Source organism: Nocardioides sp. Root1257 (genome assembly GCF_001425175.1).
Lineage (GTDB): Bacteria > Actinomycetota > Actinomycetes > Propionibacteriales > Nocardioidaceae > Nocardioides.
Genome location: NZ_LMDV01000014.1, coordinates 1 through 112,770 on the forward strand (window position 1 = coordinate 1; position 112,770 = coordinate 112,770).

Genomic DNA, 112,770 nt, shown 5'->3' on the forward strand with positions numbered 1-112,770 from the left:
TGGCGGAGCGGTTCCTAGACAGCTCCACTCCACACCGGGAGGCCTTCACCCATCTACAGCTACGCCGTACCCAATCGCACAACGTGCCTGGGCATCACAGCTAGCGGTCGATCAGATCGCCGCGGTTGCGCCACACTGACGCGCGTGAGCGACGTGCTGCGGACTCCGGACGAGCGGTTCGTCGGCCTGCCGGGCTACGACTTCGAGCCGCACTACGTGGAGGTCGAGGCCGAGGGCATGCCGCGGCTCCGGATGCACCACCTGGACGAGCGGCCGGCGGACGGGCCGGTGGCCCTGCTGCTGCACGGTCAGCCGACGTGGTCCTACCTCTACCGCCACGTCGTGCCGGTGCTGGTGGCGGCGGGGATCCGGGTGGTCGCGCCGGACAACATCGGGTACGGCCGCTCGGACAAGCCGGCGGTGGCGACCGACTACACGTTCGCGCGGCACATCGAGTGGACCCGGAGCCTCGTCACGCAGCTCGACCTGCGCGACATCACGCTGGTCGCGCAGGACTGGGGCGGGCCGATCGGGTTCAGCGTGCTGGCCGCGGAGCCGGACCGGTTCGCGCGCGTCGTCGCTGCGAACACGATCCTGCACACCGCCGATCCTGACCTGGCGGGCCGGCTCGACTGGGCCGTCCACGGGGTGGGGGAGTCGCGGGTGGTGATCGAGGAGGCGCTGGTCGACTACCTGCTCTACACCCAGCGCGCACCGGTGCTGCGCCCGAGCGACTTCGTCGGAGCTGCGACGACCACGCCGCCCGCCGCGGACGTGCTGGCGGCGTACGACGCGCCGTACCCGGACCCGTCGTACACCGCCGGCCTGCGGCAGATGATCGCGCTGCTGCCGCTGACCCGCAACGACGTCGGCGCCCGGATCGGGCGGCGGACGATGCGCGCGCTCGAGGAGTTCGACCGGCCGTTCGTGACGGCGTACTCGGATGGCGACCCGGCGACGCGCGGCTGGGACGCGGTGTTCCAGGAGCGGGTGCCGGGCGCGCGGGGGAGGGAGCACGTCACGATCGCGGGTGCCGGCCACTTCCTCCAGGAGGACGCCGGCGAGGAGCTCGGCCGTGTGGTGGCCGAGGTCGTCACAGGACGATGAGGGCGACCCCGGCGGTGACGACGGCGGCGCCGACGAGCGTCCGGGCCCGGAGCGGCTCCTGGCCGGTGGCGGTCAGCATCAGGACCGCGATCACGACGCTGGTCTCGCGAACGGCGGCGACCGGACCGGCCTGCGCCGTACGCAGCGCGAGCAGCACCAGGCCGTAGGCCAGGAAGAAGCCGAGCCCGGCGAGGACGGTGCGCCACCACTCGTCGCGCGCGAACGCCGCCCTCGTCAGGTCCCCGACGCCGCGGCCGCGTGCCGCGAGCGCGACCTGGGCGACGGCGGTGAGGCCGAGGACGACCAGGAGGTACGCCGCGACGCTGGCGTGGTCGACACCGTGGGCGTCGACCAGGGTGTAGCCGGCGATGCAGGCGCCGACCCCGAGCGCCATCAGCACTCCCCGCGTGGACGCGTGCGACGGGGTGCGGACGAGGAAGATACCGGCGACGACCAGCGCGGCCCCGAGGGCGGCCAGCCACCCGACCTGCACCCCCAGGACGACGCCGACGACCAGGACGAGCACCGGAGCGCTGCCGCGGGCGACCGGGTAGACGGTGGACATCGGCGCGACGTGGTACGCCGCCGCGAGCAGCACGACGTACGCGAGCTCGAACGCGACGGACGCGCCGACGTACGGCCACACGCTCGTGTCCCAGCGCAAGCCGACGAGGGCGATCGGCGCGGTGGCGACGGCGCCGACCAGCATGGCGACACCGACCCGGGCCTGCGGGTCGCGGGAGCCGGCGAGCAGCTGGTTCCAGCCGGCGTGGACGACGGCGGCGAGCAGGGTGAGGACGAGTGCGGTGGTGCCCACCGATCAGCCGAGGACGGCGTCGAGCTCCATCTCGACCTTCCAGCGCGGGTCGAGCAGCTCCTTGACGACGACCATCGTGCTGGCCGGGCGGACCTCGCCGAAGACCTCGCCGTGCACGGCACCGACCGCGTCGCCGTCGGCCGCGTCCACGACGTACTGCCGGGTGCGGATGACGTCGGCCACCGTGCCGCCGAGCTCCTCCAGCGCGGTCAGCATGATCTCCCAGCAGCGACGCGCCTGGACCGCCGGATCGGGGTCGACCGTGCCGTCGGGCCAGACCGGCGCCGTGCCGCTCACGGCGACCGTGGTGCCCACGCGCACGGCGCGGCTGAAGCCGATGGAGGCCTCGAACGGGGAGCCGGAGCGGGCGTGCTGGCGAGGTGCCGGTGTCGTCACGTCGGCAGCGTAGGGCACGACGTTTGGTCACCAAGCGCAGATCTCGGCCGCAGAATCTGCGGTTTGGTCACCAACCGTGGAGCCGGAGCCGCCCAAAACGGCGCCAGTCCCACCGATATCCAGGTGAGCGATGTCGGCGGACCTTTGTAGGGTCGTCGATCGTGACGACCTCGGACTCCATGATCCTGGCCCAGGGCCTGCGCAAGTCGTTCGGCTCGTTCGAGGCGGTCAAGGGGATCGACGTCGACGTACGCCGTGGCGAGGCGTTCGGGTTCCTCGGACCCAACGGTGCCGGCAAGTCGAGCACCATGCGGATGGTGGCGGCGGTGTCGCCGGTCAGCGGTGGGACGCTGCGCATCCTCGGGATGGACCCCGCCGAGGACGGGCCGCAGATCCGATCGCGCATCGGGGTGTGCCCGCAGGAGGACACCCTCGACCTCGAGATCACGGTGCGCGACAACCTCTTCGTCTACGGCCGCTACTTCGGGCTGCCGCGCAAGGAGGTCCGCGAGCGGGTCGACGAGCTTCTGGAGTTCGTGCAGCTGACGGAGAAGGCCGACTCGATGGTCGAGGACCTCTCCGGCGGCATGAAGCGGCGCCTGACGATCGCGCGCAGCCTGATCAACCGCCCGGAGATCCTGCTCCTCGACGAGCCGACCACCGGGCTCGACCCGCAGGCGCGGCACGTCGTCTGGGACCGGCTCTTCCGCCTCAAGCAGCAGGGCGTCACGCTGGTGCTGACCACGCACTACATGGACGAGGCCGAGCAGCTCACCGACCGCCTGGTCGTCATGGACAAGGGGCTGATCGTCGCCGAGGGGTCGCCGATGAGCCTGATCGCCGAGCACTCCACGCGCGAGGTCGCCGAGCTGCGGTTCGGCGTCGGTGACAACGAGGCCGCGGCCGACAAGGTCGCCGACCTCGCCGACCGGGTCGAGGTGCTGCCCGACCGGCTGCTGCTCTACACCGCCGACGGCGAGGAGACGGTCGCCAAGGTGCACGAGCGTGGCCTGGAGCCGGTCGCGACACTGGTACGCCGCGCCACCCTGGAGGACGTCTTCCTCCGCCTCACCGGCCGGACGCTGGTCGACTGATGGCCACGGACAGCAGCGTCCCCACCAACGCGTTCGCCGGCGCCGCCCGGCTCGTCGACTACTGGGTGATCGTCTACAAGCGCACCTGGAAGGGCTCGGCGATCTCGTCCTTCATCACGCCGCTCTTCTACGTGCTGGCCATGGGCGTACTGCTCGGCGACTACGTCGAGGGCGACCCGGCGCAGCTCGAGGGCGCGTCGTCGTACCTCGTCTTCATCGCGCCCGGCCTGCTCGCCGCCCAGTCGATGCAGACCGTCTTCGGCGAGGTCACGTACCCGGTGATGGGCATGATCAAGTGGCACAAGACCTACTTCGGGATGACGGCCTCGCCACTGACCGTGAGCGAGGTGATCCTCGGCCACCTGGGCTTCGTGATGTTCCGGGTCGGCCTCACCTGCGGCGTCTTCACCCTGGTGATGGCGCCGTTCGGCGTCTTCGCGACGGTGTGGGGAGCGGTCCTCGCCTACCTGGTCCAGTTCCTCCTCGGGCTGGCGTTCGCCACGCCGATCTATGCCTTCTCGGCGGGCCTCAAGGACGAGAGCCCGTTCGCGCTCGTCTTCCGGCTCGGCATGATCCCGCTCTTCCTCTTCTCCGGCGCGTTCTTCCCGATCGACAACCTCGATCCCTGGATGGCGGCGCTCGCGAAGGCGACGCCGCTGTGGCACGGCGTCGACCTGACCCGGATGCTCACCCTGGACACCCTCGACGGCAGCACCGCGCTGGTGCACGTCGCCTACCTGGTCGTGCTCGCGGTGCTCGGCTGGTTCTGGGCGGTCCGCCGGCTGACGAGGCGGATGGTCGGCTGATGTCCCTCACCGTCAGCGCCGTCGGCCGCTCGGCCGCCCGCCCGCTCTCCGCGAGCGAGGCCACCGGCCTGCTCGTCTACCGCAACTACCTCGCCTACCGGCGCGCCTGGTACATCTTCGCCAGCGGGTTCCTCGAGCCGGTCTTCTACCTCTTCTCGATCGGCGTCGGTGTCGGCCAGCTGGTCACCGGCTTCGAGTTCAACGGGCGGGACATCCCGTACGCCGAGTTCGTCGCGCCGGGGATGCTCGCGGCGTCGGCGATGAACGGCTCGCTGCTCGACAGCACCTTCAACTTCTTCTTCAAGCTGAAGTACAACAAGCTCTTCGACCAGATGCTGGCGACGCCGCTGACGACGATGGACATCGCCCGCGGCGAGCTGACCTGGTCGCTGCTGCGCGGCGGCATCTACTCCGCCGGCTTCCTGCTCGTGATGGTCGCCATGGACCTGGTGTCGTCCTGGTGGGCGCTGCTGGTCGTCCCGGCGGCGCTGCTGATCGGGTTGGCGTTCGGCGGAGTCTGCATGGCCCTGACCACCTGGATGCGCTCGTGGCAGGACTTCGAGTGGGTCACCCTGGCGACCATCCCGATGTTCCTCTTCTCGGCGACGTTCTTCCCGGTCGAGGCCTACCCGACCGTGGTGCGCTGGGTCGTCGAGCTGACGCCCCTCTACCGTGGCGTCGTGCTGTGTCGCGAGCTCACCACCGGCGCCCTCTCGTGGGGCTCGGCCGTCTCGGTGGTCTACCTGGTCGCGATGGGCGTCATCGGCCTGCGGATCGTCGGCAAGCGCCTCGACAAGCTGCTGCTCACGTGAGCCGCCACCCGATGCCGCACGGCAACCCGTTGCTGCGCGCGCTCTTCGCCATGCTGCTGCTCTGGCCGCGCGTCGAGGTGACCGCGAGCTCCTTGGTGGTCGCGCTCGGCTGGTCGTTCCGCGCCACGGTCCCGCGTGCGTCGATCGCCGCCGTGGCCGCGGTCCCGTGGCGCCGGCTCAGCATCGGCGCGCACGGCTGGCGCGGACGCTGGCTCGTCAACACCGCCTCCGGTCCGCTCGTGCGCATCACCGTCGAGCCGGCTGCCGAGGGACGGGTGCTCGGCGTACCGGTCCGGCTGCGCGAGCTCACCCTGAGCATCGAGGACGTGGACGCGTTCCTCACGGACCTGCGCTGACCTCGGCGCTGAGCCGCAGCTCCCACAGCTCCGTGTCGATCCAGCGCTCGAACTTGCGCCCGACGTCGTGCAGCACCCCGGCGCGCTCGAAGCCGCACGCCCGGTGCAGGCCCTGGCTTCCGCCGTTGGGGAGGGCGATCACCGCGACGACGAGGCGTACGCCGTCGGAGCGCATCAGGCCGAGCAGCTCGTCGTACAGGAGGCGACCGACCCCGCGGCCCCGGGCGGTCGCAGCGAGGTAGACCGAGGTCTCGCGGGTGTGGGCGTAGGCGGCCCGCGGCCGGTAGCTGCCGGAGTACGCGTAGCCGATGACCTCGTCGGCGTCGGTGGCCACGAGCACGTGGTCGCCCGGGTGGGTCGAGTCGAGACGCTCGCGCCAGTAGTCGAGCGTCGACGGCTCGGTCGCGAACGTCGAGATGCCGTGCAGCACCTCGACGTCGTAGATCGCGGCGATCGCGGGCAGGTCGGCCTCGGTGGCGCGGCGTACGACAACCATGGCGCCATCTTCGCGGACCGTGGCCGGAACTCGCGCGCGGGCCGTCGGACCCGGCTGGAAGGATGGGCGACATGACGATCGAGCCCGACATCAAGGACTGGACCTGGGTCCTCGACCAGCCGTGCCCGGAGTGCGGGTTCGAGGCGTCCGTGCTCACCGTCGACCGGATCCCGGGTGTGATCCGCGACAACGCCACCACCTGGGAGGCGGTCCTGACGCTCGACGATGCGGGCACGCGTCCGGAGCCGACGACGTGGTCGCCGCTGGAGTACGCCTGCCACGTCCGCGACGTCCACCGGATCTTCGACCTCCGGGTCGGGCTGATGCTCGACCAGGACGAGCCGACCTTCGCCAACTGGGACCAGGACGAGACCGCCGTCGCCGAGCGGTACGCCGAGCAGGACCCGGCGACGGTCGCCGTCGAGCTCCTCGACGCGGCCGAGTCCGCCGCGGAGCGCTACGAGTCCGTGCCGCCCGGCGCGTGGGGCCGGCGCGGGTTCCGCAGCAACGGCAGCGAGTTCACCGTCGAGAGCATCGGGCTCTACCACCTCCACGACATCGTCCACCACGCCTGGGACGTCCGCGCTGCGACGGTGCGGGCGACCGTCGAGGCGTACGACGCGCACGCGGCGGCCTACCGCGCCAACGCGCCCGTCGTCGACGACCTGCTGCGTGAGCAGGCGCTGGCGTTCGCCGAGGCGGTCGGTCCGCGTGGCCGGGTGCTCGAGGTCGGCAGCGGTCCCGGACGCGACGCTGCCCTCCTCGAGAGCGCCGGGCTCGACGTACGCCGCACCGACATCACCCCGGCCTTCGTCGACCTGCTGCGCGCCGACGGCCACCCGGCCGACGTGCTGGACCCCCTCACCGACGACCTCGACGACCCGGCGCGGCCGGGCACGCCGTACGACGGGGTGTGGGCGAGCGCCTGCCTGCTGCACGTCGACCGGGCCGACCTGCCGGTGCTGCTGTCGCGGCTGGCGGCGGCGACCCGGGACGGGGGTGTGCTGGCCGTGTCGCTCAAGGAGGGCGACGGCGACGGCTGGTCGACCCACGGGAGCGTCGCCGCGCCGCGCCGGTTCGTCTACTGGCGCGAGGCCGAGCTCCGCGAGGTGCTCGAGGCCGCCGGCTGGGCCGTCGGCCAGGTGCATCACACCACCAGCGCGCGCAACGGGGAGCCGTGGCTCGACGCGGTGGCGAGGCGCCGATGAGGCACACCGAGTTCTGGGTGCGGATGGAGCAGGCGCTCGGCCCGTCGTACGCCCGCTCGTGGGCGAGCAGCTTCGTGATGCGCGAGCTCGACGGCCGGACCGCCCAGGAGGCTCTCGACGCCGGCGTCGCCCCCAAGCAGGTCTGGCTGGCGGTGTGGCGGACCCTCGAGCTGCCGGCCTCCCAGAAGTGAGCGGAGCAGACGTCACGGACCTGGCGGCGGTCCAGCGGCACACGATCCGCACGCTCGTCGTCGTCCAGGCGGTGGGCGCGCTCGGCATCACGATCGGCATCGCGACGGCCTCGCTGCTGGCCCGTGACCTCTCCGGCTCGGAGAGCCAGGCCGGGTTCGCCCAGACCGCGCAGGTGCTCGGCACGGCGTTCGCGGCGTACCTCCTGGCGCGGTTGATGTCCCACCGCGGCCGCCGGATCGGCCTGGTGACCGGCTACCTGCTCGGCGCGACCGGAGCGGTGCTGGCCGTGCTCGCCGGCGTCGTCGGCTCGATGGCGCTGCTGCTGGTCGGCGCGCTCCTGCTCGGGTCCACGACGGCCGCCAACAACAGTGCGCGTTACGCCGCGACCGACCTCGCCGAGGACGCCCACAAGGGTCGGGCGCTCTCGACCGTCGTGTGGGCCACGACGATCGGCGCGGTGCTCGGTCCCAACCTCACCGGCCCGGCCGGCTGGCTGGCCGACGTGCTCGGCATCCCCGAGCTGACCGGCCCGTTCGCGCTCGGGGCGATCGGCATGGTGGTCGCAGCCGTGGTGGTCGGGGTGCTGCTCCGGCCCGACCCGCTGCTCCTCGCCCGTGAGGTCGCCGGCGTGGTCGAGACGCCGCCGACCGGCACCGCCTGGGCGCGCGCGATCGTGGCCGCCCGCGAGCGGCCGGTGCTCTTCTTCGCGGTGCTCGGGATGGCCTGCGCGCACGCGGCGATGGTGGGCGTGATGATCATGACCCCGCTCCACATGGAGCACGGGCACGCCGAGCTCGAGGTGATCGGGCTGGTGATCAGCCTGCACGTGCTGGGCATGTTCGCGTTCTCGCCCGTCGTCGGCTTCCTGGCGGACCGCTGCGGGCGGCCGGTCACCCTGGTCGCCGGCGCCGTCCTCCTGCTGGCGGCGATGGTGCTGTGCGCCCGGTCTCCCGAGGGCAGCTCCTGGCAGATCTTTGCCGGCCTGTTCCTGCTCGGCCTCGGCTGGTCGTTCGCGACGGTCTCGGCTTCAACCCTGATCGCGCAGCACGCCCCGCTCGAGGCACGCACCGACGTCCAGGGCGCGAGCGACCTGGTGATGGGGCTGACCGCGGCCGCCGCCGGTGGTCTCGCGGGTCTCGTCGTCGACGCGTGGGGCTACCCGGCGCTCACCATCTGCTCGATCGGCCTGGTCGCCCTGGTGGCCATCGCCGGTTTCGGCGCCCGCGCCACCACGGAGTTGACCGAGGCTGACAGGGTGAGGCCATGACTGTTGCGGACGTTGCCGTCATCGGCGGCACGGGCTTCTACGCCTTCCTGGACGACTACGACGAGCACGTCGTCGAGACGCCGTACGGCGCACCCTCGGCCCGGATCGCTGTCGGCACGGTCGCCGGCCGCTCCGTGGCGTTCCTGCCCCGGCACGGCGTCGACCACGCCTACCCGCCGCACGCGATCCCGTACCGCGCCAACCTCTGGGCGCTGCGCTCCCTCGGCGTGCGCCAGGTGCTCGCGCCGTGCGCGGTCGGCGGTCTGCGGCCCGAGGTCGCGCCCGGCGACATCGTGGTCCCCGACCAGCTCGTCGACCGCACCTACCGCCGGATCCCGTCGTACGTCGAGACCGGTGCGGTGCACCTGCCCTTCGGCGACCCGTACTGCGACCGCCTCTCCGCCGCCGTCACCGCCGCCGACCCGGTCATCACGTCCGGGGGAGCGATGGTCGTCATCGAGGGGCCGCGCTTCTCGACCCGCGCGGAGTCGCGCAGCTACGCCGACCAGGGCTGGAGCCTGATCAACATGACCGGCCACCCGGAGGCGGCGCTGGCCCGCGAGATGCGGCAGTGCTACACCGCCATCGCGCTCGTGACCGACATGGACGCCGGTGCCGAGAGCGGCCAGGGGGTCGGGCAGGAGGAGGTGTTCGCGCTCTTCAAGGCCAACCTCGAGCGGCTGACCGGGATCCTCACCCGCACCATCGAGACGCTGCCCGACCCCGACGGCTGCTCGTGCTCGACGTGGGCCGACGGCATCGACCTGACCTATGACGTGCCGTCGTGAAGGTCCTCCTGACGGGCTCCGCCGGCTTCATCGGTACGGCGATCGGCGCGGCGCTGGAGGCCGACGGCCACGAGGTGGTCCGGGTCGACCTGATGCTGCCGATGGCGCACGGGTCCGCCACGCCTCCCGACGGCACCCACCAGCTCGACGTGCGCCGCGCCGACGAGTGGACGCACCTGTTCGACGGGGTCGACGCGGTCTGCCACCAGGCCGCCGTCGTCGGGGCCGGGGTGAAGGTCGGCGACCTGCCCGACTACGCCGGCCACAACGACCTCGGCACGGCCGTGCTCCTCGCCGCGATGCACGATGCCGGCGTCCGACGCCTGGTGCTCGCGTCGTCGATGGTCGTCTACGGCGAGGGCCGCTACACGTGCGCCGAGCATGGCGACCAGACCCCGCCGCCGCGCGCCGTGGCCGCCCTCGAGGGTGGCGACTTCGAGAACCACTGCCCGGTCTGCGGCGGCGTCCTCGGCTGGTCGCTCGTCGACGAGACCGCGCGGCTCGACCCGCGCTCGTCGTACGCCGCCAGCAAGGTCGCGCAGGAGCACTACGCCTCCGCGTGGGTCCGCCAGGCCGACGCCTCGGCGGTCGCGCTGCGCTACCACAACGTCTACGGCCCCGGCATGCCCCGGAACACGCCGTACTCCGGGGTGGCCGCGATGTTCCGCTCCTCGCTGGAGCGCGGCGAGGCGCCGCAGGTCTACGAGGACGGCGGCCAGATGCGCGACTTCGTCCACGTCGCCGACGTCGCCCGCGCCAACGTGGCCGCGCTGTCGTCGGTCGTCGCGGCCGGGCCCGGCCGGTACGACGCCTACAACGTCGCCTCGGGCGAGCCGGTCCCGATCCTCGGCGTGGCCGAGATGGTGGGCGCGGGCACGGCGTCCGGAGTCGCGCCGGAGGTCACGGGTGGTTACCGCCTCGGCGACGTGCGGCACATCGTGGCGTCGCCCGAGAAGGCCCGCGCCGAGCTCGGCTTCGCCGCGTCGATCCGCCCCGCCGACGGGCTCCGCGAGTTCGCGACCGCGCCGCTGCGGGCGTGATCACCAGCTCGTGTAGAGCAGCTGCTGCACGAGCAGCGCGCTGATGACCTGCACGAGCACGCCCGCGCGCCGCCACCGCTCCGGCAGCAGGGCCGTCGACAGCAGGAGCCACGGGACGAACGGCAGCCAGATCCGCTCCACCTCGGCCTTGCTCATCCGGGACAGGTCGGCCAGCGCGATCGCCGTCGCCGCGGTGCCGACCAGCCACAGCACCACCCGGTCGGCGCGGCGGCCCAGCGCGACCACCTGCGCGAGCCCGGCGCCCAGCATCGGCCCCGCACAGACGACGAGCGCCGCCAGGTTGCCCCACATCCAGTACGCCGCGGGCCGGTCCGCGGCGATCCCGTCCCAGTAGCGGTCGTTGAGGACGGGGTACGCAGACCACCACGAGAAGCCGCCGGCAGCGAACGCCAGCACCACCAGCAGCGCCGACCCCGCGGCGACCGGCAGCGGCACCCAGGAGCGGGCCAGGACCAGCACCGCCACGGCGAGCAGCCCCATCAGGGGCAGGCCGTACGACATCATCACGCCCGCGCCGAGCAGCAGCCCGGCCAGCGCCGACCACGCGACCAGGTGGGCTCGCGAGGTCGCGGTCGCGCCGACCGCGAGGCAGGCCAGGCCCCACGCGGCGACGGCCGCGAAGACCGCGTCCGCCGACACCGCCATGAAGACCGCCGCCGGGGTCAGCACCAGGAACGGCGCCGCCCGGCGTGCCACCGCCTCGGCTCCCAGCGCTCGCAGCGTCACCAGCACCGCCACCGCGGTCGTGGCGGCGAGGACCGTGACGACGAGGCCGGCCGCGAGGTCGCCGCCGAGGCCGACCTTCACCAGGCCCACGAAGAAGAGCAGCGCGCCCGGCGGGTGCCCGGCCGGATGGGTCGGCCAGTTGTCCGGGGCGGAGTAGGGGATCCGGTCGACGTACGTCGAGAGCAGGGTGTGGACGCTCGTGACCTCGCGGGCGCTGCGCAAGTACTCGTACTTGTCGCCGAGCACCCGCGAGATGCCGGACGTCCCGTCCACGAGCGCCAGCGCCAGCAGCCAGGCCAGACCGACGACGTACGACACGGCGAGCAGTCGACGCCAGGACAGCCGCTCGGCCAGGTCGACGGCGTACCGCCACCCGAGCAGGGCGATCGCGACCGCCGGCAGGGTCCCGGCGCCGAAGAGCTTCGGCTCCCAGTAGCCGTGCAGCGGCGGCAGCTCTCCGGCCGCGATGCTCCGCGGCGCGCGCGCCCAGACCTCCCAGTCCAGCAGCGGCGGCACCGCGAACGCGACCGCGACGAGCACCACCGCGGTCGAGAGACCCCACCACGGCGCGCGGGCACGGGTGGTCGGCATGGCCACGACCCTAGCCAGGGCGCCGTCATCGCTTCGTAAGTTCTGCCGCGGTTGAGCGAGCCCGGTCCTGGCTACCTTCAGGACATGGAGCCCATCTGCGACCTCGTGCTCCCGTGCCGTGACGAGGCTGCCGCGCTCACGCTGCTCCTGCCGACGGTCCCGCCGCAGTTCGCGGTGATCGTGGCGGACAACGGCTCCGTCGACGGTACGGCGGAGGTCGCGCGCCGCCTGGGCGCCACCGTCGTCTCCGAGAGCGCCCCCGGGTACGGCGCCGCCGTGCACGCCGGCCTGCTCGCGGCCACCCGTGACTACGTGGCGTTCATGGACGGCGACGACTCGTTCGACCCCGCCGAGCTGCTCCCGATGCTCGAGGACGTGCGCTCCGGCCGCGCCGACCTCGCCGTCGGGCGCCGCCGCCCCGTCGACCGCGGCGTGTGGCCGTGGCACGCGCGGCTCGGCAACGGCCTGATCGTGTGGTGGCTGCGCCGCCGGATCGGGATGGCCGCCCACGACATCGCACCCATCCGGATCTGCCGTCGCGACGAACTCCTGGCACTGGACGTCCGCGACCGACGGTTCGGCTACCCGGTGGAGCTGCTGCAGAAGGCGACGACCGCGGGGTGGCGGCTCGCCGAGCGCGACGTCTCCTACCGACCGCGAGCGGTCGGCACCCGCTCCAAGGTCTCCGGATCGGTCCGGGGCACGGTCCGTGCCGCTCGCGACTTCTGGAAGGTGCTGACATGACGGATGCACGGGTGCTGGTCGTCGCGAAGGCGCCGATCGCCGGCCGGGTGAAGACCCGGCTCGGTGCCGAGATCGGGATGGCGTCGGCCGCCGAGATCGCGGCCGCCGCGCTGCTCGACACGATGGCTGCCTGTCGCGCCGGCTTCGGGCCGGACGCCTGCCTGCTCTCGATCGAGGGCGACTTCGCCGACGCCGTCCGCGGGGACGAGCTGACGCGCGCGGTCGACGGCTGGTCCGTCGCCCGCCAGCGGGGGAGCACCTTCGCCCAGCGACTCGCCAACGCCCACCTCGACGTCCCGCCCGGTGGCGCGGTCGTCCAGGTCGGCATGGACACGCCGCAGGTCACACCCGCGCTGCTGACCGACGTCGCCGACGCGGCCGCTCTGCACGACGCCGTGCTCGGCCCCGCCGAGGACGGCGGCTGGTGGGTCCTCGCGCTCCGCCGGCCGACCGCGGCACGATCGCTGCACGACGTACCGATGTCGACGCCCACGACGTACGACGACACCCGGGCCGCGCTCGTCCGCGAGGGCCTCGACGTGGCGGTGACGGCCACGCTGCGCGACGTCGACACCGTCGCGGACGCGGAGGCGGTCGCGGCCCAGGCGACCGCCGGTGAGTTCGCCCGCGCCTGGCGGGACGCTCGGTCATGACGCTCGACCTGCCGACCGTCCGGCTGCGCCTCGACGAGTGGGACCGGCCCGCGGACGCCGACGACCACGAGATCCTCGCGCGCTGCACCGGCCCGACGCTCGACGTCGGGTGCGGCCCCGGCCGACTCACCGCCGCGCTCGCCGAGCGTGGCGGGGTGGTGCTCGGCATCGACGTCGTCAGCGGCGCCGTCGGCCTGACCCGTGGTCGTGGCGGTGCGGCCCTGCGGCGCGACGTCTTCGACACGCTGCCCGGCGAGGGACGCTGGGAGACCGCCCTGCTGGCCGACGGCAACGTCGGGATCGGCGGCGACCCGGTAGCCCTGCTGCGGCGGCTGCGCGAGCTCCTCGACCCCCGTGGCCGTGTCGTCGCCGAGCTGGCGGCGCCGGGCACGCCGCACACCGACGGCTGGGCCCGGCTGGAGTGCGGGGCCGAGCACCAGGTCATCCGCTGGTCGGTCGTCGGGATCGAGGACATCGAGGACATCGCGGCGCAGGCGGGCCTCGCCGTCGTCGAGCGGCTGCGGTCCGGCGAACGCTGGTGCGCCGTGCTCGAGGAAGCGGCGTGAAGGTCCCCGTCCCGGCTCCGTCGGACTTCCGCTCCCGGCTCCGCAGCGCCGCCGTCACCGCACGGGTCGGCACCTGGCTCGGCATCTGCTTCGGCATCTGCTTCGCGACCGGGCTGATCAGCCACTACGCCCAGAACGTCTCGCAGCCGATCCCGTTCCCGACCAGCCCGTCGTGGGGATACCGGGTCACCCAGGGCCTGCACGTCATCACCGGTACGGCGGCCGTCCCGCTGCTGCTGGTCAAGCTCTGGACGGTCTACCCGCGGCTCTTCATCCGGCCGCCGCGCGGCGTGCGCAAGCTCCTGCTCGAGGTGCTCGAGCGCGGCTCGATCGCCGTCCTCGTCGCCGGCGCGATCTTCCAGCTCGCCTCGGGCCTCGCCAACTCGGCGCAGTGGTACCCGTGGAGCTTCTCCTTCCGCACCACGCACTACGCGATCGCATGGATCACGATCGGCGCGCTCGTCGTGCACATCGCGGTCAAGCTGCCGATCATCCGCGGCGCCCTGACCTCCGACGTCGAGGACACGACGCACGACCGGCCGAGCGCGACCGAGCCGGGATCGCTCTCGCGACGCGGCCTGCTGCGCACCACCTGGCTCGCGGCGGGTGTGGCCGTGCTCGTCACCGCCGGCAGCACGGTGCCGCTGCTGCGCAGGGTCTCGGTCTTCGGCGTGCGCTCCGGCGACGGCCCCCAGGGGATCCCGATCAACAAGTCGGCCGCCGCGGCGAAGGTCGCCCCGGCGGCGACCAGCGCGGCGTACCGCTTCACCGTGGCGTACGGCGAGCAGGAGGTCTCGATGACCCGCGACGAGCTGCTCGCGATGGAGCAGACGACCCAGACGCTGCCGATCGCGTGCGTCGAGGGCTGGAGCGCCAGCGGCACGTGGACCGGGGTGCGGGTGCGCACGCTGCTCGACCTCGTCGACGCTCCCGCCGACAGCGAGGTGCAGGTGCTGTCCCTCCAGGAGTCCGGGCCCTACAAGCACACGGTGCTGCAGGGGAACTTCGCCGACGACGACCGCACCCTGCTCGCGCTCGCGCTCGACGGCGAGCCCCTCGCGCTCGACCACGGCTACCCGGCGCGGCTGATCGCACCGAACCGGCCGGGCGTGCTCCAGACCAAGTGGGTCGCTCGGTTGGAGGTGTCGGCATGAGGGTCGTGCGGCTGCTCCTCGGCGCTCTCGGCGTGGTCGTCGGCGCCTTCGGTGCCTGGCTGCTGCTCAGCCGGCAGGACCTCGACCAGCTCACGAACGCGGCGATCTGGCTCGGGGCCGGGGTCGTCCTGCACGACGGCGTCCTCGCGCTCCTGACGCTCGTGCTCGCCGCGGTCCTGGTCCCGCTGCTGCCACGGGCGGCGCGGGGGCCGGCGGTCGTCGGCGCGGTGGTGCTCGGCTCCGTGACCCTGCTCGCCGTACCGGTGCTGGGGCGGTTCGGCGCCCGCCCCGACAATGCGACCCTGCTCGACCGCAGCTACACGGCGGGATGGCTGGTGCTCGCCGCCCTCACCCTCGTGGCCGTGGTGGTCGCATCGGTCCTACGCTCACGGAGAGAGGGAGGTGCTCGTGGCCCGCGTCCTGGTGGTCGACGACGACCACACCGTGCGTGAGGTGGTGGTCTCCTACCTGCGCGCCCACGAGCACGAGGTCGTCGAGGCCGCCGACGGCGAGACCGCGCTGGCCTCGATGCGGGAGACCCCCTGCGACCTGGTCGTGCTCGACCTGATGCTGCCCGGCATCGACGGCCTCGAGGTGTGCCGCCAGCTGCGCGCGACCACCGACGTACCGGTGATCATGCTGACCGCGCTGGGGGAGGAGACCGACCGGGTGGTCGGCCTGGAGACCGGTGCCGACGACTACGTCACGAAGCCGTTCAGCCCGCGCGAGCTGGCGCTGCGGGTCGACTCCGTGCTGCGACGCACCGGCTCGGCGCCGGCGCCGCAGGTGCTGGTCGACGGCGACCTGGTGGTCGACGAGGCGGCCCACGTGGCGAGCCGCGACGGCACCGCGCTCGCGCTGACGGTGCGCGAGTTCGACCTGCTCCGTTTCCTGCTCGCCCACCCGGGTACGGCGTACTCGCGCGAGGAGCTGCTGCACCAGGTGTGGGGCTGGTCGATCGGTGACCACTCGACGGTGACGGTGCACGTCCGACGGCTCCGGGAGAAGGTCGAGCGCGACCCGACGCGACCGGAGCGTCTCCAGACCGTCTGGGGAGTTGGCTACCGCTGGGAGGCGACCGCATGACGAGTGACCAGGCACAGATCGTGGCGGTGGCCGCGCTGTGCGCGATCGGTGTCGGCGTCATCGGCCTGGTGGGCGCCTGGCTGGTGCGGCACCTGTCGATCCGCTGGCAGCTCGGCCTGATCGTCGTCGTCTCGATCGGATCGGTGCTGCTCGGCATCGTCGCCGCCGCGCGCCTCATGTTCATCTCCACCCATGACTGGGGCGTCATCGCCCTGGTCGCGGGTGTCGCCGGCGTCGTGTCGCTCGTGGTGGCCTTCGCCGTCGGCATCGCGATCTCACGCTGGTCCGAGGCGCTGCGCGAGGACGCGCGCCTGCTGGACGCGCACGGGTCGTACGTCGCGGTGAGCCGCGGCCCCAGCGAGCTCCAGGCGCTGTCGGAGGAGCTGGCCCGCACCAGCGACCGGCTCGAGGAGTCCCGGCTCCGCGAGGCCAGGCTGGAGGAGTCGCGGCGCGAGCTGATCTCGTGGGTCTCCCACGACCTGCGCACGCCGCTGGCCGGGATGCTCGCGATGACGGAGGCGCTCGAGGACGGCATGGCTGCGGACCCCGAGCGCTACCACCGCCAGATCCGCGCCGAGGTGGACCGGATGGTCCGGATGGTCGACGACCTCTTCGAGCTCTCCCGGATCCACGCCGGCGTCCTGCGCATGACCCCCGAGCCGGTGATGCTGCGCGACCTCGTGAGCGAGGCGATCGCAGGGGCCGACCCGGTCGCCCGAGCCCGCAGCGTGCGACTGGGGGGCAGCGTCGACGACGGTGTCGTCCTCACCGCGGACGCGGCCGGGATGTCGCGGGTGATGACCAACCTGATCATGAACGCGATCCGGCACACCCCGGCCGACGGCGCCGTCGAGATCCGCGGCCGCGCCCTCCCGGACGCCGTCGAGCTGAGCGTCAGCGACGAGTGCGGCGGCCTCTCCGAGGAGGACATGGTGCGGGTCTTCGACCTGGCCTGGCGCGGGGAGACGGCGCGGACCCCCGAGCCCGCGCTCGGCGCGCCCTGGGCGCGCGGCGCCGGCCTCGGGCTGGCGATCGTCAAGGGGATCGTCGAGGCCCACCAGGGCGTCGTCCGGGTCGAGAACGTCGGTGAGCCGGTGCCCGCCGGCTGCCGGTTCCTGGTCCGGCTGCCGGCCTGACTCCCCAGCCTGACCCCCGGCCTGACCCCCGCCGCGACACGCCGGGCGACGTACGGCGGTCGAACAGGTGTTCGGGCTAGGTTGTGTCCACAGGCACGACGCGGACGAGGTTCTCCACAGCGGTGTCAGCGCTGATCAGGCGCTGTCGGTGGCTCGCTCTAGCGTCGCAGACGTGCCTGACACCCGACGAGAGACAAGGACACACACCATGGCTGGTGGAGACCGCGACAAGGCGCTGGACGCCGCACTCGCCAACATCGAGCGTCAGTTCGGCAAGGGCTCGGTGATGCGCCTCGGCGACGAGACCCGCGCCCCGCTGGAGATCATCCCGACCGGATCGATCGCCCTCGACGTCGCGCTGGGCCTCGGTGGCCTGCCGCGCGGCCGGGTGGTCGAGATCTACGGTCCGGAGTCCTCCGGCAAGACGACGGTCGCCCTGCACGCGGTGGCCAACGCCCAGGCCGCCGGCGGCATCGTGGCGTTCATCGACGCCGAGCACGCGCTGGACCCGGAGTACGCCAAGGCCCTCGGCGTCGACACCGACGCCCTGCTGGTCTCCCAGCCCGACTCGGGTGAGCAGGCGCTGGAGATCGCCGACATGCTGGTCCGCTCCGGCGCGCTCGACCTGATCGTCATCGACTCGGTGGCCGCCCTGGTGCCGCGCGCGGAGATCGAGGGCGAGATGGGCGACAGCCACGTCGGCCTCCAGGCCCGCCTGATGAGCCAGGCGCTGCGCAAGATGACCGGTGCCCTCAACAACTCCGGCACCACCGCGATCTTCATCAACCAGCTGCGCGAGAAGATCGGCGTGATGTTCGGCTCGCCCGAGACCACGACCGGTGGTCGCGCGCTGAAGTTCTACTCCTCGGTCCGCCTCGACGTGCGTCGCATCGAGACGCTCAAGGACGGCACCGACATGGTCGGCAACCGGACCCGCGTCAAGGTCGTCAAGAACAAGGTCGCCCCGCCGTTCAAGCAGGCCGAGTTCGACATCATGTACGGCAAGGGGATCAGCCGCGAGGGTGGCCTGATCGACGTCGGGGTCGAGGCGGGCCTCGTCCGCAAGGCCGGTGCCTGGTACACCTACGAGGGCGACCAGCTCGGCCAGGGCAAGGAGAACTCCCGCAAGTTCCTCAAGGACAACCCCGACCTGGCCAACGAGCTGGAGAAGAAGATCCTCGAGAAGCTCGGCGTCGGCCCGCAGGTCGACCAGGAGGCCCCGCTCTCCGACGAGCCGATCGGCGTCGACTCCTTCTAGGCGCTGGTGGTTTCGAGACAGGCGCCAGGGCGCCTTCCTCAACCACCGTGAGGTCGGTGGTTGAGGAGGTTGCGCCAGCAACCGTCTCGAAACCTCCGACCCACCAGGAAGGGATCCGATGACTCTCGAGGAGAACCGACCGGCACCCGACTGGGCCGGCGACGTCTCGGTCGGGGTGGACGCGTGGACACGGCGCGCGTCCGCCCCGACCGCGGCTCCACCCCCGGAGGACACCAAAGCCCAGGTCCCCGAGGCGGACCCGGAGGCGGTGGCCCGCAAGATCCTGCTCGACCAGCTGACCGGCCAGGCGCGGACCCGCAAGGAGCTCGCCGACAAGCTGGCGGCCAAGAACGTGCCGACGGAGATCGCGACCCGGCTCCTCGACCGGTTCGAGGAGGTCGGGCTGATCGACGACGAGGCGTTCGCCCGCGCCTGGATCGCGTCGCGTCAGCCGGGCAAGGGGCTGGCGACGCGGGCGCTGGCGCAGGAGCTGCGCCGCAAGGGCGTCGACGACGAGATCGCCCGCGAGGCCTTGGCTGAGATCGACCCGGACGACGAGGAGGCCGCGGCCCGCGCGCTGGTGCGCCGCAAGCTGCGCTCGCTGGCGCGCTTCGACGACACCGTGGCGACCCGGCGGCTGGTCGGGATGCTCGCGCGCAAGGGCTACGGCTCGGGGCTCGCCTTCGCCGTCGTCCGCGACGAGCTGGCGAACGCCGGGCGCGAGGGACTGGACGACTAGCGGGTCCGACCCGACACAATGCTCCCGTGGCGGAGCGCGAGATCCTGACGTACGAGATGTTCGGCACCTCGGTGCGTGACCTGGCCCAGCAGGTGGTGGACTCGGGCTACGAGCCCGACCTGATCCTCTCGATCGCGCGCGGCGGTCTGGGCCTCGGCATGGGCCTGGGCTACGCGCTGGACGTGAAGAACCTCTCCGCCGTCAACGTGGAGTTCTACACCGGCGTCGACCAGCGCCTCGACGTGCCGATCATGCTGCCGCCCACACCGGCCGCCGTCGACCTGGCGGGGCTGCGGATCCTGATCGCGGACGACGTCGCCGACACCGGCAAGACGCTCGAGGTGGTCCGCGACTTCGTTGCCGACCAGGTGGCCGAGGCGCGCACGGCGGTGATCTACGAGAAGCCGTGGACGGTGATCAAGCCGGAGTACGTCTGGCGGCACACGGAGGCCTGGATCGACTTCCCGTGGTCGGCGGCGCCGCCCCTGGTGCAGCGGGCGAAGCCGGGCCCGTGACCGAGGAGCCGGTCCGGGTCGTCGTCCACGACCGCGGTCGTGACCTGTCCGGCGTGGTCCGGCCGGGGGAGGCCTGGGCCGCGGCGGCCCGGCGTACCTGTGCCAGCGTCCACGCCGAGCCGGCACCGCGCGACCTGTCCGGCGAGGTGAAGGAGTTCGTCGTCGACCACGACGAGCGGGTGACCGTGCGGGCGATGACGCGCGGCGACCTGCCCGACCTGCTGCGCTGGCGCCGGAGCGACCACGTCCGCCGGTGGTGGGCGGCCGAGGGTGAGCCGACCGAGGACACCGTCGAGGCCCGCTACGGCCCCCGCATCGACGGGATGAGCCCGACGCGGATGTGGGTCGCGGAGGTCAACGGGCGCTCGGTGGGGTTCCTGCAGGACTACCGGATCTCCGACTACCCCGACTACGCGCTGCTCGGCCCCGACCCGGCCGCCATCGGCGTCGACTACGCGCTCGCCGAGGAGTGGAGCGGTCGCGGTCTCGGGCCACGGGTGCTGTGGGCGTGGATGCTGCGCACCCGGCACCGCCTGCCGGAGGCGCCGACGTACTTCGCCGCCCCCGACCACCGCAACGCCGCGTCGCTGCGGATGCTCGCCAAGGCCGGGTTCGTCGCCGGGCTCTGGTTCGACGAGCCCCAGGAGGACGGCACCGTCGACACGGTGGTCGGTTGTTCCCTCGATGTGGCGCAGGTGCTGGGATGATCGGCCGATGACCGCCGACCCGCTGCAGCTGCCGTCCGGACCTGTCGACCTCGACGCCATCGCCACCGACGCCACCCCCGGCTTCTCCGGGGGGAAGCAGGACGGCAAGGCCCGGCTCGCCGCGCTCGGGCCCGAGCTCGCCGAGCTCCAGGAGCGGCTGTTCGCCGAGGGGCGGGCGACGGGGTCGCACCGCCGGGTGCTGCTGGTGCTGCAGGGGATGGACACGTCCGGCAAGGGCGGCACCCTGAAGCACACGGTCGGCCTCGTCGACCCGCAGGGCGTCCGCATCAGCTCCTTCAAGGCGCCGACGAAGGAGGAGCTGGCCCACGACTTCCTGTGGCGGATCCGCAAGGCGCTGCCGCAGCCGGGGTACGTCGGCGTGTTCGACCGGTCCCACTACGAGGACGTGCTGATCGCGCGGGTCAACGAGCTGGCGGCTCCGGAGGAGATCGAGCGCCGCTACGACGCGATCAACGAGTTCGAGCGCGAGCTCGTGGAGGACGGCACGGTCGTCCTCAAATGCATGCTGCACATCAGCAAGGAGACGCAGCGCGAGCGGCTGCTCGCCCGCCTGGACAACCCGGAGAAGTACTGGAAGTACGAGCCCGGCGACCTCGACTCACGCGCGCGCTGGGACGCCTACCGGGCGGCGTACACCACGGCGCTGGAGCGCACCCACACCGAGCACGCCCCCTGGCACGTCGTACCGAGCGATCGCAAGTGGTTCCGCAACCTCGCGGTCGGGCAGCTGCTGCTGGCTGCGCTGCGCGGGATGGAGCTGGGCTGGCCGGCCGCGGACTTCGACGTGGACGCCGAACGGGCCAGGCTGCTCGCGGAGGACGCGAGAGCCTGACCCGTCGGGTTGCGCAGAGATCGACTGCTCAGAGCTTGTAGGTGTTGCCCTGGATGACGCTGGGGGCGAACCGCTTGTCGCCGGTGAAGACGACCCGCCAGAAGAACTTGCCGCGACGCGGCGCCGGCAGCACGACGGTGAAGCGACCCGACTTGCTGGTCTTGAGGGTCTTGAACTTCTTGAACTTCTTGCCGTGCTTCTTGAACACCACGATCTTCAGCTTCTTGGCGGGCGAGATCTTGCCCTTGAAGCCGGCGTGCTTGCCGGACAGGGTCGACGTCGACAGCTTCCGCTGCACGCTCGTGACCGAGTACGACGCCGAGCTCGGCGCGTAGGTGTACTCGGGGTACCCGCCGGTGCCGCCGCCGTAGGAGACGGTGTAGACGGCCCGGCCATGAGCCGGGACACTGTCGTAGACGTACGCCGAGGTGCTGGAGGCGACTGCCCGTGCGGCGGTGCCCGTCACCTGCTCGGTGACGGACACCGGGCCGTTGTAGATCTGCTGCCAGGTGCCGTCGATGAGGGCCTCGACATTGACGGAGATCGAGAGCGAGTCGCCGTACGCCGGTGACTTGGAGTAGCTGCTGATGACCGGCTTGCCCGAGCTGCCGGAGACGATGCGGGTCTGCACCGTGGTCGCGGCCGACGCCGGAGCGGATGTGACGGCGACCCCCACCGTCGATGCCGCCACCGCGGTGGCGAGCAGGGAGCCGATGAAGCGGCGTGTACGCATGTGTTGTCCTCCCGTGATGGGCACCCCCACCGGATGCCCATGCACCGACTACCCCACCGGGGTAGCGGTAAACCGCACAATGTCGTCCGTTATCCGTCCCCTAGGGTTTGCACGTGATCCCGACTGTTGCCGTCACCCGCTACGTGACGCCGCTCCGCGAGGGCGGCAGCCTGCCGGGCATCGTCGAGGGCGACGACCTGGGCACCTACGTCTGCAAGTTCCGCGGCGCCGGGCAGGGCCTGCGCGTGCTCGTCGCGGAGGTGGTCGTCGGTGAGCTCGCGCGCCGGATCGGGCTGCGCACCCCGCGGCTGGTCGCGCTCGACCTGGACCCCGCGATCGCGCGCTACGAGGCCGACGAGGAGGTCCAGGACCTGCTCAACGCGAGCGCCGGTCTCAACCTCGGCATCGACTTCCTGCCGGGCTCCTTCGGGTACGACGGCGAGCTGCCGGCAGGTGCGGAGGTCGCAGCACGGGTGCTCTGGCTGGACGCCTTCACCGCCAACGTGGACCGGTCGTGGCGCAACCCCAACCTGCTGGTCTGGCACCGCGAGCTCTGGGTCATCGACCACGGAGCGTCGCTCTACTTCCACCACGGCTGGGGTGGCGGGGCGCTGCTGAAGGAGGGCGCCCCGGGGCGGTTCGCCGCGCAGCCGTGGAGCGTCGACGACCACGTGCTCCGCTCGGCCGCGTCGGGGCTGGGTGCTGCCGACGCCGAGATCACGGCGCTGCTCGACGAGTCGGTCTTCGCCGACGTGCTGGCCGAGGTGCCCGACGAGTGGCTGGAGCCGGTGCCCGGCGCGGAGACGCCGGAGGCCGTCCGCGCGGCGTACGTGTCGTTCCTGCTGGCGCGGCTCGGCACCCGCCAGTGGCTGCCGCTGGAGGCCGCGCGATGACCGCCTCGAGCCGCCTGGCCTACCAGTACGTCGTGCTCCGCTGCGTCCCGCGCGTGGACCGCGAGGAGTTCGTCAACGTCGGCGTCGTCGTCTACTGCCATGCCACGGACTTCCTCGACGTCGCCTGGCACGTCGACCGCGACCGGCTGGCCGCGTTCGACCCCGCCCTCGACCTGGACCAGGTCTGCGACGCACTGGCCTTCGTCGAGGGCGTCTGCGCCGGCGACGAGCGCGGCGGAGAGGCGGGGTCGGCGCCGATCAGCCAGCGCTTCGGCTTCCTCAAGGCACCACGCAGCACCGTCCTCCAGCCCGGGCCGGTGCACGGCGGCACCACCACCGACCCGGCCCGCCAGCTCGAGCACCTGCTGGAGAAGCTCGTCTCCTAGACCAGGCCGTGCTCGTGCGCGAAGACCACGATCTGCACCCGGTCGCGGAGCCCGAGCTTGCGCAGGATCGCGCCGACGTGGGTCTTCACGGTGGACTCGCTGGCGAAGATCTGGCCGGCGATCTCGGTGTTGGACCGCCCCTTCGCGACAGCGCCGAACACCTCGCGCTCCTTGTCGGTCAGCCCGAGGTACGCCGGCGGGGTGGGCGCCTGGCCCTGGAACTGTCCCTCGAGCAGGGTCGAGAGGTCGGCCGGCGCGAGCACCGCGTTGCCGGAGTGCACGGTGCGGATCGCGTCCGCCAGCATCACCGGGGTGGTGCCCTTGAGCAGGAAGCCGCTGGCGCCGTAGCGGATCGCGGTCGCGGCCCGGTCGTCGAGGTTGAAGGTGGTCAGGACGACCACCCGCACCGGCTTCGCACGCCGCGAGGTGCGCTCGGGCAGGAAGATCTGGCGGGTCGCCTCGACGCCGTCCATCTCGGGCATCCGGATGTCCATCAGCACGACGTCGGGGGAGAGCTCGTCGACCAGGCTCACGGCCTCGAGCCCGTCGGCCGCGGCGCCGACGACCTCCATGCCCTCCTGGGCGTCCACGATCACCCGCACGCCCTCGCGGAACAGCTCCTGGTCGTCGACCAGCAGGACCTGGATCTTCTCCGGCGTCGTCATCGGGCGCGCACCGGCACCCACGCGGTCGCCGTGAAGGTCGGCGGGTCGAGCCGGCGGCGTACGTCGAGGCGCCCGCCCACCGAGTCGAGCCGGCGCCGCATCCCGTCGATGCCCTGACCTCCCGGCGTCGGCGGGTCGACGACGACTGCGAGCGGCTGGGTCTCGTCGCTCACGGAGTCGAGGGCGTTCTGGACCTCGATCCGCAGGTCACCTTCCCAGTGCCGCTCCACCCGCACCGGGCGGTCGCGCGGGCCGTGCTTGATCGCGTTGGTGAGCATCTCCTGGAGCACCCGGAAGGCCACCACCTCGAGCTCGGGCGGCATCGGCTGCGGCACACCCACCTCGGTCGAGACGACCTCGTGCCCGCTGGCGCGCACGCCCTCGACCAGCCCGTCGAGGTCGACCTTGCCGGCGCGCGGCGCCGCGGTGCCGCTCGTCGACGCGAGCACCTGACGCACGTCGTCGAGCGAGGTGCGGGCCGACGTCGCGATGTTGTTCATGGTCCGCTTCAGCCCCTGGGTGTCGACCTCGTCGAGGTACTGCGCGGACTCCGCCTGCGCCAGGATCACGGCGAGGGAGTGGCCGACCACGTCGTGCACGTCGCGGGCCAGGCGCGCCTGGTCCTCGCGCAGCCGGGCGATCTCCTCGGCCTGGTCGCGCTCGGCCTCGGCCTCGACCTGCGAGACCCGGGACTGTCGGGCGCGGTCGGCGTAGCGGAAGGCCAGCCCGGCGAGCCAGGGCATCGCGAGGATCGCCAGACCGACGAGCCCGGCGCCGATCTGCCAGCTGTCGCCGTACTGGTAGGCGTCCTCGATGATCCGCGAGACCTCACCGAGCTCGAGGGCCCGCATGGTGTAGCCCTGGTCGAGGAACCAGACGGCGGCGACGGCGGCCAGCGGGATCGACAGCCCGCTCGCGACCACCGTGGCGGGGCGGCCCCACCGGGCGGTCCCGAAGCCGACGATCACGACGCTGATCTGGGTGAGCATCACCGTCGTTCCGGTGAGCACCTGCAGCCCGCAGACCAGCCACACCACGGCCAGGGCGGCGGCCGGCGCGTGCCGTGCGCAGGCGGCCGCGACACCCATGCCGACCGCGATGAAGGCGAGCGCGGTGCGCTCGTCGTCGAAGATGTAGCGAGAGCTGCCCAGCACCTCGGCCAGGCCGAAGAACGCGACCACCGCGCCGAGCGCGACGTCCGGGCCCCACTTCTGCCACCAGCTCACGCTCATGCCGGCACCGCCACCCGGCGCCGCTGGAGCGGCGCCTCGACGTAGCGCCACGACAGCGCGGCCGCGACCAGGGTCAGCACGACGGCGAGCCCGGCGTGCGGGCGCAGCCAGAGCGTGAGCGGGTAGTTCCAGAGGTACGCCGCGTAGGAGACCGTGCCGAGCCACACCAGCGCGCGCAGCGCCGGCTGGGAGACGGTGGTCCAGGTGCGCCAGGACAGGACCAGGGCCGCGGTGAGCACAGCGATGGCCGGTCCTCCTGCCAGGTAGGTGAGGGTGTGACCCCGCAATGGAACCATGCTCAGCACGGCCAGCGCCGTCAGCGCCACGGGTGCCAGCCAACCCGGTGGCCGGAGCCGGTCGCGGTGCACCCGGGCCGCGGCGCCGACGACGAAGCACAGCGCCCAGCTGGTCGGCAGCGAGTAGGCCAGGTCGGGGTCCTCGGCGAGCCACCAGGTGGTCAGGGCACACGCCGCCGTCGTCGCGATCGCGGCCAGCACGAGCCCCCGGCGTGGTCCGAGGACCAGCAGCGTCGCCGGCCAGAGCAGGTAGAACTGCTCCTCGAGCGCCAGCGTCCAGAGGTGGTACGTCGCATCGCTCGCGTGCCCGAACGGCAGGTCCGCGGTCCAGGTGAGCGCCACGACCACCGTCTTCAGCAGCCGGTCGCGGTCACCGAGCGGGTCGAGCACCAGCGTCACCAGCACCACGCCCGCGACCAGCACCAGCATCGCCGGGACCAGTCGCCAGGCCCGCCGGGCGTAGAAGTCGCCGAGCCGGGGCCGCCTCTCCAGCACGCCGGTGATCAGGTAGCCCGACAGCGCGAAGAACATCACCACACCGACGACCCCGGCACCCGGGAAAACGTCCGGGACGGCGTGCCGCAGCATCACCAGCCCGACAGCGATCCCACGGAGCAGGTCGAGGCCGTCGATCCGCCCGGTCACCGGTGGGCGCCGCGGACGAGCTCGTCGAGCAGCTCGGCGTACGAGATGCCGGCGGCGGCGAACATCCGCGGCACCTGGGAGTGCTCGGTCATGCCGGGCACGGTGTTGACCTCGTTGAGGACCGGGCCGTCGTCGGTCAGGAAGAAGTCGACCCGGGCCACGCCCGCGCAGCCGAGGGCCTCGTACGTGGCCACGGCCGCGTCCTCGAGCGCCTTGGCCTCCACCTCGGAGAGCAGGGCGGGGACCCGGAAGTCGGCGTGCCCGCCGTACTTCAGCTCGTGGTCGAAGAGCCCGTCGGCGACGATCTCCAGCGCGGGCGGGACCAGGAGCGTCCCGTCGGCCCGGCGGAGCACGGCGACGTCGATCTCGCGCGCGATGACGACGTCCTCGACCAGCACGCGGGTGTCGAGGGCGAGGGCGGCGTCGAGCGCCGGTCGCAGGTCCTCGGCGCGGGCGACCAGGCTGACGCCCAGGCTGGAGCCGGCGGCGACGGGCTTGACGACGACGGGGTGCGTCCAGCGCTCGTGCTCGGCGGTCGCGGCGGTGACGAGGTGGCCGGGCGTCGTGGCGATGCCCACCGCGTCGGCGACCAGCTTGGTCGCCCACTTGTCCATCGCGAGGGCGCCCGGCCGGACCCCGGAGCCGACGTACGGCAGCCCGGCGAGCTCGCAGAGCGCGGCGAGCGTGCCGTCCTCGCCGTGCGGCCCGTGGACCACGGGGAGGACGACGTCGCAGCCGCGCAGCACCTGCGCCGCGCCGCACAGCCCGATCGGACGGAGTCCGCGGTCGCGCCAGGTGCCGTCGCGGCCGATGGTCAGCGGCACGACGTCGTACGACGCGGGGTCGAGCGCCGCGGCGACCGAGGCGGCCGACGCGAGGGAGACGTCGTGCTCGCAGCTCTGCCCGCCGCCGATGACGGCGACCCTGGTCCGGGCCGACGCGGTGCTCACGACAGGCTCCGCAGGTGCGGGACGGCGAGGGTGCGGCGCTCGACGCGGGCGCCGATGCCGGTGACGACCTCGTGCTCGATGGTGCCGGCCCAGGTCGCCCACTCGGCGACGGTCGGCTCGCCGTGGGTGCCCGGCCCGAAGACGGTGACCGTCTCGCCGGGATCCACGCCGCGCTCGCCCAGGTCGACGACCAGCTGGTCCATGGAGATCCGGCCGACGACGCGGCGCCGGACGCCGCGGACCAGGACCTCGGCGCGGCCGGAGGCGAGCCGGGGCAGCCCGTCGGCGTACCCCAGCGGCACCAGGCCGAGGTGGGTCGCGGCGGCGGTGCGGTGGCTGTGGCCGTAGCCGACCGGGGTCCCGCCACGGACCCGGCGCACCTGCGCGACGGGCGCCGTCAGCGTCATCGCGGGGTGCAGCCGGGTCGTGCCGGACGGGTCGATACCGACCAGGCCGGCGCCGACGCGGCTCATGGTGTGGTGGCTGCGCGGGTCGGTCAGGGTCGCCGCGGTGGCGGCAAGGTGCCGGTCGCGGGGCCGCAGGCCGGCCGCGCGGGCGGTCTCGAGCGCCCAGGCGAAGCGGGTCCGCCCCAGCGCGTTGCACTCGTCGTCCGGGTCGTCGGCGCAGCCGAGGTGGCCCATGACGCCCACGACCTCGAGCTCGCCGCGCTGCTCGGCGCGACGGGCGGCGCGGCACAGGGACCCCCAGGTGGCGGGATCGGCACCGTCGCGGGCCATCCCGGTGTCGAGGTGCAGGTGCACGCGGCTGCGGCCGGGAGCGGCCGCGACCGCGCTCAGGTGCTGGGCGCTCGGGACGGCGACGTCGACGTCCCGCTCGGCGGCCAGCGCGTAGTCGGCGTCCACCGGGTTGAGCCAGCTCAGCAGAGGTACGCCGAGCCCCGCGTCGCGCAGCGGCCACGCCTCGTCCAGCGACGTGACGCCGAGCCGCGTGGCGCCGTGGGCAAGCGCGGTGCGTGCGACGTCGATCGCCCCGTGCCCGAAGCCGTCCGCCTTGACCACGGCCATCACCTCGCCGGCGGCCCGGTCGGTGAGCAGGCGGGTGTTGCGGGCGACGGCGTCCAGGTCGATGTCCAGCCGCGGGCCGGCGGCCGTCGTCGTGCGGTCGCGGACGGCGAGGCTGGTCATGCCGCCACCGCCGCCGCGACCGGACCGTAGAGCGCGTGCCGCGCCCCGGTCACCAGCGCCCAGTAGCGGTCGCCGAAGCTCCAGTGCCACCACTCGGTGGGGTAGTTCACCAGCCCCTGACGCGTCAGCACGGTCGCCAGCAGGTCGCGGTGGGCGTGGGCGTCCGCCCCGATCCCGGCCGCGGAGAAGTAGCAGCGGCCGTCGCTCTGTTCCGGGGTCGCGTCGATCGGAGTGCCGAGGTCGAGCTCCTCGCCGCAGACGTCGACGAGCGTCAGGTCGACGGCGGCCGCAGCCACGTGCGGCGCGACGTCGACCGGCGAGACGAACCGGCTCGTCAGGCGCGCGAGCTCGACGTCGTCCACCCCGGGGTGGTGGGCGCGCACCTGGGCGGCGTACGACGCGATGATCGCGCGCTGCTCCTCGACCGGGCGGTAGCCCTCGACCACCCGCAGCCGGATGCCGGGCGGCAGCTGGATGTCGGCGGCCATCAGCCGGTCCGCGAGGCCGGCGCGCACCAGCGCACCGGCGGGGGAGAGGCTGCGGGGCAGCCGCACCAGCGGCTCGCCCGACTCGAGCACGGGGACCGCGCGGACGCGCTCGTCCGAGAGCAGGATCGTCATGCCCCCGACGCTAGGAAGTCGGAGGCATCACCCGCCTCCACCTGAGGTACAGGCTGGCTGTCCCCAGGTGCCGATCAGACGGGGACGAGCTCCACCGCGCCGACGGCGTAGCGGGCCAGGATCGTGCGCGCCAGCTCCGGGTGTGCGCCCAGCGGCTCGGAGACCGCGATGGCACCCGCCTCGACGGCGAGCTCGGCGGCCCGGTCCGGGAGGAACCCGGGTGCCAGGAACAGCGAGGCGACCGCGATGTGACGCCGACCCTCGGCCCGGAACGCGCGGACCGCCTCGCCGGTGGCCGGCGGGGACGCCGAGGCGAACGCCGCGGTCACGGGCAGCTTGTGGCGGGCGCCCCAGACGCGTGCGAGGCGCGCGACGGCCTGGTTGGCCAGCGGGTCGCTCGACCCGGCGGCGGCGAGCACCAGCGCGTCGAGCTCACGCACGCGGGAGCTCTTGAGCGCCTCGCGCATCCGGAGGTCGAGCACCTCGAGGAAGTGCGCCTCGAGACCGAGGATGGACGTCGCGCGGATCTGCACGCCCGGGTGCCGGGTCGTCGCCTCGGCGACGGCGCTCGGGACGTCGACCTTGGCGTGGTAGGCCTCGGTGAGCAGGAGGGGGACGACGACGATCTCCTCGTGGCCCGCCTTGACCAGGCGGTCGACGACCGTCTGGAAGGAGGGCTTGGACAGCTCGAGGAACGCGGCCTCGACCTTGAGGTCGGGGCGCATCGTCTTGACCTCGGCGACGAGGGCCTTGATCGTGGCGGCGGACCGCGGGTCACGGCTTCCGTGAGCCAGGGCCACCAGTGCAGGTGCAGCCATCAGGCCTACCTCCGTTCAGTGTTCGAGATGAGCTTCGTCATGAGTGGATCCCGCACTCGGTCTTGTTGGTGCCCGCCCAGCGCCCGCTGCGCGGGTCGTCACCGGGCGCCACGCGCCGGGTGCAGGGCCAGCAGCCGATCGACGGGTAGCCGTCGTAGACCAGTGGGTTGACGAGGACGCCGTTGTCCGCCATGTACTTCTCGACCTGCTCGTCGGACCACCGAGCGAGCGGAGAGATCTTGACCTTGCCCTTCTTCGCGTCCCAGCCGATGACCGGCGCGATGACGCGGTTCTTGGTCTCCGCGCGACGCAGGCCGGTCGCCCACGCGTCGTAGTTCGCGAGCCGGTCCGCGAGGGGCTCGACCTTGCGCAGCTTGCAGCACAGGTCGGGGTCGGTCTTGTAGAGGTCCTTGCCGTACGCCGCGTCCTGCTCGGCGACGCTCTGCACGGGCGTGATGGAGATCAGGTTGACCGGCATCGTCGCCTCGACGGCGTCGCGGGTGCCGATCGTCTCGACGAAGTGGTAGCCGGTGTCGAGGAAGAGCACGTCGATCCCGGGCACCACCTTGGAGACGACGTCGGCCAGCACGGCGTCACCCATCGAGGACGTCACGCAGAAGCGCTCGCCGAACGTCGCGGCGGCCCACTCGACGATCACCTCGGCCGGGGCCAGCTCGAGCTCGGCGCCCCAGTGGGACACGAGCTCGCGCAGCTCCTCGGGGGAGCGACCGGCGGTCTCGATACCGCGGTTGTTGCGGGCGGTGGTGGTGGTCAGACTCATGACTGAGCTCCTGAGGGTCGGATCAAGCCGAGCATCTTCAGGCTGAAGGCGCGCAGGCACCCGCGGCATTCCCAGGTCCCGTGCGGAGAGCTGACCTCGCCAGACTCTGAGACGACCTCGTGCGGACGCAGGTCCTCCTCCCCGCAGAAGGGGCAGTGGAAGGGGACGGCGCGCTCCGTCATGACGCCACTCCCTCCAGTGTCTTGTCGCCGCGCAGCAGCTCCTCGTCGGCGCGCGCGACCCAGGTCGTGAACGACTCGCCGTCCACGCGGTCGGCCAGGTAGTTGACGACCAGGCTGCTCACGTAGTCGTCGAGGCCGGCGCTGGTGACCTTGTGCGCACGCAGCTTGCGGCCGAAGTTGGCCTGCAGCCCGGTGGCGCCACCGAGGTGCACCTGGAAGCCCTCGACCTGCTCGCCCTCGTGCATGACGAGCTGGCCCTTGAGGCCGATGTCGGCGAGCTGGGTGCGGGCGCAGGCGTTGGGGCAGCCGTTGACGTTGACGGTGATCGTGCTGTCGAGCTCCGGGAAGCGCTTCTCGAGCTCGGTGACGAGCGCGCGGGCACGCTCCTTGGTGTCGACGATCGCGAGCTTGCAGAACTCGATGCCGGTGCAGGCCATCGTGTTGCGGCGCCAGTTCGAGGGCCGTGCGGACAGGCCGATCGCGTCGAGGCGCTCGACCAGGGCCTCGACGACCGCCGGCTCGACGCCGACCAGCACGATCTTCTGGTACGGCGTGAGGCGGGCGCCGGCGACGCCGTACTCCTCGATCAGGTCTGCGAGCTGCACGAGCAGGGTGCCGGAGATCCGGCCGGCGGTCGGCGCGATGCCGACGTAGAGCTTGCCGTCCTTCTGCTCATGCACGCCGATGTGGTCGCGGTGCCCGGTCGGGGACGGCGGCGACGCCAGGGTCACCAGCTGACGTCCGAGGTACTCGTTCTCCAGGACCTCGCGGAACTTCTCGATGCCCCAGTCCGCGACCAGGAACTTCAGCCGGGCGCGCGAGCGGAGCCGGCGGTAGCCGTAGTCACGGAAGATCGACGCGACGCCCTCCCAGGCGTCGGCGACCTCGTCGAGCGGGATCCAGACGCCCATCTTCTGGGCGAGCATCGGGTTGGTCGACAGGCCGCCGCCGACCCAGAGGTCGAAGCCGGGGCCGTGCTCGGGGTGGACGTTGCCGACGAACGCGATGTCGTTGACCTCCGGAGCCACGTCGTGGCTCGGGTGCCCGGTGAGCGCGGTCTTGAACTTGCGCGGGAAGTTCGCGAAGTCCGGGTTGCCGATGAAGCGGCGCTTGATCTCCTCGAGTGCCGCGGTGCCGTCGATGATCTCGTCCTTGGCCACGCCGGCGACGGGGGAGCCGAGGAACGGTCGGGGCGAGTCGCCGCAGGCCTCCATGGTGTCCAGGCCAGCGGCCTCGAGCCGCTCCCAGATCGCCGGCACGTCCTCGATCCGGATCCAGTGGTACTGGATGTTCTCGCGGTCGGTGACGTCCGCGGTGTCGCGGGCGAAGTCGACGCCGATGGTGCCGAGGGCCCGGACCGCGTCGTGCGAGAGCAGCGCTCCGTCGGAGCGGACCCGCATCATGAAGAACTCGTCGTCGAGCTCCTCCTCCTCGAGCATCGCGGTCTTGCCGCCGTCGAAGCCCGGGGCGCGCTGCGTGTAGAGACCCATCCAGCGGAACCGGCCGCGCAGGTCGGCGGGGTCGATCGAGGCGAAGCCGCGCTTGGAGTAGGTGTAGAGGATCCGGTCGCGGACGTTGAGCGGGCTGTCGTCCTTCTTGGACTGCTCGTTCTTGTTCAGCGGCTCGGTGTAGCCGAGCGCCCACTGGCCCTCACCGCGCTTGGGGCGCGGGATCTCGGTGCGCTCGGCGCGCTTGGCGGTGAAGCGGAGGTCAGACATGTCTGTCGATTCCTTGACGAGGCGGGGCCAGCGACCTCGACCGGCGTCGTTGCCGGGAGGTCAGCGGCCAGAAGCTGGGCTGCTGCTGGTCAGGAATGCCAACACATCATGCTGCGCGTACGACCGAAGTCCACGTGGCGTCGAACCACGAGGTACGTCGTGACAGCAGTGATCATGTCAAGGAGTCTCACGGGTCGGACGCCCATCCGACAAACGCCAATCTCATGGAATGAGACGAGGATCCATGATGTGAGACACAGGATCGAGGCCGTGAGGCGTGGACCCGGGCGTCGTGCGGCGCACGTCACATCGGGGGCCGCGACCGGAGGCATCGACCACGGGACGACCACTAGAGTTTTCGCCATGAGCGACGCGCAGATCTCCGCCCTGACCAGCAGCGCCTACCAGCAGGCCCTCGAGGTGATCGCCTCGGTCGAGCCGCGGATCGCCGAGGCCACCCGTCAGGAGCTCACCGACCAGCGAGGTTCGCTCAAGCTGATCGCGAGCGAGAACTACGCCTCGCCGGCCGTGCTGCTCACCATGGGCACCTGGTTCAGCGACAAGTACGCCGAGGGCACGGTCGGCCACCGCTTCTACGCCGGCTGCCAGAACGTCGACACCGTCGAGGCGCTCGCCGCGGAGCACGCCCGCGAGCTGTTCGGCGCCGAGTACGCCTACGCCCAGCCGCACTCCGGCATCGACGCCAACCTGGTCGCCTTCTGGTCGATCCTCGCCCACCGCGTCGAGGGCCCCTGGCTGGAGAAGTACGGCGCCAAGAACGTCAACGACCTCACCGCCGAGGACTGGGAGACGCTGCGCCACGAGCTCGGCAACCAGCGCCTGCTCGGCATGGCGCTGGATGCCGGCGGCCACCTCACCCACGGCTTCCGCCCGAACATCAGCGGCAAGATGTTCCACCAGCAGCAGTACGGCACCGACCCCGAGACCGGTCTGCTCGACTACGACGTCGTGCGCGCCAAGGCGAAGGAGTTCAAGCCGCTGGTGCTGGTGGCCGGCTACTCGGCGTATCCGCGCCGGGTGAACTTCGCCAAGATGCGCGAGATCGCCGACGAGGTCGGCGCCACGCTCATGGTGGACATGGCGCACTTCGCCGGCCTGGTCGCGGGCAAGGTCTTCACCGGCGACGAGGACCCGGTGCCGCACGCCCACATCGTCACGACCACCACCCACAAGTCGCTGCGCGGCCCGCGCGGCGGCATGGTGCTCGCCACGGAGGAGTACGCCCCGAGCGTCGACCGCGGCTGCCCGATGGTGCTCGGCGGGCCGCTCTCGCACGTGATGGCGGCCAAGGCAGTCGCGCTCGCGGAGGCGCGCCAGCCCGCGTTCCAGACCTACGCCCAGCAGGTCGCCGACAACGCCAAGTCGCTCGCCGACGGCTTCCTGAGCCGCGGCGCCACGCTGGTGACCGGCGGCACCGACAACCACATCGTGCTGCTCGACGTCTCGTCGTTCGGCCTCACCGGTCGGCAGGCGGAGTCCGCGCTGCTCGACGCCGGCGTCGTCACCAACCGCAACTCGGTGCCGGCCGACCCGAACGGTGCCTGGTACACCTCGGGCGTCCGTCTCGGTACGCCGGCGCTCACCACCCGGGGCTTCGGCCACGACGAGTTCGACAACGTCGCGGAGCTGATCGTCCACGTCCTGCAGAACACCCAGCCCGGCACCACCAAGGCGGGTGGCCCGTCGAAGGCGTCGTACACGCTGGGCGACGGCGTGGCCGACAAGGTCAAGGACGCCTCCGCCGAGATGCTCGACAAGCACCCCCTCTACCCGGGCCTCGAGCTGAGCTGACGCAGCCTCAGCCGCTCCCGGTCACACCGCCGGGAGCGGCGGGAGCTCCGTCTGGAAGAGCCACGCGTCGAACAGGTCCGTGAGGTCGCTGCCGGTCTCGGCCTCGCAGTGGGCGATGAAGTCCTCGGTCGTGACGGACCCGCCGGTGTGCGTCGTCACCCAGCTGCGCAGCAGGTCGAAGAACGCGTCGGTGCCGACCTCGGCCCGCAGCGCGTGCAGCGTGAGGGCGCCGCGCTTGTAGACGCGGTCGTCGAACATCAGCTCCGGGCCCGGATCGGCCAGCACCAGGTCCTGGTGCTTGCCGTCGAGCTTCTTGTGGTGGGTCCGCGCCCACTCCTCGACGCTGTCGCCGCCGGACTCCTCCGACCACAGCCACTCGGCGTAGCACGCGAAGCCCTCGTGCAGCCAGATGTCCTGCCACCGGCGCAGGGTGACGGCGTTGCCGAACCACTGGTGCGCCATCTCGTGGGCGACCAGCCGGATCGTGTCCCAGGAGTCGATGCAGAAGTTGCGGCCGAAGGTGGACAGCGACTGCGACTCCAGCGGGATCTCGAGGTCGTCGTCGGTGATCACCGCCGTGTAGGTGTCGAACGGGTAGGGGCCGAACCGGTCGACGAAGAAGCGCATCATGGCGGGCTGCGGGCCGAAGGCCGCGTCGAAGCCCTCGCCGGCGACGTCCTCGGGGGCGACGACCCGCATCGGCACCGGCCCGTCCTGCTCGAGGACCGAGTAGCGCCCGATCTGGCAGGTCGCGAGGTAGGTCGCCATCGGCGCGTCCTGGCGGTAGCGCCAGGCCACCGCCGAGCTGCGCCGCGAGGAGTCGACCAGGTCGCCGCTCATGGCGACCTCGTAGCCCGCGGGAGCCGCGACGGTGAACGCGTACGTCGCCTTGTCGTCGGGTCGGTCGTTGCAGGGGAACCAGGTCGGCGCGCCGTGCGGCTGGGCCGCGACGATGACGCCGTCGGTCAGCTCCTCCCAGCCCGCGTCGCCGAGGAGCTTGCTCTTCATCACGGCGGGCTGCCCGGAGTACTTGATCTTCACCTCGAACTCGCTGCCCGCCGCGATCGGGGAGTCCAGCCAGATCCCGACGGCACCGTCGCGGTGCGTGTAGCGGGCCGGCGGCCGGCCGTTGACGCTCACCCGGGCGACGCGGAGGTGGTGCAGGTCGACGCGCAGCCGGACGACGTCGTCGACGGCGACGCAGCTCAGGGTGGCCTCGCCATCGAGGCGGTTGCCCTCGGGGCGGTAGCCGAGGTCGAGGTCGTAGTGGGTGACGGCGTACGACGCGTCTCCGTGCCCGGGCACGTACGGGTCGGTCCCCGTCATTCGATCTCTTCCCCTTCCCACGGCCCGACCGGGTTCCCGATCCACCGTGTGCGGCTGGGGACACCTTCCCCGCGCATGACCAACGACGCCGGTCCGACCGTCGCGTGACGGCCGATCGTCGCGGCGGGAAGGATAACGCTGTTGGGTCCCAGGGTCGCACCCGCCTTGAGCACGACCGTATCCATCGCCAGCACACGGTCGTGGAAGAGGTGGGTCTGCACGACGCAGCCGTGGTTGACCGTGCTGCCGTCGCGCAGCTCGACGAGGTCCGTCTCGGGCAGCCAGTAGGTGTCGCACCAGACCCCGGTGCCGATCTTCGCGCCGAGCAGCCGCATCCAGACGTTGAGCGCGACGGTGCCCTGGGTGACCGACGCGAACCACGGTGCCGCCAGCACCTCGGTGAACGTGTCGGCGAGCTCGTTGCGCCACACGAATCCGCTCCAGAGCGGGTGCTCGGACGGCCGGTGCCGACCGACGATCGACCACTTGGCCGCCGCGGTCACCAGCGCGGCGACGATGCCGCCGGCGAGCAGCACCGGGCCGCCGAGGACGACGGCCGCCCACGGCGACGCGTCCAGGAGGGCGAGCAGCACGGCGGCGACGCTCGCACCGAGCAGGACGGCGAGCACCAGCGGTACGACGCGGGCGGCCTCGACCAGGCCGCGGTAGGTCCGCAGGCGGCGGGGCGGGTCGTAGGTCCGGCTGTCGTCCTCCTGGCCGACGGCGCGCCGCAGCTTGGTCGGCGGGCTGCCCAGCCAGGAGGAGCCGGCCTTCACGACGGCGCGTCGCGGCGCCGCGGACAGCACGGCGACGAGCGACGCCTTCGGCACCTTGCGACCCGCGGCGGCCATGCCCGAGTTGCCGACGAAGGCACGCTTGCCGATCTTCACGTCGTCGACCCGGACCCAGCCGCCGCCGAGCTCGTAGCAGCCGATGAGGGTGTCGTCGGCGAGGAAGGCGTGGTCGTTGACGCTGGCGAACTTCGGCAGCAGCAGCACCGTCGAGGCCTCGACGCCCTCGCCGATCCTGGCCCCGAGCAGCCGCAGCCAGGCCGGGGTCAGGGTGCTGGAGTAGAGCGGGAACAGCCACGTCCGGGCGTCGTCGAGCACCCGGAAGGTGCCCCAGATGCACAGCCCGGCGCCGGAGCGGACCGGGTGCACGCCGGCGCTCATGCCGAGGGAGAGCGCCCGGACCAGCCCGAGCACGAGCAGCGTGAGGACGACGTACCCGACGAGGGCGGCCAGCGGCACCCACGGCAGCGCGGCCGCGAAGGCGTCGCCGACCGAGTCGGCACCTCGCAGCGGACCGATGACGACGAGCAGCCCGGCCAGCATGCTCAGCCCCGGCAGGGCGCCGATCAGGGCCGCGACGCCGGCGTACCCGAGCAGCCAGGAGCGTCCGGGCGGCGGCGCCTGGTCGTGCCAGGGGCCGCGGGCGTGAGCGGACTGGCGCTCGGCGGGGGAGCCCGACCAGTACTCGGCGGCCGGCACCTCGCCGATGACCAGCGAGCCGGGGGCGACCTCGGCGTTCGCGCGCACGATCGCGCCCGGGGCGAGGGTGCTGCGCGCCCCGACCCGCGCGCCGCGGCCGACGTGGACCTCGCCGAGGTGGAAGACGTCGCCGTCGATCCAGTGGCCGGTGAGGTCGACCTCCGGCTCGATCGCCGCGCCCGCGCCGACGTGCAGGAAGCCGGTCGCCGGCGGCAGCGCGTGCAGGTCGCTGCCCTTGCCGACGGTCGCGCCGAGCAGGCGGGCGTACGCCGTGAACCACGGGGCGCCCGCGACCCCTGCTGCGGCGAGCTCCTCCTGGATGCGACCGGCGAGCCAGACCCGGAGGTGGACCTTGCCGCCGCGCGGGTAGGCGCCCGGACGGACACCCCGCAGGACGAGCCGGGCGAGACCGGCCGCGAGCGCCATCCGGCCGGGCGGGGTCAGGAAGACGCCGGTGGTCAGGACCAGCACCCACAGGGGGTACGACGGGAGGTAGTCGAGCTGGTGGGACGCGATCGTCGAGCCGAGCGCGAGCCAGCTCAGCCACCGGGCCGCCGCGAGGGCGCGCAGGCCGACGAGGGCGGCGAGCTGGCCGGCCTGGGTCTTGCGCGGGATGGGGAAGACCGAGCGGTCGGTGCGCGAGGCGGTGCCGCCGAGCTCCTCGAGCGCCGCGGACAGGGGCCCGACCCGGGAGTGCGCGTAGAGGTCGCCGACGGCCACCTCGGGGAACCGCTCCCGCAGCCGGCCGACGACCTGGGCGGCGGTCAGCGAGCCACCGCCGAAGTCGAAGAAGTCGTCGCGCACCGAGGTGACCTCGGCGCCGAGGACGTCGGCCCAGATCTCGGCGATCCAGGTCTGGGTGTCGGTGAGACCGGCTTCGCGGCCGGGGCCGGAGCGGGGGAGCGGCCAGGGTAGGGCGTCTCGGTCGACCTTCCCGGACGTTCGGGTCGGGAGGTGGTCGACGACGGCCAGGCGCGGCACCAGCGCGGCCGGCATCCGCCCGCGGAGCAGCTCGAGGGCACCCACGTCGTCGTACCGCTCGTCGACCGTCAGGTAGCCGACCAGGAGCTGGTTGCCCGACTTCGTCGAACGGACGGCGGCCGCCGCGGACACGACACCCGGCAGCCGGAGCAGCTGGCCGTCGATCTCGCCGAGCTCGATGCGCCGGCCGCCGAGCTTGATCTGGTCGTCGGCGCGGCCGCCGAAGACCAGGCCCGCCGAGTCGTTGCGGACGACGTCGCCGGACCGGTAGGCGCGGTCCCAGCCGAGCGTCGGCATCGGGGCGTACTTCTCGGCGTCCTTGGCCGGGTCGAGGTAGCGCGCGAGCCCGACCCCGCCGATGATGAGCTCGCCCGTCTCGCCCTCGGCGACGGGGTGACCCTCGGCGTCGACGACCGCGAGGTCCCAGCCGTCGAGCGGGAGACCGATGCGCACCGGGTCCGTGCCGTCGAGGATGGTCCCGCAGGCGACCACGGTGGCCTCGGTGGGGCCGTAGGTGTTCCAGACCTCGCGGCCGGGCGCCTGGAGGCGGGCCGCCAGCTCGGCCGGGCACGCCTCGCCGCCCATGATCAGCAGCCGCACGGTCGCGAGCGACTCGGCCGGCCACAGCGCGACCAGGGTCGGCACGGTCGAGACCACGGTGATGTCGTTGGCCACCAGCCACGGCCCGACGTCCACGCCGGAGCGCACCAGCGAGCGTGGTGCGGGGACCAGGCAGGCGCCGTACGCCCAGGCCAGCCACATCTCCTCGCAGCTCGCGTCGAAGGCCACCGACAGCCCGGCCATCACCCGGTCGCCCGGCCCGATGGGGGCGTCCTGGAGGTACCAGCGCGACTCGGCATCGACGAAGGCGGCCGCGTTGCGATGGGTCACCGCGACGCCCTTCGGCGTGCCCGTCGAGCCGGACGTGAAGATGATCCACGCGTCGTCGGTCAGCTCCGGCAGGGCGCCCTCGGGGTCTGCCGGCTGGTCGGTCGGCGGGCGGCGACTCGCGATCGCCAGGTCGTTGCCGACCACCGCGGCGACCGCGGCCTCGTCGAACACGGTCCGGGCCCGCTCGTCGGGGTCGTCCGCGTCGACCGGCACGTAGGCCGCGCCCGTGAGGAGGGTGGCGACGATGGCGACGTACAGGTCCGTGGTGCCCGACTTGACCCGGATCCCGACGCGGTCGCCACGGCGTACGCCGGCCTCGCGGAGCCGGGCGCCGAGGTCGCCGGCGGCCTCCTCGAGCTCGGCGTACGTGAGCTGGTCGACGCCACTGTCCAGCGCCACCGCGTTCGGGTGGTCGGCCGTCGTCGCGGCCAGGATGTCGGCGAGGGTCCGCGGCGCCGGAGCCCGGTCGGAGGCGAGCAGCGCAGGCAGCATCGTCGTGGGGGAGCCGGTCACGTCGCGGATTGTCGCGGGTCGGGGTGAACGGGAGGTGGCGGGTCCACGCAGGCGGTCCTGTTTGCCCGGAGGGGAGTCGGGTACGCGTGACCCATGCCACAAACCGATGTCGCCACGTCCCCGCCCCCGAAGCAGGCGCCCAAGAACCGCACCCACTGGCTCTACATCGCGGTGATCGTCGCGGTCGGCCTCGGGATCGCGGTCGGGCTGCTCTTCCCCGACTTCGCGGTGGAGCTGAAGCCGCTCGGCGACGGGTTCGTCGCCCTGATCACGATGATGATCCAGCCGGTCATCTTCTGCACGATCATCCTGGGCGTCGGCTCGGTCGCCAGCGCGGCCAAGGTCGGCAAGGTCGGGCTCGGGGCGATCGTCTACTTCCTGATCATGTCGACGTTCGCCCTCACCATCGGGCTGGTCGTCGGCAACCTGCTGCACCCCGGCGACGGACTGCACCTCGACGACTCGGCGGTCGCCGCCGGGGCCGAGCAGGCCAAGGAGGGCCACGGCAGCACCACGGACTTCCTGCTCGGGATCATCCCGGACTCGCTGTTCTCGTCGCTGACGTCCGGGGACGTCCTCCAGACGCTGCTGGTCGCCCTGCTGATCGGCTTCGCGCTCCAGCAGATGGGGCCGGCCGGCAAGCCGATCCTGACCGTCGTCGAGTACGCGCAGAAGCTGGTCTTCCGGGTGCTGGCGATGATCATGTGGGCCGCACCGATCGGTGCGTTCGGCGCCATGTCGGCCGTGGTCGGCGCCACCGGGGCCGACGCGCTCAAGAGCCTCGCGGTGCTGATGCTCGGCTTCTACGTGACGTGCGCGCTCTTCGTCTTCGTCGTCCTCGGCACCGTGCTCCGCGTCTTCGCCGGGGTCAGCATCTTCTCGCTCTTCCGCTACCTGGCCCGCGAGTTCCTGCTGATCCTGGCCACCTCGTCGTCCGAGTCGGCGCTGCCCCGGCTGATCGCCAAGATGGAGCACGCCGGCGTGGACCGGACGACCGTCGGCATCGTGGTGCCGACCGGCTACTCGTTCAACCTCGACGGCACCGCGATCTACCTGACGATGGCGACCCTCTTCATCGCTGAGGCCCTCGACGACCCGCTGAGCATCGGCGAGCAGATCTCGCTGCTGGTCTTCATGATCATCGCGTCCAAGGGCGCCGCCGGCGTCACCGGCGCCGGCCTCGCCACCCTCGCCGGTGGCCTCCAGTCGCACCGGCCCGAGCTGGTCGACGGCGTCGGCCTCATCGTCGGCATCGACCGCTTCATGTCGGAGGCCCGGGCCCTGACCAACTTCGCCGGCAACTCGGTCGCGACCGTGCTGATCGGCAACTGGACCGACGGCCTGGACCGCGAACGCCTCGACCGGGTGCTCGCCGGCGAGCTGCCCTTCGACGAGCGGACGATGATCGACGACGTACCTGCCCGGGCGTCCGACCCCGACCCCGAGGCCGCCGCCGAGGCCGCCGCCGGCGCGCCGAGGTAGGTCCGCTGTCTCCGGTGACGACGTTTGGTCACCAAGCGCAGATCCGGAGCGCTCCCACCTGCCGTTTGGTCACCAACCGTGGAGCCGGGGGGGCCGGGGACTGGCCGGGCCGGCTGAGGTAGGTCCCAGCCTCCGGGGGCGACGTTTGGTCACCAAGCGCAGATCCGGAGCGCTCCCACCTGCCGATTGGTCACCAACCGTGGAGCCGGAGGCTCACACGACCGGCGTCGCCCGCTCCACGATGAACCGCAGGTCACCACCGTCGAGGGTGCCGAAGACGCCGTCGTACGACGAGCCGAGGCGGGAGGCGCAGAAGACGTCGGCGACCTCGGGCGGGGCGAAGCGCACCAGCAGCGAGCCCTGCAGGCACAGCGCCATCCGCGAGGCGAGCCGGCGTGCGTTGACCTCCATCGACGCCGGGTCGCCCATCAGCGAGCCCAGCAGCGCGAGGGTCTCCTGGATGGCCCGGTCGAGGCGGGCGTCGCCGCCCTGGGCACGGCCGACCTCGGTGATCCAGGCGTCGAGGACCTCGGGCTCGCGGCCGAGGGCGCGCAGCACGTCGAGCGCGTTGACGTTGCCGGAGCCCTCCCAGACCGAGTTCAGCGGCGCCTCGCGGTAGAGGAGGGGGAGGCCGGACTCCTCGACGTACCCGTTGCCGCCGAGGCACTCGAGCGCCTCGGCGACGGCCATCGGGGTGCGCTTGCAGACCCAGAACTTCGACAGCGGCAGCGCGATCCGGCGCAGCGCCGCCTCGTGGGGGTCGTGCAGGTTGTCGACCGCTGCCGCGAGTCGTACGGCGAGCGCGGTCGCCGCCTCCGCCTCGACCGCCAGGTCGGCCAGCACGTTCTGCATGAGCGGCTTCTCGATCAGCAGCGAGCCGAAGGCGGAGCGGTGTGCGGCGTGCCAGGACGCCTCGTTCACCGCACGGCGGATCAGCGAGGTCGAGCCGAGCACGCAGTCGAGCCGGGTCGCGGCGACCATCTCGATGATCGTGCGCACACCACGGCCCTCGTCCCCGAGCCGGTGCGCGACGGTGCCCTCGAACTCCAGCTCCGACGACGCGTTCGACCGGTTGCCGAGCTTGTCCTTGAGCCGCACCACGTCGAGCCGGTTGCGGGTCCCGTCGGCCAGCACCCGCGGCACCACGAAGCACGTCACCCCGCCCTCGGCCTGCGCGAGCACGAGGAACACGTCGTTCATCGGCGCCGAGGTGAACCACTTGTGGCCGTGCAGGGTGTACTCGCCCTCGACGGACGTACGGCGCGCCTCGGTGACGTTGGCGCGGACGTCGGAGCCGCCCTGCTTCTCGGTCATGCCCATGCCGGCGAGCGCGCCGAGCTTGGTCGACGGCGCCCGGACGCCCGGGTCGTAGGTGAGCGACGCGAGCAGCGGCGTCCACTCCTTCGCGAGGGCGTCGTCGGCGCGCAGGGCGGGGACGGCGGCGTACGTCATCGAGATCGGGCACCCGTGCCCCGGCTCGGTGTGCGACCACGCCATGAAGCCCGCGGCCCGGCGGACGTGCGCGTGCGGCGAGTCCGACTCCCAGGGGGCGGCCGCGAGGCCCTGGCCGACCGCGCGCTCCATCAGCCAGTGCCACGAGGGGTGGAACTCGACCTCGTCGATCCGGTTCCCGTAGCGGTCGTACGGCGTGAGCCGCGGGTGGTGCTCGTTCGCGAGCATCCCGTGCTCGCGCGCCTCCGCGGTGCCGGCCAGCGCCCCGATGGCCGCGAGGTCGTCGACCACCTCGGCGGACGCGTGCCGGGTCACCGCCTCGACCAGTGAGGCGTCCGTCGTGACGATGTTGTGACCAACCAGGGGCGGGGCCTGGTTCGTGGCTACCCGGATGTCGGAGCTCATGTGTCTACGGTAGTTCCATGTCCGGGGTGGAGCGTGCGGAGGATCGGCCCCGCGCCGAGACCCCCGCCGACACCTCCGTCTCGGCGTTCGCCGACTGGCTCCGCCGGACCCGCGACCTGGTCTGGCGCCTCGTCGTCACGACCGTCGGCAGCTGCATGCGCTACCGGGTGACGGGCCTCGCGGCGGAGGCCGCGTTCTTCGCCGTGCTGTCGGTGCCGCCGCTCATCTTCGCGATGGCGGGCGCGATCGGCTTCGTCACCGACCAGTTCAGCCCCGCCCAGGTCGCCGACGTACGCCAGGCGGTGCTCGACCTCTCGGAGCAGGCACTCACCCAGGGCGCGGTCCACAAGATCATCGAGCCGACGATCGACGACGTCCTCGCCGGCGGCCGCTTCGACGTGATCTCGCTCGGCTTCGTGCTCGCGCTGTGGTCGGGATCGCGGGCGCTGCACGTCTTCGTCGACACCATCACGATCATGCACGGGCTGGGCGGCCACCGGGGGATCGTGAAGACCCGGGCGCTCTCGTTCCTGCTCTACGTGCTCGCCATGGTGCTCGGCGTCTTCATGGTCCCGCTCGTCGTCGCCGGCCCGGGCCTGGTCCAGGAGTGGCTGCCGCAGCGCCTGGACTTCCTCATCCACTTCTACTGGCCGTTTGTGGTGCTGATCAGCATCTGCTTCCTCGCGACGCTCTACCACGTGTCGGTGCCGGTGCGGACCAACTGGAGCTTCAACCTCCCGGGCGCGACGTTCGCGCTCTTCTGCTGGGTGTTCGGCTCCTTCCTGCTGCGCTGGTTCCTCACCGCCACGTCCACGGACTCACGATCGATCTACGGGCCGCTGGCCGCCCCGATCGCCGTCCTGCTCTGGCTCTACCTGGTCTCGATCGCGGTCCTCATCGGGGCGGCGGTCAACGCCGCCTTCGACACGGTCTTCCCGCAGACGACGACGATGCTGGCGAGATCGGAGCTGGTCGCCCGGCTGCGTCGGATCGGTTCCCGCCAGGAGACCGACTAGATTCATCGCCGTGGTGGATGACTCCAGCGAGGTCGGGCGGGGCAGCCGTCGTACCGTCGGGCTCATCTCGCTCCCCGACCAGGTGCGCTCGCCGTGGTGGGAGCTCAGCCGACGCCTGCTGCTGGCGATGGGGATCCTCGTCAGCACCGTGCTCATCGTCTACTTCGACCGGCACGCCTACCGCGACGGCAACGACCCGCCCGGGTACGGCGTCAACCTGGTCGACTCGATCTACTACACGACGGTCACGCTGAGCACGACCGGGTACGGCGACATCGCGCCCGTCGCCCCGCACGCCCGGCTGATCAACGCCTTCGTCATCACCCCGCTCCGCATCGCCTTCCTGGTGCTGTTGATCGGGACCACCCTCGAGGTGCTCGCCTCGCAGGGTCGCGAGATTTTCCGCGTCGCCCGTTGGAGGAAGCGCATGGCAGCCCACGTGGTGGTGATCGGCTACGGCACCAAGGGCCGGGCCGCGGTCGACACGATCGTCAACAACGGCCTGACCCGTGAGTCCATCGTGGTGGTGGACCCGGGCGCCGAGGCGCTGCAGGAGGCGCACGCCGACGGCCTCGCGGTCGTCACCGGCGACGCGACGCGACGCGACGTGCTGCGACGCGCGGGCGTGAGCGAGGCCGACCAGGTCATCATCACCACCAACCGCGACGACTCCAACGTGCTGGCCACCCTCACGGTGCGCCAGCTCAACCCGGACGTCTGGATTGTCGCGGCCGTGCGCGAGCAGGAGAACGTCGCGCTGATGAAGCAGTCCGGCGCCAACTCGGTCATCACGTCCTCGGACGCGGTCGGCCGCCTGCTCGGCCTCTCGTCCCTCTCGCCGACGCTCGGCTCGGTCATGGAGGACCTGCTGACGTACGGCGAGGGCCTCGAGGTCGCCGAGCGCGAGCTCATCGTGTCCGAGGTCGGCAAGCAGCCCCAGCAGCTGCCCGACCAGGTCATCGCCGTCGTGCGCGACGAGAAGGTCTACCGCTACTTCGACCCGGTGGTCACCCAGCTCGCCCGGGGCGACCGACTGATCGTCGTCCGCCCGGCCCGCGAGCTGCCCTGGGCGCCGCGCCCCGGGACGCACGACGAGGAGTTCGCGACCGACGACTGAGCGAACGACCGGAGTGTTGCTGGTCTGGTCCAGACGGACCTTCTGACCTGCACAGATGGGCGTGCGGGTGGGCCGTTCGGCTGATTAACGGACGAAACCCTCGCGGGTCCACCCGCAGCCTCACCGACCCGGCTAGCCTGCACGCGTGGGTGGGGGCCCGGTGCGCGGCGCGGTGCCGCATGTCCAGGCGACACCGCGCGAGGGCGCGGGTGTCGGCCTGGGCTTCAGCGTGCTCGTGGCCGTGGTCTTCGTCGCCAGCTCGACCGTCACCCGGAGGATCGAGCTCTCGGGAGCGGGCTTCTCCGAGCTCTGGCCGGCCGGCGGCCTGCCGATCCTGTGGCTGCTGGTCCGCAACGGACGCGGCCCGGTGGTCGACTCGGCCCTGGTGCTCGTCGCGGCGTTCCTCGCCAACCTGATCGCAGGCTCCGGGCCGGCCGTCGCGGCCGCCTTCGCCGCCGCCGGCCTGGTGCAGAGCTGGCTCGCCGTGCTCCTCCTGCAGCGGTGGTGCCCCGACACCTGGGGCAGCGGTGGCGACCGGGCGCTCGACACTCCTCGCGTGGTGGCCCGCTTCGGTGCCGCCCTCGCCGTCGCGATGGCGGCCGGTACGGCGCTCGCGAGCATCGGCGCGGTCCTGCTCCCCGGCGCGGGCGACGCCTTCGACCCGGTCGCCAGCGGGCTCTGGTTCGGCCGCAACGTCGGCAGCGCGCTGATCGTGGTCGCGCTCGGGATCATGATCTGCCAGCGCGTCACCTCGCCGCGACCGTGGCCGCCGCTCCGTGGTGTCGACGGCGGACCGTCCGAGCTGCTCGTCGCGACCGCCTTCACGGTCTTCATGTACGGGCTCGCGTTCAGCCTCGACGACCTCCCGCTCGCCTTCCCGCTGCTCGCGGCGACCGTCTGGTACGCCGCCCGCTTCTCGACCCTGCTGAGCGCCGCGCACTCGTTCGTCGTCGGTCTCGTGACGATGATGCTGACGCTGCAGGGGATCGGGCCGTTCGCCCGCGTCGACGACCCCGACGTCGGCTTCATGATCGCCCAGTTCTACATCGCGACCATCGCCCTGACCGGCCTCGCGATCGCCACCGGCCGCGACGAGCGGCAGGCACTCGCCGACGACCTGCGCCGCGCGCAGGAGGACACGGCGTACGAGGGCAGCGTCCGGGCCGCGGTCATCGGCTCGATGACCGAGGGCGTCCTGGTCGTCGACGAGCGTGGTGACCTGCTGGTCCACAACGAGGCGGCCGCCCGGGTCCTCGGCGTCGGTGACCAGCTGTCGACCGAGACCAGGTTCTCGCTGAGCAGCTGGACGCTCGACGGCACGGAGATGACGCCCCAGGAGCGACCGACGGCGCGAGCCCTGCGTGGCGAGCGCGTCGAGGGCGAGCTGATGGTCGTCCGCGTCGACGGCGTGGGGGAGCGGGTCCTCACCGTCTCCGCCATCCCGCTGCCGCGCGACGCGCGCCAGGGACGCACCCGGGCCCTCGTGCTGCTGCGCGACACCACCAACGAACACGCGAGCCGCCAGGAGCTCGCGGCCTTCGCTGGTGTCGTCGCGCACGACCTGCGCAACCCGCTCGCGGCCATCGACGGCTGGACGGAGATGATCGCCGACGAGCTCGACAACGGGGCCCTCGACACCGAGCTCGCACAGGAGTTCGTCTCCCGGGTGCGCTCGTCGTCGCACCGGATGCGCGAGCTGATCCGCGACCTGCTCACGCACGCCACCAGCGGCTCGCGCGACCTGGAGGTCGGCCGGGTCGACGTGACGGTCATGGTCGACGAGATCGTCGCCGCCCGCAGCGCCCAGGGCTTCGTCAGCGTCGGCGCGGTGCCGCCGGTGCTGGCCGACCCGGTGCTGGTCCGTCAGGTGCTCGACAACCTGATCGGCAACGCGCTCAAGTACGTCGAGCCGGGGGAGGAGGCCAAGATCGTCGTGCACGGCTGCCGCAGCGACGCGCGCTTGGTCACGATCGGGGTGACCGACCACGGCATCGGCATCCCCGAGGAGGAGCGCGAGCGCGTCTTCGAGGAGTTCCACCGCGCCCACTACCGCGACTACGAGGGCAGCGGCCTCGGCCTCTCGATCGTGCGCCGCATCGTGCACCGGCACGGCGGCACCATCGAGGCGCTCCCCAACCCGGCCGGCCGCGGCTCTCTCTTCCGCTTCACGCTGCCGGCGTTCGAGGCGTAGGCACCGATCGATCACCCGCGCCTTCATCCTCCCGGGTGAGCCGCGACCGGCCGACCGCGCGCATAGTGATCGAGCCCCGGCGGCACGCACCCGGTCCCGGTACTCGGGGTACGAGGATCGTGCGTGCGAGCCGCCGGGTGTCCACTCTCAGGCTCCCTCGGGCCACCCGTGGTGCTCGGTCAGCCGGGCCTCGACCCGGGCGACGTCCTCGGCGCTCGGCAGCGCGTCGGTCAGCTTGGTGATGTGGACCCCGATGTCCTCGGTGTCGGGGTGGTCCAGGTTGGCGATCTCCCCGGCGATCTCCCGGACCTCGTCCTCCGTCAGCCGGCGGCGGAGCAGGGCGAGCAAGGGGATGTAGTCCTTCGGCGGGATGCCGGTCGGATAGCCCTCGCGGAGCCAGTCCAGGACTCCGCGCAGGCGACCGGCGGACGGTACGGCGTTCTCGCTCATCAGCTCTCCTTGGCGACGATCGTCGGGTATCCGTGCTCGAACGAGACGGCCTTGCCGAAGCCGGTCGCCGCGATGATCGTGATCCCGAGCGCGACGCCGGCGAGCACCACGACCAGGCACAGGCCGGCGAGCACCTTGCCGAGCGGGTTCGGGCGGGCGTGGCTGACCTCGGCGTCCCCACCGGCGCTCCAGGCCAGCGACCGGATGCCGAGGGCGTAGATCACCGGCAGACCGGCGCCGAAGACCAGGCTCGCGAGCAGGACCCGCCATGCGCCGTCGAATGCGAAACCCAGGTTGTCGATCATGCCGACACCTCCGTCGTGCGTCGGGCCGCGGACGGCGTGCCGTCCCAGGCGTCGTTGACATTGTCGGCCGAGATCGGCTGCAGCCGCGACCGCAGGTAGATGAAGGCCGCCAGGGCGACGAGGATGACCACCATCGCGATCGGCCCGGCGTACCCGCCGAGGAGGTCGCCGACCCACCACACCGCGGCACCCATGACCGCGGCCGCGGGCAGGGTCAGCAGCCAGGCGACGACCATCCGTCCGGCGACGCCCCAGCGCACCTCGGCGCCCGACTTGCCGACGCCGCTGCCGACGACGGACCCGGTCGTGACCTGGGTGGTGGAGAGCGCGAACCCGAGGTGGCTCGAGGCGAGGATGACGGCGGCGGAGGCGCTCTCGGCGGCCATGCCCTGCGGCGAGCGGATCTCGACGAGCCCCTTGCCGAGGGTGCGGATGATCCGCCAGCCGCCGAGGTAGGTGCCGAGGGAGATCGCGAGAGCGCAGCTCAGCTTGACCCAGAAGGGTACCGAGCCGGTGTCGGACCAGTGACCGCTCGCGATCAGGGCGAGGGTGATCACGCCCATGGTCTTCTGGGCGTCGTTGGTGCCGTGGGCCAGCGAGACCAGCGAGGCGCTGCCGACCTGCCCCCACCGGAAGCCGGTCTCGGTGAACCGCTCGGCGACGCCGACGGTCACCCGGTAGACGAGCCAGGTGCCGATCCCGGCGACCAGGCCGGCGATGAGCGGTGACGCGATCGCGGGCAGGATGACCTTGCCGACCACCCCGTCGAGCTTGCTGCCGTCGCCGTTCCAGTTGATGCCGCTGAAGCCGAGGGCGGCGACGGCGCTGCCGATCAGACCGCCGAAGAGCGCGTGCGACGACGAGGACGGCAGCCCGAGCAACCAGGTCACGAGGTTCCACACGATCCCGCCGACCAGACCCCCGAGGATGATCAGCAGCAGCGCGTAGCCCTGATCGGCGACCAGGTCGGGGTTCGGTGCCCCGTCCTTGCCCTGGATCTTGATCACCGAGTTCGTGACGGTGAGGGCCACCTCGACCGAGAGGAAGGCGCCGACCAGGTTGAGGACGGCCGACAGGGCGACCGCGACCTTGGGGCGCAGGGCACCGGTCGCGATGGAGGTGGCCATCGCGTTCGCGGTGTCGTGGAAGCCGTTCGTGAAGTCGAAGGCCAACGCGGTGACGATGACCAGGACCAGGATGAGGGTTGCGGCAGTCACGCCCTCACGGTGCGCGGCGGGCCAGGAGCCGAAACGCGCCGTACGCCGAGTTCGCGAGCCGTTCACCGGCTCGTTCCCTCGATCGTCGATCAGTCCTCGCTCAGTCCTCGATGGCGTCGATCCCACGCTGCACGATCCGCGGGTCCGGCTGTCCGACGACCTCGGTGTCCTTGCCGTCGTAGTCGAAGCGGGCGAGGAAGTGGCGCATCGCGTTGACCCGGGCGCGCTTCTTGTCGTTGCTGCGGATCGTGGTCCACGGCGCCCACTCGGTGTCGGTGCGCCGGATCATCGCCTCCTTGGCGGCCGTGTAGTCCTGCCACTTGTCCAGCGACTCGAGGTCGATGGGGGAGAGCTTCCACTGCCGCACCGGGTCGACCTGGCGGATGATGAACCGGGTGCGCTGCTCCGAGCGGGTCACGGAGAACCAGAACTTGGTGAGCGAGATGCCGCTGTCGACGAGCATTCGCTCGAAGAGCGGTGCCTGGGCCATGAACTGCTCGTAGTCGGGCGGCGACGCGAAGCCCATCACGCGCTCCACGCCGGCGCGGTTGTACCAGGACCGGTCGAAGAGGACCATCTCGCCGACCGACGGCAGGTGCTTGACGTAGCGCTGGAAGTACCACTGGGTCTGCTCGCGGTCGCTGGGCCTGGTCAGCGCGACCGTCCGGGCGTAGCGGGGGTTCAGGTGCTCCATGAACCGCTTGATCGTGCCGCCCTTCCCGGCGGCGTCCCGCCCCTCGAAGAGCAGGACGTGCTTGCTGCCGGTGTCGGCCGCCCAGTTCTGGAACTTCAGCAGCTCGACCTGGAGCAGGTACTTCGCCTCGTCGTACTCCGCGCGCGGCATCCGCTCGTCGTACGGGTAGCCCTCGCGCCACGTGTCCACGGCCCGGCCATCGGCGTCGATGAGGACCGGGTCGTCGTCGTGGTCCTCACCGATGGTGTGGCCCTCGATCTGGAGGCGGTCGATGTACTCACGGACGTCGCGCAGCATGGGGCGAAGGGTAGGGATGCCGCTTGAACGCCAGGTGACCGTCGGCGGGCCTGTTCATCTTCGTGTGGTCAACTCCCGGCGTGGCACGCACTCAGCTGGTCGGCACCAACGGCCGCATCGACTTCACCCTGGACGGCCTGACCTTCCGCCGTACCAAGTCCGAGGCGGAGGCGCGCGGCGTCGAGCGCCTGCACGACGTCCGCTGGGCCCAGATCGACGGCGCCACGGTCGGGTCGACCAGCACGGGCAAGCCGGTCGTGCTCGTCCGGGTCGCCGCGGCCCCGACCGACCTCGCCGGCAGGCACGACCCGCACGCGGTGAAGCTCAAGCGCAGCATGACGGACGAGGCGACCGAGTTCGTGGCGTTGGTCAACGACGAGATCGCAACGCGCCGCCGGTGGGACGAGGCCGCCGAGGCCTGAGCCTCGCTAGCGGCGTCGGGTCAGGTAGATCGCCAGCAGCACGACGACCAGCCCGAGCACCAGGACCCACGTCTGGGCGTGGCTCAGGCCGAAGAGGAAGTGCCCGCCGCCCGGAGGCCGGCGGATGCTCGTCACCGGGGTCTCAGGCGGCTTCCTGCGCGAGGCCCGGCAGCAGGTGGTCGTGGGTGTCGCAGCCGTGCTCGCACTGTCCGTGCGTCGGCAACCACAGCACGACCTCGTCGGGTCCGGCAGGGTCGGCGAGACCTTCGTAGGTCACCACCATCGAGCGCCGCCCGCAGGCGGGACAACGGGTGACCTCGCAGCTCAGGTATTGGGCGTCCATGCGAGTGACATACCCCTGCCGGCCGAAACTGACACCTCGGCGCCAACTGGCTCCTGGCCGTTGCCGAGCCATTGGCGACGAGTTCACCGACAGTTCTCCCGGCGTCGACAGCGTGGCCAGCGTTCGCGTGACCACCCCGTCTGCCGGCTCGGGCCTGCACCTGACCTCGTCGAGGAACTCTCTTGCGTTCGTCTCTTCGTGGCCTCGCCGCCACCGTGTGCACGTCCGTCGTCGCCGTCTCGCTGCCGGTTCTCGCGGTCCTGGCCGCACCTGCCCCTGCGGGTGCCGCAGCCGCGCCCGGCAACATCAAGATCACCGAGTGGGCCTACAACGGCTCTGAGTTCTTCGAGCTGACCAACGTCGGGCTCGGGGCCGAGGACCTGACCGGCTGGTCGTACTCCGACAGCACGCGTACGCCGGCGCCGGCCGCCACGTCGACCAGCCTGTCCGGCTTCGGGCGGGTCGCCCCCGGCGAGTCCGTGATCGTCTCGGAGGTCTCCGCCGATGCGTTCCGCACGGCCTGGGGCCTCGCCGCCACGGTGAAGGTGGTCGGCGGCAACGCGGTCAACCTCGGCCGCAGCGACGAGATCAACATCTACGACGAGACCGGCGCCCAGGTGGACCGCCTCACCTACAACGACGCCGGCACCGGCGACGTCGCCGGACCGCGCACCGACACCTCGAGCGCCTGGGTCTCCACGGCCGCGCTCGGTGCCAACACCGCGAGCGCGTGGACTAAGTCGACGCTCGCCGACGCCGAGGGCTCGTGGGCCGGTCCGACGATCTCCGGTGTCGTGTTCTACGGCTCGCCCGGCTCCAGCAGCCAGGGCGGCTTCGACGCCACCGCGAACCGCTCCGCGAACGGCCTGATCCGGATCACCGAGATGGCCTACAACGGCTCCGAGTTCTTCGAGTTCACCAACATCGGGTCCGCCCCGGAGGATATGACCGGATGGTCGTACTCCGACAGCACGCGCACGCCGGCGCCGGCCGCGACGTCGACCAGCCTGTCCGCCTTCGGCAACGTCGCCGCGGGGGAGTCCGTGATCGTCTCGGAGGTGTCCGCCGACGCGTTCCGCACCACCTGGGGCCTCGACCCCTCCGTCAAGGTCATCGGCGGCAACGCCGTCAACCTCGGCCGCAGCGACGAGGTCAACGTCTACGACGAGACCGGCGCCCTGGTGGACCGCCTCACGTACAACGACGCCGGCACCGGCGACGTCGCCGGACCGCGCACCGACACCTCGAGCGCGTGGGTCTCCGCCCGGACGCTGGGCAAGAACAAGGCGAGCGGGTGGACGAAGTCCACGCTCGCGGACGCCGAGGACTCGTGGGCCGGACCCACGATCTCGGGTGTCGTGTTCTACGGCTCGCCCGGTGTCAGCAACTTCGGGTTCCCGTTCGACGCAGTGCCCCCGGAGGAGCCGGCGGAGACCGTCAAGATCAACGAGGTCGAGTCCAACGGCGACGTCGTCGGCGACTGGGTCGAGCTCACCAACACCGGCGCCTCCGCGGTCGACGTGTCGGGATGGACGCTCGAGGACTCCGGCGACAACCCGGCCGTCGCGATCCCCAGCGGCACGACGATCGCGCCCGGTGCGTTCTATGCGATCTACACCGAGATCCCCGGCCCCGGGTTCGGCCTCGGCGCGGACGACAGCATCACGCTCTACCGCGGCACCACCGTCGTCGACTCCTACTCGTGGGCCGGCGGGCACGCGGCGACGACGTACGGCCGCTGCCCCGACGGCACGGGCGAGTTCCGGGTCACGACCGTCGCCACCCGTGGCGCCGCCAACGCCTGCAGCCCGATCCGGGTCAACGAGGTCCTGACCACCGGGACGCCCGACAAGGTCGAGATCGTCAACCTCTCCGCCTCGCCCGTCGACATCGCGGGCTGGGTGGTCAAGGACAGCACCGAGGCCAGCCCGACCACGCTGCCGGCACCGAGCGTCGTCCCGGCCCACGGCTACCTCGTCGTCTCGACGAACGCCACGCTCGACGCCTCCGACTCGGTGCGGCTGTTCGACAGCACGAGCGCGCTGATCGACTCGGCGACCTGGGCGACGGATCCGACGCCCAGCCTCGGCCGCTGCGCCGACGGCGTCGGGGCGTTCAAGCTGACGGAGTCGGCCACGATCGGGACGGCCAACCAGTGCCCGGGTGTCGTGACCGAGGCCTGGCCCGGCTCGCCGACCGTCACCCCGTCCGATGACGCGGTGACCTTCAACCAGGACGCGAGCGGTCTCGCCTTCGACCGGTCCGACGCGAACACCCTGTGGGTCGCCCAGAACAAGCTCGGCACGCTCTGGAAGATGACCAAGAGCGGCAGCACCTGGGTGCCGGCCACCGGCTGGAGCAGGACGCCGAAGTACAACGACGGCTCCGGTGCGCCCGACAGCGAGGGCATCATGGTCGGTCCGGACGGCGCCGTCTACCTCGCCACCGAGCGCGACAACTCCAACAGCGGGGTGAGCAAGAACCGGGTGCTCCGGTACGACGCCAACGCGGCGACCGGCGCGACCCTCAACGCCACCGACGAGTGGGACCTCAACCCGCTGCTGCCGACCCTGGGCGCCAACCTCGGGCTCGAGGGCATCACCTGGATCCCCGACAGCTTCCTGGTCGCCGGCGGCTTCGTCGACGACAGCACCGACGCGGCGTACCTGCCCTCGCACTACCCCGACCACGGCACCGGCCTGTACGTCGTCGCCGTCGAGGGCACCGGGATGCTCTACGTCGTGGCCCTCGACCAGACCGCCGCGGTCCAGGAGACCGCCCACCTGGTCGCGACCGTGGACCCGAGGCTACTGACGAACGCCGGTCCGCCGAGCGTCATGGACGTCTCGTTCGACCCCGAGCTGGGACGCCTGTGGGCCGTCTGCGACGACAGCTGCAACGGCACCACGGTGCAGCTGAAGCTGGCCGGCGGCGCGTTCGTCGTCGATCACGCCTACGACCGCCCGGCAGGCATGCCGAACCTCAACAACGAGGGCTTCGCCCTGGCTCCGCAGTCCACCTGCGTGGCCGGCAAGAAAGAGGTCGTCTGGTCGGACGACGGCGACACGGACACCCACTCGCTGCGGTCGGGCACCTTCCCGTGCCACTCCCTGGCCTCCGCCTCGGGGACTCCCGGCTCGGTCGTCTACGGGCAGGCGACGTCGGTCGCGGTCCAGGTCACGGCCACCGGCGCCACGGCGACCGGCGGCACAGTCTCCCTGCTCGACTCCGGCACCGTGGTCGGCTCGGCCGAGCTGGCGTCCGGCGCGGCGTCGATCGCGGTGCCCGCCAAGTCGCTCGCCCCCGGCGTACGCAACCTGTCCATCGCCTACGCGGGTGACAGCAAGGTCGCGCCGGCCACCGGCACCGTGGCCCTGACCGTCGCCAAGTCGACCGGCTCGCTGACGGCCGCGGACGCGTCGGTCGCCTACGGGAAGCCGCTGTCACTGCCGGTCCAGGTGGGCTCCAGCGCCAGCGGCGTCGTGCCGACCGGCACGGTGACGGTGTCCTCCGGGACCAGCATCGTGGGCATCGGGACGCTCGCGGGCGGCACGGCGACGGTCTCGGTCCCGGCGGGCTCGCTCGCCGTGGGCGGCCACGCCCTGACCGTGGCGTACGCCGGCGACAACCTCGTCGGTCCCGCCGGCGACGAGATCCAGGTGACGGTCGGCAAGGCCGCCGCCACGGTGTCCGCGGACGACGACGCCGTCGTCTACGGCAAGGCCGCAGCCGTCCCGGTCCAGGTCAGCGCCGACGGCGCGACGCCGACCGGGACGGTCACCCTCAGGTCCGGCACCACGGTCGTCGGCACCGGGACCCTCTCCGGTGGCCGGGCCACGGTGGCGATCGCGGCCAAGTCGCTCGACCCCGGCCGGACCACGTTGACCGTCGAGTACGCCGGCGACGACACGGTCGACGGCGGATCTGCCACCGCCACGCTCACGGTGACCCAGGCGAGGAGCTCGCTCTCCAAGCCGTCCGTCACCCCCGGCAAGGTGGTCGTCAAGAAGACGCGTGCTGTCCTCACCGTCAAGGTCGGCGCCGCCGGCGTCAGCCCGACCGGCAAGGTCACGATCACGGGCGGCGGCATCGCCAAGCAGACCGTCATGGTCCGCGGCGGCAAGGCGGTCGTGAGGCTCCCGGTCTTCCGGACCACCGGTGCCAAGTCCCTGACGGTCACCTACCTCGGCGACCGGTTCGTCTCGGGTGACACCGCCAAGGTCACCGTCAAGGTCGTCAAGAAGTAGTCGCTAGCCGACCTCGGCAGCGTCCAGGTGGGCGAGCAGGTTCTTCGAGAACCGCTCGCCCATCTGGTCGATCATGCCCTTCATCGCCGCCCGGACCGCGCGCCCCGAGGCGCGGGGGAGCGGCAGGTCGAGCGTGATCTCGAGCGAGGTGACCAGGCGGGTGCCCGCCTCGACCTCGCTGAGGGCGTACCAGCCCTCGACCCCCGAGCGCTCCGCCTCGCCCTCCGGCGGGTCGTGCCGGAACTCGATCCGCTCCGGCTCGTCCAGCACCATCAGCTCGGTGAAGCTCGGCGCCACCCCGACCCCCAGCACCTTCAGCCCACTGAGCTCCCAGCGCCAGTGGTCGCCGTCGGCGCTGATCGACCGCACGAACGGCGTCATCTCGGCGACGAGCGCCGGGTCGGTCAGCACTGCCCAGATCTCGGCGCGCGAGGCGCTCACGACGGCCTCGGCCCGGGTGTCCGCAGAGAAGCGAGTCATGTCCACCCCCTACCCGGCGGGCGACCCGGTGATGCGGCTGGACATGGGAAGCGCCCCTGCCGGCGTACCGGTCAGGGGCTCTTGCTGGTGGGCGATACTGGGTTTGAACCAGTGACCTCTTCCGTGTCAAGGAAGCGCGCTACCGCTGCGCCAATCGCCCGGGTCTTGAATTGTTGAGAGGACTGCATGGAGGTGGGTACGGGATTTGAACCCGTGTACACGGATTTGCAGTCCGTTGCCTCGCCTCTCGGCCAACCCACCATAGAGGCCAAACCAGAGAGGGACCTCTCCGAGCGGACAACGAGACTCGAACTCGCGACCTCAACCTTGGCAAGGTTGCGCTCTACCAACTGAGCTATGTCCGCCTGCGCCTTCAACCGGTGTCCCGGTCTGGGTGCGTGAGAACAGTAGCCCAAGCCCCAGACCATGCAAAATCGGGTCCGCCCCGGCGCGTTGCCTGCCGTTTGCGGGGGTTCGGCGCGGCCTAGGGTTGCCGCATGCGTGCCTGGATCAACGGTGACCTCCTGCCCGATGCGACCGCTCCGGCGGTCACGGTCGCGGACCACGGGCTAACGGTCGGGGACGGGGTGTTCGAGGCGATCAAGGTCGTGGGCGGGCTGCCGTTCGCGCTCGACCTGCACCTGGAGCGCCTGCACCGCTCGGCGGCGGGGTTGGGGCTGGAGGGGCTCGACGAGGCCGGCGTACGGCGCGGCATCGCGGCCGTCCTGGACGGGTTCGACCTGCCGCTGGGCCGGATCCGGGTCACCGTGACGGGCGGGCCGGCGCCGATGGGGTCGGGTCGCGGGAACGCCGACCCGACGGTGGTCGTGGTGGCGGACGCGATGAAGGCGTGGCCCGAGACGACGGCGGTGGCGACCGTGCCGTGGCCGCGCAACGAGCGCGGTGCGCTCGCCGGCCTCAAGACCACGTCGTACGCCGAGAACGTCGTGGCGCTGGCGGCCGCCCAGAAGCAGGGGGCGAGCGAGGCGATCTTCGCGAACCTGGCCGGCCACCTGTGCGAGGGCACGGGCTCCAACGTCTTCTACGTCGTCGACGGCGAGCTGCGGACGCCGACCCTGGCCAGCGGTTGCCTGGCCGGCGTCACGCGCGCGCTGATCCTGGAGTGGTACGGCGGCCGCGAGGTCGACGAGCCCATCGAGGTCGTCGAGGGGGCGAGCGAGGTGTTCCTGGCGTCGACGACCCGCGACGTGCAGGCCGTGGCGTCGTGGAACGGCCTGGACCTGCCCGCACCGGGGCCGGTCACGCGGGAGGCTGCCGACACCTGGCGCGCACGGGAGCCGGAGCTCCTCGGGCTCTGACCCCGCTGGCTCCTAGGCCTCGGAGCGGGTCAGCGTCTCGACCAGCAGGTCGAGGTCGACCGACTCGGTGCCCTCCGGCACGACGGCGAGCGTGCGGCCGAGGAAGGCTCCCAGGTCGCGGGTCGCCAGCTGGGTGACCAGCCGTCCGTGCGGCGAGCGGAGCTCGAGCACCACGCAGGCCCGGCCGTACTCGTCGATGCTCGGCGAGAGCTGTACGTCGCCCTCGCCGGCCGGCTCCGTCATGCCCTGGAGCAGCAGGTCCCGGCCGATCAGCCAGCGCACGGTCTCCGTCGGCTTCCCGAACACCACCTCGACGGCCCACGGATCCGCGGGGTCGTAGCCGAGGACGGCGGGGAGGTCGATGCTGCGGCCCCGCGCGTCGAGGCACTGGAGTGCGACGGGCTGGGAGAGGGTCCGCGAGGTCGGCTGCTGGTTCACGCAGAGGAGACGGAGGAGCGTCCGACTCGTGACGCACCTGGCGTGCCCCGAATTCGGGACCGGCCCGTCGGTAGGCTAGAGTCTGCGACCGCTACAGAGGGCGATTGGCGCAGTGGTAGCGCGCTTCGTTCACACCGAAGAGGTCACTGGTTCGAACCCAGTATCGCCCACGCACGTTTACGCAGGTCAGGCCCGGTTTTGCCGGGCCTGACCTGTTTCCGGGGAACATACGGGGAACAAGACCCGCCGCTAGTTCCCCGCGTTGTTCCCCGTGCCGAGGCGGGGAACAAGCAGCGGGTGAGGTCTCTCACGTCCGGCCCGTTGTCGGTGGTCGGTCATAGCGTCCGGTCATGGCGTCCCGAACCAACACGACACGCGGAATCCAGATCGCCCAACTCGACGGGCGCGCCCGCTACCACCTCAACAACAAGTCGCCCCACGCGGAGACGATCGCGGCTCTCCTCGACATCGAGGCACCGGTCGACGTGATCCGGGAAGCGGCGGACTCGGCGCGGGCGCACTACCTCGCCGACCCCGCGCTCCGGTTTCAATCGGGCGACGTCGCCCGCCTCCTCGACGACCTTCTGTAGATACAGGAAGGCGTCGATCGTGTAGATACACGGACCCACTGGTCCGGTTGGCTCGGGACGCTACGGCTTCGCCGGATTGCCCCACACGGAGAAGATCGACTGCACGGCAAACCATGTGCTCTGTCGCCAACCGTCCACAACGTCGGTCAAGGCCCGATCATCAGGGAATCCGGACTCACGGAGGACGAGCTCGATCTCCCATGTGACCTCAGTATCCGTACTCCCCTCGGGCGGGTCGTACTGATAGGCGATCACGTCCGCGTCGTCGCCTGACCTTGGCCCAACCATCCGGCGTGCCGTGCCTCCGTCGGAACCCCAGTAGAAGATCGTGGGCGTCCAAGCGGCCACGAGTAGCCGCCGGTGTTTGTCGACGTTCGATGCGTGCTGAATCAATCGCAGGGTCGAGAACTTGAACTCGTCGTCGAGGGTCGCAGGGTCTGACGTTCCCGGATATTGCTCCGCCCAGTAGAACGGCTGAACGAAGCGGAGGGCGTCTTGTGCGCGCTGACTGAAAGTGCCCTCGGGCATGTTCCGTCGGGGGGCGAAGAACTTCTCGAACTCCTGTCCGTTACGCCTCACGGGGAACGCAGGTGCTGCCTCGTGTTGCTCGGTCCACTCCCCGTCGAAGTCTTGCCGTGCAAGGGCGTAGGCGACCGAGTCCAGAGCGGAACGCAGGTTGTGGGCGACGTCGCCGATCACTGCACTTAGGACGGGCGGTATCGGTTCGGTCATGACGAGTCGGACCCGCTGCCAATCGTCTTCGTCGGTTGCCTCGTACCTCACCTCGAACGGGCCGCGATCCTGATACTCGGCGATCCTTGCCTTCAAGTCGGCGATGTGGGCGTCGGCGCGCTCGATCTTCACGCGCCACGGTTGGTCGGGAAGCCACCAGTCGGGATCGGCCACGGCGGAAGCGTACGACCGTTGGGTCGGGCGACCGCCCCTCCGGCGCGTCGTGCCGTCGCCCATCGGCGGCGGCACGAGGATTGACCGCATGCGAGCGCGACCACCCGACCCCCGTGCCCGCCTTCTCGCCCGGACGGGAAACAGACGGTCGAGATCTCTGACCGCTCCATCCGCCCCGGAGAAGGCGCGGCCATGGTGGCTCGAACACCTCGGTCTCGTCCTGACCGCGTCGTTCTTCGTCCTCCTCGCCTTCCGTGTCCTCGCGATCTCGAGCTTCGACACGACGACCGCTAAGGCAGTAGTGCAGAACGGCGGCACGGCGACTCTCGCCTTGGGCATGGCGTTGGGGTCCGCGAGGCTCGTCGCGATGGCGATTGTGTTCGTCCTCGTCGGCTACTACGCCCTGGCGGCGTACGACCGCGAACTCGGGCCGATCGGGCTCCATTGGTTGTACCTCTTGATACCGGCGATCCTGCTTGTCCCGTGGTGGACCGTCATCGCCGCGTCCATACTCGTCGGCACAGGGTGGTTGCTCGGAGGTCGCCGATCTCGCGCCGGGATACTCGCGCCAACCTCGATCGTGTCGTCCGGGGTAGACCGGGCCGTCCTGTGGTCGGCCTGCCTAACAGTCCTGTTCGTCATCGCATCCGCAGACTCGTGGCTTCCCGCCGAGCGAATCGAAGTAGGCGACCAAGCGGCATTCACGGGCTATGTGCTCGGCGAACGCGACGGACGGGATCTAGTCACCCTCGACGCGACGGGTAGTCACGGAGTCCGTGCCTACCCGATCGACGACGTGACTCGCTCCTACTGCGAACCCCAAGGGGGCCTGTTCTTCGACACGCTCCTGACGGTCTTTCGGGCCGACACGTACGCCTCCTGCCCTGACTGAGCGGGGACGTCAGGTCAGGCCGTGCCACCGGACCGACGTCAACGCCTGACGGACCGCCCGCCGTGTCGCGACCTCCGTCGGGAATGTCCGAGCCGACCCGTACGCGCCGAGACCGACGACCGCGACATGGTCGAGGGTCGCCCGCACGACCACCCGCGCCCCGTCGAAACCGGTCGCCGTCTCCGTCGCCCTGAACCCCACCGACAGAGGCAGCGACTCCCGCACGCCCGCACGGGCAACCACCCGACCGGCCTCGGTCGCCTCGTCGAACCGGAGACCCGCGACCAGACCGGCGCGCTCCTCGACCAGATACACGACCGACCCGATCACGATCGACGGGTCGTGATCGAGCACGACGGGATAGACCCGGTCGGAGGCAGCGTCCGTAGCGAACGCCCCGTATACGAACCGCTCACCCTGCGGGTACTCCGTCATCCGGGACACCTCGCCGTACGGGACGACGAGACCGACGTAGAACCCCGGCGACGCACGTCGCAGCTCGACGCGGGTCGGGACGGTTGTCGGGATGCTCAACAGATGAGTCATGGGTGCGCCTCCTCGGGGCACGGATCACATGGGATCGCGTGACCCCTACCGAGTCGCCGCTCCGACCTGCCCCCTACCGAGGCGCGGTCATGCCCCCATGATCCGCCCCTCGCGCTCGTCGATCCAGACCTTCACCCGCTCCGACCGGGGAACTCCTTCGACAACCTCGGCGGCGTGCATCTCGGCCCGTGCCCGCCGCCGCTCCTCGATCTCGATCTCGGCGACCGCCATGCATCCGGCACACACCCGAGGCGGTGCCTCGACCGGCGACCCCGACAGGTCGCCGACTGCCTGACCGGCGACGTCGGAGCGGACCTCCCCGCAGATCTCGCACCGGTTCAACGCATCGCGGACCGCCTGACCACGACGCGCACCGTCGGCCTTGATCCGGGCACGCGCCTCGTACATGGCGAACCAATGGGTCACGAGCTCCGGGTCGCGCCCCGACAACGTCACGGGGAACCCGTCGACCGCCAACACCTCCCCGTAGACGTCGGAATCCGGAGTCTCGAACCGATCTTCGGGCCACGCCCGCATGACCTCGGCATCCCGCTCCGCCGATCGGAAGTAGTACGGGCGGACGTTGCGGGGAATGAACAACGGGTTCCGTGCCCCGCCCGCCGTCGGCTCCTTGTTCCAGTCACGCGGCCACAACGACAGATCCCCACCGGTCTCCGCCCACGTCTCCAGGTCGTCCTCACGGAGACGCCGGTACCTCGCGTCCTCCTCGTCCTTCCGGGCCGTCAGCGTCCCCGTACGCGCCTCTTGCGGCCTCCTGCGGGCAGTCGGTGGGCTCTCCTCGACCTTCGTCGTCCTCGGCCTCGTCGTCGCCTTCGTCGCCGTCTTCTTCTCCACGATCAGACACCTCTCCTAGAAGATGCGCGGTCGCTCCGACCGCGCCGGAAACACACGCCAACCGACACGGTCACCCGCGCCCGTCAGCGACAACCAGACCCGACGCCGCACCACCGCACCCGGCAACCCGGACGCCGCGCACGACTCCCACCGGGCCATGACCTCGCCGGGATCAACCCGCAGGACAAGACCCACGGACACACACCACCGGGCATCCGCCGGCACCGGAGGAACCCGACGACCAGGACGACGCCGATCAATCCCGACCACCTACCTCGCCGCCTTCCACGACGGATCATCCGGAGGCGGCACCCGACACGACGGACACACGAACGCGAACAACGTCGCCATGCCCTCACCCAGCACCACGAGCGCCGACGAGTCACCACGACGACCGCACAGGTCACAACGCTTCCGGTCCGCGACCTGAACGACCTTCGGCAACCAACACGCCGCACACCAGATCCGCCCCGGCCTCGCCAACAACCCGTAGACCGGGCGCGGCGACGACCCGACAACATGACGGCACCCCGTCAACCACCCGCGACCGAACCGCCACACCGACAACGCGGCACGCACCGACTCGACCTCCGACGTGTAGAAGACCGGGATCCCGAGCTCGTCGGCGATCTCGCGGAGCGTCTCGTCGACCTGATCCGCCGCCGCCTCCGACTGCTCCGTCCGGAACACGTCGCGCAGACCGTCCGCGTCAGACATGACGACCCACGCCAACTAGACGACCTTCACAGATCGCCCGACACGACGCCCCAACCGAACTACCGTGCGAACCGTGATCCTCCCCGACGGGCTCTACCTGATCGCGTTCGTCGCGATCGTCATCGTCGCGGGATCCTTCGTCCTCTGGTTCGCCGTGACCGGTGCCCTCGTCGCCCTGTCCGAGTGGGCGCTCTCGCCGTTCATCCCCGCCGTCCGCCGTCGCCGCGACGACAAGCGGGCCAGACGGCAGGCCGAACTCGATCGCGAACAGGAACGACGGCGCGAGGCATGGCGACAGAAGTTCCCCGAGATCTACAACCCCCAGACCACGACACGACCCGTCGACCCCGACGAGGCGGAGACCCCAGCCGTTGACGAGTGGTCCGTCATGATCGAACGCCGAGACCGAGACCGCGACCACTGACGGGACGCCGCCGTTTTCTCTACGCCGCCGACGCCGCCAGCACTGCTCGCCCTGCGGCGATACCCCCCCGGTCGAGAATCTCGACGACAACAGACCCGAGTCGGTTGAGGTCGTTCGAAGTCGGCGGATCATCGCTGATCACGGGCGGCGCGGTCGACGAGGTCGCTCAGTGTGTTCTTGTTGTCCGCGATCTCGGCGTCGAGGAGCGCGATCCGGGCGATCCGGTCCTCGTCTGTCGTCGAGCTGAAGCGGAGTTCGGTGCCGTCCCACGAGATCGCGGCGCGGTCGGCTTCCCATGTCTGCCAGATCCCGGCACTGACCGCGAGCCGTTCGAGAGCGCCGAGGGCGTCGATCAGGTGCTCTTCTTCGACGCCGTCGGGGCCAGCGGCGTGGATCAGTTGGGTGACGGCGCGGCGGAAGAGGTGGTCGGGGAGTCCGGGGCTCATGGGCGTTCCTTTCGGTCGGTGCCGTCGGATTCGGGCGGCTGAAATCGGGAGCATGGGCACCTGTCCGCATCTATAGAGATGCGGACACTGCGGACAGGTGCCCCTCATGTGCTCGGGACCCCCTGTCCTCGACCTGTCCCGGACAGGTCGTCAGGCGGTGGGTTGAGGTCGGGGAGGACAGGTGTCCCGGACAGGTTCAGCGGGATCAGATCGTCAGACCTGTCCCGGACAGGTTTCGGGAGGATCTTCCGGAGGCGGAGAGCGTCGGCGAGGTCGTTGGTCGAGTAGCCGATTCCGGCGTCGCGGAGGGCGGCGCGGACCTTCGTTCGACCCCAGTCGTCGGGGATCTCCAATCGGTCGAGGGTGTCGAGGATCGCCGAGACCTTCGCGTCCTGTGCGGCTCGGAACGGGTCGCCTGCCGCCGTGTGACGGAGGCGGGGGTCGGTGCGGCGGGTCAGGGTCAGCCGGTCCTCGGCGAGCGGGAACCGGTGCGCAGCGCATTCGAGGGTGATCGTCGACTCGTTGACCTTCGAGAGTCGCCACACGGCGTCGACGTCGCCCTCCTTCGCCGACCCGCCGCGCATCCCCCGGGTGTGGTCCTTGCCGGTGTGGTCGAGTCGGATCAGCGCGATCCCGGCTTGTTTGAGGGCGAGGCCGGTACACCGGTAGACGGCGTTCCATGTGTCGTTCGCGTTCTCCTCGCCGCCAACGGCACGGGAGAGGGTGTCGATCACGACGACCTCGCACCCGTAGTGCTCGACGTGGCGTAGTAGGTCTGCGCCGCCGGTCGGAGTGTCGAGCTTCGCGAGGGTCGGGAACGACAGATAGACGAGGCCGTCCAGGGCGGCGGGGCTCTGGCCCATGTCGATCAGTCGGGTCCGGACGTCGCCGCGAGGGTCATTCTCGAAGTCGACGTAGAGAACCCGACTCCGCTTCGTCGGGTAACCGAACAGGTCGCCGCCTTGAGAGATTGCGACCGCGACCTCTAGCGAGAGAAGGCTCTTCCCGGCTTTCGCGGGACTGAAGATCGCGACGTGTCGCCGAGCGGGGAGGATCGGGTAGGCGATCCACTCCTCTTCGCTCTCGTCGGCGAACAACTCGAACCAGTCGAGGCGGGGGTTCAGCAACGGCTCGGGGGTGTCGGTGGACGCGGACTGTCCGTCGTCGTACATGTCGGCGGGCGGTTCGTTAGCCTCCGGATCCGGTGGGAGCGCATCTTCAGGCGGGACGCCGTGGGGATCGATCTGCCAGTCGGGGGCGTCGTCGTAGGTGGTGCCCCACGAGAACCCCGCCTCGTCGGTCACAGGGTGTCCTCGGCGGCGACCGCCACGGCTGCCCGTCGTTCGAGGCGACGGAGTCGGACGATCTCCGGGTCGTGCATCCGGACGACCGACGCGGCGACGTACACCTCGTCGAGATCCGCGTAGATACGTGCCGCCTGACTCATCGGCACGACGGGAAACCGGTCCTCGGGGTCGAGAGCATCGAGCCGACGGCGTGCGTCCTCTTCACGTCGACGAAAGTTCTCGGCGAGACGACCGACGGAGGTCCGTGGCCGGAGACCGGGGAGCGTCGGGATCGGCTCGTCACGTTCCGGATCGGGTGCCATGATGGATTCCTCCTCGTCCGGTTTCTCGGCGGAAGTCGGCGGGTTCAACAGGTAGGCGACGGCGACCGGGTCAGAGAGAGTCCGACCCCCGGTCGCCGTCGACGCGCTACGCGGAGGTGCCCGCCGATCCGGTCGTCGGCAGGGGCGCGAGGAGGGCGTCGACATCGCCACGACGAACACGAAGGTTCGAGCCGCCGGCGAGGCGGAAGGCCGGGAGCTTACCCTCGGCGATGTAGCGACGGACGGTCCGCTCGGTTACGTCGAGGACGACCGCAGCGGCGGGGAGACCGATCATCTGATCGGGGTCGCTCGGAACTCTGTGAAGTGCCGTGTGTGCCATTCTGGACCCTGCCCTTTGATCTGGGCGGGGCGTCCGGTCTGACTCGCCAAAGTGTGGGCCGGACGCCTCACTGTCTGTCTGAGGAATCCAGTCTTTGACCGGATCGTTCAGGCAGGCAAGGATTCGGCCCGATGTCCGCGCAATACGGCAGAACGTGGAACAACGTGAGGCGGTAGGACTACGCCCCGTCGCCCGGAGCGGCAGTTGCGACCATCGCCGACAACGCCTCCGCGATCGCCTTGTCGCGGTCCTTCGCCGCGTGCTGGTACCGAAGCGCGGCGGCAGGCGTCGAGTGGCCGAGTCGGGCCATGAGTTCCGCGAGGGTCGCGCCGGTCTGCGCGGCGAGAACCGCCCCGGTGTGTCGTAGGTCGTGCCACCGCAGCGAGGGGACTCCGGCGTCCACCCGCGCCTTGTAGAACCCCCACCCGATCCGCTTCGGCGTCGTCGCCCGACCGTAGAGACTCGACGGGGCGAGGTGGTCCCCGTCAGCGCTCGGGAACATGAGACCGTCTCGACCCCATCCGGCGTGATCGTTGATGTGGTCGCGGATCAGCGGGACGAGGTGAGGAGGCACGTTCACGTCACGGACGCCCGCGTCTGACTTCGGCGGGCCGATCAGACAACCCGGTCGGCAGTCGCACCGGACGATCTCTCGGGGGAGCGGGTCCGGGACCTCGTCGGGGTCGACGCGGACGACCGCCCTACGGACATGGATCACGCCCTGCTTCAGGTCGACGTCCTTACGGCGCAACTCAGTCAGTTCACCGAACCGGAGACCGCAAAACGCCGCAATCAGCGTCATAGCGCGATGCTTCTCCGGCATCGCCTCGACCAACGTCGCGAGACGGGGGAGGGTTAGCGGCTCGACCTTGTGCTTCCGCTTCGTCGCGCCCGCTCCTCGAATATGGGCGGGGTTCGCCGCGATCAGCTCGTCCTGCGTCGCCGTCCCGAGGATGGTCCGCAGGAGGCCGTAGGCGTGTGCCCTGGTCGTCGGGCGACCGGGCGCGACGGTCGCATGCCACGACCGGATCCCGGCAGGGGTGATCTCGTGCAGCCGTCGCGACCCGAACTCCGGGACGAGGTAGGTCGTGAACAGGGACTCGTAGTGTGCGCGGGTGCGCGGCTTCAGGTCGCGGTGCGTGAGCCAACTCCGCCCGTACTCCTCGAACGTCAGCGTCCGCACCTTCGGACGGACCGCGCCCTCGACGGTCGGCGGGTTCCACGTCTTGTTGATGATCTCCCGTCGCCGGTCGGCGAGCCATGCCTCCGCGTCGATCTTCGCCTCGAAGGTCGTCGGGGCGCGGTGCAACAAGCCGTCCGGGCCGGTGTACGCGGCGCGGTAGCGACCGGACGATCGCTTCTCGATGCGACCGAAACCTCGGCGGGAGGAGGACGTCACTGGCGACTCCGATCGGGTCAGACGGGGAACATACGGGGAACAGTAGTTCCCCAAAGTCTCCCAGATGGCCCGTAAGTGTCCAAGTGCTCGGAATGGCATCGGTGCAGGTCAGATGCTCGTTATGCAGGTCAGACGGTGGCCTCAAGAACGAGGGTGATTCAGTTTCGAACCCAGTATCGCCCACCAGATCGGGGCCGCACGCGATGCGTGTGGCCCCGGCGTCATTTCGGTCCGGTGGTAGCGCGGCTCTGCCGTTTGCACCGAAGAGGTCACTGGTTCGAACCCAGTATCGCCCACCAGAATCGATCGCCTTGGACTACGTCAGTCCAGGGCGATCGTCATGAACCGGCTGTGCGGGTCGAGCCGGTAGTCGCCGAACGGCTCGCAGTCGACGAACCCGTGGCGCAGGTAGAGCCGGTGCGCGGCGCTGAAGTACTCCTGGGTGCCGGTCTCGAGGCTGACCCGGCGCAGGCCGCGGGCGCGCGCCTCGGTGAGCAGCCAGTCGAGAACGTCGGCCGCGACGCCGCGGCCGCGGGCGGCGTACGTCGTCCGCATCGACTTGATCTCGCCGTGGTCGGCCGAGTGGACCTTGAGGGCGCCGCAGCCGAGCAGCACTCCGTCCTCGCGCGCGGTCACGAAGGTGATCGCGGGGGAGACTAGCGCGTCGACGTCGAGCGCGTGGATGCTCTCGGGCGGCGAGGTCGCGCGCATGTCGGAAAGGTGCTCAGTGAGAAGCGCGACGACGTCCTCGCGACGCGGGTCGTCCGGACTCACCTCCACGCCGCGAGGGTAGGGCACGTCTCCCAGGCGTGCCCGACGTAGCCGGAGGCATGCGCCGTACCCGCGCCAACCGGGGCAGCCAACGACGACATGTACGGCTACCTGACCTGGGCCTACACGGCGCCGTAGGTCACGGGCGCAGAACTGCCGCGCGTACGCCGGGGTCCGGTCGATACGATCGACGGGTCCCGGCGTCCGCCGGGCACCTGACCCGACCAAGGAGCACCCGTGTCCGACCTCAAGATCGTCCTCGCCCACGCAGATGCGCGTGAGGACCGGTCGGTCACGACGGGCACCAAGGCCTGGGAGCTGTTCGCCGAGGACACCTCGGTGATCGCCGCGCGCGTGAACGGCGCCCTGAAGGACCTCGCCTACGTGCTCGCCGACGGCGACGAGGTCGAGGGCGTCGCGATCGACAGCAAGGACGGCCACGACATCCTGCGGCACTCGACCGCGCACGTGATGGCCCAGGCGGTGCAGCAGCTCTTCCCGGAGGCCAAGCTCGGCATCGGGCCGCCGATCGAGAACGGCTTCTACTACGACTTCGACGTCGAGACCCCGTTCGTGCCCGAGGACCTCGCGAAGATCGAGACCGCGATGCGGAAGATCATCAAGGAGGGCCAGCGCTTCGAGCGCCGGGTCACCACCGACCACGACGCGATCCACGAGCTGCAGGACGAGCCCTACAAGATCGAGCTGATCGGCCTCAAGGGGTCCGGGAAGTCCGACGACGCTGCAGAAGGAGCGAGCGTCGAGGTCGGCGCCGGCGAGCTCACGATCTACGACAACGTCAACCGCAAGGGCGAGGTCGCGTGGAGCGACCTCTGCCGCGGCCCGCACCTGCCGACCACCAAGCGGATCCCGGCGTTCAAGCTGATGCGCTCGGCCGCGGCGTACTGGCGCGGCGACGAGAAGAACAAGCAGCTCCAGCGCATCTACGGCACCGCCTGGGAGTCCAAGGAGGCGCTCGACGAGCACCTGCACCGGATCGAGGAGGCGGAGCGCCGCGACCACCGCAAGCTCGGCCGCGACCTCGACCTCTTCAGCTTCCCCGACGAGATCGGGTCCGGCCTGCCGGTCTTCCACCCCAAGGGCGGCGTGATCAAGCGGGAGATGGAGGACTACGTCCGTCGGCGGCACATCGAGGAGGGCTTCGAGTACGTCGGCACCCCGCACATCGCCAAGGAGGGGCTGTTCTACACCTCCGGCCACCTGCCCTACTACGGCGAGGGCATGTTCCCTGCGCTGGACGTCGACGGGATGGACTACCGCCTCAAGGCGATGAACTGCCCGATGCACAACCTGATCTTCCGGTCGCGGCAGCGCTCGTACCGCGAGCTGCCGCTGCGGCTCTTCGAGTTCGGGTCGGTCTACCGGCACGAGAAGTCGGGCGTGATCCACGGCCTCACCCGGGTGCGCGGCTTCGCGCAGGACGACTCGCACTCCTACGTCACCAAGGAGCAGGCGCCCGGGGAGATCAAGCACCTCCTCGAGTTCTGCCTCGGGCTCTTCCGCGACTTCGGACTCGACGACTTCTACCTCGAGCTCTCCACCCGCGACGACTCCAAGCCCGACAAGTTCATCGGCTCCGACGAGGACTGGGAGATCGCGACCAAGGTGCTGGAGGACGTCTGCATCGAGTCGGGGCTCGAGCTCGTGCCCGACCCGGGCGGCGCGGCCTACTACGGCCCGAAGGTCTCCGTGCAGGCCCGCGACGCGATCGGTCGCACCTGGCAGATGTCGACGATCCAGTACGACTTCAACCAGCCGTCGGCCGACCGGTTCGACCTCGAGTACGTCGCCTCCGACGGCACCCGCCAGCAGCCGGTGATGATCCACTCGGCGAAGTTCGGCTCCATCGAGCGCTTCATCGGCGTGCTGGTCGAGCACTACGCCGGCGCGTTCCCGCCGTGGCTCGCGCCCGTGCAGGTCCAGGCGATCCCGGTGGCCGACACCTTCGCCGACTACCTGTACGACGTCGCGAAGCAGATGCGGGCGCAGGGCCTGCGCGTGGAGGTCGACGACTCGGACGACCGGATGCAGAAGAAGATCCGCAACGCGCAGCTCCAGAAGGTGCCGTTCATGATGATCGCCGGTGCCGACGACGTCGCCGCCGGCGCGGTCTCGTTCCGCTACCGCGACGGCCGGCAGGACAACGGCGTGCCGATCGCCGAGGCGATCCAGCGGGTCGTCGACGCGGTCGCGTCGCGCGAGCAGGTGTGACCGGCCGGTGACCGTGCGCGGCGCCGTCCTGGTGGCCGTCGCTGCGCTCCTCACGGCGTGCTCGGCGAGCGACGGCCCCTCGGACGCGCCCGCGGCAGCGCCGTCGACGCAGCGACCGACCGCCGTCGTGACGCCGACGGCGGACCCGCAGACCTCGCGGCTCCAGGCCCTCGCGCAGCTCGCCGAGCAGCGGGCGGCCGCGCTGCCGAGCGCGCCGCCGACCGGGGCCGCGCTCGCGGCGAACGGCCCGGTGCTCGGGGCGGACATCAGCTGGCCGCAGTGCCCGAAAGGGATGGGCATCCCGGAGCGACGGACCCTCGGTCTGCCGATGCCGCTCCCCGAGGCGCAGTACGTCGTCGTCGGTCTCACCAACGGGCCGGGGTTCACCGCCAACCCCTGTCTCGCCAGCCAGGTCGCCTGGATCCGCGAGCGGCACCTCCTCGCGTCGGCGTACGCCGTCGTCAGCCGGCCCGATGCCGCCGCGGTGGCCGAGCACGGCGGCACCGGGCCCTTCGACGGTGCGACCGACGTCGGTGCCCTCGCCAACACCGGCTACCAGCAGGCACTCGCCAACGTCGCCACGATGCGCGCGGCCGGGCTCGACAGCCCGATCATCTGGGTCGACGTCGAGCCGGTGCCCGACTTCGACTGGGGTGACGACATCGAGGCCAACGGTGCCGTCGTGCAGGGCGCCGCAAGGGGGTACGCCGACGCCGGCTACGACGTGGGCGTCTACTCGACGCCGCACCTCTGGAGCGAGGTGGTCGGCGACCTCGCGCTCGGGCTGCCCGAGTGGCGCGCCGCGGGCGAGACGTCGCAGGCCGAGGCGCTGGACCGCTGCGGCGACGACTGGCAGATCCAGGGCGGTGACGCGGTGCTCGGCCAGTGGGTGGCCGAGAGCCGCGACCTGGACGTCACCTGCCCGGGTGTCACCGACCTGTCGCGGTGGTTCCGCCAGTACTGACGGCCTTCTCGTAGCGCCGGCAGGGCGAGATGTACGTCGCGCCGTCCGCGACGACCTCGTACGGCAGGTCGCCCTCGTCGTGCCACCCGTGCTTCTCATAGAAGCTGCGAGCCCGGGCGTTGCCCGCCACGACCGCCAGCCAGGCGACGTCGTGGCCGGCGGCCGCGACCTGCTGCTCGGCGGCGGCCAGCAGCGGCGCGGCGATGCCGGAGCCGTGGCGCCGCGGGTCGACGAAGACCTGCTCGACCTCGTCGCCGTGGACCATCGTGAAGCCGACGACCTCCCCGTCCACCTCGGCCACCGTGGTGTCGGCCACCCGGGCCGGCGTGCGGGCGTGGAAGGCGTCCAGGGTGCGTGCCGCCGTCAGGCCCTCGGGCACGTTGCCGGGGTGCGCCACGTGCCAGGCGCGGTGCCAGACGTCGGCGACGGCACCCATGTCGTCGGGTCGCGCAGGACGGATCATGGCCTCACCCTAGGGTTGAGGCCATGACCGATCCCGCGGGAGCCCAGCGCGACGGGTTCGAGGGCTTCGACCGCCTCTGGACCCCGCACCGGATGGCGTACGTCGCGCCGCCCGAGCCCACCGGCGGGGGGTGCCCGTTCTGCGCGATGGGGGAGCAGCCGCTCGAGGAGAGCCTGGTGATCCACCGCGGCGAGACCTGCTTCGCGGTGCTCAACCTGCACCCCTACAACCCCGGTCACCTGATGGTCCTGCCACATCGGCACGTCGCGGAGCTCGAGGACCTGAGCACGGAGGAGGTCACCGAGCTGATGACGACGACCCAGCGCGCGGTGCAGGTGCTCCGCGAGGTCAGTGGTCCGCACGCCTTCAACGTCGGCCTCAACCTGGGCGGCGTCGCCGGCGGCTCGCTGTCGCAGCACCTGCACCAGCACGTCGTGCCACGCTGGTCGGGCGACGCCAACTTCATCACGGTGCTCGCCGGCACCAAGACCCTCCCACAGCTGCTCTCCGACACGCGGACGCTGCTCGCCGAGGCGTGGGCATGACGGACGCCGACCTGGCCGCGCGCCTGGTCCGCGAGGCCGGCACGCTCGCGCACCGGATGCGCGGGGACGGCATCGCCGCGGACACGAAGACGTCGGTCTCGGACGTCGTCACGGCTGCCGACCACGCAGCCGAGCGCCAGGTCGTCGACACCCTCGCCGTCGAGCGCCCCGACGACGGGGTGCTGGGGGAGGAGGGTGCCTCCCGCGCCGGCACCAGCGGACGCACCTGGGTCATCGACCCGGTCGACGGCACCTACAACTTCGTCGCCGGCCTCGACTGGTGGTGCTCGGCGCTCGCGCTGATCGACGGCGACGACCTGCTCGTCGGCGCGGTCCACCACCCGGCGACCGGGCGCACCTTCGTCGGCGGCCCGGACCTCCCGCCGCACGTCGACGGCGTGCCGCTGGCCCCGCTGGTCGACCGACCGCTCGCCGAGTCCTGCCTCACGACGTACCTGCACCCGCCGTTCTACGGCGACGAGGTGGGCGCCGCGTTCGGCCGGATGGCCAACGGCGCCGCCACGGTGCGGATGCTCGGCTCCGGGACGATGGACGCGATGGCGGTCGCCGAGGGCCGGCTGCACGTGCTCTGCCAGCACTCCGTGCCGCCCTGGGACGAGCTGCCCGGCGCCGCGATCATCCGTGGTGTCGGCGGGCACGTCGCGAAGGTGCGGGCAGCCGGCAGGGACTGGCACGTCGCCGGCGCGCCCACGGCCGTCGCCGAGGTCGTGGCCCTGCTCAGCGCAGGCGCGCCGCCAGCACCGTGACGTCGTCGTGCAGGCGGTCGTCGGCCAGGGCGGCGACCTCCGCGACCAGCTCCGTCAGGGGACGGCCGGCCAGCTCGGCCACACGCTGACGCAGTCGCTCGACGCCCTGGTCGATGTCGCGGCTGCGGGACTCGACGACGCCGTCGGTGATCAGCACCGCGATGCAGCCGGGCTCCAGCGTGACCTGCTCGGAGGTACGCCGCATCCGGGGCTGGACGCCGAGGGGCAACCCTGCCCCGAGGGAGATGACGTCGGCCGTGCCGTCGGGGCGCGCGAGCACCAGTGGCACGTGGCCGGCGCTGGAGAGCTCGAGCGTACCCTCCTCCGGGTCCACCAGGACCGCCGTGGCGGTGACGAACTGCTCCGGCGCGTCGCGCACCATCATCTCGTCGGCCGCCTCCAGCAGGGCTGCGGGCGACGGCTCGACGGTGAGCAGGCCCCGGATGCCGGCTCGCACGTGGATCATCGTGGTCGCGGCGCGGACGCCGCGCCCCATGACGTCACCGACCACGAGGACCACCCCGCCGTTCGACGTGCCCACGGCGTCGTACCAGTCACCGCCCACGTGCTCGAGGTCGTCCCCACCCGGGGCGTAGAACGCGGCGATCTCGAACCGCTCCAACGACGGCAGCGGGCTGGCGGCGAGGCTGAACTGGAGCTCCTCCGAGATCGCCGTCGTACGCCGGAACAGCTCGGCCCGCTCCGCGGCGATGGCGTGCTGGGTGGTGAGCGTGTCCAGCAGCTGCGCGTTCTCCTCCGACAGGGACCGGTCCGCGTCGAGCTCCGCGCCACCGCCGATCAGCGCGCGCACCCGCTCGAGGCTGGCGGCCAGCACGGCCGAGACCTGGTCGGGCGTCAGTGCCTGCGAGAAGTCGGCGGTCACCTGCTGGAGCAGCAGGGCCCGCGCGGCGGCGTCCTCCTGACGCTGCTCCATCCGGATCCGCCCGGTGACGTCCTGGACGCAGCCGATCGTGCCGGCCGGGTTGCCGTCGGCGTCGACGAGTACCTTGCCGTGCGCCTCGATCCAGCGCGGCTTGCCGTCGGGGCGCACGATCCGGTTGCGCAGCACGTAGGTGGCGCGCTCCTCCATGGCCCGCTGGACGACGGCGATCGCCTCCTCGCGGTCGTCCGGGTGGATGCTGCCGACCCAGGCGTCCCAGGTGCCGTCGAAGCTGCCCGGCTGGAGCCCGTAGATGTGGTGCATCTGGGCGTCCCACACGTTGGTGCCGTCGATGGCGTTCCAGTGCCAGGTCCCGAGCTCGGCGGCCGCGTGCGCGAGCCGGAGCCGCAGCTCGCTGGCCGCCGCCTCCGCCTCCGTACGCCGGATCTCGGTCATGTCCTCGAGCACGGCGATCGCGCCGACGACTCCGCCGTCGGCGTCGAGGATCGGGTTCACGGTCGCCGCAGCGACCACGTCCTCGGCTCCGGCGCGGTCGACGATGACGTCGCCCTGCCACCGGATGCCCTGCAGCACGTGGGGCAGGGCCGGCGCCTCCCCGGGGCCGAGCGCGACCAGGTCGAGGACATGGGTCCCCACCAGCTCCTCGGGGCTGCGGCCGAACAGCTCGGCCGCAGCGGCGTTGGCGAAGGCGATGACCCCGAGCCCGTCGGTCGCGAGCACGGTGAGGCTCAGCGCGTGGAGCAGTCGCCGTTCGTCGGTCTCGCGCTCCACGTGGTCAGTATCCACAGCAACGGACGATCTGGCTGGGGAACGAGGCGTGTCCAGCCAGATCGTCCGTCGGTCTAGCTCAGCGGACGCCGTACAGGTACTCGAGCGCGAGCTGGTCGAGGTGCTCGAACGCCATGCCGCGCTGGGCGGCCGCGTCGGGGTCGAACGACTCCGCGCGCAGGTCGGCGACGGTCTCGCCGGCGGCCAGGCTCGGGACGCCGAGCTGGTCGACGCGCGCGTCCTTGAGCGCCTGCTGGACCTCGGGGTCGGCCCGGAAGGCCTGCACCTTCTCGCGCAGGATCAGGTAGTTGCGCATGCAGCCCTCGGCCGAGGCCCAGACGCCGTCCATGTCCTCGGTCCGCGGCGGCTTGTAGTCGAAGTGCCGCGGACCCTCGTAGCCACCGTTCTCGACGATGTCGACGGTCCAGAACGCACCACGCGCGTTGCCGGCACCGAAGCGCAGGTCCTGGTCGTAGCGCGGGCCGGTCTGGCCATTGAGGTCGATGTGGAAGAGCTTCCCGTGCCACAGCGCCTGCGCCAGGCCGTGCGCGTAGTTGAGGGAGGCCATCTCCTCGTGCCCGGTCTCCGGGTTGAGGCCGACCAGCTCCGGGTGGTCCAGCTCGTTGATGAAGGCGAGCGCGTGCCCGATGGTCGGCAGCAGGATGTCGCCGCGCGGCTCGTTGGGCTTGGGCTCGATCGCGAACCGGATGTCGTAGCCCTGCTCGAGCACGTAGGCCCCGAGGGTGTTGAACGCCTCGGCGTAGCGGTCCAGGGCGGTCTTCACGTCCTTGGCGGCGCCCGACTCGGCGCCCTCGCGGCCGCCCCACGCGACGAACAGCGTGGCCCCCAGCTCGGCGGCCAGGTCCACCTGGTCGGCCGCCTTGCGGATCGCGAACCGGCGTACGTCGCGGTCGTTGTTGGTGAAGCCGCCGTCGCGGAAGACGGGGTGCGAGAAGAGGTTCGTCGTCACCATCGGGACGACGAGCCCGGTCTCCTCGAGCGCCTTGCGGAACGGCGCGAGGTGCTTCTCCCTGGTCGCCGGGTCGGCGTCGAACGGGAACACGTCGTTGTCGTGGAACGTGACGCCGTACGCGCCCAGGTCGCTCAGGCGGTGGATCGCCTCGGCCGGCGCGAGCTCCGGGCGCACCGCGCCGCCGAAGACGTCGACGCCCTGCCAGCCGACGGTCCAGAGACCGAAGGAGAACTTGTCCTCACGGGTGGGGGCGTAGCTGCCGTTCGTGGATGTGGTCATGGTGTCGGGCCTCCAGCGCGATTTCGTTTGGTCATCCAACAAAGTCGAGATCAACTCCCCGTGGGGGCCGAAAAGCCGCCGGGTATGTTGCCGCCCACAACATACCCGGTGATCGCGGTCACAGTGCACCCCCGATCTGGACCTGGCGGCGCGCCCGTCGCGCTGGGGCGCGTGTCGGTCGGGTGTCGGAGGCGGGTCGGCCGGGTTTCGTCGCCGTACCGGACCAGTCCGCCAGATTACGATTCGGTCACGCTCAGGCGGGGCTGCACTTGGTTTGAACGTGCAACAAAACGCGGGGTGGGCAGGCGCTTGCCGAGCCTGTGCTCCCTCAGTATGTTGTGCCGGACAACATAAGCCGTGACCGCGATCACATGACGTCGGTCACGGTTGATCCGAACCATGGAGGTCGAGGAAATGGTCAGGAATAAGGGTGCGCGCTTCGCGTCCCTGGTGGCAGTGGGCGCGCTTGCGTTCGGTGCCCTTGCAGCGTGTGGCGGGTCCGACTCGGCGGGCGGCAGCGACGGCGACACCGGCAGCGGTGGCGGCAAGGCCGACGGCAAGGTCGGCGTGATCCTGCCGGACACGACGACGTCGCCGCGCTGGGAGGCCAACGACCGCCCCAGCCTGGAGGCTGCGTTCAAGGCTGCGGGTGTCGACTACGACATCCAGAACGCCGGCGGTGACACCGCCAAGTTCGGTCAGCTCTGCGACAGCATGATCTCGGGCGGCGTGACCGTGCTGATGATCGTCAACCTGGACTCCGAGTCCGGCAAGGCGTGCCTGTCGAAGGCCACCGACGCCGGTGTCCAGAGCATCGACTACGACCGGCTCACCCTGGGTGGCGGCGCGTCGTACTACGTGTCGTTCGACAACGTCGAGGTCGGCAAGCTGATGGGTACGGGTCTCCAGGCCTGCCTCGACGAGGCCGGCAAGACCAAGGCCAACATCATCTACATCAACGGCGACCCGAACGACAACAACGCCGCGCTGTTCAAGTCCGGCTACGAAGAGGCCCTCAAGCCGAAGATCGACTCGGGCGACTACACCCTCGTCGGTGACCAGAGCGGCTTCTGGGACGCCACGAAGGCCGGCGACGCCTACGAGCAGCTGTACACCCAGAACAAGGGCAAGATCGACGGCGTGGTGTCGGCCAACGACACGATGGCCGGCGGCATCATCGCCCGCATGAAGGACAACGGCACCGCGGGCACCGTCCCGGTGACCGGTCAGGACGCCTCCACCGAGGGTCTGCAGAACATCCTCGCCGGCAACCAGTGCGGCACGGTGTACAAGAACACCGACCTCGAGGCCAAGACGGCCTCGGACCTGGCGATCGCGCTGATCAACGGTGACACCGACGCCGCCGCCGCTCTGGCGACCGGCTCGGTCAAGGACACGGAGACGGGCAAGGACGTCCCGTCCGCCCTCGCCGTCCCGGTGTGGATCACGAAGGACAAGGTCCAGAGCGTCATCGACGACGGCTTCGCCTCCGCGGCGGACATCTGCGTCGACGAGTTCGCGAAGGACTGCACGGCCGCCGGCATCAAGTAACGCCGACATCCAGCTCGGGGGCCCGGTCCTACCGGACCGGGTCCCCGAGCCCCTTTTCCATGTTCGGGCGCGCCATGGTGTGCTGCCCGGACCATCAACCCACCGGCGGAGGAGATCCCTGTGTCCGTCCCAGCCACCGAGCAGGCAACACGAGCAGCGACTGATCAGCCGCTGCTGAGCCTGCGGGGCATCCAGAAGAGCTTCGGAGCCGTGCACGTGCTGCGCGGCGTCGACCTCGACGTACGACCGGGCCAGGTCACTGCCCTGGTCGGTGACAACGGTGCCGGCAAGAGCACCCTGATCAAGGGCATCGCCGGCATCCACGCCTTCGACGAGGGCGAGTACTACTTCGAGGGCCAGCCGGTCCACGTCCACGGCCCGAAGGACGCGAACTCCCTCGGCATCGAGGTCGTCTACCAGGACCTCGCGCTGTGCGACAACCTGGACGTCGTCCAGAACATGTTCCTCGGTCGCGAGATGGGCTCCAGCCTGCGTCTCGACGAGACCACGATGGAGACCCGTGCGCGGGAGACGCTCGACGGTCTCTCCGTGCGCACCCTCAAGTCGGTGCGCACCCAGGTGGCCGCCCTGTCGGGTGGCCAGCGGCAGACGGTGGCGATCGCGCGCGCCGTCCTGTGGAACTCCAAGGTCGTCATCCTCGACGAGCCGACCGCGGCTCTCGGTGTGGCGCAGACCGAGCAGGTCCTGCTGCTGGTCCGGCGCCTGGCCGACCGCGGCCTCGGCGTCGTGCTGATCAGCCACAACCTCAACGACGTGTTCGAGGTTGCCGACGACATCGCCGTCCTCTACCTCGGCCAGCTGGTGGCCCAGGTGCGCAAGGACGAGGTCACCCGAGGCGAGGTGGTCGAGCTGATCACCACCGGCGCCTCCGAGAAGAACGGCGGCGAGCGATGAGCACCACCACGGCTCAGGACGAGCAGGAGCAGACCGGCCTCAGCGGCATCGTCAGCGGCTACGTCGCCAAGGTGCGCGGCGGCGACGTCGGCTCGCTGCCGGCGATCCTCGGCCTCGTCGCCCTGGTCCTCGTCTTCGCCGCGCTGCGGCCCGACACCTTCCCGACCAAGCTCAACTTCGCCAACCTGATCGGCCAGTCGTCCGGCGTCATGGTGATCGCGATGGGCCTGGTGTTCGTGCTGCTGCTCGGCGAGATCGACCTGTCGGCCGGCACCACCGGTGGCGTCTCCGCGGCCGTGCTCGGCGTGACGCTCAGCAACCACGGCTGGAACGTGGGGCTGGCGCTCCTCACCGCGATCCTCACCGGCACCTTCATCGGCCTGTGCCTGGGTCTGTTCATCGCGAAGGTCGGCATCCCGTCGTTCGTGGTGACGCTCGCGGCGTTCCTGGGCTTCCAGGGCGTGATCCTCGAGATCATCGGCGAGGGCGGCACCATCGGCTACCGCAACGACTTCGTCCTCAAGCTCAACAACGGTGCGATGCCGCTGTGGCTGGGCTGGACGCTCGCGGTGGTGACGGTCGCCGGCTACGGGCTCGCGACCTTCATCTCGACGTCGCGTCGACGCCAGCAGGGCCTCGTCGCACAGCCGATGCTGCTGTGGGGCATCAAGACCGGCGCCCTTGCGATCGCGGTCTTCGCCTTCGTCGCGTTCCTGTCCGCCGAGCGGAGCCCCAATCCGACGCTGAAGTCGATCAAGGGCGTGCCCAACGTCGTCCTGGTGATCCTCATCCTCGTCGTGGTGCTCGGCTACCTGCTGAGCCGCACCTCGTGGGGTCGGCACATCTACGCCGTCGGTGGCAACGCAGAGGCAGCCCGTCGGGCGGGCATCAACGTGGCGTGGACCAAGGTCTCCTGCTTCATGATGTGCTCGTCGGTCGCGGCCCTGGGCGGCATCCTGATCGCCAGCCGGACCAACTCGGTCTCACCGCAGACCGGTGGTCAGTCGACCCTGCTGTACGCCGTGGGCGCTGCCGTCATCGGTGGCACCAGCCTCTTCGGTGGCAAGGGCAAGATCACGGACGCCGTCATCGGTGGTCTCGTGATCGCGGCCGTGGCCAACGGCATGGGCCTGCTGAACCAGCCCGCGGGCATCGTCTTCATCGTGACCGGCATCGTCCTGCTGCTGGCCGCGACCGTTGACGCCCTCAGCCGGCGACGCGCCCAGGCATCCGGACGGGTCTAGCCCCATGCCCACCCCCACCGGCGTCGGCACCGAGGAGCTGCGGCGCGCGAACCTGCGCGCCATCCTCCAGACGGTGCACACGCACGGACCGACCACCCGAGCGGTGCTCACGAAGCAGCTCGGGCTCAACCGCAGCACGATCGGCGCGCTGACCGGAGAGCTGCAGTCGCTCGGCCTGGTCACCGAGCAGACGGCGGTGGTGGGTGGGCGAGGGCGACCCTCGCACCTCGTGGTCCCCAGCGAGGACAACGTGGTGGTCGCCGTCGACGTCGGGGTCGACCGGATCGCCGTGGCACTGGTCGGCCTCGGGGGCGAGGTCCTGGACCGCCGTACCCGCGGCCACCAGCGGGGTGAGCACGACGTCGCCCACGTGGTCGAGTCGGTCGCCCAGATGATCGAGGAGACCCTGTCGGCCTCGCAGCACCGACGCTGCCTCGGGATCGGCGCCGCCGTCCCCGGAGCGGTGCGGGCCAGTGACGGTCTGGTGCGCTTCGCACCCAACCTGGGCTGGTACGACGAGCCCTTCACCGAGCTGCTCGCGACCCGGCTCGGCCGGCCCGTCTCGACGGCCAACGACGCCAACCTCGGGGTGCTCGCCGAGCACATCCGAGGCGCTGCCGTCGGCTACTCCGAGGTCGCCTACCTCAGCGCCAGCGTCGGCATCGGCGGTGGGTTCCTGGTGGGCGGTCGCCCGCTCACCGGCGCACGTGGGTACGCCGGCGAGGTCGGCCACATGCAGGTCGACAGCCAGGGACCGGAGTGCCGCTGCGGTGCGGTCGGCTGCTGGGAGATGAAGGTCGGCGAGAACGTCCTGCTGCAGAACGCCGGACGGCTCACCGGCGGCGGACCGCCGGCGGTGGCCGAGGTGATCGCAGCGGCCGAGGCCGGTGAGGCCCGCGCCGCAGCAGCGGTGGACGGCGTCGCCGAGTGGTGCGGCGTCGGGATCCGCGCGATCGTCAACCTCTTCAACCCCGAGGTCGTCGTGCTGGGCGGCTGCCTGGCCCAGGTCTGGCGCGCCGCGGAGACGAGGGTCGTCGAGTCCTTCGAGAGCAGCAGCCTGATGTCGCCGCGCGCCGACACGGTCATCCGCTCGGCCCGGCTGGGCGACGACTCGCCGCTGATCGGCGCCGCTGAGCTGGCCTTCGAGCCCGTGCTCGACCGTCCGCAGGCGGTTCCGCAGGCGGTCTGAGGGACCGGTAGCCTGCTGCCGCCATGATGGAACGTTTCCGCGCCTTCTTCACGAAGGTCATCTCCCCGGTCGCCCACCTCCTGATCCGCCTCGGCGTCAGCCCCGACGCCGTCACGCTGGTCGGGACGCTCGGCGTCTGCGCCGGGGCTCTGGTGTTCTTCCCGCAGGGCAAGCTGCTGACCGGCGTCCTGGTGATCACCGCGTTCGTGTTCAGCGACCTGCTCGACGGCTACATGGCGCGCACGACGGGCCGGGTGAGCAAGTTCGGCGCGTTCTGGGACTCGACGCTCGACCGCCTCGGCGACGGCGCGATCTTCATCGGTCTCGCCCTCTACTTCGCGTGGGAGGAGCCGAGTCGGCTCTACCTGGTGCTCAGCCTCGTCTGCCTGCTGATGGGCGGCGTCACGTCGTACGCCCGGTCGCGCGGCGAGACCCTCGGCTTCAACGTCAAGGTCGGCATCGCCGAGCGGGCGGACCGGCTCGTCCTGATCCTGGTGATGACCGGCCTCGGCGCGATCTTCGACCTGCCCGTGCTGATGTACATCGCCCTGTGGGCACTGGCCGTCGCGTCGAGCGTGACCGTGGTCCAGCGCGTGTGGGTGGTCCGGAAGCAGGCTCTGGCCGAGGCCAGCACTACGATCTAGGCATGGTCGAGAACACCCCCGAGAACACGTCCCACACCGGCACGACGCGCGTGAAGCGCGGCATGGCCGAGATGCTGAAGGGCGGCGTCATCATGGACGTCGTCAACGCGGAGCAGGCCAAGATCGCCGAGGACGCCGGCGCGGTCGCCGTGATGGCGCTCGAGCGGGTCCCCGCCGACATCCGCGCCCAGGGCGGCGTGTCCCGGATGAGCGACCCGGACATGATCGACGGCATCATCGAGGCCGTCTCGATCCCGGTGATGGCCAAGGCCCGGATCGGCCACTTCGCCGAGGCCCAGGTGCTGCAGTCGCTCGGTGTGGACTACATCGACGAGTCCGAGGTGCTGACCCCGGCCGACTACGAGAACCACATCGACAAGTGGGCCTTCACGGTCCCGTTCGTGTGCGGTGCGACCAACCTGGGCGAGGCGCTGCGCCGCATCACCGAGGGCGCGGCGATGATCCGCTCCAAGGGTGAGGCCGGCACCGGCGACGTCTCGAACGCCGTGACTCACATGCGCACGATCCGCAAGCAGATCCGCCGGCTCGGTGCCCTCGAGGGCGACGAGCTCTACGTCGCGGCGAAGGAGCTGCAGGCGCCGTACGACCTGGTCAAGGAGGTCGCCGAGAAGGGCAAGCTCCCGGTGGTGCTCTTCACGGCCGGTGGCATCGCGACGCCGGCGGACGCCGCGATGATGATGCAGCTCGGCGCCGAGGGCGTGTTCGTCGGCTCCGGTATCTTCAAGGCCGGCAACCCGGCGCAGCGCGCCGAGGCGATCGTGAAGGCCACGACGTTCCACGACGACCCCGACATGGTCGCCAAGGTCTCGCGGGGCCTGGGCGAGGCGATGGTCGGGATCAACGTCGAGGAGATCCCGCAGCCGCACCGGCTCGCCGAGCGCGGCTGGTAGTGCCGGCGGTCTAGACGCAGAGGCGGGCCGAGCCGCATTTCGGCCCCGGCCTCAAGTGGGCCTCGTCGACCCCCGATGCAGCCATCGGGGGGACTCCTCGGGCTGTGCGTCCTCCACACGCATCAAGTGGAGGAGTCATCCGATGAAGAAGGCGACGAAGGGCGCGCTGGCGCTCGCCGCAGCAGGCAGCCTGCTGGTCGGCGGGGCCGGCTCGCTGGCGTACTGGACCGGCACCGCGACCGTGGGCGGGGCGAGCATCTCGTCCGGCACGATCACGCTGAGCGCGCCGGACTGCTCGACCAACGTGAGCGCCGGCACGCACGGCTGGCAGCTCGACGGCGGCACCGCGTTCACGCCCGGCACCGACACGATCGTCCCCGGGGACACGCTCACCAAGGTGTGCAACACGACGCTCACCATGACCGGCAACCACATCGGTGCGACGCTGGCACTCGGCAGCGCGTCGTTCGCCGGCCCCGGTGGTGACGCGAACCTCGAGGCCGCGCTCAGCGGGGCGTCCGCGACCTTCAAGGTCGACGGTGCGGCGTACGCGCCCATCACGAACCCGGGCACCTACACGGTGCAGGTCACGGTGACCGTGCCGTTCCCGTCGGGTGTCACCGCGGACAACACCAAGTCGGTGAGCGCGACGCTCGACGACCTCACGTTCACGGCCACGCAGACGCACGACCCGTCGTAGTCCGATGGTCGCGACCACCCCGGAGCGGACGGTGCCCACCTCGGTGGGTGGGCACCGCCGGACGGGTGCGCTCGGCTGGGTCGGTCAGGTCGCGGCCTGGTTCGTCATCCTGGCGGCCGGGGCGGTCCTGGTCGTCGCCGTGGTGGTCCCGCGGCTCGCCGGCGGGACGGCGTACGTGATCGAGACCGGGTCGATGCGCCCGGGCCTTCCGCCGGGGACGCTGGTGGTGGTCCGGTCGGGCGACCCCGCCGACGTGGCGCTCGGCGACGTGATCACCTACCAGCAGCGTTCCGGGGATCCGACGGTGGTCACGCACCGGGTGGTGACGATCGGCTACGACGGCACGGGCGCGGTCCGCTGGCGCACCCAGGGCGACGCGAACGACGTGGCGGACCCGGACTGGGTGGTCCCGGAGCAGCTGAAGGGCGAGGTCTGGTACGCCGTGCCCTACCTCGGGTACGCCGGCGCCCTGTTCACCGGCGACCAGCGTGGCCTGCTGACCGGGCTCCTCGTGCTCGGGCTGGTCGGCTACGGGCTGGTGCAGGTCCGCGGAGCGCTGGTCGAGCGGCGACGCAGCCATGGGGGGAGTGGTCGGTCATGAGGTGGCAGCGCACGATGACGGTCGCGGTGACGCTCACGAGCGGGACGCTCCTGGTGGTGCCGCCGCCGACATCGGCGGCGGACACGTGGTCGCCGGTCGCCGTGAGCCGCGACGGGCACACCTGGACCCGCTCGCTCGTCGGCCCGCTGTTCCCGCGGCACGTCGCGCTGGTCCCCGGTGACGAGATGACGCGGACGTTCCTGGTGCGCAACCAGAGCGGGGCGCCGGCCGTGGTCGCGGTGCAGGTCAATGGCACCGACGGCCCCGAGTCCGGGGGACTCCACTTCGCGGTGAGCTCCGGACAGGGGTGGGTGCCGGTGGGCGCGCGCGACGACGGGCCGGCCCTGGAGCTGCCGATGGCCTCGGGAGACGTACGGCGGGTACGGGTGCGGGTCGACCTGGACCCGCGTTCGGGCAACGAGTCGATGGGGAGCCGGGACCTGGTCCAGGTCCGGATCACCCCGTCGCCGGCGCAGGCCGGCTGACCGGGTCGAGGGGAGCACACGATGGGGAAGAGACGAGCGAGCCGTGGACCGGGGTCCGCCCGGATCCGCGCGGCGCTGAGCCTGGGCGTGGTGCTGTCCGTCGGCGCGACCGGCACCTTCGCGTACTGGACGGACTCGGCCACCGTCAGCGGGACGACCTTGACGGCCGGGACGATCGACCTCAAGACCAACGGCAGCGACAACGTCACCGGCTACACGACGCTGAACCTGTCCGCGATGGTGCCCGGGAACTCGACGGCGGCTGTGCTCACGATCGCCAACAGCGGCACCGCTCCGCTCAAGTACACGGCCAGCGGCACCGCCACGAACGCCGACGGCAAGGACCTGCGCAGCGCGCTGGTCGTCAAGGTGACCGGTGACGCGACGACCTCGGGAACGACGCCGACCGTGACCTGCCCCGGCACGGCCATCGCCGGCTCGGGCACGTCGCTGAACGGCGCGCTGCTCCCGACCGGACGCCTGGTGGCGGCCGGCGCGAGCGAGAAGGTCTGCGTCCAGGTCACCCTGCCGGCTGCCGCTGCCACGGCCCTGCAGGGTGCGACGACGTCGGTGGTCCTCACGTTCACCGGGACCTCGGACCTGTCGTGAGCCGCTCGCGTCTCCTCGGCGCCGCTCGACAGGTCGCTCTGACCGTCGGAGCGATCGTCGGGACGCTCTGCATCGTGGCTGCACTCGCCGCGGTCGTGCTCGACGTCCGACCGCTGGTGTTCCGGTCGGGCTCGATGTCGCCCACGATCGGCACCGGTGCGCTCGCGATCGCCCAACGCGTGGACGCCTCCAGCCTCGAGGTCGGCCAGGTCGTGTCGGTGCCGACGCAGTCGGGCGAGCGGGTGACCCACCGCATCCAGGCCGTGGAGCACCAGGACGGCTCCGCCGTCCTCCAGCTGAAGGGCGACGCCAACGAGACCCCGGACGCGACGCCGTACGTCGTCACCCACGCTGACAGGGTCGTCTTCTCCCTGCCCTGGCTGGGGTACGCCGTCGGTTGGGCGGCCGGGCCGCCGGGGCTCTTCCTGCTCGGTCTGTACGCCGCGTTCCTGCTCTCGGTGATCGTGCGCTCCGACCAGCGACCGGACGAGCCCCCGACCGATGGTGACCCGCCTCGGCCGACCCACCGAGCCGGACGGGCCGCCGGCCGGGCAGCAGCGGCATCGACGGCTCTGGTCGTCGTGAGCGGCACCCTCGCGGCAGGGGTCCTCATGCAGGCGCGCACGGTGCCGACACTCGCCGCCTGGGCCGACCCGACTGCGGTCTCGGGCACCACGGTGTCGGCCTACACCGTCCCGGCGCCGGACGGGAGCTCCTGCGCAGCGGTGACGCCAGGCACCGGCACCGACCGCGGCGTCAACCTCACGTGGCCGGCCACAGCGGCCCCGCTGCCCGCGCTCTCCTACACGCCCACGGTCTCGGGCCTCACCGGCCCCACGACGAACGTCGCCACCATCGGGTCGAACAAGCAGCTCCAGGTGCACTACAACCCCGGCACCGCGGCCAACCAGAACAAGATCGTCACGGTGCAGGCCACCGGCTACCCGACGGGGACGCCGAGCTGGCTCGGCGCCCCGACCTCCTGGAAGTTCAGGACCGGTGCCAACGCGGGAGCCCAGCCCACCTGCGGCGAGACGGTGCCGCCCGTCGCGGACATCCGGGCGCCGGACGGGACCACGCGCACCAGGGCGGCCTTCCAGACGTTCCTCACGGGGGCGACCGGCTGCACGACGACGGGAATCATCCTCTGCGGGACGATGTCGGACGCGTCGACGATCGCCGCCGAGTACATCCTGCAACGGACGGTCGGCTCGACGGTGCGCTGCTGGGCGGGCTCGTGGGTCACGGGCTGTGCGGCGTACCAGCCGGCCAGCACGGGCACCTACTCCGGCATGGACGTCTTCTACGAGGACGGGACGACGAGCTCGGTCTACGACACCGCCGGCACCTACACGCTCACCGTCCGGCTCACGGACTCGTGGGCCAACGTCACCACGGACACCGTGACCTTCACCCTGACCTGAGCGACCCCAGGGCCCGGACTCAGCGACTCGCCCAGGTCGTGACGCCGAGCGTGGTGGTGCGGGCGGGACGCATGCGGTCGATGGCAGGCGGCGGGCGCACCCTAGGCTCTCGCTCCGTGACCGTCGCCATCGGAGTGCTCGCCGTGCAGGGCGATGTGCGTGAGCACGTGCGGATGCTCGAGGGGCTCGGGGTCCGGGCGACCACCGTGCGTCGTACGACGGAGCTCGCGGCGTGCGACGGGCTGGTGATCCCGGGCGGCGAGTCGACGACCATGGCGAAGCTCGCCCGCACCTTCGACCTGTTCGAGCCGATCCGCCAGCGCATCGAGGAGGGGATGCCGGCCTTCGGCACCTGCGCCGGGATGATCATGCTGGCCGACCGGATCGAGGGCGGGACGGCCGGCCAGGAGACGCTGGGCGGCCTCGACATCACCGTGCGGCGCAACGCGTTCGGTCGCCAGGTCGACTCGTTCGAGGGCGAGCTGGACGTCGCCGGTCTCACGGGCCCGGTGCACGCGGTCTTCATCCGCGCACCGTGGGTCGAGGCGGTCGGACCGGAGGTCGAGGTGCTCGCGCGTGTCGACGACGGCCCGGCCGCGGGTAGGATCGTCGCGGTCCGTCAGGGTTCGCTGATGGCGACGTCGTTCCACCCCGAGGTGGGTGGTGACTCCCGGGTCCACCGGTTGTTCGTGGACCTGGTCCAAGGCTGAGTAGAAGAGGGACGGATGTCTGGCCACTCCAAGTGGGCGACCACGAAGCACAAGAAGGCCGCGATCGACGCCAAGCGCGGCAAGCTGTTCGCCAAGCTGATCAAGAACATCGAGATCGCGGCCAAGATGGGCGGCCCCGACCTCGCCGGCAACCCGACGCTCTACGACGCCGTCCAGAAGGCGAAGAAGCAGTCGGTGCCCAACAAGAACATCGACTCCGCGGTCAAGCGCGGCGGTGGCCTCGACGGCGGCGGCGTCGACTACGAGACGATCATGTACGAGGTCTACGGCCCCCAGGGCGTCGCCCTGCTGGTGGAGTGCCTCACCGACAACCGCAACCGCGCCGCGATGGAGGTCCGCACCGCGGTCACCCGCAACGGCGGCACCATGGCCGACCCCGGCTCCGTCTCGCGCCTCTTCACCCGCAAGGGCGTCGTGGTGGTCGAGAAGAGCCAGGAGCGCGGCGGCAAGCCGTGGGAGGTCACCGAGGACGACATCCTCGAGGCGACCCTCGACGCGGGCGCCGAGGAGGTCAACGACCACGGCGACAGCTTCGAGATCCAGTCGGAGTCCGGTGACGTCGTCGCCGTACGCACGGCGCTCCAGGCGGCCGGGATCGACTACGACTCCGCCGAGGTCCAGTTCGTCGCCACCATGGACATCCCGGTCGCCGAGGTCGACGTCGCCGGCAAGGTCTTCCGCCTCGTCGACGCCGTCGACGATTTGGACGACGTGCAGAACGTCTACAGCAACGCCGACATCCCGGACGACGTGCTCGAGTCCATCGACGCGTGACGAAATCGGGCGTGTCCTGCCGGTGACCGGGAGGGCGGCCGGTTAGCGTTGCCTCCGAACAGGTGTTCGGACGGAAGGGCTGACGATGCGCGTGCTGGGGATCGACCCCGGGCTGACCCGCTGCGGCATGGGCGTGGTGGAGGGCTCGGTCGGGCGGCCGCTGTCCCTGGTCGACGTCAACGTGCTGCGCACCTCCTCGAGCCTCCCGGTGCCGGAGCGCCTGGTGACGATCGAGAAGGGCATCGACGCCTGGCTCGACGAGTACCGCCCGGACGCCGTCGCCGTGGAGCGGGTCTTCGCACGCTCCGACGTCAGCACCGTGATGGGTACGGCGCAGGCGAGCGGCATCGCGATGGTCTGCGCAGCACGGCGCGGGTTGCCCGTCGCGCTGCACACCCCGAGCGAGGTCAAGGCCGCGGTCTCGGGCAACGGCCGCGCCGACAAGACCCAGGTCGGCGCGATGGTGACCCGCATCCTGCGGCTCGACGCCATGCCGAAGCCGGCGGACGCCGCAGACGCCCTGGCCCTCGCCATCACCCACATCTGGCGCGGGGGCGCCCAGGCCCGCATCGACGCCGCGCTCGCCGGGGCTCGACAGGCTCGACCGACGATCGGGAGGACCCGTTGATCGCCTTCGTCCGCGGCCAGGTCGCCGCCGTCACGCTCTCCAGCGCCGTCCTCGAGGTCGGGGGAGTCGGCCTCGAGCTGATGTGCACCCCGGGCACGCTCGCCACGCTCCGCCCCGGGCACACCGCCACACTGCCGACCAGCATGGTCGTCCGTGAGGACTCGCTGACCCTCTTCGGTTTCGTCGACGAGGACGAGAAGCAGATCTTCGAGCTCGTGCAGACGGCGTCCGGCGTGGGTCCCAAGGTCGCCCAGGCGATCACCGCGGTGCTCGCGCCGGACGACCTGCGCCGCGCGATCGCGTCCGACGACGTGAAGACGCTGACCCGGGTGCCCGGCATCGGCCAGAAGGGCGCCCAGCGGATCATCCTGGAGCTCAAGGACCGGATCGGTGCCCCCACCGGGGGTCGGCCGGCGACGGCCGCCTCGACCGAGTCGTGGCGCGAGCAGGTGCACCAGGGCCTGATGGGCCTGGGCTGGACGACGCGCGACGCCGAGAAGGCGGTCGACGCTGTCGCGCCCGAGGCCGGCCCCACCCCTGACGTCGGCGCGCTGCTGCGCGCCGCCCTGCGCACGCTGAGCAAGGCCTGAGCGTGCACGAGGACGACCTGGCCGCCGCGGAGGAGGTGCACCTCGCGTCGCTGACCGCGGCCGAGGCCGACGGTGACGAGCGCACCATCGAGGCAGCGCTGCGCCCGCGCACCCTCGACGAGGTGGTCGGCCAGGTCCGGGTCCGCGACCAGCTCGGCCTGGTCCTCGAGGCGGCGCGCCGCCGGGGGCGGGCGCCCGACCACGTGCTGCTCTCCGGACCGCCCGGTCTCGGCAAGACCACGCTGGCGATGATCATCGCCAGCGAGATGACCTCGCCCCTGCGCCTCACCAGCGGCCCGGCCATCACCCACGCGGGCGACCTCGCCGCCATCCTCTCCGGCATGAACGAGGGCGACGTGCTCTTCGTGGACGAGATCCACCGGATGGCGCGGCCGGCCGAGGAGATGCTCTACATGGCGATGGAGGACTTCCGGGTCGACGTCGTCATCGGCAAGGGACCGGGCGCGACCGCGATCCCGCTCGACATCCCGCCGTTCACGCTCGTCGGCGCCACCACCCGCGCCGGGCTCCTCCCCGGGCCGCTGCGCGACCGGTTCGGGTTCACGGCCCACCTGGAGTTCTACGAGCCCCACGAGCTCGACCTGATCATCCACCGCTCCGCCGGACTGCTCGGCGTCGAGCTGGAGGCCGACGGTGCCGCCGAGATCGCCTCGCGCTCCCGAGGCACCCCACGCATCGCCAACCGCCTGCTGCGCCGGGTCCGCGACTACGCGCAGGTGAAGGCCGACGGCGTCGTCACGATCGAGGTGGCCCGTGCCGCACTCGACCTCTACGAGGTCGACGCGCTCGGCCTGGACCGGCTGGACCGGGGTGTGCTCGACGCCCTGTGCCGCCGATTCGGGGGCGGTCCCGTGGGCATCTCGACCCTGGCCGTGGCCGTGGGCGAGGAGCGCGAGACCGTCGAGGAGGTCGCCGAGCCCTTCCTGGTGCGCAACGGCTTCCTGGCCCGTACGCCGCGGGGCCGGGTCGCGACGGCGGCCGCCTGGCAGCACCTCGGCCTCGCCGTGCCGACGGCAGCACCCCCCACCGAGTCGGACGGAACTCTGTTCGACGGCTGAGCGTCGTACTAGGGGGGTGCCCCGGGTTGGTGATCCGGGCCACCTCGCTGGTTACACTTGCCCGTCGGTCGGCCCGCCAGGGCTCCGGCGCCCCTGCTTTCTGCTCGAGAGGTCTTTTCGTCGTGGAGTTCTTGCCGATCGTCGGCATCGTTCTGCTCTTCTGGCTCTTCATCATCCGGCCGCAGTCTCGACGGCAGAAGGAACTCAGGAGCATGCAGTCCTCGTTGTCCGTGGACGACGAGGTCATGCTGACGTCGGGGGTCTACGCCACCGTGCGCGAGGTCGCGGACGACCACGTCCTGGTCGAGATCGCCGAGGGCGTCGTCATCAAGGTGGCGCGGGCCGCGGTCGGCAACAAGATCCACCAGTACGAGGACGAGGGCGACCTCGAGCCGGAGAACGACGAGCCGGACGCCTACGGCGCCGACCCTGAGGAGAAGAACTGACATGGCACGCAACGCAGCTGCCCACGCGGGCCGCACGTTGGTCGTCTTCGCGATCGGGATCGCCGTGCTCTTCGGCCTCGTCGCCATCGGCGGCAACTGGAAGCCGGCCCTCGGGCTCGACCTCCAGGGCGGCACCCGGATCACGCTGACCGCCAACGGCAACCCGAGCCAGGAGAACCTCGACGAGGCTGCCGCCATCATCGACAGCCGGGTCAATGCCACCGGCTTCAGCGAGGCGGAGGTGACGACCCAGGGCAGCCAGTACATCGTGGTGGAGGTCCCCGGCGACACCGACAACTCGCTCCTCGACACGGTCAACCGGCAGGCCCAGCTGCGGTTCCGCACGGTCGCGTGCACGACCGCCGTGCCCGGACCGTGCGCGTCGGCGGCGACGCCGACCAACCCCAGCGCGGACCCGAGCGCGACCTCGGAGCCCGGTGTCGGCGTGACGCTGCCGGCCTCGCCCTCCGCGACCCCGAAGTCCTCGGACAAGGCCAAGCCGAAGGGCAAGTCGACCGCGACGCCGAAGAACCGCCCGGCGTTCACGGCCGACGACAAGGCCAAGAAGAAGCAGCAGGCGGCCGCGCCGTCGACGTCGGCGAGCCCGAGCGAGTCCGCTTCCCCGAGCGGTACGCCGACCGCGACGCCCAGCGACTCCCAGGGCACCGTCGGCGCCAGCGCCAAGGAAGCCCTGGCGTTCATCACGGCGCCGCCGCAGGAGGCGATCGACGCCTTCGCGGCGTACACCTGCCCCAGCACGAAGCTGCCCGAGGACAACCCGTCCACCTGGCTCGTCACCTGCGGCACCGATGACGACGCGGCGACGAAGTACCTGCTCTCGCCGGCGGCGATCGAGGGGACCGACCTGAAGGACGCGTCCGCCGGCGTGCCGCAGGGCCAGGTCGCCTGGCAGGTCAACCTGACCCTCGGCGGGGACGGCAAGAACGTCTTCGCCGACCTGTCCGACTCGATGGCCGGCAGCGAGCAGCAGTTCGCGGTCGTCCTCGACGGGCAGGTCATCTCGGCCCCGACCTTCAACGGCCGGATCCCCGATGGCAACGCCCAGATCACCGGCAGCTTCAACAAGACCTCCGCCGAGAGCCTGGCCACGAGCCTCAAGTTCGGCGCGCTGCCGATCTCCTTCGACCGCGACGGCACCCAGGTCGAGGAGATCGGCCCGTCTCTCGCCGGCAACCAGCTCCAGGCGGGTCTGACCGCGGGTCTCCTGGGTCTGATCCTGGTGATGGGCTACTGCCTCGTCTACTACCGGGGACTCGGCCTCGTCGTGCTGGCCTCGCTGCTGACCGCGGCTGCCATCACCTACGGTCTGGTCCTCCTGCTCGGCCACACGGCCGGCTTCACGCTGACCCTGCCCGGCATCGCCGGCCTGATCATCGGTGTGGGTGTCACCGCCGACTCCTTCATCATCTTCTTCGAACGCATCCGAGACGAGATGCGCGAGGGCAGGTCGATGAGGGTCGCCGTCGAGACGGGCTGGGTGCGCGCCAAGAAGACCCGGCTCGCCGCCAACGTGGTCTCGCTCCTCTCGGCCGCGGTGCTCTACCTGTTCGCGACCGGAGCCGTGAAGGGCTTCGGCTTCGCGTTGGGCCTCTCGACGCTCATCGACCTGGCGATCCTCTTCTGGTTCACCAAGCCGATGGTCACGTTCCTGGCACGGTTCAAGTTCTTCAACGGTGGCGGCGAGCTGTCCGGTCTGAGCGCCAACACGCTCGGCATCGACCGCGTCGCCTCGGGAGGTAAGGCCTGATGGGCAAGTTCTCACGGCTCGGCAACGACCTCTACCAGGGCCGCAAGTCCTACGACTTCATCGGGCACCGCGCGCTCTGGTACACCATCTCCGGCACCCTGGTGGGCGTGGCGATCCTGGTCATCCTCGTCAAGGGGATGAACTTCGGCATCGAATTCACGGGCGGCACGGAGTACACCGTCTCGAACCTGTCCTCCGACGTCGCCAGCCAGTCGACCGCGGACGAGCTGGCCTCGGAGATCGGTGACTCGCCCGCCGGCGGCGTCTCGTCCCCGCAGGTCACGACCGCGGGCACCGACGGGCTCATCGTCCAGATGGAGAACGTCAGCGCGGCGGACGACCTGAAGGTCCGGGCGATCATCAAGGACGTCACCGGCGCGAGCGGGGACGACGTCTCGAAGACCGAGGTCGGCGCCAGCTGGGGCAAGGAGGTCGCCAAGCGCGCCATCATCGGCGTCGGCATCTTCCTGACCCTGGTCGTCCTCTTCATCTGGGGCTACTTCCGGGAGTGGAAGATGTCGGTCGCGGCGCTGATCGCGCTGTTCCACGACATCGCGCTGACCATCGGCGTCTACTCGCTGTCCGGGTTCCCGGTGACGCCGGCGGCCGTGACCGGCCTGCTCGCGATCCTGGGCTTCTCGATGTACGACACGGTCGTCGTCTTCGACAAGATCCGGGAGAACACCCACGACCTGCGGTCGAGCCGCCAGAGCTACGCGCAGGCCGCCAACCTGGCCGTCAACCAGACGCTGGTCCGCTCGATCAACACCTCGATCGTGGCGCTCATCCCGATCGGCGCCATCCTCTACGTGAGTGCCGTCCAGCTGGGTGCCAGCTCGCTGAAGGACCTCGCGCTCGCGCAGTTCGTCGGCATGGCCGCCGGTGTCTTCTCCTCCGTCTTCATCGCCCCGCGCGTGCTGGTGCAGATGAAGTCCACGGAGTCGGAGGTCAAGCTCGCCGACAAGCGGGCCAAGGCCCGCGAGCGTCGCGACGCGGACCGCTACGCCACCGTGCCCTCCTTCACCGAGGACATGCCGGTGGCCGACGAGCCCGGTGTGCTCGACGAGGCCGAGGGCGACCTCGGAGAGGGTGCGCCTGTCTCGCGACCGGCGGCGCCGACCTCCACGCAGCGGGCGCCGGAGGCGGCCGGTCGCGGCCGGATCGCGCCCGAGGCGCGCGGCCCGGTGCGGGAGAGCAGGGCCGCCGGGCGGCAGCAGCCGTCGCGGCAGTCGAAGTCCAAGCGCGAGAAGAAGTGACCGTCCGCGATGACTGAGCCCGGACCAGGGCTGGAGGCAGCGCTCGCGCTGATCGCGGACGTCCCCGACTTCCCCGAGCCCGGGATCCTCTTCAAGGACATCACCCCGCTCCTGGCCGACCACGTCGCGCTCACCGCGGTGGTCGGCGCGCTGGCCGCCGCGGGTCGCGACGCGGACGGCCGTCCGGTCGTCGACAAGGTGCTGGGCATGGAGTCGCGTGGCTTCATCCTGGGTGCCCCGGTGGCGCTGGCGCTGGGCGTCGGGTTCGTCCCGGTGCGCAAGGCCGGCAAGCTCCCGCGCGCGACGTACGCCGTGTCCTACTCGCTGGAGTACGGCGAGGCCACGCTCGAGATCCACCAGGACGCACTGGAGCCGGGGGACCGGGTGCTGCTCGTCGACGACGTGCTGGCCACGGGCGGGACGGCCAAGGCCACCATGGAGCTGGTCGCCGAGTGCGGTGCCACGGTGCACGCGGTGGCGATGCTGATGGAGCTGGGATTCCTCCTCGGCCGCGACGCCGTCGGCGACGTGGACCTCACGACACTGCTGACGGTCTAGCCGCACGGCCTAGACTGAGGAAGTGACCGAGGAGAGCACGACCGCGCCGGCCCCGGCAGGCCCGCGCCGCGCGTCGGAGCCCGGTCCCTCGACGCGCAGCATGCGTGCGCGCCTGGCCCGGATGGGCACCCGCGGACAGACCGCCAACCCGGTGCTGGAGCCGCTCTTCCGCTCGGTGCGCGCCAACCATCCCAAGGCCGACCTGGCGCTGCTCGAGCGCGCCTATCTGACGGCCGAGAAGATGCACGGCACTCAGACCCGCAAGTCGGGAGATCCGTACATCACGCACCCGCTCGCGGTCACCACCATCCTCGCCGACATCGGCATGACCGAGTCGACGCTGGCCGCGGCCCTGCTCCACGACACGGTCGAGGACACGCCGTACACGCTGGAGCAGGTGCGCCAGGACTTCGGCGACGAGGTCGCGCAGCTGGTCGACGGCGTCACCAAGCTCGACAAGGTCAAGTACGGCGACTCCGCGCAGGCGGAGACCATCCGCAAGATGATCGTCGCGATGTCGCGCGACATCCGGGTGCTCGTCATCAAGCTCGCCGACCGGCTGCACAACATGCGGACCCTGCGCTACGTGCGCCAGGAGACCCAGGAGCGGGTCGCCCGCGAGACCCTCGACATCTACGCCCCGCTGGCCCACCGGCTCGGCATGAACACCATCAAGTGGGAGCTCGAGGACCTCGCGTTCGCGACCCTGCACCCCAAGATCTACGACGAGATCGTCCGGATGGTCGCCGAGCGCGCGCCCTCGCGCGACCAGTTCCTGGCCGAGGTGATCAACCAGGTCGACGCCGACCTGCGCGAGGCGAAGGTCAAGTGCACCGTCACCGGCCGGCCCAAGCACTACTACTCGATCTACCAGAAGATGATCGTCGGCGGCCGGGAGTTCTCCGACATCTACGACCTGGTCGGCATCCGGGTCCTGGTCGAGGACGACCGCGACTGCTACACGGTCCTCGGCGTACTGCACTCGCGGTGGAACCCCGTGCTCGGGCGGTTCAAGGACTACGTCGCGATGCCGAAGTTCAACATGTACCAGTCGCTGCACACGACGGTCATCGGACCGCAGGGCAAGCCGGTCGAGCTGCAGATCCGCACGTACGCCATGCACCGTCGCGCCGAGTACGGCGTTGCGGCGCACTGGAAGTACAAGGAGGACGGCCGCAACGGCGTCGACACCGACCGTCCCGGCGACGTCGACGACATGACCTGGGTGCGCCAGCTGCTCGACTGGCAGAACGAGGTCGAGGACCCGGGCGAGTTCCTGGAGTCGCTGCGCTTCGAGATCAACCGGGCCGAGGTCTACGTCTTCACGCCGCGCGGCGACGTGATCGCGCTGCCGACCGGAGCGACGCCCGTCGACTTCGCGTACGCCGTGCACACCGAGGTCGGCCACCACACCATCGGTGCGCGGGTCAACGGCCGGCTGGTGCCTCTCGAGTCCGGGCTCGAGAACGGCGACGTCGTCGAGGTCTTCACCTCGAAGTCACCGACGGCTGGACCGTCGCGCGACTGGCTGGGCTTCGTGAAGTCCCCCCGCGCGCGCTCGAAGATCCGCCAGTGGTTCACCAAGGAGCGGCGCGAGGAGGCGATCGACCGCGGCAAGGAACAGATCGCCAAGCTGATGCGCAAGGAGGGGCTGCCGCTCAAGCGGCTGATGTCCCACGAGTCGCTGATGCTGGCCGCGGTCCACTTCAAGCTGGCCGACGTCTCCGCCCTGTACGCCGCCGTCGGCGAGGGCAACCTCAGCGCGCAGGCCGTCGTACGCCGGGTGATCGACGTGCACGGCGGCGACGGCGGCGCGGCCGAGGACCTGGCCGAGGGCGTCACGATCACCGGCCGCCGTGGCCGGGCCAAGGCCCAGCCGGGCGGGGACTCCGGCGTCATCGTCAAGGGTGCACCGGACGTGTGGGTCAAGCTCGCCAAGTGCTGCACCCCGGTGCCGCCGGACCCGATCCTCGGGTTCGTGACCAAGGGCGGGGGAGTCTCGGTGCACCGGCAGAGCTGCACCAACGCCGCCAGCCTCCAGTCGCAGCCCGAGCGGCTGCTCGACGTCGAGTGGGCGCCGACCGGTCAGTCCAGCTTCCTGGTCAACATCCAGGTCGAGGCGCTGGACCGGGCCCGGCTGCTCTCCGACATCACGATGGCGCTCTCGGACGCCCACGTCGACATCCTCAGCGCCAACCTCTCGACCTCGCGCGACCGCGTCGCGAAGAGCCGGTTCACCTTCGAGATGGCCGAGGCCAAGCACCTCGACACCGTCCTCAAGGCAGTTCGGTCCGTCCCCGGCGTCTTCGACGCCTACCGCGTCACCCAGTAGACGTTGAATCGAGACTTCTGACGCTTGAATCGAGACTTCTGACCGCCAGAACTCTCGATTCAAGCGTCAGAAGTCTCGATTCAACCCTTCAGCCGGAGTAGTCCGCCGAGGCGCGCTTGGCCATCTCGAGGAAGGACTGGCGGGACTCGAGGTTCTCCTCGAGCTCCTTGACCAACTTGTCGTTGCCCGCCGCCCGGGCCTTCTCCAGGTCGGACTCGACCTTGGCGATCGCCGCCTCGAGCTTGCTGACCATGTCGTCGGCGCGCGCTGACTTCTCGGGGTCGGAGCGCTGCCACTGCTCGTCCTCGACCCCACGGATCGCCGACTCGACCTTGCGGATGCGGGCCTCGAGGTCCTTCATCCGGTCGCGCGGGACCTTGCCCGCGGCGTCCCAGCGATCGGCGATGTCGCGGAACGCCCGCTTCGCTGCGTCGAGGTCCGTGACCGGCACGAGCTTCTCCGCCTCGACGAGCAGCGCCTCCTTGACCTCGGCGTTCGCGGCGAACTCGACGTCCTGCTCGGCGGCGGCCGCGTCCCTGGCCCCGAAGAAGGTGTCCTGGGCCCCGCGGAAGCGCTTCCAGAGCGCCTCGTCGACATCGCGCGGGGCCGGGCCTGCGGCCTTCCACTCGCGCATCAGGTCGCGGTAGCGGCCGGCCGTGCCACCCCAGTCCGTCGAGGCGGCCAGGCCCTCGGCCTCGGTCGCGAGCCGCTCCTTGATCGCCCGTGCCGCGTCCCGCTTCTCGTGCTGCTCGGAGAAGTGCGCCTTCCGACGCCGCGTGTACGCCGTCCGTGCGGTCGAGAAGCGGCGCCAGAGCGCGTCGTCGGACGACCGGTCGATGCGGGGGAGTGCCTTCCACTCGTCGAGCAGGTCGCGCATCCGGTTGGCGCCGTTGCGCCAGTCGGACCCCTCGGCGAGGGTCTCCGCCTCGGCGACGATCCGCTCCTTGCCGTCGCGGGCCTCGGCGGCGCGCTGCGCGCGCTCGACCTTGCGGGCCTCGCGCTGCTGCTCCAGCACCGGCTCCAGCGCGTCGAGCCGCGCGGTCAGGGACGCCAGGTCGCCGACGGCGTTGGCCGAGGCAACCTGCTCCCGCACGGTGCGCACCGACGCGGTCGCCTCCTCGGGCGACATCACCCCGCTCGCGACCCGCTTCTCGAGCAGCTCGACCTCGAACGCGAGCGCGGCGAAGCGCTCGGTGAAGAAGGTCAGAGCCTCCTCGGGCGATCCTTCGGGGTACTGGCCCACGGACCGTTCGCCCTCGGCGGTCTTGACGTAGACGGTGCCGTCGTCGTCGACGCGGCCCCAATCGTGGCTGGTCACTGCTCACTCCGCTCGCTAGCGCGCTCGCTGCTGGTCGTCGACGCCCATGCTAGTCAGGTCCGGCCGTCGTCGAGCCGGAGCCCAGATGCCGGTGCGACGCCGCACGCACGGGCTCGATAGTGTGCCGGAGTGTTGATCGCCGGCTTCCCCGCGGGTCCGTGGGGCACCAACTGCTACGTCGCCGCCACCGGACCGGGCACCGAGTGCGTCGTCATCGACCCCGGCAAGGACGCCGCGGACGGCGTGGCCGAGGTGGTCCGCGAGCACCGGCTCAAGCCCGTCGCGGTGCTGGTCACCCACGGGCACGTCGACCACATGTGGTGCGTCGCGCCGGTCGCCGGCACGTACGACGCCACCGCCTGGATCCACCCGGCCGACCGGCACCTGCTCGCGAACCCGATGGCGGGCATGTCGCCCGAGACCACCCAGATGCTGCTCGGGGGCGACTACCGCTTCGCCGAGCCGGACGACGTCCAGGAGCTCAAGGACACCCAGGAGCTGGAGCTGGCGGGCCTGCGGTTCGTCGTCGACCACACCCCGGGCCACACCGAGGGCTCGGTGACCTTCCGCTCGCCGTACCCGACCGACGACATCTCCGAGGTGATGTTCTCGGGTGACCTGCTGTTCGCGGGCTCCATCGGGCGCACCGACCTGCCGGGCGGCGACCATCCGACGATGCTGCGCAGCCTCGCGAGCAAGGTGCTGCCGCTGGCCGACGACATCGTCGTGCTCCCGGGTCACGGGGAGCAGACCTCGATCGGCCGGGAGCGCGCGACCAACCCCTACCTGCAGGACCTCTGATGGCCAACAAGATCGCCCCGCTCGGGGGCTTCCCCGAGCTCCTGCCTGCCGCCCGTGTCGTCGAGCGCGAGGTGGTCGCCTCGCTCTCGCGCACCTTCGAGCTGCACGGCTTCGCCAACATCGAGACCCGCGTCGTCGAGCCGCTGGACCGACTCGCGAAGGGCGGCGAGATCGACAAGGAGATCTACGTCCTGCGCCGGCTCCAGGCAGGCGACGGCGACAGCGACTCGGGGCTCGGTCTGCACTTCGACCTCACCGTGCCGTTCGCCCGCTACGTGCTCGAGCACGCGGGCCACCTCGAGTTCCCCTTCCGGCGCTTCCAGATCCAGCCCGCCTGGCGGGGGGAGCGGCCGCAGGAGGGTCGCTACCGCCAGTTCACCCAGGCCGACGTGGACATCGTCGGCGTCGACGTGCTGCCCTTCCACCACGACGTCGAGGTGATGCGGGTGATGGTCGACGCGCTCGACGCGCTGCCGATCCCGCCGGTGAGCTTCCAGTTCAACAACCGCAAGCTGATCCAGGGCTTCTACCGTGGCCTCGGCCTCGCGGACGTCACGGCCGCCATCCGCACCATCGACAAGCTGGACAAGCTGCCGGCCGACCGGGTCGCGGCGCTCCTGGTGAGTGACGCCGGTGCGACGCCCGAGCAGGCCCAGCGCTGCCTCGAGCTCGCGACGATCCGCGTCTCCGACACGTCGTTCGTCGAGCAGGTGCGCAAGCTCGGGGTCGAGGACGACCTGCTCGAGGAGGGCCTGACCGAGCTGGCTGCCGTGGTCGAGGGGTGCGCCGCCGGCGGCCACCGTCACGTCACCGTGGAGGCCAACCTGCGCATCGCGCGGGGCCTGGACTACTACACCGGCACCGTCGTCGAGATCTTCATGGAGGGGTACGAGCGACTGAAGTCGGTCGGCGGCGGTGGACGCTACGACGCCCTCGCGTCCGACGGTCGTACAACGTACCCCGGCGTCGGGGTCTCCTTCGGCGTCTCGCGCAGCCTGATCCCGCTCCTCGCCGACGGCGTGCTCTCGGGCAGCCGGGCGGTGCCGAGCGCCGTCCTGGTGGCGGTCGTCGACGAGGAGACCCGCGACGCCAGCACGGCCGTCGCCGACGCCCTGCGTGCCCGCGGCATCCCGTGCGAGGTCGCGGCCAACGCGCAGAAGTTCGGCAAGCAGATCCGCTACGCCGAGCGGCGTGGCATCCCCTTCGTCTGGTTCCCGGGCTCCCCGGGAGTCGCAGGCGAGGTCAAGGACATCCGATCGGGGGAGCAGGTGGCCGCGGACCCGGCGACCTGGACCCCACCCACCGAAGACCTGCGACCGCAGGTCGTCACCGAGGAGAAGAAGCAGTGATTCGCACCCAGGACGCCGGCGCTCTGCGCGCCGAGCACGTCGGCCAGACCGTCACCCTCGCCGGGTGGGTGGCCAACCGGCGCGATCACGGCGGGGTCGCGTTCATCGACCTCCGCGAGGCCAGCGGCGTCGTCCAGGTCGTGATCCGCGACGAGGAGGTCGCCGGTCAGCTGCGCGCGGAGTACTGCCTCAAGGTCACCGGCGAGGTGACGGCGCGCAAGGAGGGCAACGAGAACCCCAACCTCGCGACCGGCGCCATCGAGGTCGTCGCCACCGACGTCGAGGTGCTCAGCGCCGCGGCTCCGCTGCCGTTCCCGATCTCCGACCACATCGACGTCGGCGAGGAGGCGCGGCTCAAGCACCGCTACCTCGACCTGCGTCGCAGCGGCCCCAACAACGCGATCCGCCTGCGCAGCAAGGTCAACAAGGCCGCACGCGATGTGCTCGACGCCCGCGACTTCGTTGAGATCGAGACGCCGACGCTGACCCGCTCGACCCCCGAGGGCGCGCGCGACTTCCTGGTGCCCGCGCGACTCCAGCCGGGCAGCTGGTACGCCCTGCCGCAGAGCCCGCAGCTCTTCAAGCAGCTGCTGATGGTCGCCGGCATGGAGCGCTACTTCCAGATCGCGCGCTGCTACCGCGACGAGGACTTCCGCGCGGACCGGCAGCCGGAGTTCACCCAGCTCGACATCGAGATGAGCTTCGTCGAGCAGGACGACGTCCTGGCCGTCGCCGAGGACATCCTGGTCGCGCTGTGGCAGCTGATCGGCGTCGACGTCCCGGTGCCGCTGCCGCGGATGACGTACGCCGAGTCGATGGCACGCTACGGCTCCGACAAGCCGGACCTGCGGATGGGCCTCGAGCTCGTCGAGTGCACCGACTACTTCAAGGACACGCCGTTCCGGGTGTTCCAGGCGCCGTACGTCGGCGCGGTCGTGATGCCCGGGGGAGCGAGCCAGCCCCGCAAGCAGCTGGACGCCTGGCAGGAGTGGGCCAAGCAGCGTGGCGCCCGCGGTCTCGCGTACGTGCTGGTGCAGGAGGACGGTGACCTCGGTGGGCCGGTCGCCAAGAACATCACCGACGAGGAGAAGGCCGGCCTGGCCGCCCACGTCGGTGCCCAGCCGGGCGACTGCATCTTCTTCGCCGCCGGCCCGGTGAAGTCGAGCCGGGCGCTGCTCGGCGCCGCCCGTCTCGAGATCGGCCGTCGTGGCGGACTGATCGACGAGAGCGCGTGGAGCTTCCTGTGGGTCGTCGACGCGCCGCTCTTCGAGCCGGCCGACGACGCGACCGCCGCGGGGGACGTCGCCGTGGGCGACGGCGCGTGGACGGCCGTGCACCACGCGTTCACCTCGCCGCAGGACCTCGACACGTTCGACACCGACCCCGGCAACGCGCTGGCGTGGGCCTACGACATCGTCTGCAACGGCAACGAGATCGGCGGCGGCTCCATCCGTATCCACCGCGAGGACATCCAGAAGCGGGTGTTCGCGATCATGGGCATCGGCGAGGACGAGGCGCAGGAGAAGTTCGGCTTCCTGCTCGACGCCTTCAAGTACGGCGCGCCGCCGCACGGCGGCATCGCCTTCGGCTGGGACCGGATCGTCGCGCTGCTCTCGGGCAGCGACTCGATCCGCGACGTGATCGCGTTCCCGAAGTCGGGTGGCGGCTTCGACCCGCTCACCTCGGCGCCGGCACCGATCACGGTCCAGCAGCGCAAGGAGGCCGGCGTCGACGCGCAGCCCGCTCCGGCGACCGATCCCGCGTAACAACTCGATAACGGGGGCGCTGCGTCCGCAATGTGATCCGCGCCCCCCGGAGGGCGCACGACGCGGAGGCCGCGCCGTACGTCCTCTGGTCCCGACTGCCGTTCGGCGCAAGGTCCGCGGCCGTCGGAGACCAACGGCGGAGGGTGTTGCGCGCCACGCCGATTTGGGCGAATGTAGAGCGGCTTTGTCGAGACCAGATCGTTACACGCAGAAGACCCGATGATGCGTCGGCGTCACATACAGTCGCTTCGGTCGTCGACCCCAGGTCCGCCATCTGGACCAGGGTCAACGCCGAGGGAACCGAGTAGACAGAGGTGCCATGACAACGACTGCCTCCAACCTGGAGAGCGAGCAGCTGCCGGACCCCACGGGCGCGCCGGAGGGTGACCTCTCCAAGCTCAAGGGTCAGTCGCCGACCCGGCTCGCCATCGGCCGGTTCCGTCGCGACAAGCTGTCGATGGTCTCGTTCGTGGTCGTCGTGCTCTACATTTCGGCCGCCATCGCCGCACCCTTCCTGGTCAAGGCAGGCGTGCTCGACCCGACGACCTTCCACCAGGACCTCACCGACCCGAACACCGGTGGCCTGCCGATCGGCCGGCTCGGCGGGATCAGCTGGGACCACCCGCTGGGCGTGGAGCCGCAGACGGGTCGCGACGTGCTGTCCCGGATCTGGTACGGCCTGACCTTCTCGCTGGCGATCGCACTCTCCGCGACGCTGATCGCCATCGTGGTCGGCGCGGTGCTCGGCATCATCGCCGGCTTCACGGGCGGCTGGGTCGACGCGATCATCGGTCGCAGCATCGACCTGACGCTGTCGTTCCCGTCCACGCTGATGCTGCTGGCGCTCTCCAGCATGGGCATCCAGCTGATGGCCGACATCCTCCCGGGAGGCTTCGCCGATCCGCTGCCCAACGCGACGTACGTCGTGTTCGTGCTCGCGCTCTTCGGCTGGCCCGGCATCGCCCGCATCATCCGCGGCCAGGTGCTGTCGGTGCGCGAGCGCGAGTTCGTGGACGCCGCCGTACTGCTCGGCGCGTCGCGCCGCCGGATCTACTTCAAGGAGATCCTCCCGAACCTGTGGGCGCCGCTGCTGGTCACGTTCACGCTGACCATGCCGGCCTACATCTCGGCCGAGGCGGCGCTGAGCTACCTCGGCGTCGGCATCCACCCGCCGACCCCGACCCTCGGCAACATCCTGAAGAGCTCGATCAACTACTCGTCGGCCGACTTCATCTTCTTCTTCATGCCAGCCTTCCTGATCATGATCATCGTGGTCAGCTTCAACCTGCTCGGTGATGGCATCCGCGACGCGCTCGATCCCAAGACGGCGCGTTGACCAACCCCGTGCAGTCCCCAGATTTCGGTGATACGGAGTCGCCGAAGGTGCCGCCGCTCCAGGCGCGACACACACTCAAGGAGAAGTAATGTTCACGTATCGAAAGCGGGTCCTTGCGGCCACCGCTGCGATCGCCCTCGCCGGAGGCCTCGCGGCCTGTGGCGGCAGCGACAGCAGCAGTGATGGCAAGGCCGGTGGCGGGCCCACCTCCAGTGCGACCGGTGGCACCCTCAACTACCTCATCTTCGCGCCCATCGAGCACGTCGACCCCCAGCGGATCTACGTCGGCCGTGACATCACCAACTTCAGCCGGACGGTCTACCGCCAGCTGGTGACGTTCCCGATCTCGACCGACCCGAAGGTGTCGAACACCCCGGTCGCCGACCTGGCGACCGACACGGGCACGTCGTCGGACGGCGGCAAGGTCTGGTCCTTCACCGTCAAGGACGGTGTCAAGTGGGAGGACGGCCAGCCGATCACGTGTGAGGACTTCAAGTACGGCGCCTCCCGTGTGTTCGCGACCGACGTCATCACCGGTGGCCCGAACTACCTGCTGAGCTACCTGGACATCCCGACCGACTCGAAGACCGGTCTGCCGGCCTACGACGGCCCCTACAAGGGCGACGGCCAGGACCTGTTCGACAAGGCCATCACCTGCGACGGCAACACCATCACGTACAACTTCAACAAGCCGTGGCCGGACTTCCCGCTCGCCATCGCGGCGCTGCACATGATGGACCCGTACCGCCAGGACAAGGACAACGGCGACAAGTCCAACTTCCAGATCTTCTCCAACGGCCCCTACAAGCTGGACGGCGCCTGGAGCAAGAACAAGGGTGCGACGCTGGTCCGCAACGACAACTACGACCCGAAGACGGACGACCCGGAGAACATCCGCCGGGCGCTGCCGGACTCGATCGTGTTCAACATCGGTCAGACCACCGAGACCATCTACGACCAGCTGATCGCTGACACCGGTGACGCGCAGACCGCCGTCACCAGCCAGCGCGTCCCGGCGCCGTACTTCAACCAGATCGAGGGCGCGGTCGCCGACCGGGCCACGCTCGAGGCGTCGCCGTACGTCGACTACCTGGTGCCGAACTTCCGCAAGATGTCCGACCCGAAGGTCCGCGAGGCCCTCAAGGTCGCGACCAACGCGCAGGCCTGGATCGACGCCGGTGGTGGCGAGAAGGCGTTCGCGCCCGCCGAGTCGATCGTGAACCCGGCCGTTGTCGGCTACCAGGACAACCCGGCGTTCTCCGGTCCGCAGGAGGGTGACCCGGCCGCGGCCAAGAAGCTGCTCGAAGAGGCCGGCGTCCAGATGCCGTACCCGCTCACCTTCACGTACCCGAGCACGGAGACTGCCGACAAGCAGGCCGCCGCGCTCAAGGAGACGTGGGACGCTGCCGGCTTCGACACGACCCTCGACGGTCTCGGTGACACCTACTACGACGTCATCCAGAAGCCGACCAAGGACAGCGACGTCATCTGGGGCGGTTGGGGCTCCGACTGGCCCTCCGCCATCACCGTCACCCCGCCGCTGTTCGACAGCCGCCCGAACCTGACCGAGAACTCGGACGGCCAGGACTACGGCGCCTACAAGAGCGACGCGTTCAACAAGCTCGTCGACCAGGCCGCCAACGCCACCTCGCTGGAGGACCAGACCGCTGCCCTGCAGCAGGCTGACATCCAGCTCGGCCAGGACGTCGCCTACATCCCGCTGGAGATCGCGCAGTTCTACTTCCTCCACGGCTCCAAGGTGACCAACTTCACCACCACCCCGGCGAGCTCCAGCTTCCCGGACCTGGGTGCCATCGGCGTGGAGTCCTGATCCTAGGACTGCACCACTAACACCCTGTCGGGCGGTCGCTCACCAGCGGCCGCCCGGCAACCGGGGGTGAGGGCCTCGTCGAGGGGTCCTCACCCTCACCTCCGTCCAGGGTGCATGCTGGTTCCAGCACTACCGTGCTGAGCCCGCTGCACCCCCGCACCTGATCTATCCGAGGTGGTCCCCCGATGTTGGCCTACGTCATCCGACGCTGTTTCGTCGGCGTGATCATGCTGATCGTGATGAGCCTGGTGACGTTCGTGCTGTTCTTCGCCTCGCCTGTCGACCCGGCGCGCTACGCGTGCGGCAAGAACTGCTCACCAGAGCTGCGCGAGCAGACCCGCAAGTCGCTCGGCTACGACAAGCCCGTCGTCGTGCAGTGGACCAACTTCCTCAAGGGCGTCGTGCAGGGTCGCGACTACCCGGACGACCCGGAGCTGCGTGCCGCGGCCCCCGAGCTGGTGACGCACTGCCCGGCTCCGTGCTTCGGCTACTCGGTCGTCAACACCAAGACAGTCAACGAGTTGATGAAGGAGGCCTTCCCGGTCTCCCTCTCGATCTCCATCGCCGCCCTGGTGCTCTGGTTGTTCTTCGGTGTGCTCTTCGGCGTGATAGCCGCGGTACGAAGAGGCACGCTCATCGACCGGGGGATCGTGGCGGTCTCCCTGGTCCTCTATGCCTTCCCAGCGTTCTTCATCGGTCTGTTCCTGCTGAAGTTCATCGCGATCAAGTGGCAATGGGTCGAGGTGCCCGTCTACTCGCCGATCGCCGAGGCCGGCGTCGGGGCGTGGATGACCTCCCTGCTGCTGCCCGCCGTCACCCTGGCCGTGCTCTACATGGCCGGCTACGTGCGGATGACGCGCGCCTTCGTGCTCGAGTCGATGTCGGAGGACTACGTCCGCACGGCGCGCGCCAAGGGCCTGAAGTCGGGTCGGGTGCTCTTCAAGCACAGCATGCGCGCCGCGCTGACCCCGCTGGTGACGCTCGTCGGCCTCGACTTCGCGGGCCTGATGGGCGGCGCGATCATCACCGAGACGGTCTTCAACTACAACGGACTCGGCAAGCTCGCGTTCGACGCCAACACGACCAATGACCTGCCGACGATCATCGGTCTGGTGCTGCTCCTGGGCACCTTCGTCATCGTGGCCAACATCATCGTCGACGTGCTCTACGCCGTCATCGACCCGCGCGTTCGCGTCGGCTGAGGGGATCCCTGTGTCCAGCTATCTTTCGGTCCGCGACCTGAAGGTCCACTTCCCGACCGTCGACGGCATCGTCAAGGCCACCGACGGCCTCTCGTTCGACCTCGAGAAGGGCCGGACCCTCGGCATCGTCGGCGAGTCCGGCTCCGGGAAGTCCGTGTCCAGCTCGGCGATCCTCGGGCTGCACCGCAAGACCAGTGCCCAGGTCAGCGGCGAGATCCTGCTCGACGGCACCGACCTGCTGAAGCTCTCCGACGAGCAGATGCGGCGGCGGCGCGGCAAGGACGTCGCGATGATCTTCCAGGACCCGCTGTCGGCGATGCACCCGTACTACACGGTCGGCAACCAGATCGGCGAGGCCTACCGGGTCCACCACAACGTGAGCAAGAAGGCCGCCCGCGCCCGGGCGATCGAGATGCTCGACCGGGTAGGGATCCCCCAGCCGGACCGGCGCGTGGACGACTACCCGCACCAGTTCTCCGGCGGCATGCGCCAGCGCGCGATGATCGCGATGGGGCTGATCAACAACCCCAGCCTGCTGATCGCCGACGAGCCGACCACGGCGCTCGACGTGACCGTGCAGGCCCAGATCCTCGACCTCCTCCAGGACCTCCAGAAGGAGTTCGAGTCGGCGGTCATCATCATCACGCACGACCTCGGTGTCATCGCCGAGGTCGCGGACGAGGTGCTGGTCATGTACGCCGGCCGGGCCGTCGAGGTCGGCACCTGCAAGGAGATCCTGACGCACCCGGAGATGCCCTACACCTGGGGCCTGCTCTCGAGCGTGCCCGATGTCTCCGGCGACACGAACGCACGGCTGATCCCGATCCCGGGCAACCCGCCGTCGCTGCTCACCCCCCCGTCCGGCTGCGCCTTCCACCCGCGCTGCCCGCACCGGGACAAGGTCGAGGGCGACCTCTGCGTGACGACCCTGCCCGAACTGGCGCCAGGCACTCGGACGGAGACGCACCTGAAGCGGTGCCACCTGACGAACCCTGACGCCGTCTACGAACGAGAGGTCCTGCCGGAGATCGCGCCGGACCTGGTGGAGGAAGAGCGATGAACGACAAGCACGGCGACGACAAGCTGACGCCACTGCCTGCCACAGCCGGTTTCCTGCCCCAGGACGACCCGATCTCGCGCACCGAGGACCCGGTCGATGCCGACGAGATCGACTACCTGTCGCCCGTCGAGGGGCACGCCGCCTCGGTGGCGAACCCCGACGCGAAGGCGATCATCGAGGTCCGCGACCTCAAGATGTACTTCCCGGTGAAGTCCTCGAGCGTGATCCGCCGCACGATCGGCCACGTCCAGGCGGTCGACGGGGTGTCCTTCCAGGTCCCCGAGGGCGGCTCCCTCGGCCTGGTGGGTGAGTCCGGCTGTGGCAAGTCGACGACCGGGCGCCTGATCACCCGGCTGTACGAGCCGACCGGTGGTTCGATCAACTTCAACGGCCGCGACATCACCAACATCAGCTCGCGCCAGCTCAAGCCGCTGCGTCGCGAGATCCAGATGATCTTCCAGGACCCGTACACCTCGCTGAACCCGCGGCACTCGGTCGGCGCGATCGTCGGCGCGCCGCTGGCGATCCACAAGGTGGTCCCGAAGGACAAGATCCTGCCCCGGGTGCAGGAGCTGCTCGAGATCGTCGGTCTCAACCCCGAGCACTACAACCGCTACCCGCACGAGTTCTCCGGCGGCCAGCGCCAGCGCATCGGCATCGCCCGCGCGCTCACGCTGCAGCCGAAGGTGCTGGTCGCCGACGAGCCGGTCTCGGCGCTCGACGTCTCGATCCAGGCGCAGGTGATCAACCTGCTCCAGGACGTGCAGCGCGAGTTCAACATCGCGTTCCTCTTCGTCGCCCACGACCTCGCCGTCGTCCGGCACTTCTGCCCGGAGATCGCGGTCATGTACCTCGGCAAGATCGTCGAGATCGCCGACCGCGAGACGCTCTACAACCGCCCCAACCACCCGTACACGCAGGCGCTGCTCTCCGCGGTGCCCGACGTGAAGCAGGCGGCGATCGGTGGCCGTCGCGAGCGGATCCGACTCGAGGGCGACGTCCCGAGCCCGATCAACCCGCCGTCCGGCTGCCGGTTCCGCACCCGCTGCCCGATCGCGCAGGAGATCTGTGCACGGGTCGAGCCGCCGCTCCTCCAGATCGGTCAGCGCCACAAGGTCGCCTGCCACTTCGCGGGCGAGCTCGGCCAGCACCCCGACAGGCCGGTCACGACCGGCCTGCTCGGCGTCGACGACAGCGGCGCACCGGACCCGGGGGCGACCCCGTCGGCCCTGGCGGCGGACGAGCCGGGCTACTCCGACACCTGGTTCGACCTCGAGCGCAAGACCATGGCGTCGGCCTGACCCTGCACCACCTAGCCTGACTGCGTGGACGACGGACTGTTCGAGACCCCCGGTGCTGCCGCGCGCACCGGGGGCGGCTCGCTGAACGCGAACACGCACGCGTCCGCACCGCTCGCGGTCCGGATGCGGCCGCGGACGCTCGACGAGCTGGTCGGCCAGGAGCAGCTGCGCGCCCCGGGCTCGCCGCTGCGCCAGCTGGTCGAGGGCGACCAGTCGATGTCGCTGCTGCTCTGGGGTCCTCCGGGCACGGGCAAGACCACGATCGCCTCGATCGTCAGCCAGCAGACGGACCGGCGCTTCGTCGAGGTCTCGGCCGTGTCCGCCGGTGTCAAGGAGGTGCGGGCGGCCATCGACTCGGCGCGCGCCGAGCTGGTCGCGACCGGTCGTGAGACGGTGCTCTTCGTCGACGAGGTGCACCGCTTCAGCAAGGCCCAGCAGGACGGGCTGCTGCCCGGGGTCGAGAACCGGTGGGTGACCCTGATCGCCGCGACCACCGAGAACCCGTTCTTCAGCGTGATCTCGCCACTGCTCTCGCGCAGCCTGCTGCTCCGCCTCGAGTCGCTGACCGACGCCGACGTACGCGCGGTGCTGGACCAGGCCCTGGTCGACGAGCGTGGCCTCGGCGGCCGGGTCGCGGTCGAGGAGGAGGCGCTCGAGCACCTGGTCCGGTTGGCCGGCGGGGACGCCCGTCGGTCCCTGACCTACCTCGAGGCGGCGACCGGGGCCGCGACGTCGCAGGGACTGGACACGGTCGACCTTGCGACGGCCGAGACCGCCGTGGACCGCGCCGCGGTGCGCTACGACCGGCAGGGCGACCAGCACTACGACGTGGTCAGCGCGTTCATCAAGTCGGTGCGCGGCTCCGACGCGGACGCCGCCCTGCACTACCTGGCGCGGATGATCGAGGCGGGGGAGGACCCGCGGTTCATCGCCCGGCGCCTGATGATCCTGGCGTCGGAGGACATCGGCCTCGCCGACTCGACGGCGCTCCAGACGGCAGTCGCGGCGGCGCAGACGGTGCAGCTGATCGGGATGCCCGAGGCCCAGCTGACGCTCGCGCACGCGACCATCGCTCTCGCGGTCGCCCCGAAGTCCAACGCGGTCACGACCGCGATCGGGGCCGCCGTCGCCGACGTGCGGGCCGGCAAGATCGGCCAGGTGCCACCGCACCTGCGCGACGCCCACTACGCCGGCGCGAAGAAGATCGGCCACGGCTCGACGTACAAGTACAGCCACGACGAGCCGTTCGGCGTCGCCGAGCAGCAGTACGCCCCCGACGTCGTGCTGGACCGCGAGTACTACCAGCCGACCTCCCTGGGCGCGGAGGCGTCGATCAAGGAGCGCTGGGAACGCGTACGCCGGATCATCCGAGGTGGAGACCCGCGATAGGGTCGGTCACCATGCAGGACTGGATCGTGCCCGTGGTGGCGGGGGTGCTTGCGCTGGTGGCGCTGGCCCTGGCCGTCGTGCTCCTGAGGGCCCGGTCCCGCACCGAGCGGACGATCGCGCGAGTCCAGGCGGAGGCGCAGGCGGAGACCGCCGCCCTCCGCGACCAGGTGGCCGCGCTCGAGCGCCGCCTGGACCGCCCGAAGGCGACGCCCGAGGCGTCGTTCGTGATCACCGACCTCGGCCGTGACCAGTCCTCCGAGAGGGCCGAGGACGAGCCGGCGCCGGCGATCGGGACGGCGCTGTTCGCCGACCTGGTGCTGCGCGAGACCGTGGTGAAGGCCGCCTCGTTCGCCCACGGCGTACGCCGTGCGCTCGACCCGGAGACCCGCAACCGGATCCGGTTCGAGATGAAGCGCGAGGTGAAGCGCGCCCGCAAGCAGCGCAAGGCCGACACCCGCGAAGCCGTGCGCGAGTGGCAGCAGCGCCAGCGCGCCGACCTGCCCGAGGAGGGCAGCGCCGCATGAGACGCGGGCTCTGGTTCGTCGCCGGGGCCGGCACCGCCGTCTACGTGATGGTCCGGGGCCGGCGCGCGGCCGAGGTGTTCACCGTCGACGGGCTCAAGGATCGCCTCGGCGCCCTCGAGGTCGGCGCCCGCCTGGTCCGCGACGAGGTGGCGCAGGGCCAGGCCGAGAAGGAATCCGAGTTGCGCGAGCGACTGGGTCTCGTGCCTCATGGAACTCCCGAGCTCACCGGAGGCCGCCACAAGGCGGTCGCCACCCAGCAGACGACGCAGGACAAGGAAGGCAGCAACTGATGGACACCGCGGAGATCCGCCGGAGGTTCGTGGCTCACTTCGAGCGCGACGGCCACACCCCGGTGCCCTCGGCCTCGCTGCTGCTCGACGACCCGAACCTGCTGTTCGTCAACGCCGGCATGGTCCCGTTCAAGCCGTACTTCCTCGGCCAGGAGACCCCGCCGTACGACCGCGCGACCAGCGTGCAGAAGTGCGTGCGCACGCCCGACATCGAGGACGTCGGCAAGACGACCCGGCACGGCACCTTCTTCGAGATGTGCGGCAACTTCTCGTTCGGCGACTACTTCAAGGAGCACGCGATCGAGCTCGCGTGGGACCTGGTCACCAAGCCGGTCGCCGACGGCGGCTGGGGCTTCGACGAGGCGAAGCTCTACCCGAGCGTGTACGTCGACGACCCGGAGGCGGTCGCGCTCTGGCGCAAGATCACCGGCCTGCCCGACGACCGGATCGCGCGCCTGGGCAAGTCCGAGAACTACTGGTCGATGGGCGTCCCCGGCCCCGGCGGCCCGTGCTCGGAGATCCTCATCGACCGCGGCCCGGCGTACGGCGCCGACGGCGACTTCTCCGCCGAGGACCGCTACCTGGAGTTCTGGAACCTCGTCTTCATGCAGGACGAGCTGAGCGCGGTGCGGTCCAAGGAGGACTTCGACATCTCCGGCTCGCTGCCGAAGAAGAACATCGACACCGGCATGGGTCTCGAGCGGGTCGCGTTCATGACGCAGGGCGTCGAGAACATGTACGAGATCGACGTGATGTTCCCGGTCATCCAGATGGCCGAGCAGCTCACGGGCCGCCGCTACGGCGCCGACCACGAGGACGACGTACGGTTCCGGGTCGTCGCCGACCACGTCCGCAGCTCGATGATGCTCATCGGCGACGGCGTCACGCCCGGCAACGAGGCGCGCGGCTACGTGCTGCGGCGGCTGCTGCGCCGCGCGGTCCGGTCGATGCGGCTGCTGGGCTACGAGGACCCGGCGCTCCCCGAGCTGTTCCCGGTGAGCCGGGACAAGATGGGGGAGACCTACACCGACCTGCACACCGACTGGGAGCGGATCTCGCGGGTGGCGTACGCCGAGGAGGAGACGTTCCGCAAGACGCTCCAGGCCGGCACCCAGATCTTCGACCTCGCCGCGCAGGGCGTGAAGAAGTCCGGCGGCAGCACGCTCTCCGGAGACGAGGCGTTCGCCCTGCACGACACCTACGGCTTCCCGATCGACCTCACGCTGGAGATGGCGTCCGAGGCGGGGCTCGCGGTCGACGAGCAGGGCTTCCGGTCGCTGATGGCCGAGCAGCGCGAGCGCGCCAAGGCGGACGCGCGCGCCAAGCGCGGCCAGCACGCCGACACCGGCGCCTACCGCACCATCCTCGACGAGCACGGCCCCACGGAGTGGCTTGCCTACGAGACGCTCGAGACCGAGTCCAACGCGCTCGCGCTGCTCGTGGGCGGCAGCCCCGCGCCCGTCCTCGTCGCGGGCGACGTCGGCGAGCTGGTGCTCGACCGGACGCCGTTCTACGCCGAGTCCGGCGGCCAGGCGGCCGACGCCGGCACCATCGAGTTCGACGGCGGCCGGCTCGAGGTGCTCGACGTGCAGCGCCCGGTGCGCGGCCTCGTCGTCCACCAGGTCCGGGTCGTCGACGGCGAGTTCACTCCCGGTGACCACCTCCTGCACGCCCAGGTCGATCCCGAGTGGCGCACCGGCGCGCGTCAGGCGCACTCCGGCACCCACGTGGTCCACGCGGCGCTGCGCGAGGTGCTCGGGCCCTCGGCGCTGCAGTCCGGCTCCTACAACCGGCCCGGCTACCTGCGTCTCGACTTCGGGTGGACGACGGGGCTCTCGCCGGAGCAGGTGCGCGACATCGAGCAGGTCTCCAACGAGGCACTCCGCGCCGACCTGCCGGTCGGCTGGCAGTACATGACCCTCTCGGAGGCCAAGGACTGGGGCGCGATCGCGCTGTTCGGCGAGACCTACGACAACACCAAGGTCCGCGTCGTCGAGATCGGCGGCCCGTGGTCGCGCGAGCTCTGCGGTGGCACCCACGTCGACCACTCGTCGCAGATCGGCACCATCGTCGTCACCGGCGAGGCGTCGGTCGGCTCCGGCAACCGCCGGATCGAGGCGTTCACCGGCGTCGAGGGCTTCAGGTACCTGGCGCGCGAGCGCGACGTCGTCGCCCAGCTCACCGGCCTGCTCAAGACCCAGCCGGACGACCTGGTCGGCAGGGTCGGCGACCTGGTCGAGCGGCTGCGCACGGCCGAGAAGGAGATCGAGAAGGTCCGCGTCGGCCAGCTCCTGGCCGCGGGCGGGTCGCTCGCGTCCGGCGCCGCCAGGATCGGCCCGGTCAACGTCGTCGCGCACCGTGCGGACGGCGCGGGTGGCGGTGACGTCCGCACGCTCGCGCTCGATGTCCGCGGCCGACTGCCGAAGGGCGAGCCCGGCGTCGTGGTCATCATCGGTGCGGCCGACGGCAAGGTCGCGGTGGTCGCCGCCGTCAACGACGAGGCACGTGCCCGGGGCCTGAGCGCCAACGACCTGGTCCGCGCCGTCGGCCCGCTGGTCGGCGGCAAGGGTGGCGGCAAGGACGACGTCGCCCAGGGCGGCGGCACCGACATGTCCCGCATCGACGAGGCGCTGGCCGTCGTGGCCGCGGAGGTCGGCCGGGTCGCGGCCGGCTGACCGCGACCCTGACGGACATGCGTTACGGCGTACGGCTCGGCATCGACCCCGGCGACGCGCGGATCGGGGTGGCCCGCAGCGACCCCTCGGGCTTCCTCGCGAGCCCGGTGGAGACGGTGCGCCGCGGCAAGGGCGACCTGGCGCGGATCGCGAAGATCCTGTCCGCCGAGCAGGAGGAGTCGACGGTCGTCGAGGTGGTCGTCGGCCTGCCCCGGTCGCTGTCGGGCGGGGAGGGGCCGGCGGCCGCCAAGGTGCGCGAGTTCGCGGCCGGCCTGGCCCGGCGCGTCTCGCCGATCCCCGTGCGCCTGGTCGACGAGCGCATGACCACGGTGTCGGCGGAGGCTATGCTGCGCGACCAAGGCCGCAAGGGGGGCAAGCGGCGTGCGGTGGTCGACCAGGCTGCCGCCGTCCTGATCTTGCAGCACGCACTGGACACCGAGCGCGCGACGGGGACCGCGCCGGGGGAGATCCTCGAGGAGAGCTGAATGACGGACGAGTACGACGCGGACCACGAGAGCGCGCCGCTCCTCGACGACCAGACCGAGGACTCGTCGTACGAGGGCGGCCGCCGGCGTGGCAACCGCCGACGCGGCCTGCCGGGCTGCCTCGCGGTGCTGCTCGCCCTCGCGGTGATCGCCGGTGGCGTCTACTTCGTCGGCACCTGGGCCGTCGACAAGATCGGCGACCAGTTCTCCTCGGCCGAGGACTACCCGGGCCCCGGCCACGGCAAGGTCACCTTCCAGGTGAGCAACGGCGACACCGTGTCCGCGATCGGGCGCAACCTCAAGGCGCAGGGCGTCGTGGCCTCCGTCGAGGCGTTCATCGACGCCGCCAACGGCAACCCCGACTCGAACAAGATCCAGGCGGGCTACTTCCCGCTGCACAAGGAGATGGCGTCCAAGGACGTCGTCGAGGTCCTGGTCGACCCGAGCAACATGGTGAAGTCCACCGTGACGATCCCCGAGGGTCTGCGCGTCGATGACACGGTCGCGATCCTGGCGAAGAAGACGAAGTTCAAGAAGGCCG

General features: G+C 71.1%; 113 protein-coding genes and 4 tRNA genes (1 of these 117 only partly in view). 75 read left to right on the top strand and 42 right to left on the bottom strand.

Annotated features, from left to right (window positions below; genetic code table 11):
* The first annotated feature begins 144 nt into the window (after positions 1-144).
* Entirely contained in the window at positions 145-1,107 is a 963-nt protein-coding gene (locus tag ASC77_RS24015; protein ID WP_082575293.1) for a haloalkane dehalogenase, read from the top strand.
* Here ASC77_RS24015 and ASC77_RS24020 read toward each other — a convergent pair.
* Both ASC77_RS24020 and ASC77_RS24025 read right to left on the bottom strand, forming a co-directional pair.
* Complete coding sequence (locus ASC77_RS24020) at positions 1,094-1,924, bottom strand: EamA family transporter (RefSeq protein WP_056159217.1); 831 nt, start codon at positions 1,922-1,924, stop codon at positions 1,094-1,096. The genes ASC77_RS24015 and ASC77_RS24020 overlap by 14 nt on opposite strands.
* 3 nt (positions 1,925-1,927) lie before the next feature.
* Positions 1,928-2,320: a RidA family protein gene (locus ASC77_RS24025; protein ID WP_056159689.1), complete on the bottom strand. Its 393-nt coding sequence runs from the start codon at positions 2,318-2,320 to the stop codon at positions 1,928-1,930.
* A 179-nt stretch (positions 2,321-2,499) separates the two neighbouring features.
* Between ASC77_RS24025 and ASC77_RS24030 the strand changes: the two genes are divergently transcribed.
* The 4 genes from ASC77_RS24030 to ASC77_RS24045 are packed head-to-tail and all read left to right on the top strand — an operon-like array spanning position 2,500 to position 5,388.
* On the top strand, positions 2,500-3,414 hold the full coding sequence (locus tag ASC77_RS24030; protein WP_056159692.1) for an ABC transporter ATP-binding protein: 915 nt from the start codon (positions 2,500-2,502) through the stop codon (positions 3,412-3,414).
* The gene (locus ASC77_RS24035) at positions 3,414-4,220 is read left to right on the top strand and encodes an ABC transporter permease (RefSeq protein ID WP_056159219.1); all 807 of its coding nucleotides are present in this window, start codon (positions 3,414-3,416) and stop codon (positions 4,218-4,220) included. The genes ASC77_RS24030 and ASC77_RS24035 overlap by 1 nt, the downstream gene beginning before the upstream one ends.
* Positions 4,220-5,032, top strand: coding sequence for an ABC transporter permease (locus ASC77_RS24040; RefSeq protein ID WP_082575294.1), 813 nt, complete (start codon positions 4,220-4,222; stop codon positions 5,030-5,032). The genes ASC77_RS24035 and ASC77_RS24040 overlap by 1 nt, the downstream gene beginning before the upstream one ends.
* Positions 5,029-5,388, top strand: a complete 360-nt coding sequence (locus ASC77_RS24045) for a hypothetical protein (protein ID WP_056159222.1) — start codon at positions 5,029-5,031, stop codon at positions 5,386-5,388. Before ASC77_RS24040 ends, ASC77_RS24045 begins: the two co-directional genes overlap by 4 nt.
* On the opposite strand, the gene ASC77_RS24050 is transcribed toward ASC77_RS24045, so the two are convergent.
* On the bottom strand, positions 5,372-5,884 hold the full coding sequence (locus ASC77_RS24050; RefSeq protein ID WP_056159225.1) for a GNAT family N-acetyltransferase: 513 nt from the start codon (positions 5,882-5,884) through the stop codon (positions 5,372-5,374). The genes ASC77_RS24045 and ASC77_RS24050 overlap by 17 nt on opposite strands.
* Positions 5,885-5,955: 71 nt before the next feature.
* On the opposite strand from ASC77_RS24050, the gene ASC77_RS24055 reads away from it, so the two are divergent.
* The 5 genes from ASC77_RS24055 to ASC77_RS24075 are packed head-to-tail and all read left to right on the top strand — an operon-like array spanning position 5,956 to position 10,379.
* Positions 5,956-7,092, top strand: a complete 1,137-nt coding sequence (locus tag ASC77_RS24055; RefSeq protein ID WP_082575295.1) for a methyltransferase domain-containing protein — start codon at positions 5,956-5,958, stop codon at positions 7,090-7,092.
* Positions 7,089-7,283, top strand: a complete 195-nt coding sequence (locus ASC77_RS24060; RefSeq protein WP_056159698.1) for a DUF3046 domain-containing protein — start codon at positions 7,089-7,091, stop codon at positions 7,281-7,283. The genes ASC77_RS24055 and ASC77_RS24060 overlap by 4 nt, the downstream gene beginning before the upstream one ends.
* The gene (locus ASC77_RS24065; protein ID WP_056159231.1) at positions 7,280-8,551 is read left to right on the top strand and encodes an MFS transporter; all 1,272 of its coding nucleotides are present in this window, start codon (positions 7,280-7,282) and stop codon (positions 8,549-8,551) included. Before ASC77_RS24060 ends, ASC77_RS24065 begins: the two co-directional genes overlap by 4 nt.
* Positions 8,548-9,339, top strand: coding sequence for an S-methyl-5'-thioadenosine phosphorylase (locus tag ASC77_RS24070; protein WP_056159234.1), 792 nt, complete (start codon positions 8,548-8,550; stop codon positions 9,337-9,339). Before ASC77_RS24065 ends, ASC77_RS24070 begins: the two co-directional genes overlap by 4 nt.
* Positions 9,336-10,379 (top strand): NAD-dependent epimerase/dehydratase family protein, encoded by a 1,044-nt coding sequence (locus ASC77_RS24075; RefSeq protein ID WP_056159237.1) that lies wholly within the window; start codon positions 9,336-9,338, stop codon positions 10,377-10,379. Before ASC77_RS24070 ends, ASC77_RS24075 begins: the two co-directional genes overlap by 4 nt.
* Here the strand turns inward: ASC77_RS24075 and ASC77_RS24080 are convergent, their stop codons facing one another.
* Positions 10,380-11,717, bottom strand: coding sequence for a hypothetical protein (locus tag ASC77_RS24080; RefSeq protein ID WP_056159240.1), 1,338 nt, complete (start codon positions 11,715-11,717; stop codon positions 10,380-10,382).
* A gap of 84 nt (positions 11,718-11,801) precedes the next feature.
* Here ASC77_RS24080 and ASC77_RS24085 point away from each other — a divergent pair, with 84 nt between their 5' ends.
* The 12 genes from ASC77_RS24085 to ASC77_RS24140 all read left to right on the top strand — a co-directional run bounded on the left by ASC77_RS24085 (position 11,802) and on the right by ASC77_RS24140 (position 21,128).
* On the top strand, positions 11,802-12,461 hold the full coding sequence (locus ASC77_RS24085) for a glycosyltransferase family 2 protein (protein ID WP_200945131.1): 660 nt from the start codon (positions 11,802-11,804) through the stop codon (positions 12,459-12,461).
* Complete coding sequence (locus ASC77_RS24090) at positions 12,458-13,114, top strand: DUF2064 domain-containing protein (protein WP_056159245.1); 657 nt, start codon at positions 12,458-12,460, stop codon at positions 13,112-13,114. The genes ASC77_RS24085 and ASC77_RS24090 overlap by 4 nt, the downstream gene beginning before the upstream one ends.
* Positions 13,111-13,680 (top strand): methyltransferase domain-containing protein, encoded by a 570-nt coding sequence (locus ASC77_RS24095; protein ID WP_056159248.1) that lies wholly within the window; start codon positions 13,111-13,113, stop codon positions 13,678-13,680. Before ASC77_RS24090 ends, ASC77_RS24095 begins: the two co-directional genes overlap by 4 nt.
* A complete protein-coding gene (locus ASC77_RS24100) occupies positions 13,677-14,834 on the top strand; it encodes a molybdopterin-dependent oxidoreductase (RefSeq protein ID WP_056159251.1) in 1,158 nt (385 codons plus the stop codon). Before ASC77_RS24095 ends, ASC77_RS24100 begins: the two co-directional genes overlap by 4 nt.
* A complete protein-coding gene (locus ASC77_RS27660) occupies positions 14,831-15,286 on the top strand; it encodes a hypothetical protein (protein ID WP_056159253.1) in 456 nt (151 codons plus the stop codon). The genes ASC77_RS24100 and ASC77_RS27660 overlap by 4 nt, the downstream gene beginning before the upstream one ends.
* Positions 15,243-15,920 (top strand): response regulator transcription factor, encoded by a 678-nt coding sequence (locus tag ASC77_RS24110; RefSeq protein WP_056159703.1) that lies wholly within the window; start codon positions 15,243-15,245, stop codon positions 15,918-15,920. Before ASC77_RS27660 ends, ASC77_RS24110 begins: the two co-directional genes overlap by 44 nt.
* Positions 15,917-17,056 carry a sensor histidine kinase gene (locus tag ASC77_RS24115; RefSeq protein WP_056159256.1) on the top strand — a complete coding sequence of 380 codons (1,140 nt, stop codon included), beginning with the start codon at positions 15,917-15,919 and terminating at the stop codon, positions 17,054-17,056. Before ASC77_RS24110 ends, ASC77_RS24115 begins: the two co-directional genes overlap by 4 nt.
* Positions 17,057-17,264: 208 nt before the next feature.
* The gene (gene recA, locus ASC77_RS24120; RefSeq protein ID WP_056159259.1) at positions 17,265-18,314 is read left to right on the top strand and encodes a recombinase RecA; all 1,050 of its coding nucleotides are present in this window, start codon (positions 17,265-17,267) and stop codon (positions 18,312-18,314) included.
* 118 nt (positions 18,315-18,432) lie between these two features.
* Positions 18,433-19,053 carry a regulatory protein RecX gene (locus ASC77_RS24125; RefSeq protein ID WP_056159264.1) on the top strand — a complete coding sequence of 207 codons (621 nt, stop codon included), beginning with the start codon at positions 18,433-18,435 and terminating at the stop codon, positions 19,051-19,053.
* 56 nt (positions 19,054-19,109) lie between these two features.
* Positions 19,110-19,568, top strand: coding sequence for a phosphoribosyltransferase (locus ASC77_RS24130; RefSeq protein WP_056159707.1), 459 nt, complete (start codon positions 19,110-19,112; stop codon positions 19,566-19,568).
* Entirely contained in the window at positions 19,565-20,275 is a 711-nt protein-coding gene (locus tag ASC77_RS24135; protein ID WP_056159710.1) for a GNAT family N-acetyltransferase, read from the top strand. Before ASC77_RS24130 ends, ASC77_RS24135 begins: the two co-directional genes overlap by 4 nt.
* Before the next feature lie 7 nt (positions 20,276-20,282).
* A complete protein-coding gene (locus ASC77_RS24140; RefSeq protein ID WP_082575296.1) occupies positions 20,283-21,128 on the top strand; it encodes a polyphosphate kinase 2 family protein in 846 nt (281 codons plus the stop codon).
* Positions 21,129-21,156: 28 nt separating this feature from the next.
* Here the strand turns inward: ASC77_RS24140 and ASC77_RS24145 are convergent, their stop codons facing one another.
* Positions 21,157-21,861 (bottom strand): hypothetical protein, encoded by a 705-nt coding sequence (locus ASC77_RS24145; RefSeq protein WP_056159270.1) that lies wholly within the window; start codon positions 21,859-21,861, stop codon positions 21,157-21,159.
* Between the two features lie 113 nt (positions 21,862-21,974).
* Between ASC77_RS24145 and ASC77_RS24150 the strand changes: the two genes are divergently transcribed.
* A complete protein-coding gene (locus ASC77_RS24150; RefSeq protein WP_056159275.1) occupies positions 21,975-22,754 on the top strand; it encodes a HipA family kinase in 780 nt (259 codons plus the stop codon).
* Positions 22,751-23,140, top strand: a complete 390-nt coding sequence (locus tag ASC77_RS24155; protein WP_056159278.1) for a DUF3037 domain-containing protein — start codon at positions 22,751-22,753, stop codon at positions 23,138-23,140. The genes ASC77_RS24150 and ASC77_RS24155 overlap by 4 nt, the downstream gene beginning before the upstream one ends.
* Here the strand turns inward: ASC77_RS24155 and ASC77_RS24160 are convergent.
* The 9 genes from ASC77_RS24160 to ASC77_RS24200 form a co-directional block, all read right to left on the bottom strand.
* Positions 23,137-23,805, bottom strand: a complete 669-nt coding sequence (locus ASC77_RS24160) for a response regulator (RefSeq protein WP_056159713.1) — start codon at positions 23,803-23,805, stop codon at positions 23,137-23,139. The genes ASC77_RS24155 and ASC77_RS24160 overlap by 4 nt on opposite strands.
* Positions 23,802-25,037 carry a sensor histidine kinase gene (locus tag ASC77_RS24165; RefSeq protein WP_056793524.1) on the bottom strand — a complete coding sequence of 412 codons (1,236 nt, stop codon included), beginning with the start codon at positions 25,035-25,037 and terminating at the stop codon, positions 23,802-23,804. The genes ASC77_RS24160 and ASC77_RS24165 overlap by 4 nt, the downstream gene beginning before the upstream one ends.
* Positions 25,034-25,978 (bottom strand): acyltransferase family protein, encoded by a 945-nt coding sequence (locus ASC77_RS24170; protein ID WP_156391269.1) that lies wholly within the window; start codon positions 25,976-25,978, stop codon positions 25,034-25,036. Before ASC77_RS24170 ends, ASC77_RS24165 begins: the two co-directional genes overlap by 4 nt.
* Positions 25,975-26,928, bottom strand: coding sequence for a D-alanine--D-alanine ligase (locus ASC77_RS24175; RefSeq protein WP_056159283.1), 954 nt, complete (start codon positions 26,926-26,928; stop codon positions 25,975-25,977). The genes ASC77_RS24170 and ASC77_RS24175 overlap by 4 nt, the downstream gene beginning before the upstream one ends.
* Positions 26,925-28,073: an alanine racemase gene (alr, locus tag ASC77_RS24180; RefSeq protein ID WP_056159286.1), complete on the bottom strand. Its 1,149-nt coding sequence runs from the start codon at positions 28,071-28,073 to the stop codon at positions 26,925-26,927. Before alr ends, ASC77_RS24175 begins: the two co-directional genes overlap by 4 nt.
* On the bottom strand, positions 28,070-28,693 hold the full coding sequence (locus ASC77_RS24185) for a M15 family metallopeptidase (RefSeq protein WP_056159289.1): 624 nt from the start codon (positions 28,691-28,693) through the stop codon (positions 28,070-28,072). The genes alr and ASC77_RS24185 overlap by 4 nt, the downstream gene beginning before the upstream one ends.
* Positions 28,694-28,767: 74 nt before the next feature.
* Positions 28,768-29,511 carry a sirohydrochlorin chelatase gene (locus tag ASC77_RS24190; protein WP_056159293.1) on the bottom strand — a complete coding sequence of 248 codons (744 nt, stop codon included), beginning with the start codon at positions 29,509-29,511 and terminating at the stop codon, positions 28,768-28,770.
* Positions 29,512-29,548: 37 nt separating this feature from the next.
* On the bottom strand, positions 29,549-30,292 hold the full coding sequence (locus ASC77_RS24195; protein WP_082575297.1) for a phosphoadenylyl-sulfate reductase: 744 nt from the start codon (positions 30,290-30,292) through the stop codon (positions 29,549-29,551).
* Between the two features lie 178 nt (positions 30,293-30,470).
* A complete protein-coding gene (locus tag ASC77_RS24200; protein WP_056159296.1) occupies positions 30,471-32,192 on the bottom strand; it encodes a nitrite/sulfite reductase in 1,722 nt (573 codons plus the stop codon).
* A 363-nt stretch (positions 32,193-32,555) separates the two neighbouring features.
* On the opposite strand from ASC77_RS24200, the gene ASC77_RS24205 reads away from it, so the two are divergent.
* Entirely contained in the window at positions 32,556-34,004 is a 1,449-nt protein-coding gene (locus ASC77_RS24205) for a glycine hydroxymethyltransferase (RefSeq protein WP_056159299.1), read from the top strand.
* Positions 34,005-34,025: 21 nt separating this feature from the next.
* On the opposite strand, the gene ASC77_RS24210 is transcribed toward ASC77_RS24205, so the two are convergent.
* Complete coding sequence (locus tag ASC77_RS24210; protein WP_056159302.1) at positions 34,026-35,330, bottom strand: M1 family metallopeptidase; 1,305 nt, start codon at positions 35,328-35,330, stop codon at positions 34,026-34,028.
* The gene (locus ASC77_RS24215) at positions 35,327-39,205 is read right to left on the bottom strand and encodes a Pls/PosA family non-ribosomal peptide synthetase (protein WP_235547941.1); all 3,879 of its coding nucleotides are present in this window, start codon (positions 39,203-39,205) and stop codon (positions 35,327-35,329) included. The genes ASC77_RS24210 and ASC77_RS24215 overlap by 4 nt, the downstream gene beginning before the upstream one ends.
* Positions 39,206-39,298: 93 nt before the next feature.
* Here ASC77_RS24215 and ASC77_RS24220 point away from each other — a divergent pair, with 93 nt between their 5' ends.
* Entirely contained in the window at positions 39,299-40,687 is a 1,389-nt protein-coding gene (locus tag ASC77_RS24220; RefSeq protein ID WP_056159305.1) for a cation:dicarboxylate symporter family transporter, read from the top strand.
* A 213-nt stretch (positions 40,688-40,900) separates the two neighbouring features.
* Here ASC77_RS24220 and ASC77_RS24225 read toward each other — a convergent pair whose 3' ends face one another.
* The gene (locus tag ASC77_RS24225; protein ID WP_056159306.1) at positions 40,901-42,544 is read right to left on the bottom strand and encodes an acyl-CoA dehydrogenase family protein; all 1,644 of its coding nucleotides are present in this window, start codon (positions 42,542-42,544) and stop codon (positions 40,901-40,903) included.
* 17 nt (positions 42,545-42,561) lie between these two features.
* On the opposite strand from ASC77_RS24225, the gene ASC77_RS24230 reads away from it, so the two are divergent.
* From ASC77_RS24230 to ASC77_RS24240, 3 genes are all read left to right on the top strand, one after another.
* Complete coding sequence (locus ASC77_RS24230; RefSeq protein WP_056159310.1) at positions 42,562-43,560, top strand: YihY/virulence factor BrkB family protein; 999 nt, start codon at positions 42,562-42,564, stop codon at positions 43,558-43,560.
* Between the two features lie 10 nt (positions 43,561-43,570).
* The gene (locus tag ASC77_RS24235; protein WP_056159315.1) at positions 43,571-44,677 is read left to right on the top strand and encodes a potassium channel family protein; all 1,107 of its coding nucleotides are present in this window, start codon (positions 43,571-43,573) and stop codon (positions 44,675-44,677) included.
* Between the two features lie 145 nt (positions 44,678-44,822).
* On the top strand, positions 44,823-46,868 hold the full coding sequence (locus ASC77_RS24240; protein ID WP_082575299.1) for an ATP-binding protein: 2,046 nt from the start codon (positions 44,823-44,825) through the stop codon (positions 46,866-46,868).
* A gap of 147 nt (positions 46,869-47,015) precedes the next feature.
* Here ASC77_RS24240 and ASC77_RS24245 read toward each other — a convergent pair whose 3' ends face one another.
* From ASC77_RS24245 to ppk2, 4 genes are all read right to left on the bottom strand, one after another.
* Complete coding sequence (locus tag ASC77_RS24245; protein ID WP_056159320.1) at positions 47,016-47,318, bottom strand: DUF3349 domain-containing protein; 303 nt, start codon at positions 47,316-47,318, stop codon at positions 47,016-47,018.
* Entirely contained in the window at positions 47,318-47,623 is a 306-nt protein-coding gene (locus tag ASC77_RS24250; RefSeq protein ID WP_056159323.1) for a hypothetical protein, read from the bottom strand. The genes ASC77_RS24245 and ASC77_RS24250 overlap by 1 nt, the downstream gene beginning before the upstream one ends.
* On the bottom strand, positions 47,620-48,840 hold the full coding sequence (locus ASC77_RS24255; RefSeq protein WP_056159327.1) for an inorganic phosphate transporter: 1,221 nt from the start codon (positions 48,838-48,840) through the stop codon (positions 47,620-47,622). Before ASC77_RS24255 ends, ASC77_RS24250 begins: the two co-directional genes overlap by 4 nt.
* Before the next feature lie 100 nt (positions 48,841-48,940).
* Complete coding sequence (gene ppk2, locus ASC77_RS24260) at positions 48,941-49,831, bottom strand: polyphosphate kinase 2 (protein ID WP_056159330.1); 891 nt, start codon at positions 49,829-49,831, stop codon at positions 48,941-48,943.
* Positions 49,832-49,911: 80 nt separating this feature from the next.
* Between ppk2 and ASC77_RS24265 the strand changes: the two genes are divergently transcribed.
* Entirely contained in the window at positions 49,912-50,253 is a 342-nt protein-coding gene (locus tag ASC77_RS24265) for a hypothetical protein (protein ID WP_056159332.1), read from the top strand.
* Positions 50,254-50,259: 6 nt separating this feature from the next.
* Here the strand turns inward: ASC77_RS24265 and ASC77_RS26880 are convergent, their stop codons facing one another.
* On the bottom strand, positions 50,260-50,388 hold the full coding sequence (locus ASC77_RS26880; RefSeq protein WP_156391270.1) for an LPXTG cell wall anchor domain-containing protein: 129 nt from the start codon (positions 50,386-50,388) through the stop codon (positions 50,260-50,262).
* A 7-nt stretch (positions 50,389-50,395) separates the two neighbouring features.
* Entirely contained in the window at positions 50,396-50,596 is a 201-nt protein-coding gene (locus tag ASC77_RS26885; protein WP_156391271.1) for a hypothetical protein, read from the bottom strand.
* Between the two features lie 182 nt (positions 50,597-50,778).
* Here ASC77_RS26885 and ASC77_RS24270 point away from each other — a divergent pair, with 182 nt between their 5' ends.
* Positions 50,779-54,843 carry a lamin tail domain-containing protein gene (locus ASC77_RS24270; RefSeq protein WP_082575300.1) on the top strand — a complete coding sequence of 1,355 codons (4,065 nt, stop codon included), beginning with the start codon at positions 50,779-50,781 and terminating at the stop codon, positions 54,841-54,843.
* 3 nt (positions 54,844-54,846) lie between these two features.
* Here the strand turns inward: ASC77_RS24270 and ASC77_RS24275 are convergent, their stop codons facing one another.
* The 4 genes from ASC77_RS24275 to ASC77_RS24290 all read right to left on the bottom strand — a co-directional run bounded on the left by ASC77_RS24275 (position 54,847) and on the right by ASC77_RS24290 (position 55,688).
* Positions 54,847-55,323 (bottom strand): CoxG family protein, encoded by a 477-nt coding sequence (locus tag ASC77_RS24275; protein ID WP_156391272.1) that lies wholly within the window; start codon positions 55,321-55,323, stop codon positions 54,847-54,849.
* Positions 55,324-55,408: 85 nt separating this feature from the next.
* Positions 55,409-55,483: transfer RNA gene (locus tag ASC77_RS24280), tRNA-Val, on the bottom strand.
* A 27-nt stretch (positions 55,484-55,510) separates the two neighbouring features.
* Positions 55,511-55,584: transfer RNA gene (locus ASC77_RS24285), tRNA-Cys, on the bottom strand.
* A gap of 31 nt (positions 55,585-55,615) precedes the next feature.
* Positions 55,616-55,688 (bottom strand) — tRNA-Gly (locus ASC77_RS24290).
* Between the two features lie 132 nt (positions 55,689-55,820).
* Here ASC77_RS24290 and ASC77_RS24295 point away from each other — a divergent pair.
* The gene (locus ASC77_RS24295) at positions 55,821-56,642 is read left to right on the top strand and encodes an aminotransferase class IV (protein ID WP_056159341.1); all 822 of its coding nucleotides are present in this window, start codon (positions 55,821-55,823) and stop codon (positions 56,640-56,642) included.
* Positions 56,643-56,654: 12 nt separating this feature from the next.
* On the opposite strand, the gene ASC77_RS24300 is transcribed toward ASC77_RS24295, so the two are convergent.
* Positions 56,655-57,080 (bottom strand): SsgA family sporulation/cell division regulator, encoded by a 426-nt coding sequence (locus ASC77_RS24300; RefSeq protein WP_235547943.1) that lies wholly within the window; start codon positions 57,078-57,080, stop codon positions 56,655-56,657.
* A gap of 98 nt (positions 57,081-57,178) precedes the next feature.
* On the opposite strand from ASC77_RS24300, the gene ASC77_RS24305 reads away from it, so the two are divergent.
* Positions 57,179-57,250 (top strand) — tRNA-Val (locus ASC77_RS24305).
* 180 nt (positions 57,251-57,430) lie between these two features.
* Entirely contained in the window at positions 57,431-57,670 is a 240-nt protein-coding gene (locus ASC77_RS24310) for a hypothetical protein (protein WP_056159345.1), read from the top strand.
* A gap of 60 nt (positions 57,671-57,730) precedes the next feature.
* Here ASC77_RS24310 and ASC77_RS24315 read toward each other — a convergent pair whose 3' ends face one another.
* Entirely contained in the window at positions 57,731-58,576 is an 846-nt protein-coding gene (locus ASC77_RS24315) for a hypothetical protein (protein ID WP_156391273.1), read from the bottom strand.
* A gap of 88 nt (positions 58,577-58,664) precedes the next feature.
* On the opposite strand from ASC77_RS24315, the gene ASC77_RS24320 reads away from it, so the two are divergent.
* Entirely contained in the window at positions 58,665-59,468 is an 804-nt protein-coding gene (locus ASC77_RS24320; protein ID WP_156391274.1) for a hypothetical protein, read from the top strand.
* Between the two features lie 9 nt (positions 59,469-59,477).
* Here ASC77_RS24320 and ASC77_RS24325 read toward each other — a convergent pair whose 3' ends face one another.
* From ASC77_RS24325 to ASC77_RS24335, 3 genes are all read right to left on the bottom strand, one after another.
* Positions 59,478-60,014 carry an HK97 family phage prohead protease gene (locus ASC77_RS24325; RefSeq protein ID WP_056159354.1) on the bottom strand — a complete coding sequence of 179 codons (537 nt, stop codon included), beginning with the start codon at positions 60,012-60,014 and terminating at the stop codon, positions 59,478-59,480.
* 87 nt (positions 60,015-60,101) lie between these two features.
* Entirely contained in the window at positions 60,102-60,869 is a 768-nt protein-coding gene (locus ASC77_RS24330; RefSeq protein WP_056159357.1) for a hypothetical protein, read from the bottom strand.
* Between the two features lie 270 nt (positions 60,870-61,139).
* Positions 61,140-61,586, bottom strand: a complete 447-nt coding sequence (locus tag ASC77_RS24335; RefSeq protein ID WP_156391275.1) for a hypothetical protein — start codon at positions 61,584-61,586, stop codon at positions 61,140-61,142.
* A gap of 73 nt (positions 61,587-61,659) precedes the next feature.
* Between ASC77_RS24335 and ASC77_RS24340 the strand changes: the two genes are divergently transcribed.
* Positions 61,660-62,010 carry a hypothetical protein gene (locus ASC77_RS24340; protein ID WP_056159363.1) on the top strand — a complete coding sequence of 117 codons (351 nt, stop codon included), beginning with the start codon at positions 61,660-61,662 and terminating at the stop codon, positions 62,008-62,010.
* A gap of 128 nt (positions 62,011-62,138) precedes the next feature.
* Here ASC77_RS24340 and ASC77_RS24345 read toward each other — a convergent pair whose 3' ends face one another.
* The 6 genes from ASC77_RS24345 to ASC77_RS24365 form a co-directional block, all read right to left on the bottom strand.
* Positions 62,139-62,456, bottom strand: coding sequence for a hypothetical protein (locus ASC77_RS24345; RefSeq protein ID WP_056159367.1), 318 nt, complete (start codon positions 62,454-62,456; stop codon positions 62,139-62,141).
* A 104-nt stretch (positions 62,457-62,560) separates the two neighbouring features.
* A complete protein-coding gene (locus tag ASC77_RS24350; protein WP_056159369.1) occupies positions 62,561-63,760 on the bottom strand; it encodes an AAA family ATPase in 1,200 nt (399 codons plus the stop codon).
* Positions 63,757-64,236 carry a hypothetical protein gene (locus tag ASC77_RS26890; RefSeq protein WP_162260718.1) on the bottom strand — a complete coding sequence of 160 codons (480 nt, stop codon included), beginning with the start codon at positions 64,234-64,236 and terminating at the stop codon, positions 63,757-63,759. Before ASC77_RS26890 ends, ASC77_RS24350 begins: the two co-directional genes overlap by 4 nt.
* The gene (locus ASC77_RS27915) at positions 64,172-64,405 is read right to left on the bottom strand and encodes a helix-turn-helix domain-containing protein (protein ID WP_082575301.1); all 234 of its coding nucleotides are present in this window, start codon (positions 64,403-64,405) and stop codon (positions 64,172-64,174) included. The genes ASC77_RS26890 and ASC77_RS27915 overlap by 65 nt, the downstream gene beginning before the upstream one ends.
* A gap of 178 nt (positions 64,406-64,583) precedes the next feature.
* Positions 64,584-65,903: a tyrosine-type recombinase/integrase gene (locus ASC77_RS24360; protein WP_082575302.1), complete on the bottom strand. Its 1,320-nt coding sequence runs from the start codon at positions 65,901-65,903 to the stop codon at positions 64,584-64,586.
* A gap of 222 nt (positions 65,904-66,125) precedes the next feature.
* Entirely contained in the window at positions 66,126-66,584 is a 459-nt protein-coding gene (locus ASC77_RS24365; protein WP_056159378.1) for a GNAT family N-acetyltransferase, read from the bottom strand.
* A gap of 228 nt (positions 66,585-66,812) precedes the next feature.
* Here ASC77_RS24365 and thrS point away from each other — a divergent pair, with 228 nt between their 5' ends.
* Together thrS and ASC77_RS24375 are read left to right on the top strand one after the other, a co-directional pair.
* Entirely contained in the window at positions 66,813-68,807 is a 1,995-nt protein-coding gene (gene thrS / locus ASC77_RS24370; protein WP_056159381.1) for a threonine--tRNA ligase, read from the top strand.
* Between the two features lie 7 nt (positions 68,808-68,814).
* Positions 68,815-69,771 carry a hypothetical protein gene (locus ASC77_RS24375; RefSeq protein ID WP_056159382.1) on the top strand — a complete coding sequence of 319 codons (957 nt, stop codon included), beginning with the start codon at positions 68,815-68,817 and terminating at the stop codon, positions 69,769-69,771.
* Here ASC77_RS24375 and ASC77_RS24380 read toward each other — a convergent pair.
* The gene (locus ASC77_RS24380; protein ID WP_056159385.1) at positions 69,737-70,234 is read right to left on the bottom strand and encodes a GNAT family N-acetyltransferase; all 498 of its coding nucleotides are present in this window, start codon (positions 70,232-70,234) and stop codon (positions 69,737-69,739) included. The two genes, ASC77_RS24375 and ASC77_RS24380, sit on opposite strands and share 35 nt — an antisense overlap.
* A gap of 23 nt (positions 70,235-70,257) precedes the next feature.
* Between ASC77_RS24380 and ASC77_RS24385 the strand changes: the two genes are divergently transcribed.
* Complete coding sequence (locus ASC77_RS24385) at positions 70,258-70,779, top strand: HIT family protein (protein ID WP_056159387.1); 522 nt, start codon at positions 70,258-70,260, stop codon at positions 70,777-70,779.
* Positions 70,776-71,546, top strand: a complete 771-nt coding sequence (locus ASC77_RS24390; protein WP_056159731.1) for an inositol monophosphatase family protein — start codon at positions 70,776-70,778, stop codon at positions 71,544-71,546. The genes ASC77_RS24385 and ASC77_RS24390 overlap by 4 nt, the downstream gene beginning before the upstream one ends.
* On the opposite strand, the gene ASC77_RS24395 is transcribed toward ASC77_RS24390, so the two are convergent.
* Both ASC77_RS24395 and xylA read right to left on the bottom strand, forming a co-directional pair.
* The gene (locus tag ASC77_RS24395) at positions 71,518-73,218 is read right to left on the bottom strand and encodes a SpoIIE family protein phosphatase (protein WP_056159390.1); all 1,701 of its coding nucleotides are present in this window, start codon (positions 73,216-73,218) and stop codon (positions 71,518-71,520) included. The two genes, ASC77_RS24390 and ASC77_RS24395, sit on opposite strands and share 29 nt — an antisense overlap.
* Positions 73,219-73,294: 76 nt before the next feature.
* On the bottom strand, positions 73,295-74,467 hold the full coding sequence (gene xylA, locus ASC77_RS24400) for a xylose isomerase (protein ID WP_056159393.1): 1,173 nt from the start codon (positions 74,465-74,467) through the stop codon (positions 73,295-73,297).
* A gap of 399 nt (positions 74,468-74,866) precedes the next feature.
* Between xylA and ASC77_RS24405 the strand changes: the two genes are divergently transcribed.
* The 21 genes from ASC77_RS24405 (at position 74,867) to ASC77_RS24505 (ending at position 94,902) form a co-directional block, all read left to right on the top strand.
* Positions 74,867-76,018 (top strand): sugar ABC transporter substrate-binding protein, encoded by a 1,152-nt coding sequence (locus ASC77_RS24405; RefSeq protein ID WP_235547945.1) that lies wholly within the window; start codon positions 74,867-74,869, stop codon positions 76,016-76,018.
* Between the two features lie 120 nt (positions 76,019-76,138).
* Positions 76,139-76,933, top strand: a complete 795-nt coding sequence (locus ASC77_RS24410) for an ATP-binding cassette domain-containing protein (RefSeq protein WP_056159399.1) — start codon at positions 76,139-76,141, stop codon at positions 76,931-76,933.
* The gene (locus ASC77_RS24415) at positions 76,930-78,177 is read left to right on the top strand and encodes a sugar ABC transporter permease (protein ID WP_056159401.1); all 1,248 of its coding nucleotides are present in this window, start codon (positions 76,930-76,932) and stop codon (positions 78,175-78,177) included. Before ASC77_RS24410 ends, ASC77_RS24415 begins: the two co-directional genes overlap by 4 nt.
* Positions 78,178-78,181: 4 nt before the next feature.
* Positions 78,182-79,366, top strand: a complete 1,185-nt coding sequence (locus ASC77_RS24420) for an ROK family transcriptional regulator (RefSeq protein WP_056159404.1) — start codon at positions 78,182-78,184, stop codon at positions 79,364-79,366.
* Between the two features lie 23 nt (positions 79,367-79,389).
* Complete coding sequence (pgsA, locus tag ASC77_RS24425; protein WP_056159407.1) at positions 79,390-80,010, top strand: phosphatidylinositol phosphate synthase; 621 nt, start codon at positions 79,390-79,392, stop codon at positions 80,008-80,010.
* A gap of 2 nt (positions 80,011-80,012) precedes the next feature.
* On the top strand, positions 80,013-80,921 hold the full coding sequence (gene pdxS, locus ASC77_RS24430; protein WP_056159409.1) for a pyridoxal 5'-phosphate synthase lyase subunit PdxS: 909 nt from the start codon (positions 80,013-80,015) through the stop codon (positions 80,919-80,921).
* 142 nt (positions 80,922-81,063) lie between these two features.
* Positions 81,064-81,621 carry an alternate-type signal peptide domain-containing protein gene (locus tag ASC77_RS24435; protein ID WP_056159412.1) on the top strand — a complete coding sequence of 186 codons (558 nt, stop codon included), beginning with the start codon at positions 81,064-81,066 and terminating at the stop codon, positions 81,619-81,621.
* A gap of 4 nt (positions 81,622-81,625) precedes the next feature.
* Positions 81,626-82,222 carry a signal peptidase I gene (locus ASC77_RS24440; RefSeq protein ID WP_056159414.1) on the top strand — a complete coding sequence of 199 codons (597 nt, stop codon included), beginning with the start codon at positions 81,626-81,628 and terminating at the stop codon, positions 82,220-82,222.
* On the top strand, positions 82,219-82,707 hold the full coding sequence (locus ASC77_RS24445; protein WP_056159417.1) for a hypothetical protein: 489 nt from the start codon (positions 82,219-82,221) through the stop codon (positions 82,705-82,707). Before ASC77_RS24440 ends, ASC77_RS24445 begins: the two co-directional genes overlap by 4 nt.
* 21 nt (positions 82,708-82,728) lie before the next feature.
* Entirely contained in the window at positions 82,729-83,316 is a 588-nt protein-coding gene (locus tag ASC77_RS24450) for a TasA family protein (RefSeq protein ID WP_082575304.1), read from the top strand.
* Complete coding sequence (locus ASC77_RS26385) at positions 83,313-84,740, top strand: signal peptidase I (protein ID WP_082575305.1); 1,428 nt, start codon at positions 83,313-83,315, stop codon at positions 84,738-84,740. Before ASC77_RS24450 ends, ASC77_RS26385 begins: the two co-directional genes overlap by 4 nt.
* Before the next feature lie 116 nt (positions 84,741-84,856).
* A complete protein-coding gene (pdxT, locus tag ASC77_RS24460) occupies positions 84,857-85,450 on the top strand; it encodes a pyridoxal 5'-phosphate synthase glutaminase subunit PdxT (RefSeq protein WP_268788444.1) in 594 nt (197 codons plus the stop codon).
* Between the two features lie 15 nt (positions 85,451-85,465).
* Positions 85,466-86,245 carry a YebC/PmpR family DNA-binding transcriptional regulator gene (locus ASC77_RS24465; protein WP_056159423.1) on the top strand — a complete coding sequence of 260 codons (780 nt, stop codon included), beginning with the start codon at positions 85,466-85,468 and terminating at the stop codon, positions 86,243-86,245.
* Positions 86,246-86,339: 94 nt separating this feature from the next.
* On the top strand, positions 86,340-86,873 hold the full coding sequence (gene ruvC, locus ASC77_RS24470) for a crossover junction endodeoxyribonuclease RuvC (RefSeq protein WP_235547962.1): 534 nt from the start codon (positions 86,340-86,342) through the stop codon (positions 86,871-86,873).
* On the top strand, positions 86,870-87,463 hold the full coding sequence (gene ruvA / locus ASC77_RS24475) for a Holliday junction branch migration protein RuvA (protein WP_056159429.1): 594 nt from the start codon (positions 86,870-86,872) through the stop codon (positions 87,461-87,463). Before ruvC ends, ruvA begins: the two co-directional genes overlap by 4 nt.
* Positions 87,460-88,542: a Holliday junction branch migration DNA helicase RuvB gene (gene ruvB / locus ASC77_RS24480; protein WP_056159432.1), complete on the top strand. Its 1,083-nt coding sequence runs from the start codon at positions 87,460-87,462 to the stop codon at positions 88,540-88,542. The genes ruvA and ruvB overlap by 4 nt, the downstream gene beginning before the upstream one ends.
* A 122-nt stretch (positions 88,543-88,664) precedes the next feature.
* Entirely contained in the window at positions 88,665-88,988 is a 324-nt protein-coding gene (yajC, locus tag ASC77_RS24485; RefSeq protein WP_056159436.1) for a preprotein translocase subunit YajC, read from the top strand.
* Between the two features lies 1 nt (position 88,989).
* Positions 88,990-90,756 carry a protein translocase subunit SecD gene (secD, locus tag ASC77_RS24490; protein ID WP_056159439.1) on the top strand — a complete coding sequence of 589 codons (1,767 nt, stop codon included), beginning with the start codon at positions 88,990-88,992 and terminating at the stop codon, positions 90,754-90,756.
* On the top strand, positions 90,756-92,012 hold the full coding sequence (secF, locus tag ASC77_RS24495; protein WP_056159442.1) for a protein translocase subunit SecF: 1,257 nt from the start codon (positions 90,756-90,758) through the stop codon (positions 92,010-92,012). The genes secD and secF overlap by 1 nt, the downstream gene beginning before the upstream one ends.
* Positions 92,013-92,021: 9 nt before the next feature.
* Complete coding sequence (locus ASC77_RS24500; protein ID WP_056159445.1) at positions 92,022-92,570, top strand: adenine phosphoribosyltransferase; 549 nt, start codon at positions 92,022-92,024, stop codon at positions 92,568-92,570.
* A gap of 22 nt (positions 92,571-92,592) precedes the next feature.
* Positions 92,593-94,902 carry a RelA/SpoT family protein gene (locus ASC77_RS24505; RefSeq protein WP_414813211.1) on the top strand — a complete coding sequence of 770 codons (2,310 nt, stop codon included), beginning with the start codon at positions 92,593-92,595 and terminating at the stop codon, positions 94,900-94,902.
* Positions 94,903-94,990: 88 nt separating this feature from the next.
* Here ASC77_RS24505 and ASC77_RS24510 read toward each other — a convergent pair whose 3' ends face one another.
* Positions 94,991-96,220, bottom strand: a complete 1,230-nt coding sequence (locus ASC77_RS24510; RefSeq protein ID WP_056159448.1) for a DUF349 domain-containing protein — start codon at positions 96,218-96,220, stop codon at positions 94,991-94,993.
* A 129-nt stretch (positions 96,221-96,349) separates the two neighbouring features.
* Between ASC77_RS24510 and ASC77_RS24515 the strand changes: the two genes are divergently transcribed.
* The 14 genes from ASC77_RS24515 to mltG all read left to right on the top strand — a co-directional run.
* Positions 96,350-97,021, top strand: a complete 672-nt coding sequence (locus ASC77_RS24515; RefSeq protein WP_056159451.1) for an MBL fold metallo-hydrolase — start codon at positions 96,350-96,352, stop codon at positions 97,019-97,021.
* Positions 97,021-98,370 (top strand): histidine--tRNA ligase, encoded by a 1,350-nt coding sequence (hisS, locus tag ASC77_RS24520; protein WP_056159454.1) that lies wholly within the window; start codon positions 97,021-97,023, stop codon positions 98,368-98,370. Before ASC77_RS24515 ends, hisS begins: the two co-directional genes overlap by 1 nt.
* Complete coding sequence (aspS, locus tag ASC77_RS24525; protein WP_056159456.1) at positions 98,367-100,136, top strand: aspartate--tRNA ligase; 1,770 nt, start codon at positions 98,367-98,369, stop codon at positions 100,134-100,136. Before hisS ends, aspS begins: the two co-directional genes overlap by 4 nt.
* 319 nt (positions 100,137-100,455) lie before the next feature.
* Positions 100,456-101,472 (top strand): ABC transporter permease, encoded by a 1,017-nt coding sequence (locus ASC77_RS24530; protein ID WP_056159459.1) that lies wholly within the window; start codon positions 100,456-100,458, stop codon positions 101,470-101,472.
* A gap of 88 nt (positions 101,473-101,560) precedes the next feature.
* Entirely contained in the window at positions 101,561-103,303 is a 1,743-nt protein-coding gene (locus ASC77_RS24535; RefSeq protein WP_056159462.1) for an ABC transporter substrate-binding protein, read from the top strand.
* Positions 103,304-103,488: 185 nt separating this feature from the next.
* On the top strand, positions 103,489-104,505 hold the full coding sequence (locus tag ASC77_RS24540; protein WP_056159466.1) for an ABC transporter permease: 1,017 nt from the start codon (positions 103,489-103,491) through the stop codon (positions 104,503-104,505).
* 10 nt (positions 104,506-104,515) lie between these two features.
* The gene (locus ASC77_RS24545) at positions 104,516-105,565 is read left to right on the top strand and encodes an ABC transporter ATP-binding protein (RefSeq protein ID WP_235547948.1); all 1,050 of its coding nucleotides are present in this window, start codon (positions 104,516-104,518) and stop codon (positions 105,563-105,565) included.
* A 194-nt stretch (positions 105,566-105,759) separates the two neighbouring features.
* On the top strand, positions 105,760-106,866 hold the full coding sequence (locus ASC77_RS24550; RefSeq protein ID WP_235547964.1) for a dipeptide ABC transporter ATP-binding protein: 1,107 nt from the start codon (positions 105,760-105,762) through the stop codon (positions 106,864-106,866).
* A 24-nt stretch (positions 106,867-106,890) separates the two neighbouring features.
* A complete protein-coding gene (locus ASC77_RS24555) occupies positions 106,891-108,255 on the top strand; it encodes a replication-associated recombination protein A (RefSeq protein WP_056159472.1) in 1,365 nt (454 codons plus the stop codon).
* Between the two features lie 11 nt (positions 108,256-108,266).
* The gene (locus tag ASC77_RS24560) at positions 108,267-108,779 is read left to right on the top strand and encodes a hypothetical protein (protein WP_056159475.1); all 513 of its coding nucleotides are present in this window, start codon (positions 108,267-108,269) and stop codon (positions 108,777-108,779) included.
* Positions 108,776-109,069 carry a DUF6167 family protein gene (locus tag ASC77_RS24565; RefSeq protein ID WP_056159478.1) on the top strand — a complete coding sequence of 98 codons (294 nt, stop codon included), beginning with the start codon at positions 108,776-108,778 and terminating at the stop codon, positions 109,067-109,069. The genes ASC77_RS24560 and ASC77_RS24565 overlap by 4 nt, the downstream gene beginning before the upstream one ends.
* Positions 109,069-111,744, top strand: coding sequence for an alanine--tRNA ligase (alaS, locus tag ASC77_RS24570; protein WP_056159481.1), 2,676 nt, complete (start codon positions 109,069-109,071; stop codon positions 111,742-111,744). The genes ASC77_RS24565 and alaS overlap by 1 nt, the downstream gene beginning before the upstream one ends.
* A 17-nt stretch (positions 111,745-111,761) precedes the next feature.
* A complete protein-coding gene (gene ruvX, locus ASC77_RS24575; RefSeq protein ID WP_056159483.1) occupies positions 111,762-112,229 on the top strand; it encodes a Holliday junction resolvase RuvX in 468 nt (155 codons plus the stop codon).
* On the top strand, positions 112,230-112,770 hold the 5' end (the start) of the coding sequence (mltG, locus tag ASC77_RS24580; protein ID WP_056159486.1) for an endolytic transglycosylase MltG. It continues 647 nt past the right edge of the window; 541 of the gene's 1,188 nt are visible here — the first part of the coding sequence; its start codon is at positions 112,230-112,232; its stop codon lies beyond the right edge, outside the window.

What these genes read in the sequence shown, in the direction of transcription:
- ASC77_RS24530 (WP_056159459.1), top strand. Translation starts at nt 100,456, where the DNA reads ATGACAACGACTGCCTCCAACCTGGAGAGCGAGCAGCTGCCGGACCCC.
- ASC77_RS24220 (WP_056159305.1), top strand. Translation starts at nt 39,299, where the DNA reads ATGCCACAAACCGATGTCGCCACGTCCCCGCCCCCGAAGCAGGCGCCC.
- ASC77_RS24550 (WP_235547964.1), top strand. Translation starts at nt 105,760, where the DNA reads ATGTACTTCCCGGTGAAGTCCTCGAGCGTGATCCGCCGCACGATCGGC.
- ASC77_RS24030 (WP_056159692.1), top strand. Translation starts at nt 2,500, where the DNA reads ATGATCCTGGCCCAGGGCCTGCGCAAGTCGTTCGGCTCGTTCGAGGCG.
- ASC77_RS24055 (WP_082575295.1), top strand. Translation starts at nt 5,956, where the DNA reads ATGACGATCGAGCCCGACATCAAGGACTGGACCTGGGTCCTCGACCAG.
- ASC77_RS24035 (WP_056159219.1), top strand. Translation starts at nt 3,414, where the DNA reads ATGGCCACGGACAGCAGCGTCCCCACCAACGCGTTCGCCGGCGCCGCC.
- ASC77_RS27915 (WP_082575301.1), bottom strand. Translation starts at nt 64,405, where the DNA reads ATGGCACACACGGCACTTCACAGAGTTCCGAGCGACCCCGATCAGATG.
- ASC77_RS24465 (WP_056159423.1), top strand. Translation starts at nt 85,466, where the DNA reads ATGTCTGGCCACTCCAAGTGGGCGACCACGAAGCACAAGAAGGCCGCG.
- ASC77_RS24080 (WP_056159240.1), bottom strand. Translation starts at nt 11,717, where the DNA reads ATGCCGACCACCCGTGCCCGCGCGCCGTGGTGGGGTCTCTCGACCGCG.
- ASC77_RS24380 (WP_056159385.1), bottom strand. Translation starts at nt 70,234, where the DNA reads ATGATCCGTCCTGCGCGACCCGACGACATGGGTGCCGTCGCCGACGTC.
- ASC77_RS24540 (WP_056159466.1), top strand. Translation starts at nt 103,489, where the DNA reads ATGTTGGCCTACGTCATCCGACGCTGTTTCGTCGGCGTGATCATGCTG.
- ASC77_RS24415 (WP_056159401.1), top strand. Translation starts at nt 76,930, where the DNA reads ATGAGCACCACCACGGCTCAGGACGAGCAGGAGCAGACCGGCCTCAGC.
- ASC77_RS24165 (WP_056793524.1), bottom strand. Translation starts at nt 25,037, where the DNA reads ATGAGCGTGAGCTGGTGGCAGAAGTGGGGCCCGGACGTCGCGCTCGGC.
- ASC77_RS24405 (WP_235547945.1), top strand. Translation starts at nt 74,867, where the DNA reads ATGGAGGTCGAGGAAATGGTCAGGAATAAGGGTGCGCGCTTCGCGTCC.
- ASC77_RS24185 (WP_056159289.1), bottom strand. Translation starts at nt 28,693, where the DNA reads ATGACGATCCTGCTCTCGGACGAGCGCGTCCGCGCGGTCCCCGTGCTC.
- ruvX (WP_056159483.1), top strand. Translation starts at nt 111,762, where the DNA reads ATGCGTTACGGCGTACGGCTCGGCATCGACCCCGGCGACGCGCGGATC.
- ASC77_RS24435 (WP_056159412.1), top strand. Translation starts at nt 81,064, where the DNA reads ATGAAGAAGGCGACGAAGGGCGCGCTGGCGCTCGCCGCAGCAGGCAGC.
- ASC77_RS24145 (WP_056159270.1), bottom strand. Translation starts at nt 21,861, where the DNA reads ATGCGTACACGCCGCTTCATCGGCTCCCTGCTCGCCACCGCGGTGGCG.
- ASC77_RS24155 (WP_056159278.1), top strand. Translation starts at nt 22,751, where the DNA reads ATGACCGCCTCGAGCCGCCTGGCCTACCAGTACGTCGTGCTCCGCTGC.
- ASC77_RS24140 (WP_082575296.1), top strand. Translation starts at nt 20,283, where the DNA reads ATGACCGCCGACCCGCTGCAGCTGCCGTCCGGACCTGTCGACCTCGAC.
- ASC77_RS24560 (WP_056159475.1), top strand. Translation starts at nt 108,267, where the DNA reads ATGCAGGACTGGATCGTGCCCGTGGTGGCGGGGGTGCTTGCGCTGGTG.
- ASC77_RS24295 (WP_056159341.1), top strand. Translation starts at nt 55,821, where the DNA reads ATGCGTGCCTGGATCAACGGTGACCTCCTGCCCGATGCGACCGCTCCG.
- ASC77_RS24190 (WP_056159293.1), bottom strand. Translation starts at nt 29,511, where the DNA reads ATGGCTGCACCTGCACTGGTGGCCCTGGCTCACGGAAGCCGTGACCCG.
- xylA (WP_056159393.1), bottom strand. Translation starts at nt 74,467, where the DNA reads ATGACCACATCCACGAACGGCAGCTACGCCCCCACCCGTGAGGACAAG.
- alr (WP_056159286.1), bottom strand. Translation starts at nt 28,073, where the DNA reads ATGACCAGCCTCGCCGTCCGCGACCGCACGACGACGGCCGCCGGCCCG.
- ASC77_RS24275 (WP_156391272.1), bottom strand. Translation starts at nt 55,323, where the DNA reads ATGACTCGCTTCTCTGCGGACACCCGGGCCGAGGCCGTCGTGAGCGCC.
- ASC77_RS24360 (WP_082575302.1), bottom strand. Translation starts at nt 65,903, where the DNA reads ATGCCATTCCGAGCACTTGGACACTTACGGGCCATCTGGGAGACTTTG.
- secD (WP_056159439.1), top strand. Translation starts at nt 88,990, where the DNA reads ATGGCACGCAACGCAGCTGCCCACGCGGGCCGCACGTTGGTCGTCTTC.
- ASC77_RS24535 (WP_056159462.1), top strand. Translation starts at nt 101,561, where the DNA reads ATGTTCACGTATCGAAAGCGGGTCCTTGCGGCCACCGCTGCGATCGCC.
- ASC77_RS24130 (WP_056159707.1), top strand. Translation starts at nt 19,110, where the DNA reads ATGTTCGGCACCTCGGTGCGTGACCTGGCCCAGCAGGTGGTGGACTCG.
- ASC77_RS24320 (WP_156391274.1), top strand. Translation starts at nt 58,665, where the DNA reads ATGCGAGCGCGACCACCCGACCCCCGTGCCCGCCTTCTCGCCCGGACG.
- ASC77_RS24060 (WP_056159698.1), top strand. Translation starts at nt 7,089, where the DNA reads ATGAGGCACACCGAGTTCTGGGTGCGGATGGAGCAGGCGCTCGGCCCG.
- ASC77_RS24325 (WP_056159354.1), bottom strand. Translation starts at nt 60,014, where the DNA reads ATGACTCATCTGTTGAGCATCCCGACAACCGTCCCGACCCGCGTCGAG.
- ASC77_RS24420 (WP_056159404.1), top strand. Translation starts at nt 78,182, where the DNA reads ATGCCCACCCCCACCGGCGTCGGCACCGAGGAGCTGCGGCGCGCGAAC.
- alaS (WP_056159481.1), top strand. Translation starts at nt 109,069, where the DNA reads ATGGACACCGCGGAGATCCGCCGGAGGTTCGTGGCTCACTTCGAGCGC.
- ppk2 (WP_056159330.1), bottom strand. Translation starts at nt 49,831, where the DNA reads ATGCTGCGCGACGTCCGTGAGTACATCGACCGCCTCCAGATCGAGGGC.
- ASC77_RS24125 (WP_056159264.1), top strand. Translation starts at nt 18,433, where the DNA reads ATGACTCTCGAGGAGAACCGACCGGCACCCGACTGGGCCGGCGACGTC.
- ASC77_RS24200 (WP_056159296.1), bottom strand. Translation starts at nt 32,192, where the DNA reads ATGTCTGACCTCCGCTTCACCGCCAAGCGCGCCGAGCGCACCGAGATC.
- ASC77_RS24095 (WP_056159248.1), top strand. Translation starts at nt 13,111, where the DNA reads ATGACGCTCGACCTGCCGACCGTCCGGCTGCGCCTCGACGAGTGGGAC.
- ASC77_RS24345 (WP_056159367.1), bottom strand. Translation starts at nt 62,456, where the DNA reads ATGAGCCCCGGACTCCCCGACCACCTCTTCCGCCGCGCCGTCACCCAA.
- pdxS (WP_056159409.1), top strand. Translation starts at nt 80,013, where the DNA reads ATGGTCGAGAACACCCCCGAGAACACGTCCCACACCGGCACGACGCGC.
- ASC77_RS24050 (WP_056159225.1), bottom strand. Translation starts at nt 5,884, where the DNA reads ATGGTTGTCGTACGCCGCGCCACCGAGGCCGACCTGCCCGCGATCGCC.
- ASC77_RS24390 (WP_056159731.1), top strand. Translation starts at nt 70,776, where the DNA reads ATGACGGACGCCGACCTGGCCGCGCGCCTGGTCCGCGAGGCCGGCACG.
- ASC77_RS24385 (WP_056159387.1), top strand. Translation starts at nt 70,258, where the DNA reads ATGACCGATCCCGCGGGAGCCCAGCGCGACGGGTTCGAGGGCTTCGAC.
- ASC77_RS24195 (WP_082575297.1), bottom strand. Translation starts at nt 30,292, where the DNA reads ATGAGTCTGACCACCACCACCGCCCGCAACAACCGCGGTATCGAGACC.
- recA (WP_056159259.1), top strand. Translation starts at nt 17,265, where the DNA reads ATGGCTGGTGGAGACCGCGACAAGGCGCTGGACGCCGCACTCGCCAAC.
- ASC77_RS24335 (WP_156391275.1), bottom strand. Translation starts at nt 61,586, where the DNA reads ATGTCTGACGCGGACGGTCTGCGCGACGTGTTCCGGACGGAGCAGTCG.
- ASC77_RS24225 (WP_056159306.1), bottom strand. Translation starts at nt 42,544, where the DNA reads ATGAGCTCCGACATCCGGGTAGCCACGAACCAGGCCCCGCCCCTGGTT.
- pgsA (WP_056159407.1), top strand. Translation starts at nt 79,390, where the DNA reads ATGATGGAACGTTTCCGCGCCTTCTTCACGAAGGTCATCTCCCCGGTC.
- hisS (WP_056159454.1), top strand. Translation starts at nt 97,021, where the DNA reads ATGGCCAACAAGATCGCCCCGCTCGGGGGCTTCCCCGAGCTCCTGCCT.
- ASC77_RS24245 (WP_056159320.1), bottom strand. Translation starts at nt 47,318, where the DNA reads ATGAGCGAGAACGCCGTACCGTCCGCCGGTCGCCTGCGCGGAGTCCTG.
- ASC77_RS24205 (WP_056159299.1), top strand. Translation starts at nt 32,556, where the DNA reads ATGAGCGACGCGCAGATCTCCGCCCTGACCAGCAGCGCCTACCAGCAG.
- ASC77_RS24085 (WP_200945131.1), top strand. Translation starts at nt 11,802, where the DNA reads ATGGAGCCCATCTGCGACCTCGTGCTCCCGTGCCGTGACGAGGCTGCC.
- ASC77_RS24160 (WP_056159713.1), bottom strand. Translation starts at nt 23,805, where the DNA reads ATGACGACGCCGGAGAAGATCCAGGTCCTGCTGGTCGACGACCAGGAG.
- ASC77_RS26885 (WP_156391271.1), bottom strand. Translation starts at nt 50,596, where the DNA reads ATGGACGCCCAATACCTGAGCTGCGAGGTCACCCGTTGTCCCGCCTGC.
- ASC77_RS24250 (WP_056159323.1), bottom strand. Translation starts at nt 47,623, where the DNA reads ATGATCGACAACCTGGGTTTCGCATTCGACGGCGCATGGCGGGTCCTG.
- ASC77_RS24500 (WP_056159445.1), top strand. Translation starts at nt 92,022, where the DNA reads ATGACTGAGCCCGGACCAGGGCTGGAGGCAGCGCTCGCGCTGATCGCG.
- ASC77_RS24230 (WP_056159310.1), top strand. Translation starts at nt 42,562, where the DNA reads ATGTCCGGGGTGGAGCGTGCGGAGGATCGGCCCCGCGCCGAGACCCCC.
- ASC77_RS24440 (WP_056159414.1), top strand. Translation starts at nt 81,626, where the DNA reads ATGGTCGCGACCACCCCGGAGCGGACGGTGCCCACCTCGGTGGGTGGG.
- ASC77_RS24310 (WP_056159345.1), top strand. Translation starts at nt 57,431, where the DNA reads ATGGCGTCCCGAACCAACACGACACGCGGAATCCAGATCGCCCAACTC.
- ASC77_RS24115 (WP_056159256.1), top strand. Translation starts at nt 15,917, where the DNA reads ATGACGAGTGACCAGGCACAGATCGTGGCGGTGGCCGCGCTGTGCGCG.
- ASC77_RS24070 (WP_056159234.1), top strand. Translation starts at nt 8,548, where the DNA reads ATGACTGTTGCGGACGTTGCCGTCATCGGCGGCACGGGCTTCTACGCC.
- ASC77_RS24090 (WP_056159245.1), top strand. Translation starts at nt 12,458, where the DNA reads ATGACGGATGCACGGGTGCTGGTCGTCGCGAAGGCGCCGATCGCCGGC.
- ASC77_RS24445 (WP_056159417.1), top strand. Translation starts at nt 82,219, where the DNA reads ATGAGGTGGCAGCGCACGATGACGGTCGCGGTGACGCTCACGAGCGGG.
- ASC77_RS24040 (WP_082575294.1), top strand. Translation starts at nt 4,220, where the DNA reads ATGTCCCTCACCGTCAGCGCCGTCGGCCGCTCGGCCGCCCGCCCGCTC.
- secF (WP_056159442.1), top strand. Translation starts at nt 90,756, where the DNA reads ATGGGCAAGTTCTCACGGCTCGGCAACGACCTCTACCAGGGCCGCAAG.
- ASC77_RS24210 (WP_056159302.1), bottom strand. Translation starts at nt 35,330, where the DNA reads ATGACGGGGACCGACCCGTACGTGCCCGGGCACGGAGACGCGTCGTAC.
- ASC77_RS24450 (WP_082575304.1), top strand. Translation starts at nt 82,729, where the DNA reads ATGGGGAAGAGACGAGCGAGCCGTGGACCGGGGTCCGCCCGGATCCGC.
- ASC77_RS24565 (WP_056159478.1), top strand. Translation starts at nt 108,776, where the DNA reads ATGAGACGCGGGCTCTGGTTCGTCGCCGGGGCCGGCACCGCCGTCTAC.
- ASC77_RS27660 (WP_056159253.1), top strand. Translation starts at nt 14,831, where the DNA reads ATGAGGGTCGTGCGGCTGCTCCTCGGCGCTCTCGGCGTGGTCGTCGGC.